This is a genomic window from Stutzerimonas sp. R40042, assembly GCF_026642215.1.
GTDB classification, from domain to species: domain Bacteria; phylum Pseudomonadota; class Gammaproteobacteria; order Pseudomonadales; family Pseudomonadaceae; genus Stutzerimonas; species Stutzerimonas frequens.
The window spans coordinates 4,396,155-4,508,365 of record NZ_CP113258.1 but is presented as its reverse complement, the minus strand read 5'-3'; the positions used below and the strand labels follow the sequence as shown (position 1 = coordinate 4,508,365).

Below are 112,211 nucleotides of genomic sequence, written 5' to 3'. Positions count from 1 at the left end.
GGCAGCTCGCGGCGCTCCTCGAGCTGCAGGGCATGCCGCTCAGCCAAAGGGTCAAGAGCGGCGAGGTCGTCCAGCTCCGGCAGACTCCAGAGCCCGCCCCACAGGCCCGTCGACGGGCGGCGGTAGAGCAGGATGGCACCGTCGCGATTGGCCAGCAGCGGCATCAGCGTGCGTTTTTGCGGCAGCGCCTTGCGTGGCTTGGGCACCGGGAAGTCGGTTTCGCGTCCGAGCAGGTGGGCGCGGCAGCCGTCCTTGAGCGGGCAGAGCAGGCAGCTCGGGCGGCTGCGCGTGCACAGCGTGGCACCGAGATCCATCATCGCCTGGGTGTAATGGTTGACCCGCTGCTGCGGGGTGAAGCGCTCGGCCACCTCCCACAGCTGGCGGGCCACCTTCGGGTCGCCGGGATAACCGTCCTGGGCGACGTAGCGGGCCAGCACGCGCTTGACGTTGCCGTCGAGGATCGGTGCGCGCAGGCCCAGGCTGATGCTGGCGATGGCGCCGGCCGTGGAGCGGCCGATGCCCGGCAGTTCTGCGAGCTTGTCGACGTCCGCAGGAAATATGCCGTCGTATTCGGCGACGATAACTTTCGCAGTCTTGTGCAGATTGCGTGCGCGACTGTAGTAACCCAGGCCGGTCCACAGGTGCAGGACTTCATCTTCCTCGGCCTTGGCGAGTGCCTCGACGCTGGGCAGCGCGTCCATGAAGCGGTCGAAGTAGCCGAGCACAGTGCTGACTTGGGTCTGCTGCAGCATGATCTCCGACACCCATACTCGGTACGGCGTGATGTTCTGTTGCCAGGGCAGATCCTTGCGACCGTGGCGGTCGAACCAGTCGAGGACCGCCGCGCCGAACTGCTCCGGACTCATCGGTTGAACAGGCCTTTGAGCGCGTCCTTGAGCTCCGGGCTGACCTTGTCGCCGAGCTTCTCTTCGATCTTTTCGTTGAGCTTCTCGCCGGCCAGTCGCGCAGCTACCTTGCCCAGCGCGTCCTTGTCGAAGCGGCAGGCCTTGGCGCCCAGCTCCAGCGGGCCACGGCAGCGCAGCGGCCATTCGATACCGACGTAGCGCTCGTTGACCTGGCAGGCCGGGTCCGGCATTGCGCCTTTGTCGCCCTCGATGACGATACCGACGCGATAGTCCATGCCCAGCACGCGCAGGTCGACATCGCCGTTGCCATTGACTGTGAGCCCGGGGATGCTGGCCTTGAGGTCGGGGTTGCTGGCTACGCCATTGCGTAGCGTCAGGTTGCCCTTGAGTTCACGGAACGGCGTGTCCTTGCTGCGTGGCTCGCTGGTCAGCGGCTTGCGATTGAGCGTGGCGATGGCGCGGCAGAGCTGCTGCTCGAGGTTGGCATCGACCAGCACGCCGTTGTCGATGATGAAACCGACCTTGCCATTGAGATTGTCGATCCAGGCCTTCTGGCTGTTGCCCTGAGTGCGTAGGTCGGCATCCAGGTTCAGCAGGCCCTTGACCACCACCTCTTCGCCCTGGCTTTCCAGCAGGCGCTCGATCGGCACACCGTTGAGGCGGTTTTGCACCGTCAGCAATGGCAGGGCCGGGCGCACGTCGAGGCTGGCCGAGCCGTCCAGGCGGCCGCCATACAGTCCGCCGCGCAGCTCCTGCAGGGTCAGCTGACTATTGCGGGCGCGGGCCTTGAGGTTGAAGCCCTCGAGCGGCAACTGCATGACGGTGAGGCTGCCGATGGCCAGATTGATCTCGCTGTCGAGCTTGCGCAGCTGATCCAGCGGCAGCACCGAGGCCTCGCTCCAGGCCTGCTGGGTCGGCGCATTGGGCAGCGGCGTGCTGCCACTGCCGACCGCGGCGGCCTGGGTGCTCTTCACTTCGCTCTTGCGTGCGGCGCCGGCCGGCTCGTCCTTGCTTGGCGGCGGCAGATAGCGGTCGAGATCCAGCCGATCACCCTTGAGATCGACGCGCAGCGCCTGGCGCGCGAAGTCGCTGATAGCGATGCGACCGGTGAAGGTGCTGTCGTCGAGCTTGAGGGTCAGCTCTTCCAGCGCGAGGCTGTTCGCCGTGCCGCTCAGACGACTGACCAGTTCGGCCTTGCTCAGTGCGGCAGCGTCAGCCATGGCCGGCAGCTGCTGGCCGGTGCCCTGGAGGAACTCACGCAGGTTGAACTGCGCGACGGTCAGGGCGCCGCTGATCTTCGGTTCCTTGTCCAGGTCGCGCGCCTTCAGCTCGCCCAGCCCGCGCAACTGGTTGGCGGTGAACTTGAGGCTGTTCCATTCGGCGATCTGCGCGGCGAGATCGACCAGCAGCTGGCCCTGAGCGCTGAAGGTCAGGGTCTGGCCTTGCAACGGCTCACCGGAAGCCTCCCCGGACAGGCGCATGTCTTCGAACTGGTAGCGCTTGAGCTGGTTGTCGAAACGCAGCGCGCCCTGCAGCTCGGTGCGCGCGCGCATCACCGGCTTGTTGCTGCCGAAGAAGGCGTTGAGTTTGAGTGGGATTGGGCTTCCTTCGCGGATCGCGCCGGTCGTGAGTTCGATGCTTTCGGCGCTGTACTGCTGGCCGGTCTTGGCGTCGTGGTAGGTCACGCGGGCATCGCTGACGGTCAGGCTGTCGATATCCAGGGTGAGCGGCTTGCGCGCAGGCGGTGCGTCTTCGCGCTGTTCGGCTTGCGGCTCGGCAGCTTCCGGGGGCTCGCCGGCCGGTTCGCTGCGAGCGGCCGGCTGGCCGACGCCTTCCCAGTTGCCGCGGCCCTGTTCGTCACGGCTCAGGGTCAGGTTGAGGCCGTTGACGGTGATATCGCTCATCTGCACTTCGCGGCTCAGCAGCGGCATTACCCGCACCGACAGGCCGAGCATGCGCAGGTCGGCGAACGGCTGCTCGGGGGTCTGCGCGCTGGCCAGGGTGGTTTCGTGCAGCTCCAGGCCGAGCCAGGGGAACAGGCTCCAGCCGATGTCGCCCTTGATGTCCAGTTCGAGGCCGGCCTTGCTGCGTGCCAGGTCGCGGATCTCGTCCTTGTAGTCGTTGGGATCGAATAGGTGGGTCAGGGCGAAGCCCGCCGCCACGACGATCAGCAACAGCCCGAGAAAGACCAGACCCAGGATTTTGCCGAGCGATTTCATGGACGAGTCCTTGTAGATGAACGATCTGAAAAGTGCCGAGTATAGCCCCGTGCCTGCACTTGTCGGGAACGCGGTCGGCGTTGGAGTGCCGACGGGGGTGCGGGTTCCACAGCTGGCCGCGGCGGGGTAAGCATGCCCTGCTGCGGATCAGGCAGGGCGTAGGGGATATCGCGTGGGCGACTTAGAGCGAATCCAGCGGCAGATGCGTACGCGCGGCCAGGGCGCTGGCTTCCAGATGACCTGCCGGTGCCGCCAGGCGCAACGGCTTGCCGGCTTCGCTGGCCTGGCGCTGGGTCTCTTCCAGCAGGCGGCGGCCGACACCGCGTTTGCGGGTGACTTTGCGCACGCACAGGTGTGACAGACGCCAGGCCTGGTCGCCGCGCTGCAGCAGGGCGGCGCCGAGCAGACGGTCATTGAAGCGCCCGGCGATCAGACTGCCATCAGCCAGCGCCGCCTCAATCAGCGCGTCGGCGCTGGCATAGGGCGTCAGCAGCCATTCGGGTGCATCGGCGTAGATTTTCGCCAGATCGGTTAAATCCTGCGGGCTGGGCTGGGTGACGGATTCGACGTAGACGGGCATGGCGACCTTGCGACGGCTGGGCGGAATGCCGGCAAGCATACGCCGAACCGCCGCCAGCGCACGAGACGCCGGCGGTGGGCACATGCGCTCAGTGCAAGCGATGGCGCTCGTGGAGAAAGCTCAGCACCGCGCGGCGGTAGTGGTTGTACTCGGGGTCGTCGGCCAGGGCGATGCGGTCGCGCGGGCGCGGCAGTTTCACTTCGAGAATCTCGCCGATGGTCGCCGAGGGGCCGTTGGTCATCATCACGATGCGGTCGGAGAGCAGCACGGCTTCGTCAACGTCGTGGGTGATCATCATCATGGTGTTGCCCAGGTCCTTCTGGATCTTCATCACCTCGTCCTGCAGATGCGCGCGGGTCAGCGCATCCAGCGCGCCGAACGGTTCGTCGAGCAGCAGCACCTTGGGCTTCATCGCCAGCGCGCGGGCGATGCCGACGCGCTGTTTCATGCCGCCGGAAATTTCCTGCGGATATTTGTTCAGCGCGTGGCCCATGTTCACCAGCGCCAGGTTGTGCTCGATCCAGTCGCGCCGTTCGCGCTTGCCCATGCTGCGCTTGAACAGCTTGTTCACCGCCACTTCGACGTTCTCGTAGACGGTCAGCCAGGGCAGCAGCGAGTGGTTCTGGAACACCATACTGCGGTCCGGGCCGGGACCGCGGACTTCCTTGCCGTCGAGAATCACGCCGCCGAGGCTGGGGTCGAGCAGCCCGGCGACGATGTTCAGCACTGTCGACTTGCCGCAGCCGGAGTGGCCGATGATGGAGATGAACTCGCCCTTGGCGATGTTCAGGTTGATGTCCTTGAGCACCTGCGAGGCGAGGTTGCCGCGCACGAAACTCTTGTCCAGGTGTTCGATGGAGAGATAGCTCATGGCGTTGCTCCTCAGTTGGCCGGAATGCCGCGGGTGATGCGCTGGCCGACGAAGGCCACCAGGCGATCGAGCACGAAGCCGACCACGCCGATGTAGACGAGCGCGAGGATGATGTCGCTGATGCGCGAGGCGTTCCACGCATCCCAGATGAAGAAGCCGATGCCGACGCCGCCGATGAGCATCTCCGCAGCGATGATCGCCAGCCACGACAGCCCGACGCCGATGCGCAGGCCGGTGAAGATGTACGGCGCGGCAGCCGGCAGCATGATGGTCTTGAAGTACTCGAAGCCGTTGAGCTGCAGCACCTGGGCGACGTTGCGGTAGTCCTGCGGGATGTTGCGGATGCCTACCGCGGTATTGATGATGATCGGCCAGATCGCGGTGATGAAGATGACGAACAGCGCCGAGGGATGGCTGTCCTGGAAGCCCGCCAGCGACAGCGGCAGCCAGGCCAGTGGTGGGACGGTGCGCAGCACCTGGAAGATCGGATCGAGGCCGCGCATGGCCCAGTCCGACTGGCCGATCAGCACGCCGAGGCCGACGCCGGCGACCACCGCCAGCAGATAGCCGACCGCCACCCGTTCGAGGCTGGCCAGCAGTTGCCAGGCCAGGCCCACGTCATTGCCGCCGTTGTCGTAGAACGGATCGACGATCAGCTCCCAGGTCTCGGCGATCACCTGCGACGGCGGCGGCAGCGCGGCATCGGCGCCGGAGCAGAGCATCTCCCAGATCACGCCGAGCAGCAGCAGGATCACCAGCGGCGGTACCAGCTGCTGCAGTGCGTAGCGGCCGCTACGCCGAGCCAGTGTGGCGAGCCGCGATGGGCGGACGATGGACACCGGCTCGGCGCTGGCGGGCTGCAGTTTGACGTTGGCATTCATGGGCTTTTCCTCGCGGGTTGCGGTTATCAGGCCATGGCCTTGATGGTCAGGCTGTCCAGGTAGGCTTGCGGGTTCTCCGGGTCGAACAGCTTGCCGTCGAAGAACTTCTCCACGCCGCGGGAGGTGGAGGTCGGGATCAGTTCGGCGGGCAGGTTCAGCTCGCCGGCGGCGGCGCGCCAGATGTCTTCGCGGTTGACCTTGGCGATCAGCGCCTGGCTGTCGAAGTCGGCCGGCAGGTAGCCCCAGCGCTTGTTCTCGGTGAGGAACCAGAGGTCGTGGCTCTGGAACGGGTAGGAGGCGTGGTCGTCCCAGTAGCGCATCTGCTCGGGATGGTTCTCGATCACTTTGCCGGTGCCGTAGGCGAAGCTGCCCTTCATGCGGTCGACGATGTCCTTGTAGGGTGCGCCGATCCACTTGCGCTGCGAGCAGATCTTCGCCACTTCCTCCTTGTTCTCCGGCTTCTCGCAGAACTGCTGGGCTTCCATGATCGCCATGGTCAGCGCCTTGGCCGCGTTGGGGTTGGCCGCCACGTAGTCGCTGCGCAGGGCGAAGGCCTTTTCCGGGTGGTTGTGCCACAGCTCGCCGGTGGTGTTGGCGGTGTAGCCGATCTTCTGGTTGATCAGCTGCGCGTTCCACGGCTCGCAGACGCAGAAGGTGTCCATGCTGCCGACCTTCATGTTGGCGACCATCTGTGCCGGCGGCACGACGATGGTGTTGATGTCGGCGTTCGGGTCGATGCCGCCGGCCGCCAGCCAGTAGCGCATCCACAGGTCATGGGTGCCGCCGGGGAAGGTCATCGCCGCACTGACCTTCTTGCCGCTGGCCTTCTTCGCCTCCAGCGCGGCCTTGAATGGCGTGCTGTCGAGGCCGATCTTCAGGTCGCGATACTCCTCGCCGACCGAGATGCACTGGCCGGACAGGTTCAGTCGCGCCAGGATCGACATGGGCACCGGCTGGTTGTTCGGCGTGACGATGCCGGCGCTGATCAGGTAGGGCATCGGTGTGAGGATGTGCGCGCCGTCGATGCCGTTCTTCGCCGAGCCGAGTACCAGGTTGTCGCGGGTGGTGCCCCATGACGACTGCTTGAGCACCTCGACCTCGGTCATCCCGTACTTGGCGAAGAAGCCCTTCTCGGCGGCGACGAACAACGGCGCGGCGTCGGTCAGGGCGATGAAGCCGAGCTTGGCCTTGGTGGTTTCCACGTCACCGCCCGCGGCCCAGGCGGCCGAACGCATGCCCAGGGACATGCCGCCGAACAGGGCGACGCCGCTGGCGGCGATGATCGAATGCTTGAGAAAGCTGCGGCGCGAGGCCAGCGTTACGCTGCTGGGCTGGTCGTTGTTCGGCTTGTCGGTCATGGTCCGTTTTCCTTTGGGCGAAAAAAAACGGCGCCACACCACCCGGCTGAAGCCGGAGAGCGTGGACACCGTTGTCCTGATGAGGAGTTGTGAAAGCCGAAAGATCCGGCCTTGCCTGGTCTTTGCGAAAGCTGTGCCAGAACTGCTCGGGCGGCACCGGGCGGGTCCGGGCGCGGCATCGAATCACCCGATGGCTTCCATCAAATCAAGCACTTGCGCCGGCGCCACAGACAGGCCGCGACCAGCTCGGTGATTGGTGCGCTCGAGATGAGTTGTGCGTGGCGATTCTGCGGGGCTGGCTGCGCATGCACATTCGAGGGGCAGGGAGGCTGGTCCGATGGCGCGGCGTGCCTGTTTTCAGTGCCTGGAACGCTGGCCCAGGGTGCGCGCCGGGGCGCGCTCGGCCGCCGGCTGTGCCAGTGACAGCAGGCGCTGGGCGACCTCCTCCAGGCGCAGGCCCTGATTCATTGCCGCCTGACGCAGCCAGCTATAGGCCTCGCCTTCGGAGAAGCCCTGCTGGCGCATGAGCTGCTGCTTGGCCCGCTCCACCTGTTTGCGCTCGTCCAGCGCCTGACGCGCCTCGCGCAATTCTTCATTGAGGCCCTGCAGGCGTACGCTCTGGGTCAGCAGCAGCTCCAGGGTCGAGCGCGCCACCATCGCGGTCATGCCGTCCGGCGGCGGCGCGTCGAGATCGCTGGCCTGCACACTGAACAGCTTGGCCTGCTCGGCGGCGGCGTGCATGTCGGCGATGCCGTCGAGCAGCTTGCGATGGCTCTGCAGGTCCTTGCGAATTCGCTCGATGCTGTATCGGCACTGTTGCAACAGATCCTGCTCCAGGCGCGTCTCGACCTGCTTCATCGCATCGATGCGTTGCGTGTGCAGCTCGAACCAGAGCTCGCACAGCTGCGGTTCGACCGCCGCGCCGGGGCTGGTACGGCGGGCGATGTCACGCAGGCGGCAGGCGTTGATGTTCGTCTCGCTGGCGCACAGCGCTTGCCATAGCGTTTGCGCCGCCGGGCTGGCGAAGCGGCTGAAGGTGGCGAAGCAGCGCTCCTGGCCTTCGAGCAGGTGCTCCAGGCGCTCCAGCATGTCCGCACGGAAATAGCCGCTGGCGAAGCCGACCACACCTAGCGCGCGCTCCTGGCCGGCCAGTTCCTTGCCTTGCATGAAATTGAACAGTGCCACCAGGCAGCGCGTGATGTCCGGGTCGCCGGCGGTGTCGGCCGCTTCGAACACCACCGCCAGCAGCCCGCCGATCAGCCGCACCAGTGTCGCCGTGGCGTCCTGCATGCCGATGGCGTGCTCGCGGATGCGCCGGCGTAATGCGGGCAACTCGTCGAGGCTGTGCAGGGCATAGGCGATGCGGGTGAACAGGCGGGTCTTGTCGGCACTGCTGACGGCGTCCAGATCGATGCGATCCAGATCCAGGCGCACGTCGCGTTCCAGCGCCTCGGCTTCCAGGCTGAGCACGTCCAGCTGCTGGCGCTGATGGGCGGCGTTGCCGCTGAGGTAGATGTTAGAGTAGCCGCGCTCCTTCTGCAGTGCGTGTACCAGCTGGCTGATGCGGGTGACCAGTTTGCAGGTGCGCGCTAGATCTTCCAGGCCGAGCAGTTCGCTGCGCCGGGACGCCAGCATGAAGCGCAAGGTCGCAGGCATTTTCCGTCCGTGCATGGGCGGCATCTCCGCGGGTTGACGCGCAGGTTCCTGCAAGATGCAGTCCAGTAAGCCCGGCGCGTATCCGTGCTGCGGCGTTTGCGCCTATAATGTGCCCCTTTTCGCCCACGATCAGCGGAGCTGTTGATGTCCGAACGTACGGCTTACGTAGAGCGCAACACCCTGGAAACCCAGGTCAAGGTCACCATCAATCTGGATGGCACCGGCAAGGCGCGCTTCGCCATCGGCGTGCCCTTCCTCGAGCACATGCTCGACCAGATCGCCCGTCACGGGCTGATCGACCTGGATATCGAGTGCAACGGCGACCTGCACATCGACGACCACCACACCGTCGAGGACGTCGGCATTACCCTCGGCCAGGCCTTTGCCAAGGCGATCGGCGACAAGAAGGGCATGACCCGCTACGGGCATTCCTACGTGCCGCTGGACGAGGCGCTGTCGCGCGTGGTGATCGACTTCTCCGGGCGTCCCGGTCTGACCATGAACGTGCCCTACACCCGCGCGGTGGTCGGCAAGTTCGACGTCGACCTGTTCCAGGAATTCTTCCAGGGCTTCGTCAATCACGCCCTGGTCACCCTGCACATCGACAACCTGCGCGGCACCAACACCCACCACCAGATCGAAACCGTGTTCAAGGCCTTCGGTCGTGCACTGCGCATGGCTGTCGAACTCGATCCGCGCATGGCCGGGCAGATGCCGTCCACCAAAGGGTGCCTGTGATGCAGACTGTCGCCGTCATCGACTACGGCATGGGCAACCTGCACTCGGTGGCCAAGGCCCTCGAGCACGTCGGCGCCGGCAGGGTGCTGGTGACCAGCGATGCGCAGGTCATTCGTGAGGCCGACCGCGTGGTGTTTCCCGGTGTCGGCGCGATTCGCGACTGCATGGCCGAGATCCGCCGGCTGGGCTTCGATGAATTGGTTCGCGAAGTCAGCCAGGATCGCCCGTTCCTCGGTATCTGCGTCGGCATGCAGGCCCTCATGGAGCGCAGCGAGGAGAACGACGGCGTCGACTGCATCGGCCTGTTTCCCGGTCAGGTGCGCTTCTTCGGCAAGGATCTGCACGAGGACGGCGAGCACCTGAAGGTGCCGCACATGGGCTGGAACGAGGTCAAGCAGGCGGTCGACCACCCGCTCTGGCACGCGATTCCGGACAATGGGCGCTTCTATTTCGTGCACAGCTACTACATCGAGGCCGGCAATCCGCGCCAGGTGGTAGGTCGCGGCCATTACGGCAAGGACTTCGCCGCGGCGCTGGCTGATGGCTCGCGCTTCGCTGTGCAATTCCACCCGGAGAAGAGCCACACCCACGGGCTGCAGTTGCTGCAGAACTTCGCCGCCTGGGATGGCCGCTGGTAAATGAGCCGGGCCAAGCTCAAGCCGCCGGTCCTGACGCTGGATGCCGCTCAGGAGCAGGCGGCGCAACAGGTCATCAAGCGCTTTCTGGAAGAGCGTTTCGAACTCGAGCTGGGCTCGTTCGAGGCGCAGGAAGTGCTCGATCTGTTCGCCCGGGAAATCGCGCCGCTGTATTACAACAAGGCGATCTTCGACGTGCAGAGCCACCTGAAGGAGCGGTTCGAGAGCATCGAAAGCGACTTGTGGGCGCTCGAGAAGAGCTGACCCTTAACCGACACTTGATTTGAACAGGTTCAAGCCATGCTGATTATTCCCGCTATCGATCTCAAGGACGGCGCCTGCGTACGTCTGCGCCAGGGCCTGATGGATGACGCCACGGTGTTCTCCGACGACCCGGTGGCCATGGCTGCCAAGTGGGTCCAGGCCGGCTGCCGCCGCCTGCATCTGGTCGACCTCAACGGCGCCTTCGAAGGCCAGCCGGTCAACGGCGAGGTGGTTACCGCCATCGCCAGGCGCTACCCGGACCTGCCGATCCAGATCGGTGGCGGAATTCGCACTCTGGAAACCATCGAGCACTACGTGCGCGCCGGTGTCAGCTACGTGATCATCGGCACCAAGGCGGTCAAGGAACCGGAGTTCGTCAGCGAGGCCTGCCGCGCCTTCCCGGGCAAGGTGATTGTCGGTCTGGACGCCAAGGACGGCTTCGTCGCCACCGATGGCTGGGCGGAAGTCAGTGGCGTGCAGGCAGTCGATCTGGCCCGCCGTTTCGAGGCCGATGGCGTCTCGGCGATCGTCTACACCGACATCGCCAAGGACGGCATGATGCAGGGCTGCAACGTCGAAGCCACCGTGGCCCTGGCCAACGCCAGCCGTATCCCGGTGATCGCCTCCGGTGGCATCCACAACATCGGCGACATCCAGAAGCTGCTCGACACCAACACCCCCGGCATCATCGGCGCCATCACGGGCCGGGCGATCTACGAAGGCACGCTCGACGTCGCCGAGGCGCAGGCGCTCTGCGACCTGAAAGACAAGGACGAGTGATTCGCTGAACTGCGGTGGATCGGTGAAGCGCGATCCACCCTACACACAGAAGGACGAGTAAGCCGTAGGGTGGACAACGCTTCGCTTGTCCACCGTGCATTCGGTGACCCGGATAACGCTGCGCGGTTGTCCACCCAACGAGAGAGATCGACCATGGCCCTGGCCAAACGCATCATTCCCTGCCTCGACGTGGACAACGGCCGCGTGGTCAAGGGCGTCCAGTTCGAGAACATCCGCGACGCCGGCGACCCGGTGGAAATTGCCCGCCGCTACGACGAGCAGGGCGCCGACGAGATCACCTTTCTCGACATCACCGCCAGCGTCGACAACCGCGATACCACCCTGCACACCGTCGAGCGCATGGCCAGCCAGGTATTCATCCCGCTGACCGTGGGCGGCGGCGTGCGCAGCGTGCAGGACATCCGCAACCTGCTCAATGCGGGCGCCGACAAGGTCTCGATCAACACCGCTGCGGTGTTCAACCCGGACTTCGTCGGCGAGGCTGCGGATCGCTTCGGCTCGCAGTGCATCGTGGTCGCCATCGACGCCAAGAAGGTCTCCGCGCCGGGCGAGCCGGGTCGCTGGGAAATCTTCACCCATGGCGGGCGCAAGCCCACCGGGCTGGATGCGGTGGTGTGGGCGAAGAAGATGGAAGACCTCGGTGCCGGCGAGATCCTGCTGACCAGCATGGACCAGGACGGCGTGAAGAGCGGCTACGACCTGGGCGTCACCCGCGCCATCAGCGAAGCGCTGTGCATCCCGGTGATCGCGTCGGGGGGCGTCGGCAACCTGCAGCACCTGGCCGATGGCATCCTCGAAGGCAAGGCCGATGCGGTGCTGGCCGCGAGCATCTTCCACTTCGGCGAATACACCGTTCCGGAAGCCAAGGCCTACCTGGCCGCCCGCGGCATCGTGATGCGTTGATCCCGACGTGCAGCTGAATAAGGCTTAATGCCCGAGACAAGGACACGCCCGCCGCAGTCGTGGGCGAACAATCAGGAGATTTTTCTCATGCTCAAGACCATCGCCTCCATTGCCAGTGCGCTGCTGCTCGGCGCCTCGCTGGCCCATGCCCAGGAACCGGCGAAGATCGACCTGCTGACGGAGAACTTTCCGCCCTACAACATGGCGGCCGACGGCAAGAACTTCGCCCGCGATGAAAACATCAGCGGCATCGCTGCGGACATCGTGCGCGAGATGTTCAAGCGCGCCGGTGTCGACTACACCCTGACGCTGCGTTTTCCCTGGGAGCGCATCTACGGCATGGCGCTGGAGCAGCCTAACTATGGCGTTTTCGTCACCGCGCGGCTGCCCGAGCGTGAGGAGCTGTTCAAGTGGGTCGGACCCATCGGTCCGGACGACTGGGTGCTGCTGGCCCGTGGCGACAGCCCGATCAATCTGACCAGCCTGGATCAGGCGCGCCAGTACAACATCGGCGCCTACAAGGGTGACGCCATCGCCGAACACCTGGACGGTCAGGGACTGCAGCCGCAGCTCGCCCTGCGCGATCAGGAAAACGTGAAGAAGCTGATCGACGGCAAGATCGACCTGTGGGCCACCGGCGATCCCGCCGGCCGCTACCTGGCGCGCCAGGAAGGCGTGACCGGGCTCAAGCGCGTGCTGCGCTTCGACAGTGCCGAACTCTACCTGGCGCTGAACAAGCAGGTCGCCGACGAGACAGTGCAGAGACTGCAGAAGGCGCTCGACCAGATGCGCAGCGAAGGTGTGATCGACGAGATCAACGCGCGTTACCTCTAAGTTTCCCTGGTCGGCGCATCTCCTGCGCCGACTTTCTCGATGATGGCGGTGCGCCGGCAGGGTGCGCCAATCCGCTTCCTCGCGCCGTCCTGGCGCATGCACGCTTCCCCGCTCCAGCAGGCGCTTAGCCCTGGCGCCCTGGCGCTTCGCTGGTTCGCATCTTGCTTTGGATCGACCCCGGCTCTGGCTCGCGGAGGGGTGGGCCAGAGAATCGAGAAAAGGGAGCGATCGATGTTCAAGCGAATCATTGCCGTCGTCTTGCTGCTGCTCTGTGCTCACGCGCACGCGGCGCTGCCTGACGATTACCGAGTCGTGCTGCTGACCGAAAATTTTCCACCATTCAACATGGCCGAGGACGGCAAGAACTACGCGTCCGACGCGCGCATTCACGGCATCAACGCCGACATCGTGCGCGAGATGTTCCACCGCGCGGACATCCGCTACGAGCTGACCCTGCGCTTTCCCTGGGATCGCATCTACAAGCAGGTTCTGCAACAGCCGGATCAGGGGTTGTTCTCCACCACCTTCACCGCCGAGCGCGAGCCGCAATTCAAATGGGTCGGGCCGCTGGCGAGCATCAGCTGGGTGCTGCTGGCGCCCGCCGACAGTCCTCTGCGCCTGACCGGGCTGGAGCAGGCACGCGACTTGCGCATTGGTGCCTACAAGAACGACGCGGTCAGCCAGCACTTGGAGGGCAAGGGCCTGGCACCGATCAATTCGCTGCGCGACCAGGAAAACATCGGCAAGCTGCTCAAGGGGCAGATCGACGTCTGGGCCACCGCCGATCCGGTCGGCCCCTATCTGGCCAAGCAGGAAGGCGTCACCGGTCTGAAGCCGGTGCTGCGTTTCAATGAGGCGCGATTGTTCCTGGCGCTCAACCGGGCGACACCGGACGAGGTGGTCGAGCGCCTGCAGCGGGCGCTGGACGCAATGCGCGCCGATGGCACGGTGGACAGGATGCTCCAGCGCTATCTCTGATGCTCAGCGATAGATGCCGCCACGGCCGTGGGCGGCCATCGCCCGATTGCTGCGCGTGGCAATCATCTGGCCGACGTCTACCCAGTCGATGCCCTGTGCGGCCAGGCGTGGCAGTTCGCGTTCGAGCACGGCCAGCGTGCTCTCGTGGGGATGACCGATGATGACGACCGAACCTTGCTTGCGGGCCAGTGCCACAGCGGCGTGAAAGCGTTCGGCTACCGCGGACGGTGAGGGATCGTCATCGAGAAAGATGTCCCGCGACAGGCTGGCCAGTGCCGTGCGTTGGGCGCTGGCGGCGGCCACGGTGCGCGGGCTGGTACGGCTGTCGAGAAAGAACAGGTGGCGGCGCTGCAGTTCGCCCATGAGCCAGGTCATGGCCTGTGTCTGATCGGTCATGGCGCTGCCCATGTGGTTGTTCAGCCCGCTGGCATGCGGCACCGCTTCAAGGGCTGCGTCGAGGCGGCGCGCCAGCTCGTCGTGGGGCAGACGAGGGTGCCAGGCGAAACGGCCCTGGGCAGGCGCCATCGGCATATGCAGCATGACGGTCTTGCCGGCGCTATGGGCCTGTTCGGCCAATGCCGCAGCGTGGCGGGTGTCCGGCAGGATCGCCAGTGCGACCGGCCCCGGCAGCTCCAGCACACGGCGATCGCGCGCGGGGTTCTGGCCGAGGTCGTCGATGACCAGGGTCAGCCTGGGTCGGGGCTCATGTTCGTGTACGACGTCGCGGCCGAGCACGGCCTGGCTGAATACTGCCAGTACCAGTGCCAGGCCCGCTGCCCAGGCGGGCATGCTCATTGCCCGCGGGTGAGATTCAATCCCTTGAGCAGATTCAGCGCCTGGCCGAGCTGGTAGTCGTCATCCTGCGGGCGCGGCGAATCGCTGGCGATCTGCGTGCTGGTGGGGCGGTCCGGCCCGCCATTGCCATTACCCAGATGCCCGGCGAGATCGGCCTCGCGAAGGCCTTCGGCAGCCTGTTCACGGGTCAGCTTGGCGCGTTCGACCTTGATGTCGGGCTCGATGCCCTGGGCTTGGATCGAGCGGCCGTTGGGGGTGTAGTACAGCGCTGTGGTCAGTTTCAGCGCGCGGTCGTTGTTCAGCGGCAGCACGGTCTGCACCGAACCCTTGCCAAAGCTGTCGGTGCCCATCACCACGCCACGCTTGTGGTCCTGCAGGGCGCCGGCAACGATTTCCGAGGCCGAAGCACTGCCGCCATTGATCAGTACAACCAGCGGTACCCCTTCGCTGGCATCGCCTGCATCGGCGTTGAAGCGCAGCTCAGAATTGGCGATGCGGCCCTTGGTGTAGACGATCAGGCCCTTGGTGAGGAAGTGGTCGGAAATCTCCACCGCCGCCTGCAGCACGCCACCCGGGTTGTTGCGCAAGTCGAGCACCAGGCCGTTGAGCTTCTTACCGCCGTTGTCCTTCTTCAGCCGGGCCAGGGCCTTGCCGACTTCCTCGCCGGAATTGACCTGGAACTGGGTGATGCGCAGGTAACCGTAGCCGGGCTCCAGCATCTGGCTCTTGACGCTGCGCACCTTGATCACCGCACGGGTCAGCTTGACGTCGAACGGCTGACCGCCCTCACGTACCAGCGTCAGGCTGATGGTGCTGCCGGGCTTGCCGCGCATCTTGGCGATGGCGTCCATCATCGACAGCCCCTTGGTCGGCTGGCCATCGATCTTGACGATCAAATCACCTGCTTCGATGCCGGCCTTGGAGGCCGGGGTATCGTCGATCGGCGAGACCACTTTGATGAAGCCGTCTTCCATGCCGACCTCGATGCCCAGGCCACCGAATTCGCCGCTGGTACTTTCCTGCAGTTCGGCGAAGGCGTCGGGCTCGAGATAGGCCGAGTGCGGATCGAGGTTGCTGAGCATGCCCTTGATGGCATTCTCCAGCAGCGTCTTGTCATCTACCGGCTCGACATAGGCGGCCTTGATGCGGTCCAGCACTTCGGCGAAGGTGCGCAGTTCATCCAGCGGCAGCGGCGCCTTGGAGCTCGGTACCGCAGCCGCTTCCGCCGGAGGCTGCTGGGCCCAGGCACCGCCTTGCATGCCCAGCAGGATGGCCAGGGCGAGCGTGGAGGGGCGGGCGAAACGGCGCAGGTGCAACATGTCGAACTCCAGTAATGAGAGGGCACGCTAGGCAAATGGGGCGGCTCGGTAGGGCCGAATCACCCTCGACTAGCCTTGCGTGCGGCACCATTGGGCAGGATCGCTGGGGCGGCCCTGCTGACGAATGGCGAAATACAGTGCGGCGGTTTCCTGGCCGCCGCTGGTGCCAACGGTGGCGATCGGGTCGCCGGCCTTGACGATCTCGCCGGCGTCGCGCAGCAGGCTCTGGTTGTGCCCGTACAAGCTCAGGTAGCCGTTGCCATGGTCGAGAATCACTAGCAGGCCGGCGCCACGCAACCAGTCAGCGAAGACCACCCGACCGCCATGCACGGCACGAACCTGTGTGCCTGCACTGGCGCCGATCAGTACGCCGTCCCATTTGGTTCGAGCGTCGCCGCCGCGCGGAGTGCCGTAGCGGGCGACGAGACGTCCGTCGACCGGCCACGGCAACTTGCCCTTCGCCTGGGCGAATGGCCCGCCGAAACTGCTGCCGGCGCTGGAAACCATCGGACCGCTTGGCGCTGCGCTGCCGGCCTGGCGTTGCTGCTGTCGCTGGCGCTCGGCCAGCAGTTCGCGCTGGCGGGCCTCTTCGGCTTCGCGAGCCTGTCGTGCGAGGGTTTCTTCGATAGTCTTGAGCACCCGCTCGAACTGCGCCTGTTCCTGCCGACGCGCCTGCAGCTTGCGTTCACGGGTGGACAGGTCGCTGTTGAGCTTGGCCAGGGTCTGCTGACGCTCCTTGCGCACCTCGGCGAGCTGATTGCGCCGCTCCAGCAAGCCGTCCTTCTTTTCGGCGAGCAGGTTCTGCTGGGCTTCGATGTCGGCCTCGACGTTGGTCAGCTGGCGCAGTGTCTCGTTGAAGCTGTCGAGCTGCTCGAGACGGGCCTTGTTCAGATAGTCGTAATAAGTGAGGGTGCGGCTGAATTTTTCCGGGTTCTGCTGGTTGAGCAACAGCTTGAGATATTCCTGGCGGCCGTTCTGGTAGGCGGCGCGGGCCTGCAGGCCGATCAGCCGCTGCTGCTCCAGGCGAGCGCCTTCGAGGGTGGTCTTCTCCTCGTTCAGGCGCTCCAGCTCGGCCTCGCTGCGGTCGATCTCCTGCTGCAGGCTATCGACCTGCTTCTCCAGCCGGCCCATCTCGCTTTCGGTGGTCTGCAGCTGTTTCTGGACGCCGGACTTCTCCTGCTCGATCTGCTTGAGCAGCTTCTGCAGCTCGGCAATGTCCTGGCGGGCGGCTTCGATCTGCTGCCTTGCGGCGGCGCGCTCGTCCGCCACGGCCGGGCCGAGCAGGCAGAGAAAGGCGAGGGCGAGGAATGTACGAGGCATGGAAGGCTGTCAACCGAGGGTCATGACCGGCGTAGTATGCCTAAAAAGCGGACGGGAAGCTTGAGGCCCGTCGCGGGAAGCGAAGGCTGGCGCCCCCGCATCCCGCTAACGCCCGTCAGTTGAGTTCGACGATCGAGCGGCCGGTCATTTCCTGCGGTACCGGCATGCCCAGCAGAGTCAGCATGGTCGGCGCGACGTCGGCCAGCACGCCGCCTTCGCGGATCGAGACGTTGCGCTTGCCGATATAGATGAAGGGCACCGGCTCACAGGTGTGCGCGGTGTGCGCCTGGCCGGTCATGGCGTCTTCCATCTGTTCGACATTGCCGTGGTCGGCGGTCAGCAGCGCTTCGCCGCCGACCTTGTCCAGCGCCTCGACGATGCGCCCGACGCAGCTGTCCAGGCATTCCACCGCCTTGACCGCCGCTTCGAACACGCCGGTATGGCCGACCATGTCGCCGTTGGCGTAGTTGACGATGATGACGTCGTAGCGCTGGTTCTCGATGGCATCGACGATGCGGTCGGTGACCTCGGGGGCGCTCATCTCGGGTTTCAGATCGTAAGTGGCGACCTGAGGCGATGGGATCAGAATTCGTTCCTCGCCCGGGAAGGGCTCTTCGCGGCCGCCGGAGAAGAAGAAGGTGACGTGGGCGTACTTCTCGGTTTCGGCGATGCGCAGCTGGGTCTTGCCATTGTTGGCCAGGTATTCGCCGAGCACGTTGGTCAGCGCTTCCGGAGCGAAGGCGGCGGGTGCGGGGATGCTCGCGGCGTACTGGGTGAGCATGACGAAGCCGGCCAGCTGCGGCACGCGGGCCCGCGGGAACTCGCTGAAACCGGGCTCGACGAAGCAGCGGGTCAGCTCGCGGGCGCGGTCGGCGCGGAAGTTCATGAACACCACGGCGTCACCGTCCTCGACGCGCACCGGCTCGCCAATGCTGGTGGCCTTGACGAACTCGTCGCTTTCACCGCGCTCGTAGGCCGCGATCAGGCCGTCCACTGCGTAGTCGGAGCGGTATTCGGCCTTGCCCTCGACGATCAGCTCGTAGGCCTGCTGCACGCGGTCCCAGCGGTTGTCGCGATCCATGGCGAAGTAACGGCCGATCAGGCTGGCGATACGGCCCTTGCCCAGGCGGGTGAAGGTGGCCTGGAGCAGCTCGATGGAGCTTTGCGCGCTCTTCGGCGGGGTGTCGCGGCCGTCGAGGAAGGCATGCAGGTAGATCTTCTCGGCGCCGCGTTGGGCTGCCAGTTCCGCCATGGCCACCAGATGGTCCTGATGACTGTGCACGCCACCGTCGGAAAGCAGGCCGAGGATGTGCACCGCCTTGCCGGCCCCTGCGGCCTTGTCGACGGCGGCGCAGATGGTCGGGTTGGCGAAGAACTCGCCGTCGCGGATCGCCTTGGTCACCCGGGTGAAGTCCTGATACACCACCCGGCCTGCGCCCAGGTTCATGTGGCCGACCTCGGAATTGCCCATCTGCCCGTCCGGCAGGCCCACATCCATGCCGCTGCCGGAGATCAGTCCATGCGGTTGGCTGGCCAGCAGACGGTCATAGACCGGCTTGCGCGCGGCATGGATGGCGTTGAACTCGGGGCTGTCGCTGTGCCCGAAGCCATCGAGAATGATCAGTACCAGGGGTTTGGGCGCGGCGGTAGGGGCGACAGGCATGCTTTCGGGCTCCTTGCACGGGGCGGAAAAGGGCGGCCAGTCTACTGGCTGGCCGTGGCGAGGTCACGAGTCGTCAGGGTTCAGCCGGTAGGAGGGGCTGTGTATACTGGCCCGCATTTTATCGCCCGGGTACCCGTTGATGCTCGCTAACCTGATTGAATTTGTCTCTAACCACTATGTACTCAGCAGCCTGTTCGTGGCGCTGTTGATCCTTCTGTTCATCTCCGAGACACGCAAGGGTGGCAAGAGCCTGAGCAATCGTGAACTGACGGCGCTGGTCAACAGTGGCGAGGGCGTCGTGTTGGACGTGCGCGTCAAGAAGGAGTTCGATGCCGGCCATATCGTCGATGCATTGAACATTCCCTACGACAAGCTGGTCAGCCGCACAGGCGAGCTGGAAAAGCACAAGGCCAAGACCATCATCGTGGTCGATGCCATGGGTCAGCACGCCGGAACGGCCTGCCGTGAGCTGCTGAAGGCAGGCTTCACTGCCGCCAAGCTGTCGGGAGGGATTTCCAGCTGGCGCGGCGACAATCTGCCAGTGGTCAAGTAATCATGCCCAAGGTCGTCATCTATACCACCGCCTGGTGCCCGTTCTGCATCCGCGCCAAGGCGCTGCTCGATCGCAAGGGTGTCACCTACGAGGAAATTCCCGTGGATGGCAATCCCTCTCTGCGCGCCGAGATGGCCAGCAAGGCCGGGCGTACCTCGGTACCGCAGATATGGATCGGCGATAAACACGTCGGCGGCTGCGACGAGCTGCATGCGCTGGAGCGCGGCGGACGTCTCGACCCGTTGCTGCAGGCCTGAGGCCGACACGCGGGTGCGCGAACAATTCAAACGACACGCACAACTGGATAGAAGGTTGCAGAAATGACCGAACAAGCTAACAACGGCGGCGCAGCGTCGCAGAACGAACAGGGCGCGCAGTTCTCCCTGCAGCGCATCTACGTCCGCGACCTGTCCTTCGAGGCGCCGAAGAGCCCGGAGATTTTCCGTCAGGAATGGAATCCGAGTGTCGCGCTGGATCTGAACACCAAGCAGAAGGCGCTCGAGGGTGACTTCCATGAAGTCGTGCTGACCCTTTCGGTGACGGTGAAGACCGGCGAAGAAGTGGCCTTCATCGCCGAAGTGCAGCAGGCCGGAATCTTCCTGATCAAGGGCCTGGAAGCGGCAGCCATGAGCCACACGCTCGGTGCGTTCTGCCCGAACATCCTCTTCCCGTATGCCCGTGAGGCGCTGGACAGCCTGGTGACCCGCGGTTCGTTCCCGGCGCTGATGCTGGCTCCGGTGAACTTCGACGCGCTCTACGCCCAGGAAATGGCGCGCATGCAGGGTGCCGGTGAGGCCCCCAGCACTGCCCACTGATCCATGCGGATCATGCAGGAAGCGTCTGACGCTTCCTGCATTCCCCTCTGCGCCTCAGCGCACCTGCACCACCAGCTTGCCGACCGCTTTGCGCTGACCCAGCGTGGCGATCGCTTGGCCAGTCTGCTCCAGTGGAAAACGTTGCGACACCAGCGGCTTGAGCTTGCCTTCGGCGTGCCAGGCGAACAGCTGGCGGAAATTAGCGGCGTTGTCCTGCGGCTGACGTTGGGCGAAGGCGCCCCAGAACACGCCGATCAGTGCTGCACCCTTGAGCAGCGGCAGGTTGGCCGGCAACGCCGGAATATCGCCGCCGGCGGCAAAGCCGATCACCAGCATGCGACCGTTCCAGGCGATGCTGCGGAAGGCTTCCTCGAACAGCTTGCCGCCCACCGGGTCATAGATCACATCCACGCCCTGGCCGCCGGTCAGTTCCTTCAGGCGCTCCTTCAGGCTCACTTCGCTGTAGTTGATCAGCTCGTCGGCGCCGGCATTCTTCGCCACCTCCAGCTTCTCGGCGGTCGAGGCTGCGGCGATCACCCGGGCGCCCATGGCCTTGCCGATCTCGACGGCAGCCAGGCCGACGCCACCGGAGGCGCCCAGCACCAGCAGGGTTTCACCCGGTTGCAGATTGGCGCGCTGCTTGAGCGCGTGCATCGAGGTGCCGTAGGTCATGCTGAAGGCGGCAGCGGTCTCGAAGTCCATGCTTGGCGGAATCGGCAGTGCGTTGCTGCTGGCGACCGCAACCTGCTCGGCGAAGCTGCCCCAGCCGGTCAACGCCATGACCCGGTCACCCACTTTCAGGTGGCTGACCTTCTCGCCGACCGCGGCAATCACGCCGGCCGCCTCGCCGCCTGGCGAGAACGGGAACGGCGGCTTGAACTGGTACTTGCCCTCGATCATCAGCGTGTCAGGGAAATTCACCCCGGCGGCATGCACGTCGAGCAGGACCTCGTTCGGCTTGATCTGAGGGGAGGGGGCATCTTCGACAACCAGGCTTTCGGGCGGGCCGAAGCTTTTGCACAGGACGGCTTTCATCGCTTTTCCTTGTTCGACTGGTCGGGCGCTTGCCGCCCGACGATGGATGGCTCGACTGCTCAGGACTATCCAGTCTAGGAGCGCTGCGTGGCGAGGCAATCAGCATCGTTCGCTGTAATGGCGACGTATAAGTGCCAGGCGATAGTGCAACGACTTGGGCGTTGTGCTGCGACTGGTTATGCTGGCGCAGTTTCTTTCCTGGAGCCGCAGCGTGAGATACCTACTATCGATGTTTTTCTGCCTGGCATTCGCCGGGGCTGTTCAAGCCAATGAGTCCGCCGAAGAGTCCGCTGCTCCCCAGACCCTCTATTACGCGCTGACGCCTGCGATGGTGGGCAACTATGGCTCCGGCGAGCGACTCAAGTACTACAAGGCCGATGTCGCGTTGCGCATCTCCAGCAAGGAGGTCGAAGATCGGGTCAAACATCATGAGCCGCTGATCCGCCACCAGCTGGTCATGCTCTTCTCGCAGCAGACCGACGAGACCCTGAGTGGTCCTGAAGCGAAGGAACAGCTGCGTCAGGAAGCGTTGAAGCAGGTGCGTGAGGTGCTCGAACAGGAGGAAGGCAAACCGCTTGTCGATGATCTGCTGTTCAACAACCTGATCATCCAGTAGTCAGCGCATCGCCAGAATCGCCATCCACTCGCTGTCGCTCACCGGCATCACCGACAGTCGGCTGCCTTTCTTCACCAGTGCCAGTTCATGCAGTGCTGGCTCGGCCTTCAGGCGCGCCAGTTTCAGCGGTGTCGCGAAGGCCTCGACAAACTCGACATCGACCGCGCTCCACGGATTGGCGCCTTCACGAGCCTTCGCATCGTGGTAGGGGCTTTCAGGGTCGAGCGCGGTGGGGTCGGGGTAGGCGCTACGGGATATCCGGCCGATTCCGGCGATACCCGGCTCGGCGCAGCTGGAGTGATAGAAGAAGAACTGATCGCCTTCCTGCATCTGCCGCAGGAAATTGCGTGCCTGATAGTTGCGCACGCCGTCCCAGCGTCCGCGGCCAAGTTTTTCCAGGTCCCGAATTGAAAACTCGTCCGGTTCGGACTTCATTAACCAGTACGGCATGAACCTTGCTCTCCTGTCAGACGGTTCGATCAGACCATGATGGCAAAATCTCCGACAATCGGCTGCAATACGGATTTGCGCGGTGCCGAGGCTTAACGGAAAATGCCGCGGCTGTAAGGTGGCCTATCGAGTCCTAGAACGATAAATCACACTGACTCGAAGCAAGCATTTCGCCTGGTAGGGGGAGGCGAACACACATGAAACGTAAGCCCGATATTCTGTGGATTTTGGTCTTTATCTTTGGTCTTGGCGTAGTCACCACAGGCTATACGCAGAGTCTGTGGGATCAGCACGATGGCGCGGCCGGCATGGCCCCGGTCATCCAGGTGCAGCAGGCTCAACAGCGATGACCTCGTGCCGCACGGACGCGGCGCTCCGTTACCCGGCGTACCAGCCCTGGTCCGTCACCGTAGCCTGAAGCGCTACATCCCAGCTCTCCAGCGGCAGTCGATCGACTCGCTGGCATTCGTGAGCAAGTCCCAATAACGTCGGTTTGTGACTTTTTTTGCGCATGGCGCGATACGCCAGACTGCGATCATAGAAACCGCCGCCCATTCCCAGTCGCCCGCCGTTCCCGTCGAAACCCACCAGTGGCATCAACAGCAGGTCGAGTGCCCAGACGCGACGCTGTCGAGAGCTTCGAATCACCGGTTCGAAAATGCCGAAGCGGTTGCGCCGCAGCCGCTCGCCGGGCTTGATGCGCTGGAACACCATGCGCGTGCGCGGCCAGGGGTTGAGGACTGGGAGATAGGTCGCCTTGCCGCGACGCTGAGCCGCTTGCAGCAGTAGGCGTGGATCGATTTCGCCATCGTTGGGCAGGTACAGCGCGATATGCCGAGCGCGCCGAAACTGCGGATGGTGGGCCAGCTGCCGGTAGAGCCGGCGAGCGGCGAGGCGCTGCTGGGCGGGTGTCAGTTGGCGCCGGGCGTGGCGTAACTTGCGGCGCAGCGCCGGGCGCGAAAGGCCTTCGGCTGCAATCATCGGAAGTGGCTCCCCAGCATGCCGCTGCCCGCGTAGGCCCTTGAACCCGAGAGTTCAAGGTGGCGACTACAGAGTACCTTAAGGCTTTCCGTCAGGCGGACATGCACACCGGCACCACGTGTAGCCTCCATGGTATTGCTTATCGGGAGAGGGTCATCGCCGACTGGCGAACATGCCAGGGAGTTGGGCGCAGTATAACGCAAAGCGTTTGCCGTTGATCAGTTGCCGGACGGGTTTGGATCGGTGGCGAGGGCGCTGTCGACCCGCTCGAGCAGCATGCGTACATGCTCGCGCGCGCTGTTTGCTTCGGCGTCCAGGCGGTCATGTTTGTGCAGCAGCTCGTGGGTAATATTCAGTGCCGCCATCACCGCGACGCGGTCTGCGCCGATGACTTTGCCGCTGCTGCGGATCTCGCGCATCTTGCGATCCAGGTAGCGGGCCGCGCCTTCCAGGTTGCTGCGTTCTTCCGGCGGACAGGCGATGCAGTATTCCTTGTCCATGATGTGCACGGTGACGGTGTTCGGCTGGGTCATGTGTCCTGCTCCAGGGCTTTCAGGCGCGAAATCATTGATTCGACCTTCAAACGTGCCATTTCGTTCTTTTCGATCAGATGAGCGCGCTCTTCACGCCAGGCCCGCTCGTTGGCCAGTAGCAGATGGTTCTGCGCCTTGAGCTGTTCGATGCGCTGAATCAGCTGCTCCAGCTTGATGGTCAGCGCTTTCAGATCGGCGTCTTCCATGGGATTCCTGTTGAGGCACTGGTGAAGACGAGGCGATGCCCAGGGGCTTCGATGGTCTTGCCGCGGCCGCCGGTGCTAGGATACGAAGCCTTCATTCTAGTCATTGCGCCACTGTGCGCCTAGCCGCCATGTCCATTCAGAACTCCCCCTACGCCGCTTTCACCACACTTCTGGCGAGCAGTCCGCAAACCGTATCGCCAGCCGAGCTGCACGGCCTGTTGCTGGGGCGCAGCTGCGCTGGCGCCGGCTTCGATGTCGAGCCCTGGCTGACCGATGCCTCCGACCTGCTCGGCGAGGCGCCTCAGGACAATGTGCGCCAGGCCCTGATCGGCCTGCAGGAGATGGTCAAGGGCGAGCTCGCCGGCGACGACATCGCCATTGTCCTGTTGCTGCCCAGCGACGAAGCACCACTGGCCGAACGCGCCGTGGCGCTCGGCCAGTGGTGCCAGGGTTTCCTGGCCGGTTTCGGCCTGACCGCTGGTGATCGTGCGCTGAGCAGCGAAGCCATGGAAGTGCTGCAGGACCTCTCTGCCATCGCACAGATCCAGGATTCGCTGGAAGAATCCGAGGATGGCGAAACCGATTACATGGAAGTGATGGAGTACCTGCGCGTGGCGCCGTTGCTGCTGTTCACCGAGTGCGCCAAACCGCTGCCCGCCGCAGCGAAACCGTCTCTGCATTGAGGAAACCGCTCTGTCCATGACTCGCATCCCGAAACCGGAATACGCCCGTCGGCGCAAGGCGCTGATGGAGCTGATGGAACCCAACAGCATCGCCATTCTGCCGGCGGCGCCGATGTACATCCGCAACCGTGATGTCGAGCATGTCTACCGCCAGGACAGCGACTTCCAGTACCTCTCCGGTTTCCCCGAGCCGGAGGCGGTGATCGCCCTGATCCCCGGTCGCGAGCATGGTGAATACGTGCTGTTCTGTCGCGAGCGCGATCCCGAGCGCGAGCTCTGGGACGGACTTCGTGCCGGGCAGGATGGTGCCATTGCCGAATATGGCGCCGACGATGCCTTTCCCATCGGCGATATCGACGACATTCTTCCCGGCCTGATCGAGGGCCGCGACCGCGTCTACTACGCCATCGGTACCAACGAAGCCTTCGATCACCGGCTGATGGAGTGGATCAAGACCATCCGCGGCAAGGCCCGCCAGGGCGCGCAGCCGCCCAGCGAGTTCGTCGCCCTCGATCACCTGCTGCACGACATGCGTCTGTACAAGTCGAGCAACGAGGTGAAGGTGATGAAGCATGCTGCGGAGATTTCCGCCCGTGCGCACATCCGCGCCATGCAGGCCAGCCGCGCCGGCCTGTTCGAGTACCACCTGGAAGCCGAACTGGACTACGAGTTCCGCAAGGGTGGCGCAAAGATGCCGGCCTACGGCAGCATCGTCGCCGCGGGTCGCAATGCCTGCATCCTGCATTACCGCGAGAACGACGCGCCGCTCAAGGATGGCGATCTGGTGCTGATCGACGCCGGTTGCGAAATCGACTGCTACGCCAGCGACATTACCCGCACCTTCCCGGTCAACGGCCGCTTCTCGCCCGAGCAGAAGGCCATTTACGAACTGGTGCTCAAGGCCAATGAAGAAGCCTTCAAGCACATCGCACCCGGCAAGCACTGGAACGAGGCGCACGAGGCCACGGTGCGAGTGATCACCGCCGGCCTGGTCGAGCTGGGTCTGCTGCAGGGTGAGGTCGACCAGCTGATCGCCAGCGAGGCCTACAAACCGTTCTATATGCATCGCGCCGGCCACTGGCTGGGCATGGACGTGCATGACGTCGGTGACTACAAGATCGGCGGCGAGTGGCGCGTGCTCGAGCCGGGCATGGCAATGACCGTCGAGCCGGGCATCTATATCGCCGTGGACAACCAGAACGTCGCCAAGAAGTGGCGCGGCATCGGCGTACGCATCGAGGACGACGTAGTGGTGACGAAGACCGGCTGTGAGATCCTTACCGATGGCGTGCCAAAAAGTGTTGCCGAGATCGAGGCGCTGATGGCCGCCGCTCGCGAGCAGGTCGCCTGACATGCAGAGCCTGGCGATCATCGGCGGTGGGCTGGTCGGTGCCAGCCTCGCGTTGGCCTTGCAGGACGGCGCCCGTGAGCGCGGCTGGCGGATTCATCTGATCGAGCCGTTCGAGCCGGGCCACGAGTACCAGCCGAGCTATGACGCGCGCTCCACCGCACTGTCTTACGGCACCCGGATGATCTATCAGCGCCTGGGGCTGTGGGAGCGGATCGCCGAGCGTGCCGAACCGATCCTGCATATTCACGTGTCCGAGCGCGGTCGTCTCGGCGCAGCGCGTTTGCATGCGCGCGACGAGGGCGTCGAGGCGCTGGGCTACGTGGTGGAAAATGCCTGGATCGGCCACTGCCTGTGGCAGGCGCTGGATGATCGGGTGGTGGTCCGCCATTGCCCGGCGGAGGTCGAGCGGCTGGAACCCAGCGCCACCGGCTATCGCCTGAGTTTCACCGATGGTCAGACGCTGGAGTGCGAGCTGTCCGTGCTGGCCGATGGTGGTCGCTCCGGCTTGCGCGAGCAGCTCGGCATCCAGGTCTCTCGGCGCCCCTATGGCCAGACCGCTCTGATCGGCAACATCACCCCGGGCAAGCCGCACGGCGGGCTGGCCTTCGAACGCTTCACCGAAGACGGCCCGATGGCGCTGCTGCCGCTGCAGGACAACCGCTGCGCGCTGGTGTGGACGCGTTCTCCGGCCGACGCCGCGCGTTTGGCGCAGGCTCACGAGGCGGCCTTCCTTGAGGAGCTGCAGGAGGCCTTCGGCTATCGCCTGGGCGCCTTGCAGCAGGTCGGTGCCCGGCATCTGTATCCGCTGACGCTGATCGAGGCCGAGGAGCAGGTGCGCTCGGGGCTGGTGGTGCTGGGCAATGCTGCGCACAGCCTGCACCCGATCGCCGGGCAGGGTTACAACCTGTCGCTGCGGGATGTGGATGCGCTGAGTGCCGCGTTGCTGCGCAGCGAGGCGCCGCTGGGCGATCTGCCGGTGCTGCAGGAGTACGCCCGCCGGCAGGGCCTCGATCAGCGGCTCACCGTTGGCTTTTCCGATCAGGTGACCCGACTGTTCGGCGACTCCGGACGCCTGGTCGCGGCCGGGCGCACGCTCGGCCTGCTCGGGTTGGATTTGACTCCCGCTGCCAAGCGCTGGTTCGCGCGCCAGGCGATGGGCCTGGGTACGCGCGCGGGTTGAGCGCGACAACGAAGGATTCGGCATGAGCGCTTCCAGGCTGGCGCGCAAGGCGCGGTTTCTGCGCTGGGCCATGAATTTCTACCCGCCTTACATTGGAGCCGGTGTTCGGGTGCGGCACATCAGTTCGGATATGCGCCTGGTTCAGGTCAAGATGGTGCTGCGCTGGTACAACCGCAATTATGTCGGTACGCAGTTCGGCGGCTCGCTGTATTCAATGGTCGACCCGTTCTTCGTGCTGATGCTGATGGAGAATCTCGGGCGCGACTACATCGTCTGGGACAAGGCGGCCAACATAGAATTCGTCAGCCCCGGGCGGGGTGCGGTCTACGCCGAGTTCGCCATCAGCGACAAGTTGCTGGATGAGATCCGCGCGAACACCGCCGACGGCAGCAAGTACTTGCCCAGGATGCATGTCGAAGTGCGGGACGGCGAGGGCACGCTGGTGGCACGGGTGCAGAAGACCCTCTACATACGACTCAAGCCGCGGGCGCGGCAGTCAGGAGAGAAGTGATGCAAGCGGATCTGATCATCGTTGGCGCCGGAATGGTCGGCAGCACGCTGGCACTGGCGCTCGAAGGCTCCGGACTGAATATCGTCGTGCTCGACGCCAGTCCGCTCGAGGTCGCCGACTTCGATCCGCTGGGCGGCTTCGAGCCTCGGGTCAGCGCGTTGTCAGCAGCTAGTCAGCGCATCCTGCAGCGGGTCGGTGCGTGGCCGGGTATCGCCGCGCGGCGCGCGAGCCCCTACATCGACATGCATGTGTGGGATGGCTCGGGTACCGGCCAGATTCATTTCTCTGCCGAGACCGTGCACGCCGAGGTGCTCGGGCACATCGTCGAGAACCGCGTGGTGCAGGACGCCCTGTTGGAAACGATGCAGCGTGGTGGCAGGTTGCAGTTGGTCGGCGACGCGCGCGTCGAGCAGCTGACGCAAACCGCCGAAGGCTGGCGGCTGACGCTGGGCGATGGTCGCGAGTTGCACACCCCCCTGCTGATCGCCGCGGACGGCGCCAACTCGGCGATTCGCCGCCTGGCTGGCTGCGAAACCCGCGAGTGGGACTATCTGCATCAAGCCATCGTTACCAGCGTGCGTTGCAGCGAGGCGCACCAGCGTACGGCCTGGCAACGCTTCACCGATGACGGCCCGTTGGCCTTTCTGCCGCTCGAGCGCGATGGCGATCGGCACTGGTGCTCCATCGTCTGGTCGATTACCGAGGCAGAGGCCAGGCGCCTCATGGCACTGGATGACCTGGCCTTTTGTGCCGCACTTGAGCGTGCCTTCGAGCAACGCCTGGGTGAGGTGCTGGCAGTCGATCCGCGGCTGTGCATCCCGTTGCGCCAGCGCCATGCCAAGCGCTACGTGCAGCCGGGTCTGGCGTTGATTGGCGACGCCGCACACACCATTCACCCGCTGGCCGGGCAGGGCGTGAACCTCGGCCTGCTGGATGCCGCGGTGCTGGCGGAAGTACTCGAGGCCGCGATTGCCCGTGGTGAGCGGGCGGCGGATGTGCGGGTGCTGAGCCGCTTCGAGCGTCGGCGCATGCCACACAATTTGGCGATGATGGCAGCCATGGAGGGCTTCGAGCGGTTGTTCCAGGCTGATCCGCTGCCGCTGCGCTGGCTGCGCAATACCGGTCTCAAGGCCGTCGAGGCGCTGCCGGAGGCGAAGGCGCTGTTCGTGCGTCAGGCGCTCGGGCTGAGCGGTGATCTGCCCGAACTGGCCAAGCCCTGATGTCAGATTGATATTTACAAAAGATTACCTGCACGATTTGTCGCATTGAGAAGGTAAATAACATTCACTATTATTTGGCCTCTGTTCCAACTCACCAAGAGGCTGTTTCATGCAGGCAAGCAAAGGTTTACTCGCCGCCCTGGCGCTTACGGCGCTGTCGGGCGCTGTCCAGGCTGCCGACGAAGTGGTGGTTTACTCCTCGCGCATCGACGAGCTGATCAAGCCGGTGTTCGACGCATACACCGAGAAGACCGGTGTCGCTATCAAGTTCATCACCGACAAGGAAGCTCCGCTGATGGCCCGCATCAAGGCCGAAGGCGAGAACACTCCTGCCGACCTGCTGCTGACCGTCGATGGTGGCAACCTCTGGCAAGCCGAAGAAATGGGCCTGCTGCAGCCGCTCGATTCCCAAGTGGTGAAGGACAACATCCCCGCTCAGTACCGCTCCTCCAGCGACGCCTGGACTGGCCTGTCGCTGCGCGCGCGGACCATCGTCTACTCTCCGGAACGGGTCAAGGATGGTGAGCTGACCACCTATGAAGCGCTGGCCGACAAGAAGTGGGACGGCCGTCTGTGCCTGCGTACCAGCAAGAAGGTCTACAACCAGTCGCTGACCGCCACCATGATCGAGACCCATGGTGCCGAGAAGACCGAAGAGATCATCAAGGGCTGGGTCAGCAACCTCGCTACCGATGTCTTCGCCGACGATACCGCGCTGGTCCAGGCGGTTGATGCCGGGCAGTGCGACGTCGGCATCGTCAATACCTACTACTTCGGCCGTCTGCATGCGCAGAATCCGCAGCTCAAGGCCAAGCTGTTCTGGCCGAACCAGGAAGATCGCGGCGTGCACGTCAATCTGTCGGGCATCGGCCTGACCAAGCACGCACCGAATCCGGACGCCGCGCGCAAGCTGGTGGAGTGGATGACTGGCGCCGAGGCGCAGAGCATCTTCGCCGACATCAACATGGAGTATCCGGCCAACCCGAGCGTCAAGCCGTCTGCCGAGGTGGCCGCATGGGGCGAGTTCAAGGCCGACACCATCCCGGTGGAAGTGGCTGGCAAGCGCCAGGCCGAAGCCATCAAGCTGATGGATCGCGCCGGCTGGAACTGATCAGCCTTTCGCGCTTGCAGCGCTGACGTGCGGCTCCGGCCGCTACGTCAGCCGCTGCGGTTATACTCGGCGCCCCGGCCTGGTCCGGGGCGTCGTCTTTTTTGCTGTCGAGGCTTGAGTGTCCCATCCCGTCGAGCGCCGCTGGTATCCCATCACTTTCGCCATCGCCGCACTGGTGTTGCTGCCGTTGAGCATTCTGCTGTTCAGCTGGAGCAGCATCGACACCGAGATCTGGGCGCATCTGTGGGATACACAGATGCCGCGGTTGCTGGGCAACACCCTGACCCTGGTGATTGGCGTCAGCGTTGGTGTGGTCGTGCTCGGCGTCAGCCTCGCCTGGCTCACGGCGCTCTGCGAGTTCCCTGGCCGCCGCTGGCTGGACTGGGCGCTTATGCTGCCGTTCGCGATTCCGGCCTACGTACTGGCGTTCGTCTTCATCGGCCTGCTGGATTTCGCCGGTCCGGTGCAAACCCTGGCACGCGAGTGGTTCGGCAGTGGCATCCGCTTTCCGCGAGTGCGCTCGACCGGTGGCGTCATCACGGTACTGGTGTTGGTGTTCTACCCCTATGTCTACCTGCTGGCGCGTTCGGCCTTTCTCGCCCAGGGCAAGGGGCTGATGGAAGCGGCGCGGGTGCTCGGCCAGTCGCCCTGGCAGGCTTTCTGGCGCGTGGCGCTGCCGATGGCGCGGCCGGCCATCGGCGCCGGGCTGGCGCTGGCGATGATGGAGACGCTGGCCGATTTCGGTGCGGTGTCGGTGTTCAACTTCGATACCTTCACCACCGCCATTTACAAGACCTGGTACGGTTTCTTCAGCCTGACCAGCGCCACGCAGCTGGCCAGCCTGCTGTTGCTGGCGGTGATGCTGGTGCTCTACGGCGAGCGTCGTGCCCGCGGTGCGGCGCGCCCGGCCAACGAGCGTGCGCGCTCGGCGGCACTGTATCGGCTGACCGGAATGAAGGCCTTTGCCGCCAGCGCCTGGTGCGGCCTGGTGTTTCTCTGCGCGTTCGTCATACCCGTGCTGCAACTGCTCGTATGGCTCTGGCAGCGCGGCCGCTTCGACCTCGACGAGCGCTATGCCGGGCTGATCCTGCATACGCTGTACCTGGGCGGCATCGCTGCGCTGATCACCGTTACCGCGGCGTTACTGCTGGCCTTCGCCCGGAGGCAGGCTCCGGTGCGCTCGGTCCGCAGTGCGGTGAGCCTGGCCAACCTGGGTTATGCGCTGCCCGGCTCGGTGCTGGCGGTGTCGATCATGCTGGCGTTCAGTTATCTCGACCGGCACATGGTGATTCCGCTGTCCAGCTGGCTGGGCGGGGCGGGCAAACCGATCCTGCTCGGCAGCCTCGGTGCCTTGCTGCTGGCCTATCTGATCCGCTTCATGGCAGTCGCCTTCGGCCCGCTGGAGAACGCCCTGGCGCGGATTCGCCCTTCGTTGCCGCAGGCGTCACGCAGCCTCGGCGTCGGCGGCCCGGCGCTGTTCATGCGCGTCTATCTGCCACTACTGCTGCCGGGTACCCTGAGCGCAGCGCTGCTGGTGTTCGTCGACGTGCTCAAGGAGATGCCGGCAACCCTGCTGATGCGTCCGTTCGGCTGGGACACCCTGGCGGTACGCATTTTCGAGATGACCAGCGAGGGTGAATGGGCACGTGCTTCGCTGCCGGCGCTGACCCTGGTGTTGGTGGGCTTGCTGCCGGTGGTGCTGCTGATTCGGCGCTCGGCGAGGCGTCCAGGCTGATCGTGCGGCTTGGCCGCACGGTGCTGAACGGCGCGGCCGCGCTGCTGCGGGCCGCGGGTCGACCTCCAGTCTCCTGGCGCCTGAAGCGCAGTGACCTACCGTCACCTTGGGGCTACAATGCGCGCCATTCGAAAGTCGCCGAGCCTCGCGGGGCCCGGTTTTACTGACTTTTCCAATGCCGATTCGGCGACCTGCCCGGAAGGAGAAACCCATGGGTCAGCGCACTCCCCTCTACGATCAGCACCTTGCGCTCGGCGCCAAGATGGTCGATTTCGGTGGCTGGGACATGCCACTGCATTACGGCTCACAGGTGGAAGAACACCATCAGGTGCGACGCGATTGCGGGGTCTTCGATGTCTCGCACATGACCGTGGTGGATGTCGCCGGCGAGCAGGCCACCGCCTATCTGCAGCGCTTGCTGGCCAACGACGTGGCACGCCTGAAGAGCGCCGGTCGCGCCCTTTATAGCGCCATGCTCAATGAGCGTGGCGGGGTGATCGATGACCTGATCGTCTACCTGACCGACTGGGGCTACCGCCTGGTGGTCAACGCCAGCACCCGCGACAAGGACCTGGCGTGGATGCAGACCCAGATGGCGGGCTTCGCCGTCGAGGTCAACGAACGCCCGCAGCTGGCCATGCTGGCCATTCAGGGCCCGCACGCCCGCGCCCGCACGGCCGAGCTGGTCAGCCAGGCGCGCGCCACCATGATTCACGAACTCAAGCCATTCCAGGGCCTGGCCGAAGGCGACTGGTTCATCGGTCGTACCGGCTACACCGGCGAAGATGGTCTGGAGATCATCCTGCCGGCCGAGCAGGCACCGGATTTTCTCAGCGAGCTGGTCGGCGCTGGTATCCCGCCCATCGGCCTCGGCGCACGTGACACCCTGCGTCTGGAGGCCGGGCTGAACCTGTACGGGCAGGACATGACCGAGGAGGTTTCGCCGCTGGCCGCCAACATGGGCTGGACCGTGGCCTGGGAGCCGGCCGAGCGCGACTTCGTCGGCCGTGCCGCGCTGGAGCAGCAGCGCGCCCAAGGCGATCTGCCGAAGCTGGTCGGCCTGGTGCTGGAAGAGCGCGGCGTGCTGCGTGCCCATCAGGTGGTGCGGGTGACCGGTGTCGGCGACGGCGAGATCACCAGCGGCAGTTTTTCTCCTACGCTTGGCAAATCCATCGCCCTGGCGCGCGTGCCGGCCGGCACCGCCGAGCGTGCGGAAGTGGAGATTCGTGGCAAGTGGTATCCGGTGCGGGTCGTACAGCCGACATTCGTGCGGCACGGCAAGGTACTGGTGTAAATTCGACCGACTGTTTTGCGCGACTGCTGTCATCAGCCTTGAGGACCCAACAATGAGCAATATCCCCAGCGATCTGCGTTACGCCGCCAGCCACGAGTGGGCTCGTCTCGAAGCGGACGGCAGCGTCACCGTCGGCATCTCCGATCACGCCCAGGAAGCGCTGGGGGATGTGGTCTACGTCGAGCTGCCCGAGGTCGGGCGCCAGCTCAATGCCGGTCAGGAAGCCGGCGTGGTCGAGTCGGTGAAGGCCGCCTCCGACATCTATGCCCCCGTTTCCGGTGAGGTGATCGCCATCAACGAGGCGCTGGCCGATTCGCCCGAGCAGGTCAACAGCGACCCCTACGGCAGCTGGTTCTTCCGCCTGCAGCCGAGCGACAAGGCGGAGCTGGACAAGCTGCTCGACGCAGCCGGTTACCAGGCCGCCTGCGACGCCGACGCCTAAGCATCATCCGCAAAAGCCCCGCTCTGTCGGGGCTTTTGTTTTTTTCGAGAGTAGCGACCATGCCGTATATGCCGAGCCTTTCCCAACTCCAGCAAACCGATGCCTTTCTGCGCCGTCACCTCGGCCCGGATCAGGGCGAACAGCAGGCCATGCTCGACGCGCTGGGGCTGGCCAGCCGCGAGCAGCTGATCGAGCAGACCGTGCCGCCGGCAATTCGCCTGAAGGACGAGCTGAATCTGCCGCCCGCGCTGGATGAACAGGCGGCGCTGGCCAAGCTCAAGGGCTATGCCGAGCAGAACCAGCTCTGGACCAGCCTGATCGGCATGGGCTACCACGGCACCATCACCCCGCCGGTGATCCTGCGCAACGTGCTGGAGAATCCGGGCTGGTACACCGCCTACACGCCCTATCAGCCGGAGATCGCCCAGGGTCGGCTGGAAGCGTTGCTGAACTATCAGCAGATGATCATCGACCTCACCGGTCTCGATCTGGCCAACGCCTCGCTGCTCGATGAGGCGACCGCAGCAGCCGAGGCCATGACCCTGGCCCGGCGCATGGCCAAGAGCAAGAGCAACCGCTTCTTCGTTGACGAGAATTGCCATCCGCAGACGCTTTCGGTGGTGCAGACCCGCGCCGAAGCGTTCGGCTTCGAACTGCTGGTCGGCACGCTGGACGAGCTGGCCGGACACGAGGTGTTCGGCGCGCTGCTGCAGTACCCGGATACCCATGGCGAGATTCGCGACCTGCGTCCGGCCATCGAGCAGCTGCACGCGCAGCAGGCGCTGGCCTGCGTGGCGGCCGACCTGCTCAGCCTGCTGTTGCTGACCCCGCCGGGCGAACTGGGTGCCGACGTGGTGCTCGGCTCGACCCAGCGCTTCGGTGTGCCGATGGGCTACGGTGGCCCGCATGCGGCCTATTTCGCCAGCCGCGACGAGTTCAAGCGCGGCATGCCGGGACGCATCATCGGCGTGTCCAAGGACGCCCGCGGCAACACCGCGCTGCGCATGGCGCTGCAGACCCGCGAGCAGCACATCCGCCGCGAGAAGGCCAACTCCAACATCTGCACCGCGCAGGTGCTGCTGGCCAACATCGCTGGCTTCTATGCCGTCTATCACGGCCCGCTGGGCCTCAAGCGCATCGCCCAGCGCGTCCATCGGCTGACCGCCATCCTCGCCGCGGGTCTGGAGCAGAAGGGCATCGTGCGGCTCAACCAGCATTTCTTCGACACCCTGACCCTCGAGGTCGGTGGCGCACAGACCGCCATCATCGAAAGCGCCGAAGCGGCGCAGATCAACCTGCGCATCCTCGGCCGCGGCCGGCTGGGTGTGAGCCTCGACGAGACCTGCGACGAGCGCACCGTCGAGCAGCTGCTGGCGATCTTCCTCGGTGCCGATCACGGCCTCGATGTCGCCGCGCTGGATGCCGGTGAGCTGGCCGCGGGCATTCCCGCAGGGCTGCAACGCGAAAGCGGCTACCTGGAGCATCCGGTGTTCAACTCGCACCACAGCGAAACCGAGATGCTGCGCTACCTCAAGCAGCTGGAAAACAAGGATCTGGCCCTGAACCAGGCAATGATCCCGCTCGGCTCCTGCACCATGAAGCTCAACGCCACCAGCGAAATGATCCCGATCACCTGGGCCGAATTCGCCAACCTGCATCCGTTCGTCCCGCGCGGGCAGGCCCAGGGCTACAAGTTGATGATCGAAGAGCTGGAAGCCTGGCTCTGCGCGATCACCGGTTTCGACGCCATCAGCATGCAGCCCAACTCCGGTGCTCAGGGCGAATACGCCGGCCTGGTCGCGATCCGCAAGTATCACGAGAGCCGCGGCGAAGGGCAGCGCGACATCTGCCTGATCCCGTCCTCGGCGCACGGCACCAACCCCGCTTCGGCACAGATGGTCAGCATGCGTGTGGTGATCGTCGAATGCGACAAGGGCGGTAACGTCGATCTCGAGGACCTCAAGCGCAAGGCCGCCGAGGCCGGCGACCGGCTGTCCTGTCTGATGATCACCTACCCGTCGACCCACGGCGTTTACGAGGAGAACGTGCGCGAGATCTGCGCGGCGATCCACGCTCACGGCGGCCAGGTATACATGGACGGCGCCAATCTCAACGCCCAGGTCGGCCTGGCGCGGCCGGCGGACATCGGTGCCGACGTCTCGCACATGAACCTGCACAAGACCTTCTGCATCCCCCATGGTGGCGGCGGCCCGGGCATGGGGCCGATCGGCGTCAAAGCGCACCTGGCACCATTCGTGGCCAATCACCCGGTGGTCGAGCTGGAAGGTCCGCAACCGGGCAACGGTGCGGTGAGCGCCGCGCCCTGGGGCAGCGCGAGCATCCTGCCGATCAGCTGGATGTACATCGCGATGATGGGTCCGCAGCTGCGCGACGCGACCGAGGTGGCGATCCTCGGTGCCAACTATCTGGCCAATCGCCTCGGCGGAGCGTTCCCGGTGCTCTACAGCGGACGCGACGGCCGTGTCGCCCACGAGTGCATTCTTGATCTGCGCCCGCTCAAGGCCGCCAGCGGCATCAGCGAGGAGGACGTCGCCAAGCGCCTGATGGACTACGGCTTCCACGCGCCGACCATGTCCTTCCCGGTGCCCGGCACGCTGATGATCGAGCCCACCGAGAGCGAGTCGAAGGCCGAGCTGGATCGCTTCGTCGAGGCGATGCTGAGCATCCGCGCGGAGATCGCCAAGGTGCAGGACGGTGAGTGGCCGGCGGACAACAACCCGCTGGTACGCGCGCCGCATACCCTGGCTGACGTGATCGGTGAGTGGGATCGGCCGTACAGCATCGCCGAGGCGGTGACGCCGAGCGCCCATGCACGCGCGCACAAGTACTGGCCGGCGGTGAACCGCGTGGACAACGTCTACGGCGATCGCAACCTGTTCTGCGCCTGCGTGCCGGTGGATGCCTACCGCGACTGAGTTGCGCTGAGGGCCGGGTGGGCGTCGATTCTCGGCGCCTTTCCGGCTTCTGCAAGGTGATTGGTGAGGTGAAATTCGGGCGATTTTAGCGATTGGTGCCGACTTCGTAGGGTGGATGTCGCTTCTTACATCCACCGGAACTCCGGCCCAGGGCTGCAGGAATCGGCAACGCCTGACCCACTCTATGCCTCAGGCTCTTGCTCGTCCTCGGCTGCCTCGTCCAGCATTCCCAGCCAGTTCGCCAGCACCAGCTGCGCTTCCTCGACCCCCTGCCGCTTCGGTGCCGAGAACAGCTGGACGCTGACGTCGGCGCCCCAGCCCTTGTGAATGTCGCGCTGGATGGCCAGCAACGCGTTCTTCGCCGCGCCGAAGGCCAGCTTGTCGGACTTGGTCAGCAGGATGTGCAAGGGCATCTGGCTGGCGCTCGCCCAGTCCAGCATCATGCGGTCGAACTCGGTCAGGGGATGGCGGATGTCCATCATCAGGAACACCCCGGCCAGGCTTTCGCGGCTACCCAGGTAGGCTTCGAGGTGGCGCTGCCAGTGCTGCTTGAGCGGGATCGGCACCTTGGCGTAGCCATAACCGGGCAGGTCGACCAGGCGGCGCTCGTCATCGAGGCGGAAGAAGTTGAGCAGTTGAGTGCGCCCGGGCGTCTTCGAGGTCCGGGCCAGGTTGGCGTGGGTGAGGGTGTTCAGCGCACTGGACTTGCCCGCATTGGATCGACCGGCGAAGGCCACTTCCAGACCCTCGTCGGCCGGGCACTGATCGACCTTGGCGGCGCTGATCATGAAGGAGGCCTGTTGGCAAAGGCCGAGAATCGGGTTTTTCGGTAGCATGGTCGTTCCGGTGAGTGCGCGCGGGGTGCGGCAATGGTTCGTTTCCGTTTCAGGAACGGAAGTATATAATGCCGCAGTTTTTATGTGCGCTTTGGCCTGATGTCGGGCTCCGAATGGCGTTCGGCCGGTATCAGGCGCAACGTGCGTCTGCGGGCCGCCGCCGGAGACGAAAGTCCTGCGTGCCACTATAACGAGCGTCGTCCCGGTTTTGATGCCGTGCGCGACCCGATGAATTCCCTTTCAAACCCTTAGCCGTAGTTGGATTAGCTGATGAACAAAATACTCGTGAGTCTGCTGTTGACCCTTGGCATCACCGGTATGGCCCACGCGGCTGGAAACGCCGAGGCTGGTCAGGGCAAAGTTGCAGTGTGTGGCGCCTGCCACGGTGTCGACGGCAACAGCCCGGCGCCGAACTTCCCGAAACTCGCCGGCCAGGGCGAGCGCTATCTGCTCAAGCAGCTGCATGACATCAAGGCTGGCAGCACCCCGGGCGCCGAGGAAGGCGTCGGTCGCAAGGTGCCGGAAATGACCGGTTTGCTCGATCCGCTGAGCGATCAGGATCTGGAAGATATCGCCGCCTACTTCGCCAGCCAGAAGGGCAGCGTCGGTTATGCCGATCCGGCTCTGGCCAAGCAGGGCGAGAAGCTGTTCCGTGGCGGCAAGCTGGATCAGGGCATGCCGGCCTGTACCGGTTGCCATGCGCCGAATGGCGTCGGTAACGACCTTGCCGGTTTCCCCAAGCTGGGTGGCCAGCACGCTGCCTACACCGCCAAGCAGTTGACCGACTTCCGCGAAGGCAACCGTACCAACGACGGCGACACCATGATCATGCGTGGCATCGCCGCCAAGCTGAGCAACAAGGACATCGAAGCGCTGTCCAGCTACATCCAGGGCCTGCACTGATAGCCGTTGCAGCCTGAGCAGAAGGGCGTCCGGGCCACCAGCCCCGACGCCCTTCTGCGTTTTCGGGACCTGCTGCATTGTCTGTATCACGTGCTTGCACAGTCGGATGAAAAACGCTGGCGAGTCCCGGCGTTTTGCTGCAGCCTGTTGCGCCATTGGTCCGTCGTTAACAGGAGTATTCCATGCGTAATTTCCTACTCACTGCCGTTTTCGCTGCCGCCAGCCTGTTCGGTCTGGCAGCCCAGGCAGCGGAGTTCCAGGCCGGCAAGGAGTATGTCGAGCTGAGCAGCCCGGTACCGGTTGCAGAGCCGAGCAAGATCGAGGTGGTCGAGCTGTTCTGGTATGGCTGCCCGCACTGCTATCAATTCGAGCCGACCGTCAAACCGTGGGCCGAGCAGCTGCCGGATGACGTCGATTTCAAACGCATCCCGGCGATGTTCGGCGGTATCTGGAACGCCCACGGACAGCTGTTCATCACGTTGGAATCCATGGGCGTCGAGCCCGAGATTCATGATGCGGTGTTCGCCGCCTATCATCAGGACCGCAAGAAGCTCGCGACCCCCGAAGAGATGGCCGAATTCCTCGCCGGCCACGGCATCGACAAGCAGACCTTCCTCAAGGCTTACAACTCCTTTGGCGTGCGCAGCCGCGTGGAGCAGGCCAAGAAGCTTGGCATGGCTTACCAGATCACCGGCGTACCGGTGATGATCGTGAACGGCAAATATCGTTTCGATCTCGGTTCTGCCGGCGGCCCGGAACGCACGCTGCAGGTGGCCGACTTCCTCATCGAAAAAGAACGCGCAGCGCGGTAGCCGAACGTGCTGCGCCGCTGGAGCGCTCCGCGCCACGCCGGCCCCGGCAAGGCTCGGGTCAATCCCCACTGTCTGGCCAGCAGCGGCCTGCCGGCGGACGGGCGGCTGCGGCTGCTCAGTTTCAACATCCAGGTCGGCATCAGCACCGAGCGCTACCACCACTACCTGACGCGTAGCTGGCAGCATCTGCTGCCGCATCCCGGACGCGCCGGAAACCTGCAGCGCATCGGCGAACTGCTCGGCAACTACGATCTGGTGGCCTTGCAGGAAGCCGATGGCGGCAGTTTGCGCTCCGGTTATGTCAATCAGGTCGAGCATCTCGCCCAGCTGGGCGCGTTTCCCTACTGGTACCAGCAGCTCAACCGTAACCTCGGGCGCTTCGCCCAGCACAGCAACGGTGTCTTGAGCCGGCTCGAGCCACAGAGGCTGGAAGACCATCCACTGCCGGGACCATCCGGGCGGGGCGCTATCCTGCTGCGCTTCGGCGAAGGGGCAGACGCGCTGGTGGTCGTCATGATGCACCTGGCGCTCGGTGGCGGGGCGCGGGCGCGCCAGCTGGCCTATATCCGCGAGCTGATCGGCGGCTACCGCCACCAGGTGCTGATGGGTGACATGAATACCCACGCCAATGATCTGCTGGAGAACTCCCCACTGCGCGACCTTGGCCTGCTCGCACCGCAGGTCGAGGCGACCTTTCCAAGCTGGCGGCCGCAACGCTGCCTCGATCACATCCTGTTGAGTCCGAGCCTGGCGCTGGAGCGCGTCGACGTGCTGCCGTTGCCGATCTCCGATCATCTGCCGGTCGCCGTGGAAATCAGGTTGCCCGACGCGTTCAAGGACGATTCCATGCCGGTTCAGGTAGAAGAAAGCAAATGAGCGACGAAGCCGAACGCTGGAAGGAAAAGTATCTGCAGCTGGTCGAGCGCCAGGACCGGCTGGAGGCCCGCTGGGAGCAGCGGGTGGACTTGCTGCGCCGCAGTCTGGTGCGCAGCAGCCTGGCGGTGGAGGGGGCCGATCCAGCCGTCGAGCGCTGCCTGCAGCAGATGCGCGAGATTCTGCGCGACGGCGATCTGGACGATGGCCTCGGGCAGCTGGTTCCGCGCCTGGAAAAAGCCGTGCTGGACTCCGAGCGGCATCGTCAGGAGCGCGCCGTGCAGCTGACCGAAGCGCTGCATCGGTTGGTTGCTCAATTGCTGGGGATGTCCTTGCCGGCCGAATTGCGCAAGCCGCTCAAGCGTTTTGCCAAGGAGTTGGATCAGCGCGCGACCCGGCTACGCGAACTGCCGGTACTGCTCAGTGAACTCAGTGTGCTGCAGGGCCAGGTTCTGGACCTGCAAGGACTGGGCACGCCGCAGCAAAGCGGATTTTTAAAGCGCCTGTTCGGCAATCGGGACAGTCAAGCGGTGGCGATCCCGCTCGAGGCGGCGATTCCAGCGGCGGTGACGGTCGAGACCGAGGCGGTTGTCGGCAGCGCGATGGCCGGTGCGTCCGCTGCGGCCGAAGCGGCCGTGACGCCAGCCTTGCCTGAGCCGGCGAGCGACGAGCAGCAAGCGCTCGAGCCCGCCGCAACAGCGGCTGAGCCCGAAGTAGCCGCACCGGTGGCGGATGCCGAGCAGACGCCAGTGGCCGAGCCGCAGGCGGCCGCCTACGCCCTGCCGGACTCACCGGAGCCCGCCTACAGCGTGGTTGCCGAACGCGTCGAGGCGACGCTCGCCAGCCTGCTCGACAGCCTCCATCTGCCCGAACAGCATCAGCCGCGGCTGCAGCTGTTGCGCGCCCGCATTCAGCATGGCTTGAACTGGTACGAGCTGGTACCGGTGCTGGATGACCTGGCGATGCTGATGATTGCCTTCAGCGATCAGGGGCAGCGGGATTTCGAGAACTACCTGCAGACGCTCAACGAGCGGCTCACCGCGATGCAGGAAAACCTGCTCGCCGCGCACCAGGGCCATACCGAGGGCCGCGACGCCGCACAGACGCTCGATGCCGAATTACGCGAGCAGGTCGGCGGACTGCAGGACAGCATGCGCCAGGCCACCGATCTGTCGAGCCTGAAAAAGGTGGTCGAGGCGCGCCTGGATGGTCTGCTGACCACGGTGGATACCTACCGGCAAAAGCGTAGCGAGCAGGAGCAGAAGCTTGGCGAGCGACTGCAGCAGTTGGTCAGCCGGGTCGGCAGCCTCGAACAGGCCGCGCGAGGGTTGCGCGGCCATCTCGAGGAGCAACGGCAGAAGGCTCTGCAGGATCCATTGACCGGGCTGCCCAACCGTGCCGCCTGGAACGAGCGCCTGGATCTGGAATTCGCCCGCTGGCAGCGCTATGGCGGCGACCTGTTACTGGCCGTGCTGGATGTCGATCACTTCAAGCGGGTCAATGATGGATACGGTCATCTGGCCGGCGACCGGGTGCTCAAGATCATTGGCTCGGAGCTGCAGAAGCGGCTGCGCAAGACCGACTTCATCGCCCGCTTCGGCGGCGAGGAGTTCGTCGTGCTGCTGCCCAACACGCCCCAGGAAGCGGGGCGGCAGTTGCTGGAAACGCTGCGCGAATCCATTGGCAACTGCCCGTTTCACTTCAAGGGTGAACGCATCGTGATCACGCTGTCGGCAGGCCTGACCGCCTTTAGTGATGGCGACACCACAGAGCGTGCCTTCGAGCGCGCCGACAGCGCGCTGTACCGCGCCAAGGAGGCCGGCCGCAATCGGGTCGAACCGGCCTGACCGGCTGACGCCGCGAGCCTGCGATCGCCCGGGTATAATCCGACCGCGCTGCCAAGCGCTGCCATGCCGGCGCGCCTGCCGGTATGCCGATCTGCGTCATTTCGCCGTCGACACAGAGGTCATCCCGATGAAAGCCTTCACCGCCACCCTGTTGCTCCTGCTGCTTGCCGGCTGCGCCAGCGGCCCGCGCATCGATACCCGCTACAGCTCGATCGGCCACGACAGCCGCGCGCAGTTCATCGTGCTGCACTACACCTCTGCCGACCTGCCGCGCTCGCTCACGCTGCTCAGTGGTCGTGACGTCAGCAGTCACTACCTGATCGGCGAGGCACCGGCGACTATCTACCGCCTGGTGGACGAGAACCGGCGCGCCTGGCATGCCGGCGAAAGCGAGTGGAACGGGCGCACCTGGCTCAATTCCAGCTCGATCGGCATCGAGCTGGTCAATCGTGGCTATGTCGAAAGCGCGGACGGACGGCGACTCTGGTACCCGTACTCGGACGAACAGATCGACGCGCTGGTGGCGCTGCTCAAGGACATCATGGTGCGCCATGATCTCAAGCCGGGCGCCATCATCGGCCACAGCGATATTGCGCCGCAGCGCAAAGTCGACCCGGGGCCGCTGTTTCCGTGGAAACGCCTCGCCGACGAGGGGCTTCTGCCCTGGCCCGAGGCGGACGCGGTGGCGGCGGAGCGGGCGAACTACGCGCTCAGCGGCGTGCCGTCGGTCGCCTGGTTTCAGGAGGCATTGGCGGTTCAGGGCTACCGCGTGCCGCGGCATGGGCAGCTGGATGACGAGACGCGTAACGTGATCGCCGCATTCCAGATGAAGTATCGACCGGCCCGTTTCGACGGCGAGCCGGATGCCGAAACCGCAGCGATGCTGACGGTACTCACTGCCCAGGCGGGCCGCTGACATAGCGGCCGGTGCGGTGCGTTGGTTGCGGCAAGTCCGGATGCACAGGGCTCCGAGACAAGGCGCTGCGACGAGTCATGGCAGGCCATGGCAAAAAGCAGCGACGCAGTATCGGGGCCATGGGCGCCGCGATTGGCCAACTGAACTTACCCAACAGGCCGCTAGTAGCGGGTCGTACCGATCAGCCGCGAGTCGGCCAGCGCCGCGCTGCGATGCTCGGCGGCAGCCTGGTACTCGTGATCGCTGATCATCGCCAGAAAGGCTTCCTTGGACGGGTAGCTGACCAGCAGCAGGTCATCCCACTGTTCCTCCGCCGGCGCGATCAGTGCGGCATGCGCCTTGGCACGGACCTCCACCGCACCGCCGCAGGCCTGCACCTTGGCCAGCGCCACACGGCTGTAGCGGGCATAGGCTTCGCGGCCGCTGCAGGGGCTGTGCTGGCTGCCCGCTGGGTATGTCGCCTGAGCGTTGTAGCGCAGCAGGTTGAGCATCAGGATCGGCACGCCCGCTGGCATCGCCGCGACGTAGGCGGCGAGTTGTTCGGGGCTGGGATTCACGCTTGGCATGGCAGGTCCTCGTGGTGGCGCCGTCAGATCGGCAGCGCGACGTAGAAGATGGTGCCGTGCCCGATCCGCGAATGCACGCCGATGCGTCCACCATGCAGCTGGGCGATTTCCTTGCATAAGGCAAGCCCCAGTCCGGCACCGCCGCGACGACGACCGATCTGCACGAAGGGTTCGAAGATGCGCGCCTGCTGGCTGTAGGGGATGCCTTCGCCGTTGTCCTCGACGCTGAGAATCATCCGCTCGCCATGATGGCGGGCCAGCAGCCGTACCTCGCCGCCTTTCGGCGTATGCCGCAATGCGTTACTCAGCAGGTTGTCCATCACCCGCTCGATCTGCTGACGGTCCAGCATCAGGGTCGGCAGTGGCTGCTGCAGCTCCAGCTGGAGCTGCACCTCCTGCTCGGCCGCGGCGACCTCGAAGCGCTGGCGTGCGGTTTCCAGCAGCTCCGGGATTTCACACGGCTCCAGCTCCAGCTTCTGCTGGCCGCTCTGGTAGCGGGAGAAGTTGAGCAGGTCGTTGATCAGCCGGACCAGTCTTTGCATCTCCTCGTGCACGGTATCGAACAGGTCCGATTCGCGGCTGCCGGCCGGGTAGCGCAGGCGTTCACGCAGCAGGCTGAAGGCCATCTGCATGCCGGTTACCGGCGTGCGCAGCTCATGTGAGGCGCGCAGCACGAACTCGTTGCGCACCCGCTCGAAGGTGCGCTGGTCGGTGACGTCGTGCAGCACCATGACCGCGCCGCTGATGCTGCCGTCGTGGTGGCTTACCGGGCTGATGCGCCAGGCCAGCAGGCGTCGCTCGCCATCGGCCTCGATCACCAGATCCTCGGGTGGGTCGGACAACGGTTTGTCGTCCAGTACCTGGCGTGCCGCAATGTCCAGCGCCGGGCAGCCGAGCGCCTCGCCCAGGGACAAACCGAGGTGCTCGTTCTCCCAGGCCAGTTGCCGTTGCGCTACCGGGTTGGCGTGCTCCAGACGCCCCTCGCGGTCGATGATCAGCAGACCATCGTCGATGCTGTCGAGCAGCGCCTGCAGACGCTGCTGCCCGTTGACCAGTGCCTCCACGTTGGTCTGCTTGAACTGGTGCAACGCCTGCGCCATCAGGCCGAAGCGGCGACTCAGCGAGGACAGTTCGGCGATCGGTGGGGTGGGCAGGGCGATATTGAAATCGCCGCGTCCGATCTGGTCGGCCGCCGCGGAAAGGCGTTCGATCGGCTCACCGAAGCGACGGGCGAAACTGTGCGCGGTGATGAAACCGATCAGCAGCACCGCAATGGCGGTCAAGCCGAGCAGGCCGGCGAGCAGCGCAGCACGGTCGCGGCTACGCAGCTCGGTGTCGCGAATCCGGTCGTACGCGGTGCGCTGCATATCGGTCATCAGGCCGCGCAACTGGTTGAAGGACTGGCTCAGCGGGTTGTCTTCGAGCAGGGTCAGATCCTGTCGGCCGGGCAGATCGACCTGTTGCAGAAAACTGGCGTAGGCGCTGGCGATTGCCTGGAACGCCTGCCGGTCGGCATCGTCGCGAGCTTCGGCGATACCGCGCTCGAGCGTTTGCTGGAAGGTCTGGCGTAACGGTTCCAGCGCCTGGCTGTTGTTCTCGTCGGTGAGCAAGACGACCAGATGGTTGCCCAGAACCTGGCGCAGCTGCTGGTTGATTTCGATGATGCCGAAATTGTTGCGGATGAGATGTTCCTGACTTTTCGCCATCTGCATCACGCTGACCAGCGCCAGCAACAGCCCGAGCAGGGCCACCGTCATCAGCGCCGAGAACCCGAGGAAGAGTCGGGTCCGCAGCTTCATCTGCAGTTTCATAGGCCGTACTGCTTGCGTTTTCTGTACAGCGTCGACGCGTCGATGCCGAGGATGCGCGCGGCCTGCTCGAGGGTATCACTGGTGCTCAGCACGCCGGCGATATGGGCCTTTTCCAGGGCTTCCAGGCTCAGTGGCTCACCGATGCGCGGGGCGTTGCTGGCAACCTGCTCGCCGAGGCCCAGGTGGCTCACCTCGATCATCTGCTGCGGACAGATGATGCTGGCGCGTTCCACCACGTTGCGCAGCTCCCGCACGTTGCCCGGCCAGCGATAGGTCTTCAGCGCGGCAATCGCGGCATCGCTGAAGCCGCGGGCCGGGCGCCCGTAGTTCTTGACGAAGGAAGCAAGGAAGCGTTCGGCCAGGGCCAGCACGTCTTCCGGACGCTCACGCATGGGGGGCAGGTTGAGGGTGATGACGTTGAGGCGGTAGAGCAGGTCCTCGCGGAACTTGCCCTCGCGCACCATCTCCTCGAGGTTGAGATTGGTCGCGGCGAGGATGCGCACATCGGCGCGGCGGGTCACCGGGTCGCCGACGCGCTCGTATTCCTTGTCCTGGATGAAGCGCAGCAGCTTGGGCTGCAGCGCCAGCGGGAAGTCGCCGATCTCGTCGAGGAACAGCGTGCCGCCATCGGCCTGGTTGACCCGGCCCAGGGTGCTTTCGGTGGCCCCGGTGAACGCGCCGCGGTTGTGGCCGAACAGCTCGCTTTCCATCAGGTCCGCCGACAACGAGGGGCAGTTGATGGTGACGAAGGCCTTCTTCGAGCGCCGGCTCCAGGTGTGGATGGCACGCGCCAGCTCGCCCTTGCCGGTGCCGGACTCGCCGAGGATGAGGATATTGGCGTCGGTGTCGGCGACCTGGCGTGCGGTTTCCAGCACCGCCATCATCGCCGGGCTGTGCGAGCCGAGCGCATCGCTGCGCTGCTTCATCTCGCCTTCCAGGGCCTCCAGGCGCGCCGCCATCTGCCGGACTTCCAGCTGCTTGGCTGCGGACAGGCGCAGTTGCTCGGGGCTGCACGGCTTGAGCAGGTAGTCCGCGGCGCCGGCCTGCATGGCGTCGACCGCGGTGTCCACGGCCGAATGGGCGGTGACGATCACGACCCGCATCCAGGGCGCGAGCATGCGCATCTGCTGCAGCACATCGAGGCCGTTGTCCTCGCCCAGGCGCAGGTCCAGAAAACAGAGATCGAATACTTGGCGCTGCAGGATGGCTTCTGCCTGCGCGGCGCTGGCGGCGGTCATTACGGTATAGCCGCGATCCTCCAGACAGTAACGGAAGGTACGCAGGATCGCCGCTTCGTCATCCACCAGAAGGATGCGCCCGCCGTTGTCCGTCGTTTGGTCCATGGATGCTCCCAATCAGATGGCGAATCAGTCGCTGAAAATAAAATGAATTATGGCGTGCGGCGCCTGGCAGGGGCGCCGTTGCGTTGTTGGCGAGTGCTTAGTCTATGAAATGTCTTGCAAGTTGCACGGTGACGATGAGCTCTTCCTGCATGCTGCATTCCGGACCCGGCACGGCGGCCATGCAAGTCGCTGATTTTGCTCGGTCGGAACTCGGCGACCGGCTGGCACGGGGCTTGCGACCAGGTAAGAGAACGCGCCGCGGCCCGCCGAGTGGGCGTGGCGCCGTCTTCACTCATCCAGGAGGCGTCATGAACCATTCCATGAATCAGCTCAACGAACTCATCGAGATCACCCGCGACGGCCAGCGTTTCTACCAGCATGCCGCCGAAGAAGCAAAGGACGTGGAACTGCAGCATCTGTTTCGCGACCTGGCGCAGGCCAAGACACAGGTGATCCAGGCGCTGTCGGTGAAGGTCGCTGCCAACCATGAACAGCCATCTCAGGGCGGGACGCTCACCGGGCGCATGCGCGAGCTGTACACCGACGCACGCTCGCGAGTCGGCGACCATGATCGCGCCTACGTTGACCAGCTAGAGCAGAGCGAAGCACACCTGCTGCGTGCCTTCGAGGACGCCGTCGCGGATGCGGAACCGGACGTGAAGGCCTTGCTGGCCATCGAACTGCCGAAGCTGCGCGCCTGCCACGAGCGCATTCGCCAGCTTAAAGCCACTCGCCACTGATGGTCGTGCAAAACGCCCGGCATACCTGGGCGGCTCGTGCAAATTAAGTTGCGTTCTTCTTTCTTTTCTTGTGTAACTTATTGATTTTAAAGGGGTTAAAAGAGTTTCTCGGGCTGGCACGCAGCCTGCAATAACTTGATCAACGCAACATCATGTTCGCCACGCTTTGCTTAGAAGGAGTTGAGGATGAATCGCCAAGCTAGCCTTTCTTTAGCCTGCAAGGGTTTCCTCTCTGCTGCAGTCGTCATGCTCATCATGGGTGCCGAGCGGCCGATGTCGCAACCGCTCGGCCAGACGCAGCAGGCCTCCGTGGAACGAATCCGGATGTATGACGCTCAACCTATTGAGCTCACGCGGACCAGCCAGGAACGGCAGACCATCGTTTACCGCCAGGCGCCTGCCGAACAGCGCTGGGTGTTCTGAGCAGGGAAGAAGGACGTGCGAGCGAACCGGCAGGGATGCGTAACCACATCGACGCCGATCGGCTGATCCGATCCGCTGAGTATCGTTCCTGAAACAGAGGAGTTACACCATGCTGAGTTGGGCCATTACCTTCCTGATCATCGCCATCATCGCTGCGGTACTGGGCTTCGGTGGCATCGCCGGCACCGCTACCGGTATCGCCAAGATCCTGTTCGTGGTGTTCCTGGTGCTCTTCGTGGCATCGCTGATCTTCGGCCGCGGGCGTGGACCGCGCGTCTGATGCAATCGATGGCCGCCCGCAAGGGCGGCTGGTTCAGGAGTGTCAGCGGCATGGGATGCCACTCTTGCCGGGTCATGTTCGGCTTTCGAAGGTGATCCAGAGCGCGCGTCGGGTGTAACGACTCTGCGCGCTCGACCCCTCAGCGGGGGGAACCAGGGGGTCGGGTTGTTCTGCCTTGGCGGAGCGACCTAGGGGTACAGGGAGTACCTCCGTTATCGGACCGGGTTCTGTCAGGCTGCAGCCAGGGTGGACCATTACTGCCCTGGCCTGCAGCTCACAACGCTCCGCTTCGCAGCCGCGCGGCTGCACCTCCTTTCCAAGCGTCTCTTTCTTCCCTTTGCCTGCCGACTGCGGATGACCCCTGCGCGCCTGCACCGCTATCATCGCCGCCAGCTTCGATGGGAGAACGACATGCTCAACGGCCTCTGGCTGGGGTTTTTTCTGATTGCCACCTTGGCGGCCCTGGGGCGCTGGCTGCTTGGCGGCGATCCGACCGTATTCGCCGCTCTGGTGGAAAGCCTGTTCGCCATGGCCAAGCTGGCCGTGGAAGTGATGATCGTCCTGTTCGGCACCCTGACGCTCTGGCTCGGCTTCCTGCGCATTGCGGAGAAGGCCGGGCTGATCGAGCTGCTGGCGCGTCTGCTCGGCCCGCTGTTTCGCCGGCTGATGCCGGAGGTGCCGGCCGGCCACCCGGCGCTGGGTCTGATCACTCTGAATTTCGCCGCCAACGGGCTGGGCCTGGACAATGCCGCCACGCCGATTGGCCTCAAGGCCATGCGCGCGCTGCAGGAACTCAATCCGCTGCCGAATGTGGCGAGCAATGCGCAGATTCTCTTTCTGGTGCTCAACACCTCTTCGCTGACGCTGCTGCCGGTGTCCATCTTCATGTACCGCGTGCAGCAGGGCGCGGACGACCCGACGCTGGTGTTCCTGCCGATCCTGCTGGCCACCAGCGCTTCGTCGCTGGCCGGCTTGCTGGCAGTGGCGCTGGTGCAGCGGCTGCGCCTGTGGGACCCGGTGGTGCTGGCCTATTTCATTCCCGGTGCGCTGCTGCTCGGCGGCTTCATGGCGCTGCTGGCCGGATTGTCGGCCACCGCCCTGGCCTCGCTGTCCTCGCTGCTGGGCAATCTCACGCTGTTTGGGCTGATCATCGCCTTCCTGCTGGTGGGTGCACTGCGCAAGGTGCCGGTCTACGAAGCCTTCGTCGAAGGTGCGAAGGAGGGCTTCGACGTGGCGAAGAGCCTCTTGCCCTACCTGGTGGCAATGCTGTGTGCCATCGGTGCGCTGCGCGCGTCCGGAGCGCTGGACCTCGGCCTGGAGGGCATACGCTGGCTGGTCGAGGCGCTGGGCTGGGACACGCGCTTCGTCGACGCCCTGCCGACGGCACTGGTCAAGCCGTTCTCCGGCAGTGCGGCACGGGCGATGCTGATCGAGACCATGCAGAGTCATGGTGTCGACAGCTTCCCGGCGCTGGTGGCGGCGACGGTGCAGGGCAGCACCGAGACGACCTTCTATGTGCTGGCGGTGTATTTCGGTGCCGTCGGCATCCAGCGGGCGCGGCATGCGGTGGGTTGTGCGCTGGTGGCGGATTTCGCCGGAATCGTGGCGGCGATCGGGGTGTGTTACTGGTTCTTCGGCTGAACCGGGGCGGCTTCGTAAGTCGCGCCGGTCGCCATGCAGACGGCCGTACCAGCCAGTGCCGCAAAAAAAGAACCCGCCTGACGGCGGGCTAAAGCGTGGCTCGTTGCCAGAGCCGAAACACCGGCTCGGCGAGAAACATCACCAGAAACAACCTGAGCACCTGCACCGCCGTCACCAGCGCCACCGACAGCTGCAACGCCTCGGCCGTCAGGCACAGCTCGGTGATGCCGCCGGGCATCATCCCCAGCATCAGCGAGGTTTCGTCCAGTGCCATCAGCCAACCCAGCCCGGCTGCCAGCGCGGCGGCGACCAGCATGGCCGAGAGGGTGAACAGCAGCACTCGCAACAGAAAGGCCGGTGCGCTGCGAAAGAAAGCCCGGTCGAAGTGACAGGCCAGCGACGAGCCGATCAGCCACTGGCCGACCTGGCCGAGCCCGTCCGGCAAGCCGATGTGCAGATCGAACCCCGCGCTGGCCAGCGCGCAGACGGTCAGCGGGCCAAGCATCCAGGGATTGGGCTGGCCGAGCCGGCGCCAGAGCAGGGCCAGCAGGCCGCCGGCCGGCAGCAGCACGGCCAGCCAGAAGCTGTCGACCGGCAGCGGTGCCGGTGCCTGGATCGGCGGCAGGCTCCAGGTGAAAAACGCCGGGATCAGCAGCACCACCAGCAGCATGCGCAGGCTGTGCGCGGCCGCGACGCGGCCGGGGTGGGCGGCGTGGCGGCTGGCCAGGTTGACCATCTCGCTGGCGCCGCCCGGCATGCTGGCGAAGTAGGCGGTGGCCCGATCGCAGCCGCCGCGCGAGAGGATGGCCATGCCAATCAGGCTCAACGCCAGTGTGCCGAGCGCGCCGGCGAGGATCACGCCAAAGTGCACCAGCACTTCGCGCATCACCTCGCCGGTGAAGTGCAGGCCGATGGCGCTGGCGATGATCCACTGCCCGGCCTGACGGCCGCGCGGCATCTCACTCACCAGCCAGCCGCTGCAGCGCACCGCGATCACCGCCAGCAGCGAGCCGACCATCCACGGCAGTGGCCAGTTGGCCAGACTCGCCAGCCAGCCGCCGACCGCGCCGATCAGTGGCGTTGCCCACCAGACCGGCAGCCGCTGGCGCATGTCAGGCCTGTGCCTCGACCACGTTGCCGCGAAGGCGCTTGAGGTACCAGCGCAGCCCCGGCATGGCCAGCATCGCCACGGTCAGCGCCCACAGCGCCAGGGTGATCGGGCTGCCCCAGAGGATGCCCAGCTCACCGTTGGAGATCGACAGTGCGCGGCGCAGGTTGTCTTCCATCATCTCGCCGAGCACGAAGCCGAGGATCAGCGCCGACAGCGGGAAGTCCAGCTTGCGCAGCAGATAACCGAACACGCCGAGGCCGACCATCAGCACCAGGTCGAAGGTGGTGCTGTGCACCGAATACACACCGACCATGCTGATCACGGTGATCGCCGGCACCAGCACCCAGTTCGGCACCGCGAGCATGCGCGAGAACAGGCCGACCAGCGGGATGTTCATCACCAGCAGGATCACGTTGCCGATGAACAGCGAGGCGATCAGACCCCAGACCACGTCCGGCTGCTGTTCGAACAGCAGCGGGCCGGGGGTGATGTTGTACAGCGTCAGCGCGCCGATCATCACCGCCGTGGTGCCCGAACCCGGTACGCCGAGGGTCAGCATGGGAATCAGCGAGCCACAGGCCGAAGCGTTGTTGGCCGCTTCCGGCGCCGCCAGACCGCGCAGGTCGCCATCGCCGAAGCGGCCCTTGTCGCCGGCCATGCGCTTCTCGCTCATATAGGTCATGGCACTGGCGATGGTCGCCCCGGCGCCCGGCAGGGTGCCGATGACGAAGCCAGCCACGGCGCTGCGCACCATGGTGAAAAAGGTCAGGCAGAACTCCTTGAAGTTGAACAGCAGCCGGCCGCTGGCCTTCACCGCCTGCTGCCCACTGTGGGTTTTCTCCAGCATCAGGAGGATCTCGCTGACGCTGAAGAAGCCGATCACCACGATGACGAACTGGATGCCATCGGACAGGCTGACGCTGCCGAAGGTGAAGCGGTAGACGCCGGTGGTCGAGTCGACACCGACGGTGGCCAGGCCCAGCCCCATCAGCGCGGCCATCAGCGTCTTCACCGGCTTGTCGCCGACCATGCCGCCGAGGCAGGCGATGGCGAAGATCATCAGCACGAAGTATTCCGCCGGGCCGAATGCCACTGCCCACTTGGCCAGCAGCGGGGCGAACAGCACCACGCCGCAGGTGGCGATGATGCTGCCGATAAAGGAGCTGACCGCGGAAAGCGACAGGGCGATGCCGGCCTTGCCCTGGCGTGCCAACGGGTAGCCGTCGAGGGTGGTCATCACCGCGGCGGCATCACCCGGCACGTTGAGCAGGATCGCCGAGATGCGGCCGCCGTACTCGCAGCCCAGATACACGGCGGCGAGCAGGATCAGCGCGGTCTCCGGCGGCAGGCCGAGAGCGAAGGCCAGCGGCAGCAGCAGCGCCACGCCGTTGATCGGGCCGAGCCCCGGCAGGAGACCGACCACGGTGCCAACGAAGGCGCCGAACAGCGCCACCAGCAGGTTGGTCGGTCGCGTGGCGACATCGAAGCCCTGCATCAAGAAATTCAGTGTTTCCATTTCAGCTCTCCAGCAGACGCAGCAGGCCAAGCGGCAGCGGCACGTCCAGCAGGTAATCGAACAGCCCGTAGAGCAGCACGCCAAGCAGCGCACCGCTGATCACGCTGGGCCACAGGCGACCGTTGAACAGCAGACCGAGGGCGAAGCCGGCCAGGGCGGTGCTGATGACGAAACCCAGGGTTTCGAACAGCAGCGCGTAGGCCAGCAGGGCCAGCACGCACAGCACGGCGCGCTGCGCCTTGGGCCGATCGAATGGTGGTGTCGGCTCACCGTGCGGCTTGAACAGCAGCCACGCCGCACCACAGGCCATCAGCAACAGCAACAGCAGCGGGTAGGCGCGCGGCCCGACCGGGTCGTAGGCAAAGGGCGCCTCGAAGCCCCAGGCGAGCAGGGCGAGGCCGGCGCAGGCGAGCAGCCACGCCGCGGCGAAGACACGTACGTACATGACGGGATACCTCAGGGATTCGGCGACCCGGCAGCTGCCGGGTCGACCGTGCGGCCCGCGAACGCGGGTCGGTTCGCGTTACTTGACCAGGCCGAACTCGCCGGCCAGCGTCTTGTAGTCCTGCACCTGTTTCTTGACGAAGGCTTCCAGCTCATCACCGGTCATCGACAGCGGGAACAGATCGCGCTGTTCGCGCAGCTTGGCGAAGTTCTCGTCGGCGAGCAGGCTGTCGAACTGGGTCTTCCACCAGTTGAACTCCTCGTCAGGTACCTCCGGCCCCATGTAGAAGCCGCGGATCACCGGCCAGCTGATGTCGTAGCCCTGTTCCTTGGCCGTGGGGATGTCGGCGAGCTTGCCCGGCAGGCGCTCGTCGGAGAGCACGGCGAGGATGCGGATCTTGCCGGCATCGAGCTGCGGGGTGACTTCGCCGAGGCCGCTGCTGGTGACCTGCACATGGCCGCCGAGCATGGCGGTGAGCGTTTCGCCGCCACCCTCGAAGGCGACGTAGCGCAGCTTCTTCGGATCGACACCGGCAGCGCGGGCGATCAGCGCGGTCTGCATCCAGTCCTGGCCACCGATGGTGGCGCCGGCGCCGAACACCACACTGCCCGGGTCCTTCTTCACCGCGGCAATCAGCTCGTCGAGGTTCTTGTAGGGCGCGTCGGCACGCACCGAGATGGCGCCGTAGTCGGTACCGACCGCAGCCAGCCAGCGCACGGCGTTCTCGTCGTAACGACCGAACTTGCCCTGGGCGAGGTTGAGCAATGAACCGCTGGAGAAGGCGGTGATGGTGCCGGCTTCCGCCGCACGCTGGGCGACCACCGCGTTGTAGGCCACCGCGCCGACGCCGCCGGGCATGTAGGTGACGCGCATCGGTGCTTCGAGCAGGCCGCTGTCCTTCAGGCCGCTCTGGGCCAGCTTGCAGGTCAGGTCGAAACCACCGCCGGGCTTGGCCGGGGCGATGCACTCGGGGCGCTTGGGTTCGGCCAGCAGCTGGCTCGAGAGCAGCAGGCAGGACGACAGCAGGGCGAAACGGCTGAGTCTGGTTTTCATCGGGTAGTCCTCGCGTTCTTGTTCTGTTTACCAGATCGGCAGGCTGTAGCTGACGATCAGACGGTTCTCGTCGGCGTCGCGGGCGAAGTCGGAGCGGTACATCGCGTTGCGCCAGCGCAGCGCGACGTTCTTCAGCGGGCCGCTCTGCACCACGTACTTGAACTCGAAGTCGCGTTCCCACTCGCTGCCGTTGTTGCCGCCTGAGTACTCGGCGTTGTCGCCGGAGATGTAGCGGGTCAGGAAGGTCAGCCCGGGGATGCCGACAGCGGCGAAGTTGTAGTCGTAACGGGCCTGCCAGGAGCGCTCGTCGGCGTTGGCGAAGTCGTTGATCTGCACGAAGTTGACCAGGAACGGATCACCGCCGTCGATGTAGGCGTAGCCGGTGTCGCCGCGCATCTGCTGGTAGCCGACACTGACCTTGTGCCCGCCCAGGCTGTAGCCGAGCATGCCGTTCCAGGCCTGGTTATCGATCTTGCCGGCATTCGCCTCGCCGGTGTCATCACTGAGCATCACGCGCAGGTCGGCGCTCAGCGCGGAGTTGTCGCTCAGCGGCTTGTTCGCCAGCAGGCCGAAGAAGTGCTGGCGGTACACGTCATCCAGCTCGCCGTAGTAGTAGCGCCCGGTGAGGTTCTCATTGAACGCGTATTCGGCACCGGCGAAGGTCAGGTGATCGGCCTCGGCGGCGCTGGCGAAACGGCCGTTCTTGTTGTTCAGCTGCAGGTCCTGGGAGTTGGTCGAGGAGCGGTCGATCACCTTGTCCAGGCGCCCACCGGTCAAGATCAGGCCGTCGATATCGGTGGAGGTGACGGTGGCACCTTCGAACACCTGCGGCAGGGTGCGGCTGTCGCTGGCCTTGACCACCGGCGTCTCGGGAATGTGCGAGCCGTAGCGCAGTTCGGTCTCGCCGATCTTCGCCTTGGCGGTCAGGCCCAGGCGGCTGAATTCGTCCGGCGTGCTGCCATCGTCCTGCACCGGCAAGAGGTCGGTGCCAGCGCGGCCGCCACCGGAATCCAGCTTGACGCCGAGCATGCCCAGGGCATCGAGGCCGACGCCAACGGTGCCTTCGGTAAAACCGGACTGGACGTCGAGAATGAAGCCCTGGGTCCATTCTTCGCGCTTGGACTGGCCGCTGCCTTCGCGGAAATCGCGGTTCAGGTAGATGTTGTGGGTCTGCAGGGTCGCGCTGCTGTCTTCGATGAATGCGGCCTGGGCCATGGGTGCCAGCGAGGCGGCGGCAACGGCCAGGGCGAGACGGGCAGGAGCGGGTGAGCGTCTGACGACAGTCAGCATCGGGGTATCTCCACTATTGTTTTTGTTGTGACGGCGCGTGCGCCGCGCGTGGTGGTTCGAGCCACCTGCGAGCGATCCTAGGCGGTCAAGCTTTCGCCAGCCTTTCAGCGCCGAAAGCCGGCAGCGGCGTGAAAGTTCTGCCGCTACACTGGCGCTCCGTCGCCATCGCAGAGGACAGGCAATGCGAATTCTTCTGGTCGAGGACCACCCCCAGCTGGCCGAAAGCGTGGCGCAGGCATTGCGCGCCGCCGGCTGGACCGTGGACCTGCTGCACGACGGCGTTGCCGCCGACCTGGCGCTGGCCAGCGAGGACTATGCGCTGGCGATTCTCGATGTCGGCCTGCCACGGCTCGACGGCTTTCAGGTGCTGGCGCGCCTGCGCGAGCGCGGCAAGACGCTGCCGGTACTGATGCTCACCGCGCGCGGCGAGGTCAGCGATCGGGTGCACGGGCTCAACCTCGGTGCCGACGATTACCTGGCCAAGCCGTTCGAACTGTCCGAACTGGAAGCGCGGGTCAAGGCGCTGCTGCGCCGCAGCGTCGGCGGCGGCGAACGCCAGCAGCGTTGCGGCGCGCTGGTCTACGACCTGGATGCGCGGCGCTTCAGCCTGGCCGACGAGCCACTGACGCTGACCTCCCGCGAGCAGGGCGTGCTGGAAGCGCTGATCGCCCGTCCCGGTCGGGTGATGAGCAAGGATCAGCTGGCCGCCCAGGTATTCGGCCTCGACGAGGAGGCCAGCGCCGACGCCATCGAGATCTACATCCACCGCCTGCGCAAGAAGCTCGAGGGCCAGCCGGTGCGCATCGTCACCTTCCGCGGGCTGGGCTATATGCTCGAGGCGCTCGATGGCTGAGCGCGGGGCGGCCGGCAGTCTGCGTGCGCGGCTGCTGCTGCGGCTGGCGATCCTGCTCACGCCGCTGCTGCTGTACGGGGCCTGGAGTGCCTACTGGAACGGCCGCGCCGCCGCCGATACCGCCTACGACCGCACCCTGCTGGCCTCGGCCAGGGCGATCGCCGAGGGGCTGGTGACCAGCGACGGCAGGCTGCGCGCCAACGTGCCCTACGTGGCGCTGGACACCTTCGCCTACGACAGTGCCGGACGCATCTATTACCAGGTGCTGGACACCGAGGGGCGCCTGGTCAGCGGCTACGAACAGTTGCCCGCGCCGGGTGCCGAGGTCCGTCGCACCGACGACTACCCGGCGCTGGCGCGCTTCTACGACGGCGAGTTCCAGGGCCAGGGCGTGCGCCTGGTGAGCCTGCTGCAGCCGGTCAGCGAACCCGAGCTCAACGGCATCGCCGAGATTCGCGTGGCCGAGACGCTCGGCGCACGCGAGCGCATGGCGCGCAGCCTGTTGAGCGACACGCTGTGGCGCCTGGGCTTGCTGGCGCTTGCCGCGCTGTTGCTGGTCTGGCTGGCGGTCAGCGCGGCGTTACGCCCGTTGGCCCGGCTCAGCGAGGCCGTGCAGGACCGCGCCCCGGACGACCTCAGGCCGTTGCCGCTGGTCGATGTGCAGCGCGAGCTGAAGCCGCTGGTGGGCGCGCTCAACGGCTTCACCGAGCGCCTGCGCGGGCAGTTCGAGCGCCAGGCGCGCTTCATCGCCGATGCCTCACACGAGCTGCGCACGCCGCTGGCGGCGCTCAAGGCGCGCATCGAATTGGGCCTGCGCGAAGCCGAGCCCGCGGCGTGGCGCAGCACCCTGGAAGACGCCGGACAGAGCACCAACAAGGTCATTCATCTGGCCAACCAGCTGCTTTCGTTGGCGCGCATCGAAAGCGGTGCGCAATCAATCGCCGAGGGTGGCGCTCAGCGCTTGGACCTGTCGCAGCTGGCTCGCGAGCTGGGGCTGGCGATGGCCGCGCTGGCGCACCAGCGCGGTGTCGCGCTGGCGCTGGAGGCCGAGGCCCCGGTGTGGATCGACGGCGAACCGACGTTGATCAGCGAACTGCTGAGCAACCTGCTGGACAATGCGCTGGCGCATACCGCGGCTGGCGGCAACGTGGTGCTGCGGGTGCTCGACGGTGGCGTGCTGGAGGTGGAGGACGACGGCCCGGGTATTCCGGCCGCCGAGCGCGATCGCGTCTTCGCCCGCTTCTACCGCCGTGACACCGGCGGCCATGGCGCCGGCCTCGGGCTGGCGATCGTCGGCGAGATCGTCCGTGCCCATCGCGCAGAGATCAGCCTCGATCAGGGCGCTCTCGGTGGCCTGCTGGTGCGGGTGCAATTCATACTGGCTGAAAGCTGAAGCGGCCGCGCCTCAGGCGAGATTGATTGCGCCATCCGACGCGAAACCGGCGGCCTTGACGACGCAGTTGCGGCCGCTGCGCTTGGCCTCGTAGAGCGCGCGGTCTGCGGCACTGAGCAACTCCGACGGAGTCGCCGCGGCTTGCGGATCCAGCGTAGCCACGCCAAAGCTGATGGTCAGGCTGACGCGCTCGCCGTCGCAGTCGAGTTCCAGCCGCTCGACGTCCTGTCGCATCCGCTCGGCCAGCAGCACCGCCTGCCGCCCGGCGGTTGCCGGCAGAGTGATGACGAACTCCTCGCCACCGTAGCGCGCCGCGAGATCACCGGCTCGCTGGCAATGCCGCTGGAGTACCGCAGCGACCCGGCGCAGGCATTCGTCGCCGAAAGGGTGGCCGTAGGTATCGTTGATTCGTTTGAAGTGATCGATGTCGCCCAGCAGGACCGTCAACGGCGCGCCGCTGCGGCGTCCGCGGCGAACCTCGTCTTCGAGCAACTGATCGAACTGGCGGCGGTTGGCGAGGTGCGTCAACGGATCCGTGGAGCTCAGCCAGCGTAGCTCAGCATTCGCCAATTCAAGGCCGTGACGGGCCTCCTCGAGCGCCTTGGTACGCGCCACCACTCGGCTTTCCAACTCCTCGTTGGCGCGCTGCTGGATCTGCAGTGCCTGCTGCTTGGCCTGCAAGTGCTGCTCGCGTTCATCGGCCAGGCTACGCGAGGTCTCCAGCGCCAGCTGCTGGGCGGCGATGCGCTGATTGCGCTCCAGGTTGATCCGTTCGGCAAGCGCCATCGACAGCAGGACGAACTCGATGAACATGCCTATCAGCTGGCCATGCAGCGTCAGCCGATTGAGCGGCATGTAGCCCCACAGCGCCAGGAGGTGAATGACGGTGAAGCCCAGCAGCATTATCCAGGCGATGCTGAACAGCCGCGCCGATATGTTGCCGCGGGCCCACAACGTAAGCGTCACCGCCAGGCTGATCAAGCAATAAGGCAGCGCCACGTATTCCATGAACAGCCAGTGTGCATGTTCGGGAATCAGCAGCACCGCTAACAGCATCGTGGTCCAGTAGCAGCCCAGTACCCAGGTGATGTGCCAGACCCAGCCGCCGTACTGGCGAACCTGCAGAAAGCGTACGACGAAAAGCAGCGGGGTAAGGAAACACAGGGTCGCCGACAGCGTGTAGAAGCGCGCCGAGAACGGCGGTGCGCCGGGCCACAACACCAGTTGACCGAAGCCACTCATGGTGGCGACGTAGAACATTGCGCTGAGCAGATACAGCACGTACAGCAAGTAGCTGAGATCGCGGGTGAAAATCAGCAGGCTCAGGTTGTACAGCACGATGACGATCATGCCGCCGAAGAACAGGCTGAACAGCGCCGTATCGAGCACCTTGCCCTCGATGAAGCTCGTCTCGTCGACAAGCTCCAGTGGCAGCACCATCAGTTCGCTGGCCTCCAGCTGCAGATAGACCATCGCCTGCTCGCCGGGCTGCAGTTTCAGCGGGAAGACCAGGTTGTGATCGACAACCGGCCGCTGACTGACCGCCAGCGTATCGCCAGCGACCATGGCCTCGCCCCATTGGTCGTTCCGAGGGTAGTGGACGCGCAGCGTAACGCGGTCGAGCACGGGCCACTTGAGCAACAGATACCAGCTGCTGGCGTTTGCCTGGAGGTTGTGCACTGGGAATCGTAGCCATGCGCCTGCTGGCTGGCGGAGCAGATTGGGTACCTGCAGCGGCTGCCAGCCCCAGTCATCGCTGCGTGCCTGGTCGAAGCCTGCCTCCAGCCGGCCAAGCGCGTACTCCAGTTGGCCAACCTGCAGCCCGGAAGCATGTCGGCTGTCGATCAACACGCCGTCTTCGGCCACAGCTCGGCCCGGCGCAGCACCGAGCAGAAGCATGAAGCACAGGATCAGAAGCGCATTGAAATGCATCGGACTCTCATGGCCGGGCGCGCCGCCGGAATCGAGACGGAATGCTTCGGAGGGCTGCGACAGGGACGCACCCCGCCGTGGCCGGGGCTCGAAGCGGGCCATTGTATGTAACTTTTTGTATTTAGGCGCGTCCTACCGTGCCTCTTTGCCACTGCGCGCATACACGACGCCAGCCCACGGCATATTCAACGAACCTGCCACAGGCTCGGATACAGAGGTTGTCGTAAGGGTCAGGCATTGAGGGCTGGAGCCCGCTCGCCAGCGTTGATCTCAGTGGCCAGCACCACCTGATCGCGACCCTGGTGCTTGGCCTGATAGAGCGCAGCATCCGCCGCCGCCAGCAGCTCCGCTGACGTGGCGTGCGCCGGAGCCAGCGTCGCCACGCCGAGGCTGATGGTCAGCGGCACGGGCTGCTCGTCGTGCTGCAGCGACAGTTGTGCGATCGTGCGGCGGATAGATTCGGCCAGCGCCGCGGCCTGGGGCCCGTCGAGCCCCGGTAGCAGCACGACGAACTCCTCACCGCCATAGCGCGCCGCGACGTCGCCGGCGCGCTGGCAGTGGGCGGCGAGCACTGCCGCGACCTGGCGCAGGCACTCGTCACCGAACGGATGCCCATAGCTGTCGTTGACCCGCTTGAAGTGATCGATATCGGCGAGCAGCACCGACAGTGGACTGCCGGCGCGCCGCGCGCGGCGGATTTCCTCGTCCAGCAGGTGGTCGAAGCGTCGACGATTGGCCAGCTGAGTCAGCGAATCGGTGGTGCTCAGGCGCAGCAGCTCGGCGTTGGCGGCTTCCAGGCCCAGGCGGACATCCTCCAGCGCGCGGGTTCGCTCGTAGACCCGTGCCTCCAGCACCTCGTTGGCCCGCAGCTGCACGTCCAGCGCCTCCTGCTTGGCCTGCAGGTGCAGGGCGCGCTCGGCGGCGAGCGATTCGGACGTCTGCAGCGCCAGCTGCTGCGCGGCGATACGCCGGTTGCGCTCGATGTTGATACGCTCGGCCAGGGCCATGGAGAGCAGCACGAACTCGGCGAACATGCCGATCAGCTGGCCATTCAGGGTCCAGGCGTTGAGCGGCAGCACACCGTTGAGTGCCAGCAGGTTGACCACGGTGAACACCAGCAGCGTGCTCCAGGCGATGCTGAACAACCGCGCAGACGGGTTGCCGCGCGCCCAAAGATTGAGCGTGATCGCCATGGTCAGCACACAGTGCAGCAGCGCGACGCTTTCCATGAATGTATAGCGGGCCAGGGCCGGCGCCAGCAGCAGGATCACCACCACGGCTCCCCAGTACAGCGTGAGGGTGATCGAAACTGCCCAGACCCAACCGCCGTAACGCCGCACACCGAGAAAGCGCAGGGCGAACAGCATCGGTGTGAAGAAACACAGGGCGGCCGAGAGCCCGTAGAAGCGTGCCGAGAGTTCGGGAATCTCCGGCCAGAGATAGAGCTGGCCGAAGCCGGTGATGCTCAGTACGTAGAACACCGCGCTGAGCAGATAGAGCACGTAGAGCAAATAGCTTGGGTCGCGGGTGAAGATCAGCAGGCTGCAGTTGTACAGCACGATCACCAGGATGCCGCCAAAGAACAGGCTGACCAGGGTGACATCGTGAAGTCGGCTCTCGATCAGTTGCTTCTCGTCGATCAGCTCCAGCGGCAGGGCCAGCGTCTCGCGGGCCTGCACCTGCAGGTAGATCACCGCGCGCTCGCCCGCCGGCAACTCCAGCGGATAGACGAAGTGATGGTCCGCCAATGGCCGAGCGCTCATGGCCACGGCGTCCCCGGCGAGCATCGTCGTGCCCCAACGGTCGCTGTCCGGATAATGCAGGCGCACCGCGACGCGATCGAGCACCGGCCATTTCAGCAGCAGGTACCAGAGCCTGGCGTGCGCCGCGCTGTTGTGCAGGGAGATGCGCAGCCAGGCGCCGTCAGGCTGCTTGCCCAGGGTGGGCCTGGTCAGCGGCTGCCAGGGCCAGTGCGCGCCAGCGGCGTCATCGAAGGATGCCATGGGCTTGCCCAGTACATATTCCACCGCGTCGACCTGCAGTGCCGACGCATCGCGCACCTGCAGCGCCGGCGACGGCCCGGCAGTCACGGCGCTCGCGAGCGAGGACAGCAGCATCAGACCGGCGATAAACAGCAGGGTGCGCATCATGGTGGCTTGCCTCGTGGACGTCGCAGCGACTGACACGCATTCTGTCAGTCATCCGGCGCCAGAAACGCGCCGGCTGCGATGCCATCATGCCATCATGCTGTCCATCTGTCCCACACAGCTGACGGGCTGTCGTCTCAGGCGCGCCGGCGTGCCCAGAACTGCTGCACCAGCTCGAGCATGCCATCGGCCAGCTGGGCGACGCCGCTGGCGCTGCGCTGGCTGTGCATGCCGCTGCTGACATGTTGATCCGAGCTGCCGCGAATGCTGACGATGCTCTGGCTGATCTCCTCGCTGGCCGAACTTTGCTGGTCCACGGCAGCGGCGATCTGGTTGCTCATGGCGCTGATCTCGTTGACCCGGTTGTTGATATCGCTCAGCGAGTGTTCGGCCCGGTCGGCATGGCTGACGCTGTGCTCGGCCTGTTCGCGGCTGCGCTGCATGACGTCGACTGCCTGCCGCGTGCCGGTCTGCAGCGCGGCGATCATCTTCTGTATGTCCGCCGTCGCCATCGAGGTGCGCGAGGCCAGCTGGCGCACCTCGTCGGCCACCACGGCGAACCCGCGGCCCTGATCGCCGGCGCGCGCCGCTTCGATGGCGGCATTGAGCGCGAGCAGGTTGGTCTGCTCGGCAATGCTGTGAATCACCTCGAGCACGCGGCTGATTTCCTGGCCGTGGCTTTCGAGCTGATGGATGACTTCGGCGGCCTGCTGAATATCGCTGGCCAGGCGGGTGATGCTGCTGCCGGTCAGGCCGACGATCTCCCGACCGCTGGCGGCTTCGCTATCGGCCTGCGCGGCGGCCTCGGCGGTGCGCTGGGCGTTGAGCGCAACTTCCTGCACGCTGGCAGTCATCTGCTGGATGGCCGTGGCAATGAGGTCGGTTTCCTGCTGCTGTCGCGAAGCGCTTGCGGAGTTGCCATGCACCGCGCCAAGCAGGTTGCGGGCGTGATCGCTTAGCTGTCGGCTGCAGTCGGCGATGCGCCCGACCATGGCGCCGGCTTCGGTTTCCAGCATCTTCATGGCAAAGGCGATTTCGCCGATCTCGTCCCTGCGTCCGGTATAGATCAGTTGGCTGACGGGATTGCGGCCGATGCGCCGTGCCTGTCGGACCAGCTGTACCAGCGGTGCTAGTGCCAGTGCCGTCAGCCCGGCGGCGGCCGCGCCAGCCAGCACGACGGCGGTTGCACCTGCGATCAGCGGCGCGCCGCCCAGCAACGCGCCGATCGCCGCACCGGCAGCGCCGCCGAGGCCTGCCAGCAGCGCCACCCGAGCGCGCAGGCCGAGCGCTGGCGGGCGCAGCGAGGCCGCAGCCCGACCGTCGCGCATCCGCGCATAGAGTGCCTCGGCGGCCTGGATCTGTTCGGGCTGCGGGCGGGTCCGTACCGATTGGTACTCCGCCACCTTGCCGTTGCGGCTGACCGGCGTGGCGAAGGCGCTGACCCAGTAGTGGTCGCCGTTCTTGCAGCGGTTCTTGACGATGCCCATCCACGAGCGGTTCGCCTGCAGCGTCTGCCAGAGATCGGCGAACGCGGCCTCGGGCATGTCCGGATGCCGCACGGTGTTGTGCGGCTGGCCCAGCAGCTCGTCTTCGTCGAACCCGGAAATCGCCACGAAATCAGGGTTGGCGTAGCTGATGGTGCCTTTGAGGTCGGTGGTCGAGAGGATGTTCGCCGTGTCGTCCACGATGACTTCGCGGCCGCTGACGGGCAGGTTGAGGCGCATAAACAGATCTTCCTTGGTAATGGGTCTGAGTACGCGAGGCAGGTTCAGCGGCGCGGCTTCTGTCGGCGCGCTCGCGGGATGCGGCGGGGCATCTTGTACGGCAGTCAGGTTACGAATCGGTGATCAGTCATCCTCCTTGCCGCCCGCATCGGTCTCCAGCTGCTCCAGCAGGTCGATCAGGCGTCGGCGCAGTTGGCCGAGTTCGCGCGACTTGAAGGAGCGGCGGGTGCGCTCCAAGACCTGAATGGTCTCTTCCAGTGCCTCGCGCAGGATCTCTTCGGTCAGCATTGCTTGTTCTTCGTAGCGTCACATGCAGGTTGGGTGCCGTTTGTTCGCCCGGCGGTTCTGCCCTGACGGGGTTCGTCGAGGGCAAAAAAAAGGCGCCGGCCGTATGCACCCCTGATGGGATGTCACGGCTGGCGCCTTAGCTATCAGGTCCGGGTGTCCTGAGCGGTAAAGCAACTTTCGCAAAATGCGAAACTGGTGGCATTTTGCCTGTAGCCAGGTATGGTAACAAGCCCGGCAAGCGCATTATGGCGCCGTTCCGGCAGCGCACTGCGTCGCACCATTACGGGGCGTTCTCGCCCTGCTTCAGGCACGTCGGCGGGTCCAGAACTGGTCCACCAGCATTTCCATCCGGCCGGCCAGCTCGGCGACGCCCGAGGCGCTTTGCCGGCTGCGCAGGCCGCTCTCCACGTGATGGTCCGAACCGCTGCGGATGCTCACGATGTTCTGGTTGATGTCCTCGCTCACCGCGCTCTGCTGCTCGACGGCCGCGGCAATCTGGATACTCATTTCGCTGATCTCGTTGACCCGACTATTGATGCCCTGCAGCGAGCGCGCCGCCTGTTCCGCCTGCTCGACGCTGTGCATGGCCTGCTCACGGCTGCGCTGCATGACCTCCACCGCCTGGTGTGCGCCGCCCTGCAGGGCGGCGATCATGCTGTTGATCTCCTGAGTCGACTGCTGGGTCCGCGATGCCAGGTTGCGCACCTCGTCGGCGACCACGGCGAAGCCGCGGCCCTGTTCACCCGCGCGTGCCGCCTCGATGGCGGCATTGAGGGCCAGCAGGTTGGTCTGCTCGGCAATGCCGCGGATGACGTCCAGCACCTTGGTGATGTCATTGCTGTGCATCTCCAGTTCGTGGATCACCTCACCGGCCTGCTGGATGTCCAGTGCCAGCTGGCCGATGGCGGCACCGGTGCGATTGACCACCTCGGTGCCGGTCGCGGCTTCGCTATCGGCACGGCTGGCGGCTTCGGCGGTGCGCTGTGCGTTGCTGGCCACCTCCTGCACGCTGACTGCCATCTGGTTGATCGCGGTGGCGACCTGGTCCGTCTCGACCTGCTGACGGGCAGCGCTCTGTGTGCTGCTCTCCATCGCGCCGAGCAGCTCCTTGGCGTGCTGGCTGAGCTGGCGGGACGCATCGCCGATGCGCCCGACCATGGCGCCGGCCTCGGTTTCCAGCATCTTCATGGCGAAGGCGATCTGGCCGAAATCGTCACGGCGGCCGGTATAGATCAGCTGGCCCACCGGGTTGGCGCCGATTCGCCGCGCCTGTTCGACGAGCCGTTGCAGGGGGGCCTGCGCAAGATAGGCCAGGGTGCCGGTCGTCGTTGCGGCGACGGCCGTGGTGACCGCCGCGAATGCGAGACCCACACCACCCAACAGCGCGCCGGCGAGCACGACGGGCGCGCTGCCCAGCGCCGCCAGCAGCGCGACGCGGCTGCGTACGCCCAGCGGGGCGCGCCGCAGTGCGGCCGGCGGGCGTTTTTCACGCAGCTGCGCATATAGCCGTTCGGCCGCAGCAATTTGCGCCGGTTGTGGTTTGGTCCTTACGGACTGGTACTCGACGACCCGCCCGTTGCGACTGATCGGCGTGACAAAGGCGCTGACCCAATAATGGTCACCGTTCTTGCAACGATTCTTCACCATGCCCATCCACGATCGGCCGCCGCGCACGGATGACCAGAGATCACCGAAGGCTTCGGTGGGCATGTCCGGGTGGCGGACGATGTTGTGATGCTGTCCGAGCAGTTCGTGCTCTTCGAATCCGCTGACGCGGATGAAATCGGGATTCACGTAGGTGATGTCACCGTCGAGATCCGTGGTGGAGAGGATATTGGCTGTGTCGCTGATTGAAACGTTGCGGCCAGTGACCGGCAGGTTCATGCGCATGATGGGTCTCGTCAACAAGGCAAGGTGTTGTTCGGTTCCCTGGGCGCCTCTGCCGGCGCATCGGGATGCACCGTACCTTCCGTGTCGGTCTCGCCTTCTCGGCGATTCGCTTCCTGCTTCAGACGGCCCAGCGGGTCGTTCGGAACTTGTGTAGCGGTGCAGCGGACACGGAAAACGCGCCAGCACGGGTTCGCTATGTCGACGGCCCTGTTGGCTTACCATCGCCCTGACAAATCAGGGTGATGGCATAGTGATATCAGCCCCTAAGTGCGTTCAATACGACTGAAGTCCTACTACCTTGGTCAGGCATATCGATATGGCTGAGTGCCACTAATATTGTACATATTCTTTGCTTTGTACAATGGCTGTACATAAAAACTTCATCCCTGAGCCGCAACCCTGGTTCAAGCGGCCGGTCGTAGCTAGGGATGCAGGGTAGGAACGGCACGCAGGTCGCGAAGGCTGTTGCCGACGCCGACGCCTGCTAGACTCAAGTTCCGCGCAGACTCACAAGGGATGCCCGGGAATCCGAAAACAACCAAAAAGGAGTGCATCCATGAAAGGCAAATCCTTGGCATGGATCTTTACCGCCGCTCTGGCGGGTACCGGCCTGAGCGGAGTAGCACAGGCGCAAGAGAAGTTCGTCACCATCGGCACCGGCGGCCAGACCGGCGTTTACTATGTCGCCGGGCAATCGATCTGCCGCTTCGTCAACCGCAATGCGGAAAACATCAAGTGCAACGCGCCGGCCAGCGGCGGCGGCGTGGCCAACGTCAACGGTCTGCGCAGTGGCGAATTCAACTTCGGCATCATGCAGTCCGACCACCAGTACAAGGCGATGGAAGGCGTCGCGCCCTTCGAGAAAGAAGGGAAGATGGACGACATCCGCGCGGTGTTCTCCCTGCAGAGCGAAGTCTTCACCGTGCTCGCCCGTCGTGATGCCAACATCAAGGGCCTCGATGACCTGAAGGGCAAGCGCGTCAACATCGGCAACCCCGGTTCCGGCCAGCGCGATACCCTCGAAGAGATCATGAACGTCAAGGGGTGGGACAAGTCGGTGTTCTCCCTGGCCGCCGAGCTGAAGCCGGCTGAGCAGGCCAGCGCCCTGGGCGACAACAACATCGACGCCATGACCTACTTCGTCGGTCATCCGAATGGCGCGATCCAGGAAGCCACCACCACCGTCGATGCGGTCCTGGTGCCGATCACCGGCCCGGAGATCGACAAGCTGCTGGCTGCCAAGAGCTACTACACCAAGGCCGAGATCCCCGGCGGCCTGTACAAGGGCAACGACCAGCCGACCCAGTCCATCGGCGGCAAGGCCGTGCTGTCCACTACCGCCAAGGTCGATGCCGAAGTGGTCTACCAACTGGTGAAGTCGGTGTTCGAGAACATCGAGCGCTTCCAGCGTCTGCACCCGGCATTCAAGGATCTCAAGCCGGAAGAGATGATCGAGGTCGGCCTGAGCGCGCCGCTGCATGAAGGCGCCGAGCGTTACTACAAGGAACGCGGCTGGCTGTAAGGCTCGACAGGCCGCGTCGTTCGCCGGCCTGCTCGCCGTGCCTTAGCTGAAAACCCGTGCGCCGTATGGCCACGGGTTTTCGCGGTTCCGTTACCTGAAAAAACAGGCCTCATTTCATGCAAGACAAACAACTGTCCACCGAGGAACTGATTGCCCAGGATGTCGGTGCGCGCCTGCCCGAAGGTCCGATGGCGGCGATCATCGCCGGTCTGGCGCTGCTCTGGTCGCTGTTCCAGCTGTGGATTGCCTCACCGCTGCCCTTCGTACTCGGCTTCGGCGTACTGAACGACACCGAGACCCGCTCGATCCATCTGGCATTCGCTCTGCTGCTGGCCTTTCACGCCTATCCGGCCTTCAAGCGTTCGCCGCGTGATCGTGTACCGCTGTTCGATGTCGCGCTCGGGCTGGTCGCAGCGGCGGCGGCGGCTTATCTGTTCATCGCCTACGAGCAGCTGGCGCAGCGCCCGGGCAACCTGACCACCCTCGATCTGGTCACCGCCTGCATCGGCATTCCGCTGCTGCTGGAAGCCACGCGCCGTGCCCTCGGCCCGCCGTTGGCAATCATCGCCCTGATATTTCTGGTCTACAGCGTCGCCGGCCCCTGGATGCCCGGCCTGCTCGCCCACCGTGGGGTCAGCTTCACCGCACTGGCCAACCACCAGTGGATCACCACCGAAGGCGTGTTCGGCATCGCGCTCGGTGTCTCCACCAGCTTCGTCTTTCTCTTCGTATTGTTCGGCGCGCTGCTCGAACGCGCTGGCGCGGGCCACTATTTCATTCAGCTGGCCTTCAGCATGCTCGGGCATTTTCGTGGCGGCCCGGCCAAGGCCGCGGTCGTGGCGTCGGGCATGACCGGGCTGATTTCCGGCTCGTCGATCGCCAACGTGGTGACCACCGGCACCTTCACCATCCCGATGATGAAACGCACCGGCTTCTCCGCGGAAAAGTCCGGCGCGGTGGAAGTCGCCTCGTCGGTCAACGGCCAGATCATGCCGCCGGTGATGGGCGCCGCGGCGTTCCTGATGGTCGAGTACGTCGGCATTCCCTACGTCGAGGTCATCAAGCACGCGTTCCTGCCAGCGCTGATTTCCTATATCGCGCTGGTCTACATCGTGCACCTGGAGTCGCTCAAGTTGGGCCTGACTGCGCTGCCGCGAGCCAACGTGACCAAGCCCTGGATGCAGCGGCTGATCGGCTTCGCCTTTGGCGCGGCGCTGATTTCGGGGCTATCGCTGGGCGTCTATTACGGCCTCGGCTGGCTCAAGCCAGCGCTGGGCGACTCGGCGCTGTGGGTGATCGGGGCGCTGCTGGCGCTGGTCTACCTGGCACTGCTGAAGGTGGCGGCAAGCAGCCCGCCGCTGCCCGCCGAAGACCCCGACGCGCCACTCGAGGCGCTGCCGCAGACCCGCCCGGTGCTGCTCTCCGGCCTGCACTTCCTGCTGCCGGTGGTGGTGCTGGTCTGGTGCCTGATGATCGAACGGCTGTCACCCGGCCTCTCGGCATTCTGGGGCTCGGTGATGCTGGTGATCATCCTGCTCACCCAGCGCCCGCTGCTGTCGATGCTGCGCAAGGACGGCGCCCACGAGCACGGCACCTTCATGGACGGCGTGGTCGATCTGCGCGAGGGCCTGATCGCTGGTGCGCGCAACATGATCGGCATCGGTATCGCCACCGCGGCGGCGGGCATCATCGTCGGTGCCGTCTCGCAGACCGGCGTCGGCCTGGTGCTGGCCGATCTGGTCGAGCTGCTGTCGATGGGCAATCTGCTGCTGATGCTGCTGCTCACCGCGTTCCTCAGCCTGATCCTTGGCATGGGCCTGCCGACCACCGCCAACTACATCGTGGTGTCCAGCCTGCTGGCACCGGTGATCGTCGCGCTGGGCCAGCAGAACGGCCTGATCGTGCCGCTGATCGCGGTACACCTGTTCGTCTTCTACTTCGGCATCATGGCCGACGTGACGCCGCCGGTGGGTCTGGCCTCGTTCGCCGCCGCCGCAGTGTCCAAGGGCGATCCGATCAAGACCGGTATCACCGCCTTCTACTACAGCCTGCGCACCGCGGCGCTGCCGTTCCTGTTCATCTTCAACACCGACCTGCTGCTGATCGATGTGGACTTCTGGCACGGCGTTCTGATCTTCGTCGTGGCGACCATCGCCATGCTGATCTTCGCCGCCGGCACCCAGGGTTACTTCCTGGTGCGCAGCCGCTGGTACGAAAGCCTGCTGCTGCTGCTGGTGGCGTTCACGCTGTTCCGTCCGGGCTTCTGGATGGACATCATCCACGACCCCTACCGCGACATCGAGCCGACCGAACTGGTGCAGGCACTGGAACGGGTGGGGGAGGACAGCCAGCTGCGCCTGCGCGTGCTGGGTGAGGATGATGTCGGCGATCCGCGCGAGTTCGTCGTGCTGCTGGCGATTCCTGACGGCGAGAGTGGCGAGGAGAAGCTCGAGAAGATCGGCCTGATGACCTATGTCGAGGAGGGCAAGGTGCTGGTCGACAGCGTGACCTTCGGCAGCCCGGCCGCCGAGGCGGGGCTGGAGTTCGACCAGCAGATCCTCAGGGTGCGCGCGCCGACCGATCGCTGGCCCAAGGAATTCATATGGGTTCCGGGCTTCCTGCTGTTCGCGCTGATCGTCTGGCTGCAACGGCGGCGACTGGCGCAGGGCCGCTAAGTGGGTCGGCCGGCGGGCGCAGCGATGTCCCCGCCGGCCTAACCGACGTGCTCGACCATCCAGGCGCGCACCTGGCGCCGCTCGCGACGGGTGCACAGCTGGCGGGTGAGCGGGCTGTCGGGCAACAGCTCGGCGCCGTCCAGGGTAAAACGGCGGGACACGCCCAGCGGATGGCGATCCGAGCCATAGAAGGCCACCACGCGGATCTCCATGCCCAGAAACTGCCATTCGCCTTCCGGCTGGTGTCCGCGCAAGTCGATGCCATGCTGCTCGGCTGCCCGTCGCAGCAATGCCTGGAAGCTGCCGATGTGGGTGAAATCACCGCTGCGCAGCGGGCCCTGGTGGGTGGTCTGGTACAGCGCCAGATCGGGCGTCGCCTCATCTTCCTGACTTTCGCGGATATCGGTTACGTCGCCGAGCAGGCGGCCGCGGTTGGTATCCAGGCAGATCAGCACCTGATTGATGAACATCGGTTCGGCGCTCATGTTGGAGATCAGGCACAGCGAGGTTAGCCCCTTGCCGGCGCCGCGATTGATGATCAGGTTGGGTCGCCGCTGGCGCTTGAAGTTGGCCAGCAGCAGGTGCGCATAGAAGAGCCAGACCAGCAGTGTGCAGGTGGAAACCACCAGCGTGAGCAGCGGCTGATATTCGCGAACCCAGTCGAGCATAGGGGCCTCGTTGCGGATTGAAGCGGCTGCGGTCAGCCGGTGGGATGCGCGCGGCCTGGCAGCGGATGGTCGAGGGCGCGGTCGTCCGCTCGCGCCTCGGCAGACCGCCGCGTGTCGAGCGCGGCTGCCTCCAGCGCGGCATGCGCGGTGCTGCAGAACAGCGAGTTGAGCCGTTTCATGTCGGCGATGAGCTCCAGGTGCGCCGAGCTGGTCTGCAGGCTCTCGCTGACGCCGTGATGCAGACGTTCGACATGCGCGTGCGCCATGCGGCGCTCACTGCGGCGGAATTCGCGCTTGTGCTGGAGCAATTGGCGGGCGCCGTTGGCATCGCCGGAAAGGAACACCGAGAGTCCCAGGCGCAGGTTGGCTAGCAGCTGCTCGAGCAGCGCCTGCAACTCTTCCAGGCCCTGTTCGGAAAATGGCCGGCGGGTCGAGGTTTTCAGGTCGCGAAGCTTGCCCAGCATGTGTTCGGCGCTGTCGCCGGCCTGTTCCAGGTTGATCGCCAGCTCGATGATCTCTGCCCAGCGGCGCTGCTCGTCCTCGGCGAGGTCGTCGCGAGGCATGCGCGCCAGATACAGCTTCACGGCGTTGTAGAGTGCATCGACATCGTCGTCCAGGCGACGGATTTCTTCGCCGGGCTCGGGGCGGTCCTCGCGCAGCGCCTCCAGCAGGCGCACCAGCATCTGCTCGACCAGATCGCCGATACGCAACGTCTCCCGCGTGGCGTTGGCCAGCGCCAGACTCGGCGTTTCCAGTGCCGCCGGGTCCAGGTGCCGTGGCCGGGCCACGCCGCCGTCCGTTTGCCGCTCCGGCAGCAGGTTTTCGCACAGATGGGCTATCGCCGGCACGGTGGGCAACAGCAGCAGGCAGCGCAGGCTATTGTAGGCGAGGTGGAAGCCGATCACCTGTGTCTGGGTGCTGAAGCCGAACCCGCCCATCCAGGTCACCAACGGTTCGAGAAACGGCAGCACGGCCAGTCCGGCCAGTTTGTACAGCAGGTTGCCGAGGGCCACGCGGCGCGCCGGCACCGGTTGCAGGCTGGCATTGAGCCAGGCGAGCAGGCCGCTGCCGACATTGGCCCCGATGACCACCCCCAGTGCCACCGGCAGACCGATAAGGCCGGCACCGGCCAGGGTGGCGATCAGCAGCACCGCGGCAAGGCTGGAATAGGACAGCAGTGCGAACACCGCGCCGACGACGACCGCCAGCAGCGTATCGCCGGCCAGCGAGGAGAACAGCACACGCATTCCGCGCGCTTCGGTGATCGGCGCCGCAGCCTGAACGATCAGCTGCAGGGCAAGAATGATCAGCCCCATGCCGATCAGCACGCGTCCTAGCTGGCCGCTGCGGCTCTGCTTGCGCGACAGGAATAAACACACACCCAGCAGTGTCAGCAACGGCGACAGCCAGGACAGGTCCATCGTCAGTACCCGAGCCATGAGTGCGGTGCCGACATCCGCGCCGAGCATGATCGCCAGGGCGGTGGGTAGCGCCATCAGGCCCTGGGCGACGAACGAGATGACCAGCAGTGCGGTGGCGTTACTGCTCTGTACCAGGGCCGTAACGCCGATGCCGGCGCCGAACGCCAGCGGCGTGTGGCCCATGCTCCGCCCCAGCAATCGCCGCAGATGCGAGCCGTACACGCGCATGATGCCGGTGCGCACGATGTGCGTACCCCACACCAACAGGGCGATTGACGACAACAGGTGCAGCAGGGTCAGCATCGTTCGGGGCTCCTTCCCCGGCGAGCGGCAACGACAAAGTTCTGCGTCACAAGGACGCAGAACTGCACCGGGGATATCCGATTGACCCTGACCTGCCGGGCACGTTCACCGAAACGTCACGTACCGGGGCGCGCCCCGCTCAGGGGCGGGTGTAGTAGCCCACCCCAAGCAGCACGTCATCGACCCGCTGGATCAGCGAATGCTTCTGCTCGACGGCGTTGGTCGCCGGGTTGCGCCAGACGTAGTCGACCGTGCCGGAACCCTGCTTGCGCGCCAGCTCGATCATGTCCTTGAACAGCGGCTTGCCGGCGGCATCGGTAACGTTGCGCACGTCGACGCCCACCAGGTTCGGCGAGCTGCCGCTGGCGCGATAGCGACCATCGTCCAGGCCGATCGCGAAGACATACTCGTCGTTGTAGACGAAGCCGCCGCGCGGATCGTTGAAGCTGCGGAAGGCTGCCTCGGCGCCCTTTTCCTTGACCTGCTGCACGGCACGCTCGAGCAACGCCTGGGCCTGCTCGGCGGTGGCGCGGGGGATGTAGTAGCCGACGCAGAGCACATGGTTGCCGACCTTGCGGAACTGGCTGACCTTGTTCTCCAGCTTGTTGTCGGCCGGGTTGAGCCACTGATACTCGACCTCTCCGCTGTCCTGGCGCGTCGACTTGTCGAGGATCTCGCGCATGAACGGCTTGCCGGCGGCGTCCTTGAGATCGCTGACGTTAAGTCCCACCAGGCTGGCCGATGGGCCGCTGCTGGCCTGCATGGTGCCGTCCTCGCCGAGCACGAAGATGTAGTACTGGCCGCGGGCGAATTCGCCGTTGCGGTCGTTGAAGGTGGCCAGGGCCTGTTCCGGGCCCTTGGCCTGGTAGGTCAGCACGGCCTGGTCGAGCAGGGCGCGGGCGTTGCTGGCGTGGCTGCGCTCCACCGAGCCGAGGGTCCGCTCGCGGGCCGCTTCCTCGGCCTGCAGCGTGAACGGTACGGCGCCCAGCGTGGCGCAGATGGATAGGACGAGCAGCTTCTTGCGGTTCCGGTACATGAACGACTCCTGCGCTTGTGACGGGCGACGAAGCGGCCGCCCCTCGATCCCATGCTAGGCAGCAATCGCGGAATTGATATTGGTCGTGAGAAGCAGAAAGGCAGCGCGAAAGGATGAGAAAAGGCCCTGGGTCGATGCGACAGGAGCGGTCGCACGGCAAGTGCAAACTGGCTTCGCCGGCTCGCTCCCTCATCTGGCGGGCTGTAACCTAGCGACTTCTGTTCACGCGGTGCGCCCATGCTCAGCCTCTACCACGCCCCTGATCTCGAAACCCTCGGCGAACTGGCCACCACGCTGCTCGCCCAGCCGCTGGCCGACCCCTTCGCGCCGGCGCGAGTGGTGGTGCCGAGCCAGGGCATGGGCCGCTGGCTGACCCTGGAGCTGGCGCGCCGGCAGGGCATCGCCATGCAGCTGGAGTTGCAGCTGCCGGCGGCGTTCGTCTGGGACCTGAGCCGCACGGTACTGGGCAGCCTGCCCGAGCAGTCGGCATTCTCCCCGACCACCCTGACCTGGCGCCTCTACGGCTGGCTCTGCGAGCCGGCCAATCTCGAGCTGGCGCCGCGTCTGGCGCAGTACCTCGATGGCGGCGATGAGCGCCGGCGGCTGTCATTGGCGGCCAAGATCGCCGACGTCTTCGACCAGTACCTGCTCTATCGCGACGATTGGCTGGCGGCCTGGGAGCGTGGCGAAACCCTCGACCTCGGTCCCGACGAAGCCTGGCAGGCGCTGCTCTGGCGCGAGCTGACCAAAGACGGCCACCCGCACCGCGCGCGCCTGCTCGGCGACCTGCTGCAGCGCCTGTACCGCGACGAGCCGCTGCCGGACCTCCACGAGCGCCTGCTGGTGTTCGGCATCAGCAGCCTGCCGCCGCACCACCTGCGCGTGCTCGACGGCCTGGCGCGGCACATCGACGTGGTGGTCTGCGCGCTCAACCCGAGCCGCGAGGCCTGGGGCGAGATACGTGATATTCGCGAACTGGCGCGTCAGCCCGAGAGCGGCGCCGATGACTGGTATCTGGATGTGGGCCATCCGCTGCTGGCGAGTCTCGGCAAGCAGGGCCGCGACTTTTTCGACTCTCTATTCAGCCTGACCGCCAGCGAAGGCAGTCAGGAATTCGGCCTGTATTCCGAAGACGAGGACCTGCACGACGACAGCCTGCTGCATGCCTTGCAGAACGACATCCTGCGCCTGCGCACCCGCCTGCCCGATGAGCGCATCACCCTGGCCGAGAACGACCGTTCGCTGGAGGTGCATATCGCCCACTCGCCGCTGCGCGAGGTGGAAATCCTCCACGACCAGCTGCTGGCGCGCTTCGCCGCCGACCCGACGCTGACGCCGGATCAGGTGGTGGTGCTGACCCCCGACATCGAACGTTATGCGCCCTTCATCGAGGCGGTGTTCGCCCCGCGCGAGGGGAGCCCGCGGATTCCCTACAGCCTCGCCGACCGCAGCCTGCGCGCCGAGGTGCCGTTGATCGAGGCCTTTCTCGAACTGCTGTTGCTGGCGCAGAGCCGTTTCGCCGCCGAGGAAATCCTCGCCTGGCTGGAACAGCCGGCCATCGCCCGCCGCGCCGGCATCGAAAGCGAAGACCTACCGCTGCTGCGTGACTGGCTGCGCGAGGCCGGCGTGCGCTGGGGCCGCGATGGCGAGCAGCGCGCACGGCTGGGCCTGCCGGCCGAACCGGCCTTTACCTGGCGCCAGGGGCTGGACCGGCTGCTGCTGGGCTTCGCTGCACCGCCGCAGCTGGCCGGCGACCACGCACCCTTGCTTGGCGAGCACTGGCCGCTGGATGCGCTGGAAGGCGCGCGCGGGCAGTTGCTCGGGCGGTTGGTGGACTTCGTCGAGCGGCTCGGCAGCCTGGCCGATCAACTGGCTCGGCCGCGTCCGCTGGCCGAGTGGGCGGATGACCTGCAAGTGCTGATCGATACGCTGTTCGACGAGCGCGAGGCCGGCGACACGCTGCTGTTGCTCTCCCAGGCCTGCGCCGCCCTGCGCGATCAGGCCCAGGCCGCCGACCTCAGCCGGCCCATCGAGCTGGAACTGGTGCACCAGCAGCTCAGCGCCGCGTTGCAGCAGGGCGGCGGCGCCTCGGGCTTTCTCACCGGTGCGGTGACCTTCTGCACCATGGTGCCGATGCGCAGCCTGCCGTTCCGCGTGGTCTGTCTGCTCGGCCTGGACGATGGCGCCTTCCCGCGGCGCACGCCGCCGTCGGGCTTCGACCTGATCGGCCGGCATCCGCGCCGTGGCGACCGGGCGCGGCGCCTCGACGACCGCTACCTGCTGCTGGAGACGCTGCTCTCGGCGCGCCAGGCGCTGTACCTTTCCTATGTCGGCCGCGACCCGCGCGACAACGCCGTGCTGCCGCCCTCGGTGTTGCTCAGCGAGGTACTGGAGGCGGTGGACATGACCGCCGTGCTGGCCGAAGGGGCGCGGCCGGTCAGCCAGAAGATCCTCATCGCACATCCGCTGCAGCCGTTCTCGCCGCGTAATTTCGGCGAAGCGCCCTGTGCCGGCTATTCGCTGCCCTGGTTCCGTGCCGCCCAGCGCTTGGCCGAGCCACCCCAGGCGCAGGCGCAACCCTTCGCCAGCCTGCTCGCCGAACCCGATGAGGCCTGGCTGACCATCGAGCCGTCGCAGCTGCTGCAGTGCTTCCGCCACCCGGCGCGCTTCCTGCTCGAACAGCGCCTCGGCCTGCGCCTGGCCGATGATCAGGAATCGCTTGCCAGCGACGAACCGTTCGACCTGGAAATGCCGGCCTGGAACGGCCTGCGCCGCCTGTCGCTGCAAGCGATGGAGCAGGGCTGGAGCGACGAGGAGGAGCGGCGCATGGCCTGCGCGGCGGGCTGGCTGCCCACTGGCGAGCTGGGCCAGGCGCTGTGGGGCAAACTGCGCGGACCGGTGCGTGCCTTTGCACCGCGGCTGTTCGAACTGCGCCCGGATGCCGTGCCCGAGCCGCTGCCGGTGGATATCACCCTGGCTGGCGTGCGCATCCATGGCTGGCTCGATGGGGTGACGCCGGGCGGGCTGTTCGGCTGGAAGCTCGGCCGCCTCGGCGAATGGGACCTGCCGCCGTTCTGGCTGCGTCACCTGCTGCTCAACCTGTGCGCCACGCCCGGCATCGAACGCCACAGCCTGATGCTTTCGCCGGCCGGTGACTGGCAGCTGGGGCCGCTGGCCAATGCGGCCGAGCTGCTGGAGCCTTGGCTCGCGGCCTACCGCAGCGCGATCCGCGAGCCACTGCCGCTGTTGCCGCGCAGCAGCCAGGCGTTCGCCCGCGGCTACCGCAAGCCGAGCCGCGGCAGCGAGCCGCTGGACTGCGCCCGCAAGCGCGCCCGCGAAGCTTGGCTCGGCGCCGAGTTCAGCCCCATTGCCGCCGAAGCCGAAGACCCCTGGAACGCCTTGGCCTTCCGCGACCGCGATCCGCTGGACGAGCGTTTCGAAACTCTGGCCGAACAGCTGATCGGCCCGGCGTTGGATGCGTTGGCGGATGGAGAGGAGCAGAGTGATGACGTCTGAAGCATTGTGTCTCCACTTGCTGCCGTGCCTGTTCGACGGTCGGGGTTTCGCCCCTGACGGGCGAGTCACTTTCTCTTTGCTTGCGGATCGCCGCCCGGTGCAGAGAGAAAGTAACCAAAGAGAAAGCACACCCCGCATCCGGCCCCGGCTGCGCCGGGGTTCCCTCGTTCCATCGCTGCTCCAGGGGCACGCTCCGAAGGGACGTCCCTGTCCCTTCGGAGCTCTCGCGGCGTCCATGCCGCTCGACCCCTTGCGCATCGACTCCACTCGGCCTCCTGAGGGGCCCCGGTTCGCGGCGCCAGCTCATGTCGGTATCCGTGCTTTTCGCGGTGGCATCGGCTTCTTGTTTTTCAGGCGCAGGCGCTGTCAGGCGACTCATGAATCCCCTTCAGGAGGCCGAGCGCAGGCGTTGTGTAGGGGGACGCGAGGCATGGATGCCGAGCGAGGCGCGAAGGGACAGGGACGTCCCTTCGCGGCGTGCCCCCGGAGCAGCGCCGGAGCGAGGGAAGTCTGGCCGCGCAGCGGCCAGACCCGGATGTTGGGGTGCCCTTCTTCTTGCTTACTTCTTCTTGGGCAAGCAAGAAGAAGTAAGGCGCCCGGCGGGGCGCAACCCGAGGGTGCGGCCAGCACTGCAAAGTCGGCTTTGGCTCGGAGGATCAAGCCATGAAACTCGACCTCCTCGACTCCCCCTTCGACGGCCGCTCGCTGATTGAAGCCAGCGCCGGCACCGGCAAGACCTGGACGCTCACCGCGCTCTATGCGCGTCTGCTGCTGGAGCGCCAGCTCTCGGTGGGGCAGATTCTGGTGGTCACCTACACCACCGCGGCCACCGCCGAGCTGCGCGAGCGCATCCGCGCGCGGCTGGCTGATCTGCTGGCGGTTTATGACGGCACGCCGAGCAGCGATGACTTCCTCAATCGCCTGCACGCCCGCTACTCGGACGAAGCCTCGCGGCGGCGCCTGTTGCTGGCGGTGCACGGCTTCGACGAGGCGGCGATCTTCACCATCCACGGCTTCTGCCAGCGTGCCCTGCAGGATGCGGCTTTCGAGGCCGGCGGCGATTTCGACAGCGAGCTGACCGCCGACGACCACGAGCTCATCGATGCGCTGCTCGCCGACGCCTGGCGCAGCGAGCTGGCCGATGCCGACCCGGCCTGGGCGCGCTTTCTGGCCAAGAGCCGGATCACTCCGGTGTGGTTGCGCCAGCGCCTGCGCAGTCATCTGGGCAAGCCTTACCTGCGGGTCGAGCCGCAGGGTGCGCCGGTCGCGGCCGATCTGCGCCCGGTCGAGGCGGCCTGGCAGCGCGCCGCCGAGTTGTGGAAGCAGGCGGGCAGCGCCTGGATCGCCGAGCTGCTGGCGCATGGCGGGCTCAGCCAGAGCACGCACAAGAGCGTCAAGTTTGCGCCATGGCAGGCGGAACTGGATGCCTATTTCGCCGATCCGGCGGTGATGTTCGACCTGCCCGAGGGCGCGGCGAAGTTCGGCGTGCGCGCGCTGAGCAAGGCCTGCAAGAAGGGCTTCGACGCGCCGGTGTGCGAGCTGGCCCAGGCCCTGGACGAGCTGGCCGATCAGGTGGCCGACGCACTGCCGGCCGGCAAGCAGCGGCTGATCGCCCTGCAAGTGGCGCTGCTCGAGCGGCTCAACCGAGAGTTGCCTGAACGCAAGGCGGCGCAGCGGCTGCTGGCCTTCGACGACCTGCTGAATCGTCTGTATCAGGCACTGCAGGGACCGGTCGGCGAGGACCTGGCGGCCTCGCTGCGTGCGACCTATCCGCTGGCGCTGATCGACGAGTTCCAGGACACCGACCCGATCCAGTACGCCATCTTCGACCGCATCTATGCCAAGGGCCGTGATGCCTCGCTGTGCTTCGTCGGCGATCCCAAGCAGGCGATCTACGCCTTCCGCGGTGCGGATCTGGCCACTTACATGACGGCCAAGCAACAGGCCGATCGCGAGCCCTTCAATCTGCCGACCAACTACCGCTCGACGCCCGAGCTGATCGCCGCGCTCAACCAGCTGTTCGACCATCCGCAGCCGTTCGCCCAACCCGACCTGCGTTATCCAGCGGTAGGCGCGGCGGACAAGCCGCGTGCGAGCCTGCGTCTGGCAGAGGAGGGCGAGGCGGCGCCGCTATCGCTGGTCTGGCTCGGCGACGATCCGCTGGGCAAGGCCGAGGCCGCGCAACTGGCCGCGGCCGACACGGCACGACGCATCGCCGTGCAGCTGGCCGCCGCCGCCGAGGGCCGCGCCGGCTTCACGCAGGGCGACCGGTTCACCCCCCTCAAGGGCGGCAATATCGCCGTGCTGGTGGCCAATCACCGCCAGGCCGGGATGATCGCCGACGAGCTGGCCGCGCGTGGCGTGCCCAGCGTGCGCCGCGGGCGCGACAGCGTCTGGCGCAGCGAGGAGGCTGCCGAACTGGCCGCGGTGCTTGCCGCCTATGCCGAGCCGGGACGCGAGGGTCTGCTGCGGCATGCCCTGGCGACGCGGCTGTTGGGCCGCAGCGCCGCCGATCTCGCCCGCTGCCAGGATGACCAGCATGAATGGGACGCCGAACGCGAAGCCGCCGAGCGCTACCACCAGCTCTGGCAGCAGCAGGGCTTCATGCGGGTGTTCCGCGCCTGGCTCGACGAGCAGTCGGTGGCCGAACGTCTGTTGACTCGGGTCGACGGCGAGCGTCGGCTGACCAACCTCTTGCACCTCGGTGAATTGCTGCAGGCCGAGAGCCTGCTGCGGCCCGGGCTCGAGCCGCTGCTCGCCTGGTTCAACGCCCAGCGCGGCAGCGAGGGCGCCGGTGAGGAAGCGCTGCTGCGCCTGGAAAGCGATGCCGAGCGGGTGCAGATCGTCACCATCCACACCAGCAAGGGACTGGAATACCCGCTGGTGTTCTGCCCCTTCCTCTGGGACGGCAAGCTGCTCGGCAAGAACCTCGACAGTGCCCGTTGTCACGATGCCGATGGCCAGCCGCTGCTGGACCTGGGCAGCGGCGAACTGGAGGACAACCTCGAACGCGCCCGTCAGGAGGTGTTCGCCGAACAGCTGCGACTCGCCTACGTCGCCCTGACCCGCGCGCGTGACCGGCTCTGGCTGCACTGGGGGCCGGTGAGCCTGCCGAAGGCGAAGAAGGATGGCAGTCTGCCCGACGAAGGCTTGCACAGCAGCGCCCTGGCCTGGCTGCTGCACGGCCGGGATCTCCTTGGCGAGCACCCTTTGAGCGAGCTGGGCAACCACCTGGCTGGCCTCAACGGCGGTAGCCTGCGTCTGGCCATCGAGCGGCTGGTCGCCGCGAGCGACGGGCGCATGGCCTGCTTGCCGCTCGAGTCGCGTGAGGCCAGCACCCAGGGCAGCAGCCGCGCAGCGCCGCCCGGGCAGCTGGCGCAGCTCAACCGCAACCTCTACAGCGCCTGGCGCATCGGCAGCTTCTCCGGGCTGGCCGCCGGCATGCACATGGAAGCGCCGGACCGCGACGCCCTGGCGATGCCCGATGCCGGCGAGCCGGGCAGCGGCTTCTTCGCCTTTCCACGCGGTGCGCGGGCGGGAACCTGCCTGCATGCGATCCTCGAAGACTGGGCGCGGGGCAAGGGCGAACTAGAGGCGCTGGTCGAGCCGGCGCTCAAGGCCTACGGCTTGCCGCTGGAATGGAAGGAGATCGCCACGGCGCATCTGCAAAAGGTGCTGCAGACCGATTTGGACGGCGCCGGGTTGACCCTCGCCAGCCTGCAGGCAGCGCGCCGGCTGCCGGAGCTGGGCTTCACCTTCCCGGTGCGCGAGCTGGACGTGGCGCGCCTACGCGCCTTGCTGACCGACCCGGCCAACGGGCTGGCCGCACCGCTGCGCGAGGCCGCAGCGCGGCTGGAATTCGACAGCCTCAAGGGCTTTCTCAAAGGCTTTATCGACCTGACCTTCGAGCACAGCGGCCGCTGGTACATCGCCGACTACAAGTCCAACTGGCTCGGCCCGGACGCCAGCTACTACAGCGGCGAGCGACTGCTACAGGCGCTGGCGGGCGAGCACTACTACCTGCAATACCTGATCTATCTGGTGGCGCTGCGCCGCTTCCTACGCCAGCGTCTGGCAGATTTTCGCGACGAGCAGCTGGGCGGCGCCTTCTACCTGTTCCTGCGCGGCATGCCCGAGGCCGGCGTCTACTTCGCGCGACCGGACGATGCGCTGCTCGATGCGCTGGATCGACTGTTCGAGGAGGGACGGTGATGCAGGCCCGTTCCGGTGCCATCGCTGGCGGGCTGAAGCCCACCCTACGGCCTTCGTCGATGCCTGTAGGGTGGGCTTCAGCCCACCGTTGCGACCGCCACCCTACACGTCCTGTATCGAGGCTTACCCGATGACCCTGCCTGCAGAGCTACCCCTCGGCCCATTGGAGCGCGCCTTTGTTGCCAGCCTGCAACGCCTTGAGCCGGACGCCTCCGAGCCGGTGCTGCTCGCCGCCGCGCTGTGCTGCGAGGCGCTGTCGGCCGGCGATGTCTGTCTGCCGCTGGAACGCCTGGCTGGCAGGCGGCCCTGGCCCGATGTCGATCTCAGCATGCCGTCACTACCCGTTTGGCGCGCTCAGCTCGAAGCCTCTTCGCTGGTCGGTGCACCAGACGACTACGCGCCGCTGACCCTGCTCGGCAACCGGCTTTACCTGGCCCGCTACCAGGCCTACGAACAGCAGCTGGCCGAACAGCTGCTGGCCCGCGCCGGCGATGCGCCCGAGGTGGACGAAGTATGGCTTGCCGAGAGCCTGGCGCGGCTGTTCGCCTTCAATCAGCAGCGCCCTGACTGGCAGCGCCTGGCCGCCGCCCAGGCAGTTCGGCGTCGGCTGGCGGTGATCTCCGGCGGTCCCGGCACGGGCAAGACCACCACCGTGGTGCGCCTGCTGGCGGCGCTGCTCGAGCAGCCTGGCGGCGAGCGCCTGGCCATCGGCCTCGCCGCACCCACCGGCAAGGCCGCCGCGCGCATGGCCGAGGCGATCCGTAACGCCAAGGCCGAGCTGCCGGTCAGCGATGCGGTGAAGGAGGCCCTGCCGGACGAGGCGCGGACCCTGCACCGCCTGCTCGGCAGCCGCGGCGACAGCCCCCGTGTGCGCCACGATGCGGCCAATCCGCTGGCGCTGGACGTGCTGGTGGTGGATGAGGCGTCGATGGTCGACCTGGCGCTGATGGCCAAGCTGGTCGTCGCGCTGCCACCGAAGGCGCGGCTGGTCCTGCTCGGCGACAAGGATCAGCTGGCCGCCGTGGAGGCCGGTGCGGTGTTCGCCGAACTCTGCGAAGGCCGCGGTTTCGATGCCCGGGCGGCAAGCGAGCTGGAGCGCATCACCGGCCAACCCGTGCCGGTCGAGACGCCGCGCTCGCGTCTCGGCGATGCGGTGGTGCTGCTCACCCACAGCCACCGCTTCGCCGGGGACAGCGGCATCGGCGAGTTGGCGCGGCGGATCAACGCCGGCGATGCGAAAGGCACCGTCGCGCTGCTGCAGGAAGGTCGTACGGATCTCGCCTGGAACGCGACGCCCAGCCCGACCGCCTTGATCGAGCGGCTGGAGCAGGGGTACGGCGGCTACCTGCAGGCTGCGCGGCAGGGCGATTCAGGCGCGGCGTTCGAGGCCTTTAACGGTTTCCGGGCGCTGACTGCGCAACGCGAGGGCCCGTTCGGCGTGACCGGTATCAACGAGGCGCTGGAAACACGCTTCAGGCGTCGCCTCGGCGTGCCGGCCCGCGAGCGCTGGTATCCCGGGCGGGCTGTGATGGTCCGGCAGAACGACTACGCGCTGGGGCTATTCAACGGCGACATCGGCCTGTGCCTGAAAACCGAGCAGGGCCTGCGGGTGTTCTTCGAGGGTGACGACGGTTATCGCGGCTTCGCGCCGGCACGGCTGCCGAGCCACGACAGCGCCTTCGCCATGACGGTGCACAAGAGCCAGGGCTCGGAGTTCGCCGAGGTACTGCTGGCGCTGCCGGATCAACCGAGCCCGCTGCTGACCCGCGCGCTGTTCTACACCGGCATCACTCGCGCCAAGCGCCAGGTGGAAATCTGGGCGCTGCCGGCACGCCTGGCCGAAGCGGTCAGCACCCGCGCAGAGCGCGCCGCCGGGCTGGCCGAGCGTCTGAATAGTGCCGCGGCTGCGTGCGAAGCCGCGGCGTTGACGCCTCGGAGCCCGGCGGAGGCGCCGCCAGGTGACCAGCTCAGCCTGTTCTAACCCGTGCGGGCGCGCACGTAGCCTGCATGATCGGCGCAAATGAGCCTGGTTTCGTGAAGTGGTTTTGCGTATGTGCGACTGAATTCTGTTCCGATGGCCGCTTGCGAAAAAATCCGTCGGAGAACGCGATGAGAACCTTCTTCCTTCTGCTCTGGGGCGTGCTGAGCCTGACGATCAGCACCGCCGCACTGCGCGAGCTGTGGCTGGCGCCGTCACTGCGCAGCGGTTTCGTTCTGTTGCTGGTCGTCTATTACATCTTCTGCTTCTTCCAGCTCATTCGAGCCGCCTACCTGCCGTGGGGGCTGTTGGGCGCCTACCGGCGCAGCGGCTACTGGCTGTGCCTGATCCTGCTGCCGCTGACGCTGATTCCGCTGCATGCGGCCTACCGGATCTGGCAGCAGGGCGGCTACGTGCCGGCGCAGGGCTCGCAGTTGGCCGCTTGGCACCAGCTGCTGGGCTGGCTGCAGGATGCCCTCGGCTATCTCGGTCCGTTGCTGGTGCTCTGCGCGCTGGGCTTCGGCCTGGCGCTGATGCTGCTGCGCCTCCTGCGCGGACAGGTGGCGCGCTGATCAGCCGTTCAGCAGGGTCAGCACCAGCGGCAGGCTGGCTGCGGCGAGCAGGGTTTGCAGGGTGATGATGCCCGCCATCAGATGACTGTCACCGCCCAGCTGGCGGGTCAGCACGTAAGCGGTCGGCGCGGTGGGCAGCGCGAAGAACAGCACCAGGATGGTCGTTTCCATATCTGGCAAGCCGAGCACCCGTGCCACGCCGAAGGCCAGTAGCGGCACGGCCAGCAGGCGTACTGCGCTGTTCCAGCCCAGCGCCGGAATCTCACCGCCCAGCTCCTGCGGCTTTAGCGCCGCACCGACACAGAGCAGGCCCAGCGGCAGGCTGGCAGCCGCTAGCAGGCCCAGCAGCCGATCGGTACCGCCTGGCAATCCCAGCCCCGACAGGTTCACCAGCGCGCCGGCCAGGCAGGCCAGGATCAGTGGATTCCTGGCGATCGGCAGCAACAGACCGCGCACGCTCACACCGCGCTCGGCGGTCAGCGCCCAGACCGACATCACGTTCACCGTCGGCACCATCAACGCCAGCATCAGGGCCGCCAGTGCCAGGCCTTCCTTGCCGAACAGGCTGCCCACCGCGGCAAGACCGAGATAGGTATTGAAGCGCAGCACGCCCTGGGTGATGGCACCGAAACGCCCGGCTGACCAGCCGCGCAGACGCTTGGCGATCAGCAGCCCGACCCAGGCCAGACCGAGGCCGAGCAGCACGGCGCCGGCCAGCCGTGGCAACGCGGGGTTGTCCAGGGGTGCGGTGGCCAGGCTGCTGAACAGCAGGGCAGGAAAGAGCAGGAAATAGTTGATGCGCTCGGCGCCGGGCCAGAACTCGGCACTCGGAAAGGCGCGCAGGCGCAGGAAATAACCGGCGACGATCAAGGCGAACAGCGGCCAGAGGGCAAGCAGAAGGGTGGTCACGCGGATACATCCAGCAATGCATGTAGCGCGATCTTCGATGCTTGAAACGTCCAGTGCAAGCGCTCTGTCCAAAGACCAGGCTGTCTGCCACGACGCCCGTCGGACGGTTCCGATCGGCTGCTGGCGTAGTGATATCATCGCCGTCATCGAATTTGCGGGTTCTTCCATGCGACATACCACCGATCAAGCTGCGACCGAGGGCTTTCGCGAGACGCCTTACGGCCGCCAGCTGCACGGCGGCTTTCGATTGCTTCGCTTCAGGCCGCAACTCGAGCACGAATTCCGCGCCTATCTCGACGGCCAGGCCCGGGCATCGCAGCGGCTTGCGGCGCTGCTGCTGATCGTCGCGGTATCCGGCTACCTGTACTTCGAGCACCGCTATTTCCAGCTGGATGATAGCGACTGGCTGGGTACGCTTACCCTGCTGCGGCTGCTACAGATCGTGCCGGGCATCGTCGTGCTGGTACTGTCGTTCTACAGCCGTACCTTTCGCGCCCAGGCCAATCGGATATTCCCCGCGTTGCTGGTGCTGATCGGTGTGATCGCAGCATTCATCGACATCCGCTTCGAGGCGCTGGATGCCCCGCTCAACTTCCAGTACGGCGCCGGGCTGCTGATCGTCAGCTCGTTCTTCTTCCTCGGTGTGACCTTCTGGGTGGCACTCCTGGGTGCGTTACTGATCGTGCTGCTGGACGTGCTCATGGCGTACCTGATCCTGACGCCCGCACAGTTGCCGCAGCACTGGATCGCGGTCAGCTATTACACGCTGCTGCTGATCATCGGTGCCGTCAGTCGCTACCTGCACGAGTACTCCCAGCGCGAGCAGTTCCTGATGCGCCAGTTACTGGGCTGGGTGGCCGAGCACGATGCCCTGAGCGGTCTGGCCAATCGACGCAGTCATGATCGGGCGCTCGACCAGCGAATAGCCCAGGCGCGCCGGGATCGCCGCCCCCTGAGTCTGCTGCTGCTCGATCTGGATGACTTCAAGGCCTACAACGACGCGTTTGGCCACCCGGCCGGCGACGCACTGATTCGCACGTTCGGTGAACTGCTGGCAGGTTTCGCACGACGTCCGCTGGATCTGGCAGCACGGGTTGGCGGAGAGGAGTTCGCGCTGCTGTTGTACAACTGCGACAGCGCAGCGGCACAACGCATCGCACGGCAGGTGATCGCGGCGTTGGCCGCGCTTGAACTCCGCCACCCGCGTGACGCGGCGTTGCGGGTTGGGGTCAGTATCGGTGTGGCGACCCTGCAGGAGGGGCAGCGGGGCGAACAGCTCTATCAGTGTGCCGACCGGGCACTGTACCGGGCCAAGACGAGCGGCAAGAACTGCTTCGTCCTGGCCACCGGGCGGCCGGGCGCCGACGTGCCGACGGGCTAACTGTCGGAAACCAGTGTGCTGGTCTCAGCGGCGCGGGGTAACGGGGCGGGTGCGGCCGCTGCCGTCGATGGCGACGAAGACGAACACCGCTTCGGTGACCTTGCGCCACTCGCTGGACAGCGGATCGTCGCTCCACACTTCCACCAACATGCGAATCGAGCTGCGCCCGACTTCCAGCGTCTGGGTATAGAAGGACAGCTGCGCGCCGACCGCTACCGGCACCATGAACGCCATGCGATCGATGGACACCGTGGCGACACGCCCGCCGGCCACGCGGCTGGCCATCGCGGTACCGGCCAGGTCCATCTGCGACACCAGCCAGCCACCATATATATCGCCGAAACCATTGGTTTCCCTGGGCAGCGCGGTGAGCTGCAGCGCCAGGTCGCCCTGCGGGATCGGATCTTCCTGTTCGTATTCGTTCATCAGTCGGACTCGCGGCGCGTTTGTTGTTCTGGCGCGAAATGCCCGCGCTAGCGCGGGCGATGGCGCCGAGTATAACGGCTGTGAACCGCCACAGCGACCGCACCAGGTCAATGGTGCACGTGGTCATGAGATTGTCACACTTGATTCATAGAGTGTTCACACGGCCTGCAGATACTGGCCCCCGTTCCAACACACTCGAGCACACACCTGCTAGGAGCAAGGTATGAAACTGAATCGTTTGATGGCGGCCCTGACCTTCGTTGCCGCTGGCGTTGGCGCCGCGAGCGCAGTCGCTGCTGTAGACCCGGCGCTGCCGAGCTACCAGAAGACCTCCGGTGTTTCCGGCAACCTGTCCAGCGTTGGTTCCGACTCCCTGGCCAACCTGATGACCCTGTGGGCCGAAGAGTTCAAGCGCAGCTATCCGAACGTCAATATTCAGATCCAGGCTGCCGGCTCCTCCACTGCGCCGCCCGCGCTGACCGAGGGCACTGCGAACCTGGGCCCGATGAGCCGCCCCATGAAGGACAACGAGATTCAGGCCTTCGAAGAGAAGTACGGCTACAAGCCCACTGCCGTTCCGGTGGCGATCGACGCCCTGGCCGTGTTCGTGCACAAGGACAACCCGATCAAGTCGCTGGACATCGAGCAGGTCGATGCCATCTTCTCCAGCACCCGCCTGTGCGGTGGTGAGAAGGACATCAAGACCTGGGGCGACCTGGGCATGACCGGCGAGTGGGCGGCCAAGCCGATCCAGCTGTTCGGTCGTAACTCGGTATCCGGCACCTACGGCTACTTCAAGGAAGAAGCCCTGTGCAAGGGTGACTTCAAGTCCAACGTCAACGAGCAGCCGGGTTCGGCCTCGGTGGTGCAGTCGATCTCCAGCACCCTGAACGCCATCGGTTACTCGGGCATCGGCTACAAGACCTCCAGCGTCCGTGCGGTACCGCTGTCCAAGGGTGGCGAGGCCTTCGAGGCCAACGAAGAGAACGCTCTGGCCGGCAAGTTCCCGCTGGCTCGCTTCTTCTACGTCTACGTCAACAAGGCGCCGAACAAGCCGCTGAGCCCGATCGACGCCGAGTTCCTCAAGCTGGTGCTCTCCAAGCAGGGTCAGGAAGTCGTGGTCAAGGACGGCTACATCCCGCTGCCGAAGAAGGTGGTCGACAAGACCATGCAGGAACTGGGTCTGTAAGACCCGCGTGACGGCCGGCGCCTTAGCGCGCCGGCCATGCGCAGATGCCCGCCACGCGATACGCGCTGGCGGGCTTCGTCGCGTCACCTGGCTGTAATCTTTCTGTCACACGGCTTTATTAGATTAGGCGCCCCGAAGGGCCGCTCAGGCCCAGGAGCCCTGGCATGAACGACATGGAAAACATGACCGCGAATTCCGATGTGCAACGGCTGGACTTCAACACGCCGGCGCTGCAGCGCAAGCGCCGCATGCGCGCGCTGAAAGACCACCTGGCGCGCTGGTACGTGTCCATCGGCGGTCTGGCGGTACTGGGTGCCATCACCCTCATTTTCTTTTATCTGGGTCAGGTCGTACTGCCCATGTTCCAGGGCGCCGAACTGGAGAGCCGCGAGATGCAGCGGCCGGCCTGGCTGGCCGAGGCTGGCGAAGCGCTGCTGCTGAACGTCGAAGAACAGAATCAGGTCGCCCTGCGGCTGGGCTCGGACGGTCAGGCGCGCTTCTTCGCGCTGAAGGATGGCTCGCTGCTGTCCAGCAAGGCCATACCGCTGCCCGCCGACAGCAGCATCGTTTCGGTAGGCCAGGACACGCCCGGTACGCGGCGACTGGTGTTGGGCCTGGATAACGGCCAGGCGCTGGTACTGGAGCACAACTACAAGGTCACCTACCCGAACAACAAGAAGACCATCACCCCTGAACTGTCCTATCCGTTCGGTGAAGAGCCCCTGCAGCTCGACGCCGAAGGCCGGCCGATCGAGCAGGCAGCGGTCAGCCTGAACGGCAAGACCCTGCTGGTCGCCGGTGCAACCGGCACCGCTCTGCACGCCCAGCGCATCGCCAGCAGCGAAAACCTGATGACCGGCGAAGTGACGCTGGAGCAGGAGCGCCTCGACCTGCCGCAACTGGCCGAGCCGATTCGCCAGCTGCTGATCGATCCGCGCCACATGTGGCTCTACGCGGTTAGCGGCAAGGCCAGCGTGGATGTCTTCGATCTGCGTCGCAAGCAACTCAACGGCCGTTACAAGCTGGTCGGCGATGGTAGCGAGATCACCACGATCAGCCCGCTGCTGGGTGGCATCTCGCTGATGGTGGGTGATTCCAAGGGTACCGTCGGGCAATGGTTCATGGTCCGCGCCGCCGACGGTCAGGCCGAGCTGAAGAACGTGCGCAACTTCCAGCTGGGCAGCAGTCCGATTCGGCAGATCCTGCCGGAAGAGCGGCGCAAGGGTTTCCTCGTCCTGGACGACAGCGGCAACGTCGGTGTATTCCACAGCACCGCGCACCGCACTCTGCTCAAGGAGCAGGTTGCCGACGGCGCTGCGCTGGCCGCGCTGTCGCCTCGCGCAACCCGCCTGCTGGTGGAGTCCGACAAGGGCCTGCAGCGTTTCGTGATCGACAATCCGCACCCGGAAATTTCCTGGAGCGCGCTGTGGGGCAAGGTCTGGTATGAGAGTTACCCGGAGCCGGATTACGTCTGGCAGTCCACCTCGGCCAATACCGATTTCGAACCCAAGCTGAGCCTCGCGCCGCTGGCCTTCGGTACGCTCAAGGCGGCGTTCTACGCCATGCTGCTGGCCGCGCCGCTGGCCATCTGCGCGGCTTTCTACACCGCCTACTTCATGGCGCCGTCGCTGCGCCGCAAGGTCAAGCCGGTGATCGAGCTGATGGAGGCACTGCCGACGGTGATCCTCGGCTTCTTTGCTGGCCTGTTCCTCGCGCCATTCCTGGAGAACCACCTGCCGGGCATCTTCAGTCTCCTGCTCCTGATGCCGGTCGGCATTCTCTTCGCCGCCTGGACCTGGAGTCGCCTGCCACAGCGGGTGCGTCTGGCGGTTCCGGAGGGCTGGGAAGCGGTGCTGCTGATTCCGGTGATCCTGCTGATCGGTTTCGGCTCGCTGGAAATCAGTGGCCATCTGGAAAACTGGTTCTTCGGCGGTGACATGCGCCTGTGGCTGTCCAACGACATGGGCATCCCGTTCGATCAGCGCAACGCCCTGGTAATCGGCCTGGCGATGGGCTTCGCGGTGATCCCGACGATCTATTCGATCGCCGAAGACGCCGTGTTCAGCGTGCCGAAGAGCCTAACCCTGGGCTCGCTGGCACTCGGTGCCACGCCCTGGCAGACCCTTACCCGCGTGGTGCTGTTGACCGCCAGCCCGGGCATCTTCTCGGCGCTGATGATCGGCATGGGGCGCGCCGTGGGCGAGACCATGATCGTACTGATGGCCACCGGCAACACGCCGATCATGGAAGCCAACATCTTCGAGGGCATGCGCACCCTGGCCGCCAACGTCGCGGTGGAAATGCCCGAATCCGAAGTCGGTGGCACCCATTACCGCGTGCTGTTCCTCGCCGCGCTGGTGCTGCTGATGTTCACCTTCGTCATGAACACCCTGGCCGAGCTGATCCGCCAGCGGCTGCGCGGCAAGTACGCCAGCCTGTAAACCAGACTTCGCAAAAGGTATCGATCCGTGAAAAAGGATTCGTTGAACACCTGGGTCAAGAGCGGCACACCCTGGATCTGGATGAACGCCGGCGCGGTGGCCATCGCCGTGATCATGACCCTGGGGTTGCTGGCGATCATTGCCGTGCGCGGCCTGGCGCACTTCTGGCCGGCCGACGTGATCGTCGCCGACTACAGCGTGCCCGGCGCCGAGACGCGTGTGCTGGCCGGCGAGGTCGTGCAGGCCGAAGAAGTGCCGCGGGCGCGCCTGGCGGCCAGCGGCCTGCCGGTGAACATCGAGGGCGGCGAGTTCATGACCCGCGAGCTGCTCAAGGTCGGCAACCGCGAGGTCTACGGCGCGGACTTCTCCTGGGTCGTGGGTGAGTGGCTGAGCAACCAGCGCACACCCGCCGAGCTGATGGTGCTGGAGCGCCGCGAGTGGGGCAATTTCTATGGGTTCCTGCTCAACGTGAAGGAGGCCGGCCAGCTGGTCGCTGAGGGCGAAGGCGCCTGGAATGAGTTGCAGGCCCGTATCGACCGCGTCGATGAGCTGCACACGCAGATCTCGCGCATCGAAAAGGTGGAAATCGGCCGCATCAACCACGGCCTCGAGCGTCTGCGCCTGAAGACCCGCAAGCTGGAGCTGGACGATCGTCTGGACGCCGCGGCGCAGGCCGAATTGGATGCCGAGCGCGCCCAGTGGGATGCCGAGTACCGGGTTCTGGAAGACAAGCTGGTGGCGCTGCAGCAGCAGTTCAACCGCGACAGCATCACCGTGCGCACCGCCGATGGCCGCGAACAGGAGATCAGCCTGGGCAAGGTGGTGCGAGCGTTCCAGCCCAATGCCATGTCGACGCCGCAGAAGCTGATGTTCTACTTCGCCAAGCTGTGGGAGTTCGTCAGCGACGAACCGCGCGAGGCCAATACCGAGGGCGGCGTGTTCCCGGCGATCTTCGGCACCGTGCTGATGACCCTGATCATGGCGGTGATCGTCACCCCGTTCGGCGTGATCGCCGCGGTCTACCTGCGCGAGTACGCCAAGCAGGGCCTGCTCACCCGCATCATCCGCATCGCCGTGAACAACCTGGCCGGCGTGCCGTCGATCGTCTATGGCGTGTTCGGTCTGGGCTTCTTCGTCTACGTGCTGGGCGGCTCGCTGGACCGGCTGTTCTACCCGGAAGCCGCACCAGCGCCGGTGTTCGGCACGCCGGGTCTGATGTGGGCCTCGTTGACCCTGGCCATCCTCACCCTGCCGGTGGTGATCGTCGCCACCGAGGAAGGCCTGGCGCGCATTCCGCGGATGATCCGCGAAGGCTCGCTGGCCCTCGGCGCGACCAAGTCCGAGACGCTGTGGAAGGTGGTGCTGCCGATGGCCAGCCCGGCCATGATGACCGGCCTGATCCTCGCCGTGGCCCGCGCCGCCGGCGAAGTGGCGCCGCTGATGCTGGTCGGCGTGGTCAAGCTGGCGCCGAACCTGCCGCTCAATGGCAACTACCCTTACCTGCATCTGGATCAGAAGATCATGCACCTGGGCTTCCACATCTACGACGTCGGCTTCCAGAGCCCCAACGTCGAGGCGGCGCGCCCGCTGGTCTACGCCACGGCGTTCCTGCTGGTGCTGGTCATCGCGATTCTCAACTTCAGTGCGGTCGTCATCCGCAACCACCTGCGCGAGAAATACAAGGCGCTGGATCATTGATTGGTGCTGCAAGCCCGGCGGTCTGCTTCGAGACGAGGCAACCGGCCTGGCTTGCAGCCAATAGCTTGCAGCCCGGGGCTGCAAACGGAGCGAGCACATGCAAACCAACACCCACTCCATCGACATTTCCGCGCTGGGCCGCGACAAGCGCAGCCTGAACCTGGCCAACGAGCAGGTCGCCATCGAGGTGCCTGACCTCAGCCTGTACTACGGCCAGAAGCAGGCGCTGTTCAACGTCAGCATGAACATCCCGCGCCAGCGCGTGACGGCCTTCATCGGGCCGTCCGGCTGCGGCAAGTCGACCCTGCTGCGCTGCTTCAACCGTATGAACGACCTGGTCGACGGCTGCCGCATCGAGGGCGCGATCAACCTCGACGGCACCAACATCTACCGCAAGGGCGAAGACGTGGCCGACCTGCGCCGTCGCGTCGGCATGGTGTTCCAGAAGCCTAACCCGTTCCCCAAGAGCATCTACGAGAACGTGGTCTACGGCCTGCGCATCCAGGGCATCAAGCAGAAGCGCGTGCTCGACGAGACCGTCGAGTGGGCGCTCAAGGGCGCGGCGCTGTGGGACGAGGTCAAGGACCGTCTGCACGAATCGGCGCTCGGCCTCTCCGGTGGTCAGCAGCAGCGCCTGGTGATCGCCCGCACCATCGCCGTGCAGCCGGAAGTGCTGCTGCTCGATGAGCCGAGTTCGGCCCTCGACCCGATCTCCTCGCTGAAGGTCGAAGAGCTGATCTACGAACTGAAGGCCAAGTACACCATCGTCATCGTCACCCACAACATGCAGCAGGCCGCGCGGGTGTCCGACTACACGGCGTTCATGTACATGGGCAAACTGATCGAGTACGGCGACACCGATACGCTGTTCACCAACCCGGCCAAGAAGCAGACCGAAGACTACATCACCGGCCGCTACGGCTAGCCGGCTATGGCAAATCGCGCTGCGCGTTGTCGGCGGCGCTTGCCGTACCTGGTTCGTACTGTCTGCGCGCCGCCTCCTAGCGCAGCACGCTTTGCCAAAGGCCGGACCGTCCGGCGAGAGAACAACAGTTTCGCAAGGGTTCGCACATGATCAGCAAAGACAGCCACACCCAACACATCTCCCAGCAGTTCAACGCCGAGCTGGAGGAGGTGCGCAGCCACCTGCTGGCCATGGGCGGGCTGGTGGAGAAGCAGGTCAACGACGCGGTCACCGCGCTGATCGAGGCCGATTCCGGGCTCGCTCAGCAGGTTCGTGAGGTGGATGACCAGATCAACCAGATGGAGCGCAATATCGATGAGGAATGCGTGCGCATCCTCGCCCGCCGCCAGCCGGCGGCCTCCGATCTGCGCCTAATCATCAGCATCTCCAAGTCGGTGATCGACCTCGAGCGCATCGGTGACGAGGCGACCAAGATCGCCCGCCGCGCCATCCAGCTGTGCGAGGAAGGCGAGTCGCCCAAGGGTTACGTCGAGGTGCGTCACATCGGCGACCAAGTGCGTCGGATGGTGCAGGAATCGCTGGATGCCTTCGCTCGTTTCGATGCCGAGCTGGCGCTGTCGGTGGCGCAGTACGACAAGACCGTCGACCGTGAATACAAGACCGCGCTGCGCGAGCTGGTCACCTACATGATGGAAGACCCGCGCTCGATCTCCCGCGTGCTCAGCGTGATCTGGGCGTTGCGCTCGCTGGAGCGCATCGGCGACCACGCGCGCAACATCGCCGAACTGGTGATCTACCTGGTGCGCGGCACCGACGTGCGCCACCTCGGCTTGGCACGCATGGCCGAGGAAGTGGAAGGCACCAAGGAGCGCTGACAGGCGCGCCGGTAGCGGTGCGCGTCCGCTCACTGTCTGCGGGTGCGCGCTGCGCTCAGCTGGCTATCAGCGCCTCGCTCAGATAGTCGATCAGTGCGCGCGTCTTCGGCGGCAGGTGATGATTCTGTCGCCACAGCAGCCAGGCCGCGCCCTGGTAGGAGCCGGTGTAGCGCCACTGCGGTAGCACTTCACGCAATTGCCCGTCGGCCAGCGCCTGGGCGGCGGTGAAATGCGGCAGGCAGGTGATGCCCAGACCCGCCAGCGCCACCAGTAGCCGCGCCTCGCTGTGGTTGCTGATGTAGCGGCCACGCACTGTCACCGTCTCCTGCAGCTCGCCGCGGCGCAGGTGCCAGCGATTGTCTCCCGCCGTTTCCCCCAGATACAGGCAGCTGTGGCGCAGCAGGTCCTGCGGATGCTGCGGCTCGCCGTGGCGCTGCAGGTAGTCGGGGCTGGCGCAGAGCAGTTGGCGCACCGGCCCGAGCGGCTTGCCGGCCAGGCCTTCGGGTGGGTTGTCGGTGACCTGCACCAGCAGGTCGAAACCGTCCTCGATCAGGTCCGGGCTCTGGTCGCTGATCCGCAGCTGCACATCGACCTCGGGGTAGCGCTGGAGAAAGGCCGGCATCAACGGCCCGACGACGAACTTGCCATAGGCCTTCGGCACGCTCAGGCGCACCAGCCCGCGCGGGCTGCGCATCAGCCGCTCGCCGATGGCGACGGCGGCCTCGGCCGCATTGAGCATGTCCCGGCAATGCTGGTAGAACTCCGCCCCGGCCTCGTTCAGCCGCAGCTGGCGCGTCGTGCGTTCCAGCAGGCGCAGCGCCAGGGCCTGCTCCAGCCGCGCCACCTGGCGGCTCACCGCCGACGGTGTGCTGCCCAGCAGGCGCGCGGCGCCGGAGAAGCTGCCGGCCTCGACCACCCGCACGAACACGGCCATGTAGGGCAGCAGGGCTGCGCTGTCATTCGTTCCCATGCGGAATAGGTCCTGTGCTGTTTCGCTGGATTATCGACTGCTGCGACAGGCCCGACAATCAGCGCCTGATTGGTGCGGGGATTCGAACATGAAAGGCACGTTGAGACAGGGGCTGTGGCTGGCCGATGGCATGCTGCTGACGGTGGCGCTGATCTGGGGCAGCAGCTATGCGGTGGCCAAGCAGGCGCTGCTGTTCTACCCGGTGCTGGGTTTTCTGGCGATCCGCTTCGGTCTGACCTTTGTCCTGCTGCTGCCGCAACTGCGCGGCGCCGGTCGCCGGGCGCTGCGCCCCGGCCTGCCGCTGGGGCTGGTGATGCTGGCGATCTTTCTCTGCGAGACCTGGGGCGTGATGCTGACCAGCGCCAGCAATGCGGCGTTTCTGATCAGCCTGTGCGTGGTGATCACGCCGTTCATGGAATGGCTGCTGCTGCGCCAGCGGCCGCACAGCACGCTGTTCCTCGCCTGCGCGCTTTCGTTGGCGGGCGTCTGGCTGCTGACCGGCGGCCCGCAGCTGTCGCTCAATCTTGGTGATGCGCTGATGCTGGCCGCCGCGTTGCTGCGCGCGGTGCTGGTCTGCCTGACCCGGCGATTGACGGCCGGCCGGGAAATTCCGGCACTGGCGCTGACCGCGGTGCAGAGCGGAGTCGTCGCGGCGGGCTGCATCCTGCTCGCCGTGTCGATGCAGGGCGGACTGCCGGCGCTGCCGATGGAGCCGGGCTTCTGGTCCGGCACGCTGTATCTGGTGCTGTTCGCCACGCTGTTCGCCATGTTCGCGCAGAACCGCGCGCTGGGGCGCAGCAGCGCAACGCGGGTGTCGCTGCTGATGGGCTCCGAACCGCTGTTCGGCGCGATCATCGCCGGTCTCTGGCTGGGTGAGCGGCTGGGGCCGATGGGCTGGGCGGGAGGGTTGCTGATCATGCTGGCGACGCTGTGCACCTTGCGGGTCGCACCTGCGCCGGTGCCGGCCGCCAAAGCGCGATGCGCGCGGATGCATGGGGAAATGCTCGGTTAGTCCCTGCCTTTGCCGATCTCGTCACCGATCATGCGGCAGACACCACCGGGGTATGGTGGGCTTCAGCCCACCGACAACCCCGCGCACGCCACCCGCTGGTGGGCTGAAGCCCACCCTACGCTCCACCTGATCGGCTCAGTTTTGCTGCAGTTGAGTTTCCAGCTCGTCCAGCGCCGCCTGACGCTCGCCGTCCTGCAGGCGGGCGCCGGGGTTGAGCGACGACCACTCGGGATGCGCGCGACAGCGTTGCAGGGCTTCGGGCAGCTTGCCCTCGCGCCAGCCCTGATCCTGCGGCGTGGCCAGGCGGATCGCTTCGGTGGCGGCGTGCCCGCGAGTCGCAAGCACGGCCAGCAACTGGCGTTGGCGCAGGGCGAGCAGGCGCAGTACGGCGTCGTCGACGCTCAGCTCGCGCTGGCCTTTGAGCTTGCCGAGCAGGCGGTTGCCATAGTGCCGCGCGGTCTGCGCGCCGCCGCCGGCGATGGCGCCGAGCAGCGCCGCGGCGCCGAGGGTGATGCCGCCGACCATCAGGTCGACCCCGGCACCGGCGGCCGCGCCTGCGGCCATGCCGCTGCCGATCTTCACGCCCAGCTGCTTGAGGGTCTCGGGGTTGAACAGGTCGTCGCCCCAGCGCCCGTCGAGCAGCGGCAGCTCGCTGGCTGCCGCCTGCTCCTTGCGGAAGGCGTACAGCCGCAGCAGGGCCTCGACGCAGCGCTGCTCTCTGCCGCGCACGGCGTCGTGCAATTCACGAATGGCGCCGCGTTCCAGCTCGGGCTGTGCGGCCACGCTGCGTCGGCAGGCGGCAACGTCCACCAGCAGTTCGGCGATCAGTCTCTGGCCGCTGGCCAGGCGTGCGGCAGCCTGGGCCTCGTGGTCCTCGATCAGTCGCTGCAGCTTGGGTCGCGCCTGTTCCAGCAGCAGCGCCAGGCTTTCGTACAGCCGGCGCTCACCGTCCACGGGTGGCGCCACGCTGTCGAAGCGCACCAGCGCATGCAGGCCGAGGCGGGCCAGCGCCTGGCGCCATTCCTCCTCGCGATGGCCGGGCTGGGCGACGAAGTTGAGCACCGGCAAAAGCGGCTTGCCGCAGCCGGCGAGTACCGCCAGCTCGTCTTTGTACTTGGCCAGCACCGGCTCACGGGCGTCGATCACGTAGAGCCCGGCGTCGCTGGCCAGCAGCTGACGCAGCACCTTGGCTTCCTGCTCGAAGCGCTGGCGTGCCTCGCTGCCGTCGAGAAAGCGCGCGGTGCGTGCCGGGCCGTCGAGGCGCTCACCGGGGCGTTCGACGCGTTCGAGGTAGTCGAGCAGGGCGATGGCATCTTCCAGGCCGGGGGTGTCGTAGAGCTCCAGCAGCGGCTCGCCGTCCACCGACAGCCGCGCACCCTCGACGTGGCGGGTGGTGCTCGGCCGGTGCGAGACCTCACCGAAGCCGATGTCGCGGGTCAGGGTGCGCAGCAGCGAGGTCTTGCCGACATTGGTATGGCCGACCACGGCCAGTTTCAGCGCTTCAGTCATGGCCTGTCTCCAGCCAGCGCAGCGGGGCGCAGCTCGAATGCGTCAGCCCCAGGGTATCCAGCGCCTGATGCCAGTCTTCCAGGCGCGCGCTGTCCAGGGCCTCGCCCGGTGGTGCTTGCAGCAGCCAGACGCGAGTCGCCGCCGCGCAGCGCGACAGTTCGCCGATCAGCGCCAGCGTGCCGCGATCCGGCGAGCGTCGGGGATCGCAGGCGATGGCCAGGCGCGCCGGTGGAAAACGGCTTAGCTGATCGAGCAGGCGCCGGCGTCCCTCGCGATCATCGAGAATGCCGGCATCGGCGATACCCTTGGACAGAGCCGGCGGCCAGGGGCGGCTGCCGTCCAGCTCGATGGCCACCAGCACGGCGCCAGCGCTGCCATCGAGCTGAGCGCCGGCGCTGGGCGCGTGCAGTTGGGCGGGCGCCGCATCACGGATGCCGAGGCGCTCGCTGGGTGGCTGCAGGCGTTCGCGCAGCAGGCGGTAGGCCGGCAGGTTCAGATCGAGGGTCAGCGCAGCCCGCCCACGCCGCCAGCGCCACAGGCAGAGGCTCGCCAGCAGCAGTCGCGGCAGCAGGCCGTAGACCAGCAGCACGCCGACCAGCCAGCCGGCCCAGCGTTGCCGCGCACCGTCCAGATCGCCGGCGAGTGCGCCGCTGGCGCGGATCTGCTCGACATCCGGCACGCTGAAGCCGAGCAGGGCCGGTAGCGCGCCGAAGGCCTGGGTCAGGCCGACGAAGGCGTTCTCGCCAAGGATGGTGGTTTCCCAGACGAAGCCGTAGCGGCGGGTCGCCAGCAGGGCGAGGAGGGTGAGCAGGGCGCTGGTCATCGCCAGCAGCCATAGGGCGTGCACGCCGGTTCCCAGCAACCAGCGGCCGAGTCGGCGCTGATGCAGCACGCTCAGCAGCGCAGGGGCCAGCTGCGCGGCGCGGGCATCACGGGCGAGCTTTTCGCTCAGCCAGAGCCACAGGCGCCCCAGCGCGCCGCTGCTGTCGCCGGTCAGCAGCAGGCCGAGCAGCCAGCCGAGCAGGGTCAGCAGGTTCAGCCCGAGCAGGCTGCCCAGCGCCCAGAACACGTTGACCGGTCGCTGCCCGTCGCCGAGCGCGGCGAAGGCCAGCCCGGCACCGGTGAAGAGCGCCAGCAGGATCAGCGCGAGCGCGCCCAGGCGGGCGCCCTGACGCCAGTGCCGAAGCGCCTCGATGAGCCCGTCACGGTGGGCCAGCCAGAGCGCGCGGCGCTCGATCAGCGCTGGCAGATCGCCGCCCTGGGTACGGGCCTGGCGGTTGGCCTCGTCGTCGTCCAGCGGCCCGGCATGCTCTTCGCGCAGGCGCACGGCTTCGGTCAGCCAGATTCGGTCGAGCGGAGTGAGATCGGGAGAGGGGCGGACGGTCACGCGGCTTCTCGCTGGCGGGTCGAGCCCTGAGGATAACCGCTGCCGCGCGGAACGGGGAAACGGGGAGCCGTTGCGGCTCCCCGCTGTGGTCGTCAGTCGGCGTTGCGCAGGCGCACGGCGATGTCCGGCTGGTCGATGAACAGGCCATCGATGCCGGCATCGAGGAAGGCGCGGATCTCCGCTTCGCTGTCGCCGCGCTCGTGGCGCTTGTCGCTGCTGCGCAGGTTGGCCGGGAGGAAGGCGTTTTCTGCGCGGAAGGTGTACGGGTGGACCTTGAGCCCGACCGCATGGGCGGCGGCGACGAAGCCGGTCGGCGTGCCCAGATTGCCGTTGCCGTCACGCGGAATGATGTAGCTCTTCTCCGGGCCGACGCCGGCGGCGTAGCGGGAGATGGCCTTGAGCCCGGCGGGGGTGGCCATCTGCGCGTAGGTCAGCTTGGTCCCGCGCACCTGCTGGTCATACGGCTGGCCGGAGCTGAACAGCTGCACCAGGCGCAGCTGGGTCAGGCGGCTGAGGGTCTTGAGGTTGTCCACCTCGAACGACTGGATATACACCGGCGCGTGACGCCCGACGTAGCCGTTGCGGGTGAGGATGCGCACCAGCGGCTTCTCCATGGCCAGGCCGAGCTGCTGGAAATGGGTCGGATGCTTGGTTTCCGGGTACAGACCGATGCGTCGGCCCTGGCTGAGCTGCAGCGTTTTCACCAGGTCGATGATCTCCTGCAGGGTCGGGATTTCCAGGCTGCCGTCCATGCGGGCATTGCCCGGGCGGATATCCGGGATGCGCTCGATGGCGCGCAGGGTCTTCAGCTCGGCGAGGGTGAAGTCTTCGCTGAACCAGCCGGTGAGGGTGACGCCGTCGACCTGCTGGGTGCGCTTGCGATCGGCAAACTCGGGACGCTGGGCGACATCGGTGGTCAGGCCCAGCTCGTTGTCGTGGCGGGCGACGATATGGCCGTCGCGGGTCATCACCAGGTCCGGCTCGATGTAGTCGGCGCCCTGGAAAACGGCCAGCGCATAGGCGGCCAGGGTGTGCTCCGGTACATAGCCGCTGGCGCCGCGGTGGGCGATCACCAGCGGGGTCGGCTCGCCCCGCGCAGCCTGGTGTTTCGCGGCGTGTTCATCCGGCGCAGCGAAGCCGGCGAGTGGTAGCAACAGGGTGCAAGCGGTGAGCCAGCGGCGAAGGGAAGCGGTGGTCTTGCGGGCCATTTCGGCATCTCCTCGGTTTGGATGTCACAGCCTGCGCCACTTGCATGACCGGACGTTGACGCTGCGTTGCCCCTTGCGTTGCAAAACGGTTAAGCCGACGAACGGCTGGCGCTGCGGGAATCGGGGCCGCTCTGGTATTCTCGCCGCCATGAATCAGACCCGCCTTCCCCTCGCCATGATCGCCGCCCTCGCGCAGAACCGCGTGATCGGCCTCGACAACCGCATGCCCTGGCATCTGCCCGCCGATCTCAAGCATTTCAAGGCCATGACCCTTGGCAAGCCGATCATCATGGGTCGCAAGACCTGGGACTCGCTCGGCCGCCCGCTGCCGGGGCGGCTCAACCTGGTGGTCAGTCGCCAGGCCGATCTGCAGCTCGACGGCGCGGAAACCTTCACCGATCTGGATGCCGCGCTGGTGCGTGCCGAGCAGTGGGCGCGCGAGCAGGGTGTCGCCGAGCTGATGCTGATCGGCGGTGCGCAGCTGTACGCCCAGGCGTTGGGGCAGGCGCAGCGGCTTTACCTGACACGGATCGATGCCGCTCCAGAAGGCGATGCGTTCTTTCCGGCCTTCGACGAAGCCGAGTGGCAGTGCATCGACAGCCAGCCGCGCCCGGCCGAGGGCGAGGCGCCTGCGTATCGGTTCGAGACCTGGCAACGGCGCTGATCGGCGCCGTCTTCGCTTGATCGGCGCCAAGTCCTTCCGCCTGGCCAGCTTCTATCCTTCGCAACAACCGTTTTCGAGACCCAGCCGATGCAAACCCGCGAATCCGACGTGCCGCAAGCCGAGCGCGTATCGGCGATCTTCGTTCGTCACCCGCTGTGGGAGGACGCTCTGGCGCTGCTCACCGGCACCGCGCTGGTCGCCCTTGGCATCGCCTTCTACAGCCACGCCGGGCTGCTCACCGGCGGCACCGTTGGGCTGGCCTTTCTGCTCAAGTACCTGGCCGGCTGGTCGTTCGGCCCGGTGTTCTTCCTGCTCAACCTGCCGTTCTATGCATTGGCGATCTGGCGCATGGGCTGGAAGTTCACCCTGCGCACCGTCTGCGCAGTGGGGCTTGTCTCGCTGTTCGCCGAGCTGACCCCACAGTGGGTGCGCTTCGCCGAGCTGAATGTGGTTTACGCCGCAGTGTTCGGTGGTTTCGCCATCGGCATCGGCCTGCTGATCCTGTTCCGCCATCGCGCCAGTCTTGGCGGGGTGAACATCCTCGCGTTGTTCCTGCAGGAGCGTTTCGGCCTGCGCGCCGGTACCTTCCAGATGGGCATCGACGCGCTGATCGTCATGGCCGCGGTGTTCGTCGTACCGGTGGACAAGGTGCTGCTGTCGGTGCTCGGCGCCGTGGCGCTGAATCTGGTGCTGGCGATCAATCACCGCGCCGATCGCTACATGGGCGTCAGCTGAGGCTGATCAGCTCCACCTGCGCCTGGCCGTCGTTCAGCTCCAGCAGTGCCAGGCTGATCGGCAGGCTGAAGCGTCGCGGACCTGCGCTGCCCGGGTTCACGTAGAGCACGCCGTCGCGCCGCTCGACCTTCGGTTTGTGCGAGTGGCCGGCGATCACCACGTCGACGCCGGCGGCAAGCGGGTCGATATCCAGCTGCTTGAGGTCGTGCAGCACGTGCAGGGTGAGACCCTCGATGCGCAGGTCGAGGCGTTCGGGCAGCACCTGCGCCCAGTCGGCCGTATCGATATTGCCGCGGATCGCCTCCAGCGGCGCGATGGCACGCAGCCCGTCGAGCACCTGCGGTTTGCCGATATCGCCGGCGTGAATGATCTGTGCGCAGCCCTGCAGTGCCGCCACCGCCTCGGGGCGGAGCAGGCCGTGGGTATCGGAGATCAGGCCGATGCGCATGCCGGTGTTCCCTTTAACTGCTTCGTCAGGTCATCCGACCCTTGGCCGACCGCTGTGGTTGCGGCAGGCTTGGGCTGTTCGGGTCGAGGAGTCTGGCATGGATCGGGTGGATTGCGTGGTGGTGGGTGCGGGAGTGGTCGGGCTGGCGGTGGCGCGTGCGCTGGCGCTGGCCGGTCGCGAGGTGCTGATACTGGAAGCCGAGGCGGCCTTTGGCACCGCCACCAGCGCGCGCAACAGCGAAGTCATCCACGCCGGCATCTACTACCCGCGGGGCTCGCTCAAGGGCCGGTTGTGCGTGGCCGGGCGTCGCCAGCTCTACGATTTCTGTAACAGCCACGGCGTGGCCCATCGACGTTGCGGCAAGCTGATCGTCGCCACCGACGAGGCCCAGATCGCTGCGCTGGAACAACTGCGGCGGCACGCGCTGGCCAATGGGGTCGATGACCTGCAGTACCTCGATGGGCGGGAGGTGCTGGCGCTGGAGCCGGAAGTACAGGCGGTGGCTGGGCTGCTCTCACCGAGTACCGGCATCATCAACAGCCACGCGCTGATGCTGGCACTGCTGGGCGATGCCGAGCGCCACGGCGCGGTGCTGGCACTGAACGCGCCGGTAACGGCGATCACCGTCGGCAGCGCAGGCTTGCAGGTCGAGGTGGGCGGCGCCGACCCGCTGCAGTTGCTGGCCCGCACCGTGGTGAATTGCGCCGGGCATGGCGCGCCCATCCTCGCCGCGCACACCGCCGGGTTGGACCCGGCCGCGCGGCCGCGGCAGTTCTTCGCCAAGGGCAGCTACTTCAGCCTGAGCGGGCGCACGCCGTTTCGCCATCTGGTCTATCCGCTGCCCGAGCCCGGCGGCCTCGGTGTGCACCTGACCCTGGATCTGGCCGGCCAGGCGCGTTTCGGCCCGGACGTGCAGTGGGTCGAGGCGCTCGACTATCGCATCGAGCCGGAACGGGCCGAGGGCTTCTACGCCGCGATTCGCCGTTATTGGCCGGCGCTGCCGGACGCTTCGTTGCAACCGGCCTACACCGGCATCCGCCCGAAGATCAGCGGCCCTGCCGAGGCGGCCGCGGACTTTCGCATCGATGGCCCGGCGCAGCACGGCGTCGCCGGGCTGGTGAACCTGTTCGGCATCGAGTCGCCGGGCCTGACCGCCTGCCTGGCGATCGCGGATCACGTGGCGGCCCGGCTGCACGAGCCGCGCGCATAAAAAACCCGGCACAGGGCCGGGTTTTTTTCTTGTCGCAGCGATCAGCCGTCCAGCATCGCCTTGTTGCGCACTGCACCCTTGTCGGCGCTGGTAGCAAGCAGGGCGTAGGCCTTGAGCGCGGTTGAGACCTTGCGCGCACGCGGCTGCGCCGGCTTCCAGCCCTTCTTGTCCTGCTCGATGCGGCGGTGGGCCAGCTCTTCATCCGACACCTGCAGCTGGATGCTGCGGTTGGGGATGTCGATCAGCACCTTGTCGCCGTCCTGCACCAGGCCGATGGCGCCGCCCGCGGCCGCTTCCGGCGAAGCGTGGCCGATAGACAGGCCCGAGGTGCCGCCGGAGAAGCGACCGTCGGTGAGCAGCGCGCATTCCTTGCCGAGGCCCTTGGACTTCAGATACGAGGTCGGGTAGAGCATTTCCTGCATGCCCGGGCCGCCCTTCGGACCTTCGTAGCGGATGATGACGATGTCGCCTGGCTTCACCTCGTCGGCGAGGATGCCTTTCACGGCACTGTCCTGGCTTTCGTAGATCTTCGCCGTGCCTTCGAACACGTGGATGGACTCGTCCACGCCGGCGGTCTTCACCACGCAGCCGTCCAGGGCGATGTTGCCGTAGAGCACGGCGAGGCCGCCTTCCTGGGAATAGGCGTGCTCGATGCTGCGGATGCAGCCTTCGGCACGGTCCAGGTCCAGGCTCGGCCAGCGGGTGGCCTGGCTGAAGGCGACCTGGGTCGGGATGCCCGCCGGACCGGCCTTGAAGAAGGTATGTACCGCTTCGTCCTGGGTCTGGGTGATGTCCCATTCGGCGATGGCATCGGCCATGCTCGGGCTGTGCACGGTGGAAACATCGGTGTGCAGCAGGCCGCCACGGGCCAGCTCGCCGAGGATGGAGAAGATGCCGCCGGCGCGGTGCACGTCTTCCATGTGGTACTTCTGGATGTTCGGTGCCACCTTGCACAGCTGCGGAACCTTGCGCGAGAGCGCGTCGATGTCGCGCAGGTCGAAGTCGACCTCGGCTTCCTGGGCGGCGGCCAGGAGGTGCAGGATGGTGTTGGTCGAACCGCCCATGGCGATGTCCAGGGTCATGGCATTCTCGAAGGCCTTGCGGCTGGCCACGTTGCGCGGCAGCACGGACTCGTCGCCGTCCTGGTAGTAACGCTTGCACAGCTCGACGGCGATACGCCCGGCGCGCAGGAACAGCTGCTCGCGGTCGGCGTGGGTGGCCAGCGTGGTGCCGTTGCCCGGCAGGGACAGGCCGAGGGCTTCGGTCAGGCAGTTCATCGAGTTGGCGGTGAACATGCCCGAGCAGCTGCCGCAGGTGGGGCAGGCGCTGCGCTCGTATTCGGCGACCTTCTCGTCGGAGCAGGAATCGTCGGCGGCCACCACCATGGCGTCGACCAGGTCCAGGCCGTGGTTGGCCAGCTTGGTCTTGCCGGCTTCCATCGGGCCGCCGGAGACGAACACCACCGGGATGTTCAGGCGCAGCGCGGCCATCAGCATGCCGGGAGTGATCTTGTCGCAGTTGCTGATGCAGACGATGGCGTCGGCGCAATGCGCATTGACCATGTACTCCACGGAGTCGGCGATGATCTCGCGCGACGGCAGCGAATAGAGCATGCCGTCGTGACCCATGGCGATGCCGTCGTCGACCGCGATGGTGTTGAATTCCTTGGCCACGCCGCCGTGCTTCTCGATCTCGCGGGCGACCAGCTGGCCCATGTCTTTGAGGTGCACGTGGCCGGGGACGAACTGGGTGAAGGAGTTGGCGATGGCGATGATCGGCTTCTTGAAGTCTTCGTCCTTCATGCCGGTGGCGCGCCACAGCGCCCGGGCACCGGCCATGTTGCGGCCGTGCGTGGAGGTTTTCGAACGGTAATCAGGCATGACGGTTCCTGCGGCTAATCAGGTAATCGGAGGTATGCGTATGGTGAGCAACGCCTGTGCCGGATGCAACGGAGGATGACCGTGCGTTCGGAAGGGGCCGGGTCGAGGCGGGGTAATCGCTCGTGGGGCCTGGGCTCAGGGTCCGCCGTGTGGTGAATGGCGAGATATCACCGATTCTACGCACGTTCCGGCAGCCGGGCCAGGCGGGACGATTGCCGGTACGCCGGCATGCCGCGCGCTAGCCGCATGGCGACGCCGGAGGAGGCGTTCGAGACGCACATCCGCTGAAAAATGCCGCATTGACCGCTGGTCCGCTTCTGCCTGCGTGCGACTGGCGGGTCGATTATCGCTCGCTAGAGTCCATTCCCGACCGTTTCGCTGGCTGCCGCGCCACTGGAGTTGCGTGCTGCCCGCTGGCGGTCGGCCGGTATGTGTCCGTTTCGCGACGGTAGGGCAGCGTTCGACCGGCGATGAATCCTTATACCAATGACAAGAACGAGGAATGCAGATGCGCAAGTTCACACTTGGATGCCTGAGTGCCACGGCGCTGGTCGCCCTGTCCGTTTCCGCCACCGCCGCTCCGCTGCCCGATACGCCCGGCGCGCCCTTTCCGTCGGTTTCGAGCTTCGACAACGACGGGCCGTACGCGGTGACTAGTCAGAGCGAGGGGCCCAATTGCCGGGTCTACCGGCCACGCACGCTCGGCCAGGGCGGAGTCCGCCACCCGATCATCCTCTGGGGCAACGGCACCGGTACCGGGCCGACCACCTATTCCGGACTGCTGAGCCATTGGGCCAGCCATGGCTTCGTGGTCGCCGCGGCGGAAACCTCCAACGCCGGTACCGGGCGGGACATGCTGGCCTGCCTGGATTACCTGGTGCAGGAGAGCAACCGCACCTATGGCACTTACGTCGGCGTGCTGAACACCGGGCGGGTCGGGACCTCGGGGCATTCCCAGGGCGGTGGCGGCTCGATCATGGCCGGGCAGGACGATCGCGTTAAGGCCACCGCGCCGATCCAGCCGTACACCATTGGTCTAGGCCATGACTCGTCGTCGCAGCGCAACCAGCGCGGGCCGATGTTCCTGATGTCCGGCGGTGCCGACACCATTGCCATTCCTTACCTGAACGCGCAGCCGGTCTTCACCCGCGCCAACGTGCCGATCTTCTGGGGCGAGCGGCGCTATGTCAGCCACTTCGAGCCGGTGGGTGATGGCGGGGCCTATCGCGGCCCGACGACGGCCTGGTTCCGTTATCACCTGATGGACGACGAAAGTGCGCGCAGCACTTTCTACGGACGCTTCTGCGGGTTGTGCACCAGCCTGTTGTGGAGCGATCAGCGCAAGGGCATCGAGTAAGGGGATGAGCGCAGGGCGGCGGTTCGCCGCCGCCTTGCGCGCCTGATGCGGGGGTCAGCTGTTGGGCAGGATGCGGCAGGTCAGGCTCTTGATATAGCGGGTCTCCGGGATCGCCGGATGCACCGGATGGTCTGGGCCCTGAGCGCCGCGCTCGAGCAGCTGGATGTTGCGATCCAGATGGCGCGCGCTGCCGAGCAGGATGTTCTGCAGGTGGTCTTCTTCCAGGTGCATGGAGCAGCTGGCGCTGACCAGGATGCCGTCCTTGTTCAGCAGGCGCATGGCGGCCTCGTTAAGGCGGCGGTAGGCGGCCTCGCCGTTCTTGATGTCCTTCTTGCGCTTGATGAAGGCCGGTGGGTCGGTGATCACCACGTCGAAGCGCTCCTCGGCGTTCTTCAGTTCCTTCATCGCCTCGAAGGCATCGCCCTCGACGCAGGTCATCTTCTCGCCCACGCCATTGAGTGCGGCATTGCGCTCGACGCCGTCCAGGGCAAAGGCCGAGGCGTCGACGCAGAACACCTCGCTGGCGCCGAAGGCGGCGGCCTGCACGCCCCAGCCGCCGATGTAGCTGAACAGGTCGAGCACGCGCTTGCCCTTCACATAGGGCGCCAGGCGCGCGCGATTCATGCGGTGATCGTAGAACCAGCCGGTCTTCTGGCCCTGCAGCACCGGCGCCTCGAACTTCACGCCGTTCTCTTCCAGCGCGACCCATTCCGGCACCACACCGAAGGCGGTATCCACGTAACGCTCCAGGCCTTCGGCGTCGCGGGCGCTGGAGTCGTTCTTCCAGAGCACGCCGCGCGGCTTGAGCACCTGCACCAGCGCCTCCAGCACGGCATCCTTGTTGCGCTCCATGGTCGCCGAAGCCAGCTGCACCACCAAGTGGTCGTGGAAGCGATCGACCACCAGTCCCGGCAGCAGATCGGAATCGCCGTAGATCAGCCGGTAGCAGGGCTGCTCGAACAGCCGCTCGCGCAGGCTCAGGGCGACCTTGATGCGGTGCACCAGTAGCGACTTGTCCAGGCTGTGCTTGAGGTCGCGCGACAGCAGCCGCGCGCAGATCAGGTTGTTCGGCGACACGCCGACGATACCCAGCGGCTTGCCACCGGCGGCTTCGAGGATGGCCTGGTCGCCGGCGGCGAAGCCGGCCAGCGGCGTGGCGGCCGTGTCGACTTCGTTGCTGTAGACCCACAGATGGCCCGCGCGCAGGCGGCGGTCGGCATTGGCTTTGAGACGCAGGCTGGGCAGGGTCATCGGCAGGGCTCCGGAAAAAAGACGGGCATTCTAAACGAGCGGCCCGCCGCATGCGCTGGGGTCGTAGGAAAAACGCCCGCCGCGTGCCTGTCGATGCCTCGCTCAGGCGGACAACGCGTCGATCAGCGCCTGGCTGAATGCCGGGATGTCATCGGGCTTGCGGCTGCTGATGAGGTGGCCATCGACCACCACTTGCTCGTCAACCCACTCGGCGCCGGCATTCTTCAGGTCGTCGGTGAGCGATGGCCAACTGGTCATGCGCTTGCCGTTGACCAGATCGGCCGAGATCAACAGCCAGCCGCCATGGCAGATCACGGCGATGGTCTTGTTCGCACGGGCGGCATCGCGAACCAGTTCCTGGGCCATCTCATCGCTGCGAATGGTGTCGGAATTGACCACGCCGCCAGGCAGTAGCACGGCGTCGTAGTCCTCCATGCGGATGCTGTCGAAGGTGTTGTCGACATGGAACTTGGAGGCCGGGGTGGTGTGGTTCCAGCCGGTCACCTCACCATTCTTGGCAGAGATGATCTCGGCGGTTGCGCCGGCCTTTTCCAGCGCCTCCTTGGGCCCGGTCAGTTCGACCTGCTCGAAGCCATCGGTCACCAGGATTGCCACACGCTTGCCTTTGAGTGAATCGGCCATTGCTCTGTCCTCCTCGTCGGTTCGACTTTCATGCACTTGAAATCCGACCATCAACTCGGCCAAAGTTCGCACTCTTTTCGCACAGTAGTGGCCTTCGGCTAGTCCCGGGCCGAGCCTCACCATGACCATCGAACTTACCGACGAGCAGATCCGTAGCGTGCTGCAGGGAATCAACGTGCCTGCGCAGCCGCAGATCATGGTTGACCTGCAGATGGAGCAGATGGCACCGGAGCCCGATCTGCGCGCCATTGCGCGGCTGATCAGCCAGGACCCGGGACTGTCTGGGGCGTTGCTCAAGACGGTCAATTCGCCGTTCTACGGTCTGGCCAATCGTGTCGCCTCGATCCAGCAGGCGGTCAATCTGCTGGGCTGCAACACCGTGATCAATCTGATCAACGCTCAATCCATTCGCGGCGAACTCACGGATGCCGCGATCGTCACGCTCAACCGCTTCTGGGATACCGCGCAGGACGTGGCCATGGCCTGCCTGACGCTGGCCAAGCGCATCGGCTATGCGTCGCCGGACGAGGCCTACACCCTCGGACTGTTCCACAATTGCGGCATCCCGCTGATGCTCCAGCGTTTTCCCGGCTACATGGCGGTGCTGGAGGAGGCGTACGCCAGCACCAACGCCGAGACGCGGGTGATCGATATCGAAAATCGCGTCCTGAATACCAACCATGCGGTGGTGGGGTTCTTCGTGGCGCGCTCATGGAAGCTGCCGCAGCATCTGTGCGATGTGATCGCCAACCATCACAACGCCCTCACCCTGTTCCGGGACGGGCTCGGCGACGGACGGGTCGAGACGCTGCTGGCCATTCTGAAGATGGCCGAGCATATCTGTGCCTGCCACCAGTTGCTGGGCGACCAGCCAGACGATCATGAGTGGGCGGTCGTGGCCGAGCAGGTGCTCGAGCACGTCGGACTGTCGGAATATGATTTCGAATGCATGCGTGACAGCATCCGCGAACTGGGTATCGGCTGACCGATCCCCAGCAACGTGAAGGGCCGTCCGAGGCCGACGTAGGAAGCGCCCATGCCTGAGTTACCTGAAGTCGAAACTACCCGTCGTGGCATCGAGCCGCATCTGCTCGGCCAGCGCGTCAGCCGCGTGCTGGTGCGCGACCGGCGCCTGCGCTGGCCGATTCCTGAGGATCTCGACGTGCGCCTGTCCGGGCAGCGGATCGAGGCCGTCGAACGCCGCGCCAAGTACCTGCTGATCAGGGCCGAGAGTGGCACGCTGATCGTCCATCTGGGCATGTCCGGCAGCCTGCGCCTGGTTGACGCCGCTTTGCCGGCGGGCAGGCATGAGCATGTCGATCTGCTGCTGGAGTCCGGCCAGGCGCTACGCTACACCGACCCGCGGCGCTTCGGCGCGATGCTCTGGAGCGAGGAACCGCTGGCCCATGTGCTGCTCGCCAGCCTCGGGCCCGAGCCGCTGGGAGAGGATTTTGACGGCGACCGACTGTATCGGCTGTCGCGCGGGCGCAGCATGGCGGTCAAGCCGTTCATCATGGACAACGCGGTGGTGGTGGGCGTCGGCAACATCTACGCGAGCGAGGCACTGTTCGCCGCCGGGATCGATCCGCGGCGGCCGGCCGGCAGCATCTCGCGGGCGCGCTATCTGAAGCTCGGCGAGGAGATCCGGCGCATCCTGGCCATGGCCATCGAGCGCGGCGGCACCACCTTGCGCGACTTTGTCGGCGGCGATGGCAAGCCCGGCTATTTCCAGCAGGAACTGTTCGTCTACGGTCGCGGAGGTGAATTCTGCAAGAGCTGCGGCTCGACCCTGCGCGAGATCCGCCTGGGCCAGCGGGCCAGCGTCTACTGCAGTCGCTGCCAACGCTGAGGTGGCGTAACTGCGCGCGCGTTGACGGCGTTCACGCCCCGCGGGGCGCGGCCACTGCTATAGTGGCCGTCACAACTAAAATTGCCGCGTTTCGCACAGCTGAAGGACCACACCATGAATCTGTTCCGCTCCACCGCTGCTGTCTTGGCTCTGACCACTGGCCTGCTGGCAATGCCGGCGCACGCGGAATCGGTCCCGCAGAACGCCAGCGGCGATCCGATGTACACCGTCGAGGCGCCCAAGGCCTACTCCATGGTGGGCGACCTGATCATCGCCCGTCCGCTGCTCATCGCCGCGACGGCCATCGGTGCCGGCATTTTCGTTGTCAGCCTGCCGTTCACCGCGCTGGGCGGCAACGTCGGCGAGGCCGGCAAGGCATTGGTGGTCGAGCCTGGCAAAGCGGCTTTCGTACGCTGCCTGGGCTGCACCACCAGCGGCTACAACGCCCAGCGTTGATCGACGTCATCCGCACCGCGACTGGCGAGGCCTGAACCTTCCGGTCGCGGTGTTGCTGCAGTAGGCTTCGCCTCCCATCCCGCGCCGCGAAGCTCCCTCCTTGAACAGCCGCTTCTTCAAGACTTTCTTGCCCATCGTGGGCCTGCTGATGTTGTCTTGGTCGTTCTGGGCCAGCGACGGTTGGCTCGAGCTGTGCGCGGGACTCGCGCTGTTCCTGTTCGGCATGCAATGCCTCGAAGAGGGCCTGCGCCAGCTGGCCGGCAGCAAGCTCGAACAGCTTCTGGCGCGCAGTACCGCGACGCCGCTCAAGGGGCTGATGTTCGGCATCAGCGGCACCATGCTGCTGCAGTCCAGCACGCTGGTCTCGTTGCTCACCATCGCCTTCATCAGTACCGGCTTGATCAAGCTCGCCGGCGGCATCGCCATCCTGTTCGGCGCCAACCTCGGTTCCACTACCGGCATCTGGCTGCTGGCACTGGCCGGGCAGAATGTCAGCCTCAGCCCGCTGGCCTTGCCGCTGCTGGTCTTCGGCGTGCTGGCGAGCTTCAGCGGCGACAAGGGCAAGGCCGCCGGGCGCATCGTGCTCGGCATCGCCTTCATCTTTCTCGGTATCGATCAGATCAAGAGCGGGTTCTCCAGCTTCGGCGGCATGAACCTGTCGCAGTATCACGCCGGTGGCCTGACCGGCCAGTTGCTGTTCGTCGGTATCGGCCTGCTCGCCACCGTGGTACTGCAATCGAGCCATGCCACGCTGATGCTGACCCTGACCGCGCTGGCTGCCGGTCAGCTGGATCTGATCCAGGCCCTGGCCACCGCCATCGGCGCGAACGTCGGCACCAGCGTCACCACCGCGTTTGTCGGCTCGCTGGGCGGCAATCGCAATGGCCGGCGCCTGGCCCTGGCACATGTGCTGTTCAACGTCACGACCGCCGTCCTGGCGATCGCGCTGCTGGTGCCCCTGGCATGGCTGGTGACGTGGCTGGTCGCGCCGCTGGGGCTGGGTGAGAATCGGCTGATTCAGCTGGCGCTGTTTCATACGTTGTTCAACGGCATTGGCGTACTGCTGTTCTGGCCCTGGCAGACGCAGCTGGCGAATTTCCTGCTGCGCGTACTGCCGGAGCGGGCCGAGCCGACGGTGCTGATCACCGAGCTGGCGCCGGCACAGCCGGACGGAACCACCCACGCCCGCTATCTCAATGATCGCGCGCTGGATTCGGCCGATGCAGCGGCCAGCGCGGTGGCGCAGGAACTGCAGCATCTGGCGCGCCTGAGCCTGGAAGTGATCTGTCACGCGACCTACCTGCCGGTGGAGCAGCTACGCCAGCAGGGGCCGATCGACGAGACGCTGATCAAGGCGAAGCCCGAAGCCCAGGCGTTGGATGCCGAGGGCCTCTACAAACGCCATATCAAGGGCGTGTATTCCGACCTGCTGACCTTCATGGGCCGCCTGGAGCTGCCGCTGGACGAGAGCCACCAGGCGTTCTGGCTGAACTGCCAGGTCGCTGCGCTGCAGCTGGTGGATGCGGTCAAGGATGCCAAGCACCTGCAGAAGAACCTTGGCCACTACCTGCGTACCGATGAGTCTGGTGCTCGACAGGCCTATGTCGAACTGCGCCGACATCTGCTGGAGTCGCTACGGGAGATCCGCGCATTGAGCCACTCGGAGCTGCCTGATGAGCTCTGGCGCGAGCGACTGAACTGGCTGGACGAGCGCGCCGCGCAATTCGACGCCGAATTCCGCCGGCGGCTGTTCGAGTCGATCCGCAATCACAAGCTGGACGGCCTGCAGACCAGTTCGCTGATGAATGACCTGGGCTATGCCAGTCGCATCATCCAGAGCCTGCGCAACGCCTTGCTGCTGGGCGAGGGCCACGAGCTGACGCGCCAACTGCGACAGCTGGCGGCCGACGACGGCCCGGTCATTGTGCAGCCGTGATCGGCTGGCGCCGTGCCGGAACCTTCAGTGCGCGGCCGATCCCGCGTGGGTCGCTGGCCGCCTCGACCTGACCGCTCGGCTTGTGCCAGTAGAGCACCTGCTGATTGCCGTAGTCGCGCTCGATCAGCCTGGGCTGGTGGCCGCGGGCACGTAGCGCGTCCAGCTGCGCCGGGCTGAAGGCATCGGCTTCGTACTGCAGCACATCCGGCAGGTACTGATGGTGATAGCGCGGCACTGCCGGCCAGGCCTGCACCGGCTCGCCATCCAGGTAAGACAGTGCCGAAAGCAGCACCATGCTGGGGATACGGCTGCCGCCGGGCGTGCCGAAGGCGGCGAACTCCTCGGCGCTTTCGATGAAGGTCGGGCTCATGCTCGACAGCGGCCGCTTGCCGCCGGCGACGGCGTTGGCGCTGCTGCCTTGCAGGCCGTAGGCATTGCTGCCGTCGATGTCGGCGGCGAAATCGTCCATCTCGTCGTTGAGCAGCACACCGGTGCCGGGCACGGTGAAGGCAGCACCGAACATCATGTTCAGCGACAGCGTCGCCGCCACCGCATTGCCTTCGGCATCGATCACCGCGAAGTGTGTGGTGTGCTCGCCCTCGCGCCAGCGCGGTGCCGCTGGCAGGTCGCTGCTCGGGGTGGCGCGTTCGCGGTCGATGGATGCCGCCAGTTGATCGAGGTAGGGGGCGGACAACAGCCGTGCGAGCGGTGCGCTGACGAAATCGGGGTCGCCCAGCAGACCACGGTCACGGTAAGCGCGGCGCAGCGCCTCGATCACCAGGTGGCTGCGCTGCAGCGGTTCGGCCTCGCGCCAGGCGAGGCGTTCGAGGATGCCCAGGCTCTGCGCGAGGATCATCCCGCCGGCCGAGGGCGGCGGCGCGCCAATCAGCTCGCGGCCGTCGGCCAGGACGAAACGCAGCGGTTCGCGCTCCACCGTGCGGTAGTCGGCGAGGTCCTCCAGCGACCAGATGCCGCCAGCCGCAC

Annotated in this window: 98 protein-coding genes and 1 other RNA gene (2 of these 99 cut by a window edge); 54 read left to right on the top strand and 45 right to left on the bottom strand. The window is 65.9% G+C overall.

The window, feature by feature from the left end:
• From mutY to OUY36_RS21140, 7 genes are all read right to left on the bottom strand, one after another.
• Positions 1 to 866, bottom strand: the 5' portion of a protein-coding gene (gene mutY, locus OUY36_RS21170; protein ID WP_267935919.1) for an A/G-specific adenine glycosylase. Its footprint begins 202 nt before the window's first position; the window shows 866 of its 1,068 coding nt (coding positions 1-866); it begins with the start codon at positions 864 to 866; its stop codon lies beyond the left edge, outside the window.
• A complete protein-coding gene (locus tag OUY36_RS21165; RefSeq protein ID WP_267935916.1) occupies positions 863 to 3,085 on the bottom strand; it encodes an AsmA family protein in 2,223 nt (740 codons plus the stop codon). The genes mutY and OUY36_RS21165 overlap by 4 nt, the downstream gene beginning before the upstream one ends.
• A 181-nt stretch (positions 3,086 to 3,266) precedes the next feature.
• Entirely contained in the window at positions 3,267 to 3,665 is a 399-nt protein-coding gene (panM, locus tag OUY36_RS21160; protein ID WP_267938230.1) for an aspartate 1-decarboxylase autocleavage activator PanM, read from the bottom strand.
• Between the two features lie 88 nt (positions 3,666 to 3,753).
• Positions 3,754 to 4,536 carry an ABC transporter ATP-binding protein gene (locus OUY36_RS21155; protein ID WP_102838997.1) on the bottom strand — a complete coding sequence of 261 codons (783 nt, stop codon included), beginning with the start codon at positions 4,534 to 4,536 and terminating at the stop codon, positions 3,754 to 3,756.
• Positions 4,537 to 4,547: 11 nt separating this feature from the next.
• Positions 4,548 to 5,417, bottom strand: a complete 870-nt coding sequence (gene ntrB / locus OUY36_RS21150) for a nitrate ABC transporter permease (protein WP_110778734.1) — start codon at positions 5,415 to 5,417, stop codon at positions 4,548 to 4,550.
• A gap of 26 nt (positions 5,418 to 5,443) precedes the next feature.
• Positions 5,444 to 6,775: a CmpA/NrtA family ABC transporter substrate-binding protein gene (locus OUY36_RS21145; RefSeq protein WP_267935912.1), complete on the bottom strand. Its 1,332-nt coding sequence runs from the start codon at positions 6,773 to 6,775 to the stop codon at positions 5,444 to 5,446.
• 357 nt (positions 6,776 to 7,132) lie between these two features.
• Positions 7,133 to 8,431, bottom strand: a complete 1,299-nt coding sequence (locus OUY36_RS21140) for a nitrate regulatory protein (RefSeq protein ID WP_267935910.1) — start codon at positions 8,429 to 8,431, stop codon at positions 7,133 to 7,135.
• A 144-nt stretch (positions 8,432 to 8,575) separates the two neighbouring features.
• Here OUY36_RS21140 and hisB point away from each other — a divergent pair, with 144 nt between their 5' ends.
• From hisB to OUY36_RS21105, 7 genes are all read left to right on the top strand, one after another.
• Entirely contained in the window at positions 8,576 to 9,169 is a 594-nt protein-coding gene (gene hisB, locus OUY36_RS21135; RefSeq protein WP_063541086.1) for an imidazoleglycerol-phosphate dehydratase HisB, read from the top strand.
• Positions 9,169 to 9,807: an imidazole glycerol phosphate synthase subunit HisH gene (gene hisH, locus OUY36_RS21130; RefSeq protein ID WP_161611737.1), complete on the top strand. Its 639-nt coding sequence runs from the start codon at positions 9,169 to 9,171 to the stop codon at positions 9,805 to 9,807. Before hisB ends, hisH begins: the two co-directional genes overlap by 1 nt.
• Entirely contained in the window at positions 9,808 to 10,068 is a 261-nt protein-coding gene (locus OUY36_RS21125; protein ID WP_014818632.1) for a DUF2164 domain-containing protein, read from the top strand.
• A 36-nt stretch (positions 10,069 to 10,104) separates the two neighbouring features.
• Entirely contained in the window at positions 10,105 to 10,848 is a 744-nt protein-coding gene (gene hisA / locus OUY36_RS21120) for a 1-(5-phosphoribosyl)-5-[(5-phosphoribosylamino)methylideneamino]imidazole-4-carboxamide isomerase (protein WP_200630267.1), read from the top strand.
• A gap of 153 nt (positions 10,849 to 11,001) precedes the next feature.
• A complete protein-coding gene (gene hisF, locus OUY36_RS21115) occupies positions 11,002 to 11,772 on the top strand; it encodes an imidazole glycerol phosphate synthase subunit HisF (RefSeq protein ID WP_267935906.1) in 771 nt (256 codons plus the stop codon).
• A gap of 87 nt (positions 11,773 to 11,859) precedes the next feature.
• Positions 11,860 to 12,606: a substrate-binding periplasmic protein gene (locus tag OUY36_RS21110; protein ID WP_267935904.1), complete on the top strand. Its 747-nt coding sequence runs from the start codon at positions 11,860 to 11,862 to the stop codon at positions 12,604 to 12,606.
• 231 nt (positions 12,607 to 12,837) lie between these two features.
• Positions 12,838 to 13,584, top strand: coding sequence for a substrate-binding periplasmic protein (locus tag OUY36_RS21105; protein ID WP_156244930.1), 747 nt, complete (start codon positions 12,838 to 12,840; stop codon positions 13,582 to 13,584).
• Between the two features lie 3 nt (positions 13,585 to 13,587).
• Here OUY36_RS21105 and OUY36_RS21100 read toward each other — a convergent pair whose 3' ends face one another.
• The 4 genes from OUY36_RS21100 to gpmI form a co-directional block, all read right to left on the bottom strand.
• On the bottom strand, positions 13,588 to 14,379 hold the full coding sequence (locus tag OUY36_RS21100) for a divergent polysaccharide deacetylase family protein (RefSeq protein WP_156244931.1): 792 nt from the start codon (positions 14,377 to 14,379) through the stop codon (positions 13,588 to 13,590).
• Positions 14,376 to 15,698: a S41 family peptidase gene (locus tag OUY36_RS21095; protein ID WP_200630270.1), complete on the bottom strand. Its 1,323-nt coding sequence runs from the start codon at positions 15,696 to 15,698 to the stop codon at positions 14,376 to 14,378. The genes OUY36_RS21100 and OUY36_RS21095 overlap by 4 nt, the downstream gene beginning before the upstream one ends.
• Positions 15,699 to 15,767: 69 nt before the next feature.
• On the bottom strand, positions 15,768 to 17,018 hold the full coding sequence (locus OUY36_RS21090) for a murein hydrolase activator EnvC family protein (RefSeq protein WP_267935899.1): 1,251 nt from the start codon (positions 17,016 to 17,018) through the stop codon (positions 15,768 to 15,770).
• A 115-nt stretch (positions 17,019 to 17,133) separates the two neighbouring features.
• A complete protein-coding gene (gpmI, locus tag OUY36_RS21085) occupies positions 17,134 to 18,681 on the bottom strand; it encodes a 2,3-bisphosphoglycerate-independent phosphoglycerate mutase (RefSeq protein ID WP_102838988.1) in 1,548 nt (515 codons plus the stop codon).
• A gap of 139 nt (positions 18,682 to 18,820) precedes the next feature.
• On the opposite strand from gpmI, the gene OUY36_RS21080 reads away from it, so the two are divergent.
• The 3 genes from OUY36_RS21080 (at position 18,821) to secB (ending at position 20,049) form a co-directional block, all read left to right on the top strand.
• Positions 18,821 to 19,234, top strand: a complete 414-nt coding sequence (locus OUY36_RS21080; RefSeq protein WP_156244934.1) for a rhodanese-like domain-containing protein — start codon at positions 18,821 to 18,823, stop codon at positions 19,232 to 19,234.
• Between the two features lie 2 nt (positions 19,235 to 19,236).
• Positions 19,237 to 19,491, top strand: a complete 255-nt coding sequence (grxC, locus tag OUY36_RS21075) for a glutaredoxin 3 (RefSeq protein ID WP_102838986.1) — start codon at positions 19,237 to 19,239, stop codon at positions 19,489 to 19,491.
• 63 nt (positions 19,492 to 19,554) lie between these two features.
• A complete protein-coding gene (gene secB / locus OUY36_RS21070) occupies positions 19,555 to 20,049 on the top strand; it encodes a protein-export chaperone SecB (RefSeq protein ID WP_003303313.1) in 495 nt (164 codons plus the stop codon).
• Positions 20,050 to 20,103: 54 nt separating this feature from the next.
• Here secB and OUY36_RS21065 read toward each other — a convergent pair whose 3' ends face one another.
• Positions 20,104 to 21,084, bottom strand: a complete 981-nt coding sequence (locus tag OUY36_RS21065; RefSeq protein WP_267935892.1) for an NADPH:quinone oxidoreductase family protein — start codon at positions 21,082 to 21,084, stop codon at positions 20,104 to 20,106.
• 229 nt (positions 21,085 to 21,313) lie between these two features.
• Here OUY36_RS21065 and OUY36_RS21060 point away from each other — a divergent pair, with 229 nt between their 5' ends.
• On the top strand, positions 21,314 to 21,700 hold the full coding sequence (locus tag OUY36_RS21060; protein WP_231600326.1) for a flagellar basal body-associated protein FliL: 387 nt from the start codon (positions 21,314 to 21,316) through the stop codon (positions 21,698 to 21,700).
• On the opposite strand, the gene OUY36_RS21055 is transcribed toward OUY36_RS21060, so the two are convergent.
• Complete coding sequence (locus OUY36_RS21055) at positions 21,701 to 22,150, bottom strand: EVE domain-containing protein (RefSeq protein WP_156244936.1); 450 nt, start codon at positions 22,148 to 22,150, stop codon at positions 21,701 to 21,703.
• Positions 22,151 to 22,347: 197 nt separating this feature from the next.
• Here OUY36_RS21055 and OUY36_RS21050 point away from each other — a divergent pair, with 197 nt between their 5' ends.
• Positions 22,348 to 22,500, top strand: coding sequence for a hypothetical protein (locus tag OUY36_RS21050; RefSeq protein WP_014818647.1), 153 nt, complete (start codon positions 22,348 to 22,350; stop codon positions 22,498 to 22,500).
• Positions 22,501 to 22,528: 28 nt separating this feature from the next.
• On the opposite strand, the gene OUY36_RS21045 is transcribed toward OUY36_RS21050, so the two are convergent.
• The 4 genes from OUY36_RS21045 to OUY36_RS21030 all read right to left on the bottom strand — a co-directional run bounded on the left by OUY36_RS21045 (position 22,529) and on the right by OUY36_RS21030 (position 23,870).
• Complete coding sequence (locus tag OUY36_RS21045; RefSeq protein WP_156244937.1) at positions 22,529 to 23,131, bottom strand: 5-formyltetrahydrofolate cyclo-ligase; 603 nt, start codon at positions 23,129 to 23,131, stop codon at positions 22,529 to 22,531.
• A gap of 6 nt (positions 23,132 to 23,137) precedes the next feature.
• Positions 23,138 to 23,316: non-coding RNA, 6S RNA (gene ssrS / locus OUY36_RS21040), on the bottom strand.
• Positions 23,317 to 23,349: 33 nt separating this feature from the next.
• On the bottom strand, positions 23,350 to 23,664 hold the full coding sequence (locus OUY36_RS21035) for a cell division protein ZapA (RefSeq protein ID WP_003303305.1): 315 nt from the start codon (positions 23,662 to 23,664) through the stop codon (positions 23,350 to 23,352).
• Positions 23,661 to 23,870 (bottom strand): TIGR02449 family protein, encoded by a 210-nt coding sequence (locus tag OUY36_RS21030; RefSeq protein ID WP_063541102.1) that lies wholly within the window; start codon positions 23,868 to 23,870, stop codon positions 23,661 to 23,663. The genes OUY36_RS21035 and OUY36_RS21030 overlap by 4 nt, the downstream gene beginning before the upstream one ends.
• A 128-nt stretch (positions 23,871 to 23,998) precedes the next feature.
• Between OUY36_RS21030 and OUY36_RS21025 the strand changes: the two genes are divergently transcribed.
• The 10 genes from OUY36_RS21025 to gcvP all read left to right on the top strand — a co-directional run bounded on the left by OUY36_RS21025 (position 23,999) and on the right by gcvP (position 36,333).
• Positions 23,999 to 24,553 (top strand): YecA/YgfB family protein, encoded by a 555-nt coding sequence (locus tag OUY36_RS21025; RefSeq protein WP_200597212.1) that lies wholly within the window; start codon positions 23,999 to 24,001, stop codon positions 24,551 to 24,553.
• A 16-nt stretch (positions 24,554 to 24,569) separates the two neighbouring features.
• Positions 24,570 to 25,904 carry a Xaa-Pro aminopeptidase gene (pepP, locus tag OUY36_RS21020; protein WP_110778751.1) on the top strand — a complete coding sequence of 445 codons (1,335 nt, stop codon included), beginning with the start codon at positions 24,570 to 24,572 and terminating at the stop codon, positions 25,902 to 25,904.
• Position 25,905: 1 nt separating this feature from the next.
• Positions 25,906 to 27,084, top strand: a complete 1,179-nt coding sequence (gene ubiH / locus OUY36_RS21015) for a 2-octaprenyl-6-methoxyphenyl hydroxylase (RefSeq protein ID WP_267935886.1) — start codon at positions 25,906 to 25,908, stop codon at positions 27,082 to 27,084.
• A 22-nt stretch (positions 27,085 to 27,106) separates the two neighbouring features.
• The gene (locus OUY36_RS21010; RefSeq protein WP_267935884.1) at positions 27,107 to 27,595 is read left to right on the top strand and encodes a DUF4442 domain-containing protein; all 489 of its coding nucleotides are present in this window, start codon (positions 27,107 to 27,109) and stop codon (positions 27,593 to 27,595) included.
• The gene (locus tag OUY36_RS21005; protein ID WP_267935882.1) at positions 27,595 to 28,815 is read left to right on the top strand and encodes a 2-octaprenyl-3-methyl-6-methoxy-1,4-benzoquinol hydroxylase; all 1,221 of its coding nucleotides are present in this window, start codon (positions 27,595 to 27,597) and stop codon (positions 28,813 to 28,815) included. Before OUY36_RS21010 ends, OUY36_RS21005 begins: the two co-directional genes overlap by 1 nt.
• A 109-nt stretch (positions 28,816 to 28,924) precedes the next feature.
• A complete protein-coding gene (locus OUY36_RS21000; protein WP_267931483.1) occupies positions 28,925 to 29,926 on the top strand; it encodes an extracellular solute-binding protein in 1,002 nt (333 codons plus the stop codon).
• A gap of 118 nt (positions 29,927 to 30,044) precedes the next feature.
• On the top strand, positions 30,045 to 31,661 hold the full coding sequence (locus OUY36_RS20995) for an ABC transporter permease (RefSeq protein ID WP_200630277.1): 1,617 nt from the start codon (positions 30,045 to 30,047) through the stop codon (positions 31,659 to 31,661).
• Between the two features lie 211 nt (positions 31,662 to 31,872).
• Positions 31,873 to 32,955: a glycine cleavage system aminomethyltransferase GcvT gene (gene gcvT, locus OUY36_RS20990; RefSeq protein ID WP_267935878.1), complete on the top strand. Its 1,083-nt coding sequence runs from the start codon at positions 31,873 to 31,875 to the stop codon at positions 32,953 to 32,955.
• A 52-nt stretch (positions 32,956 to 33,007) separates the two neighbouring features.
• Positions 33,008 to 33,397 carry a glycine cleavage system protein GcvH gene (gene gcvH / locus OUY36_RS20985; RefSeq protein WP_013984409.1) on the top strand — a complete coding sequence of 130 codons (390 nt, stop codon included), beginning with the start codon at positions 33,008 to 33,010 and terminating at the stop codon, positions 33,395 to 33,397.
• Positions 33,398 to 33,456: 59 nt separating this feature from the next.
• Complete coding sequence (gene gcvP, locus OUY36_RS20980; RefSeq protein ID WP_267935875.1) at positions 33,457 to 36,333, top strand: aminomethyl-transferring glycine dehydrogenase; 2,877 nt, start codon at positions 33,457 to 33,459, stop codon at positions 36,331 to 36,333.
• Between the two features lie 182 nt (positions 36,334 to 36,515).
• Here the strand turns inward: gcvP and yihA are convergent, their stop codons facing one another.
• On the bottom strand, positions 36,516 to 37,169 hold the full coding sequence (yihA, locus tag OUY36_RS20975) for a ribosome biogenesis GTP-binding protein YihA/YsxC (RefSeq protein WP_230724170.1): 654 nt from the start codon (positions 37,167 to 37,169) through the stop codon (positions 36,516 to 36,518).
• 270 nt (positions 37,170 to 37,439) lie between these two features.
• Between yihA and OUY36_RS20970 the strand changes: the two genes are divergently transcribed.
• The 5 genes from OUY36_RS20970 to OUY36_RS20950 all read left to right on the top strand — a co-directional run bounded on the left by OUY36_RS20970 (position 37,440) and on the right by OUY36_RS20950 (position 42,520).
• Complete coding sequence (locus OUY36_RS20970) at positions 37,440 to 38,072, top strand: c-type cytochrome (RefSeq protein WP_156244946.1); 633 nt, start codon at positions 37,440 to 37,442, stop codon at positions 38,070 to 38,072.
• 182 nt (positions 38,073 to 38,254) lie between these two features.
• On the top strand, positions 38,255 to 38,884 hold the full coding sequence (locus tag OUY36_RS20965) for a thiol:disulfide interchange protein DsbA/DsbL (protein WP_156244947.1): 630 nt from the start codon (positions 38,255 to 38,257) through the stop codon (positions 38,882 to 38,884).
• Between the two features lie 6 nt (positions 38,885 to 38,890).
• On the top strand, positions 38,891 to 39,760 hold the full coding sequence (locus tag OUY36_RS20960; RefSeq protein ID WP_200630281.1) for an endonuclease/exonuclease/phosphatase family protein: 870 nt from the start codon (positions 38,891 to 38,893) through the stop codon (positions 39,758 to 39,760).
• Positions 39,757 to 41,604, top strand: a complete 1,848-nt coding sequence (locus tag OUY36_RS20955; RefSeq protein ID WP_267935871.1) for a diguanylate cyclase — start codon at positions 39,757 to 39,759, stop codon at positions 41,602 to 41,604. Before OUY36_RS20960 ends, OUY36_RS20955 begins: the two co-directional genes overlap by 4 nt.
• A gap of 127 nt (positions 41,605 to 41,731) precedes the next feature.
• On the top strand, positions 41,732 to 42,520 hold the full coding sequence (locus tag OUY36_RS20950) for an N-acetylmuramoyl-L-alanine amidase (RefSeq protein ID WP_267935869.1): 789 nt from the start codon (positions 41,732 to 41,734) through the stop codon (positions 42,518 to 42,520).
• 161 nt (positions 42,521 to 42,681) lie between these two features.
• Here OUY36_RS20950 and OUY36_RS20945 read toward each other — a convergent pair whose 3' ends face one another.
• The 3 genes from OUY36_RS20945 to algB are packed head-to-tail and all read right to left on the bottom strand — an operon-like array spanning position 42,682 to position 46,240.
• A complete protein-coding gene (locus tag OUY36_RS20945; RefSeq protein WP_063541118.1) occupies positions 42,682 to 43,086 on the bottom strand; it encodes a DUF1330 domain-containing protein in 405 nt (134 codons plus the stop codon).
• Between the two features lie 23 nt (positions 43,087 to 43,109).
• Positions 43,110 to 44,897: a KinB sensor domain-containing domain gene (locus OUY36_RS20940; protein WP_063541119.1), complete on the bottom strand. Its 1,788-nt coding sequence runs from the start codon at positions 44,895 to 44,897 to the stop codon at positions 43,110 to 43,112.
• On the bottom strand, positions 44,894 to 46,240 hold the full coding sequence (gene algB / locus OUY36_RS20935; RefSeq protein ID WP_102838966.1) for a sigma-54-dependent response regulator transcription factor AlgB: 1,347 nt from the start codon (positions 46,238 to 46,240) through the stop codon (positions 44,894 to 44,896). Before algB ends, OUY36_RS20940 begins: the two co-directional genes overlap by 4 nt.
• Positions 46,241 to 46,548: 308 nt before the next feature.
• Here algB and OUY36_RS20930 point away from each other — a divergent pair, with 308 nt between their 5' ends.
• The 4 genes from OUY36_RS20930 to OUY36_RS20915 all read left to right on the top strand — a co-directional run bounded on the left by OUY36_RS20930 (position 46,549) and on the right by OUY36_RS20915 (position 49,324).
• Positions 46,549 to 46,980: a ferritin-like domain-containing protein gene (locus OUY36_RS20930; protein ID WP_110778764.1), complete on the top strand. Its 432-nt coding sequence runs from the start codon at positions 46,549 to 46,551 to the stop codon at positions 46,978 to 46,980.
• Between the two features lie 186 nt (positions 46,981 to 47,166).
• Positions 47,167 to 47,403, top strand: a complete 237-nt coding sequence (locus OUY36_RS20925; protein ID WP_063541122.1) for a hypothetical protein — start codon at positions 47,167 to 47,169, stop codon at positions 47,401 to 47,403.
• 109 nt (positions 47,404 to 47,512) lie between these two features.
• Positions 47,513 to 47,683 (top strand): DUF1328 domain-containing protein, encoded by a 171-nt coding sequence (locus tag OUY36_RS20920; RefSeq protein WP_003282841.1) that lies wholly within the window; start codon positions 47,513 to 47,515, stop codon positions 47,681 to 47,683.
• A 411-nt stretch (positions 47,684 to 48,094) separates the two neighbouring features.
• Positions 48,095 to 49,324 (top strand): nucleoside recognition domain-containing protein, encoded by a 1,230-nt coding sequence (locus OUY36_RS20915; RefSeq protein ID WP_267931478.1) that lies wholly within the window; start codon positions 48,095 to 48,097, stop codon positions 49,322 to 49,324.
• A gap of 88 nt (positions 49,325 to 49,412) precedes the next feature.
• Here OUY36_RS20915 and OUY36_RS20910 read toward each other — a convergent pair whose 3' ends face one another.
• The 5 genes from OUY36_RS20910 to OUY36_RS20890 all read right to left on the bottom strand — a co-directional run bounded on the left by OUY36_RS20910 (position 49,413) and on the right by OUY36_RS20890 (position 54,739).
• Positions 49,413 to 50,435, bottom strand: a complete 1,023-nt coding sequence (locus tag OUY36_RS20910; RefSeq protein WP_267935865.1) for an AbrB family transcriptional regulator — start codon at positions 50,433 to 50,435, stop codon at positions 49,413 to 49,415.
• Position 50,436: 1 nt separating this feature from the next.
• Positions 50,437 to 51,951: a tripartite tricarboxylate transporter permease gene (locus OUY36_RS20905; protein ID WP_267935864.1), complete on the bottom strand. Its 1,515-nt coding sequence runs from the start codon at positions 51,949 to 51,951 to the stop codon at positions 50,437 to 50,439.
• Position 51,952: 1 nt separating this feature from the next.
• The gene (locus OUY36_RS20900) at positions 51,953 to 52,396 is read right to left on the bottom strand and encodes a tripartite tricarboxylate transporter TctB family protein (protein WP_125867305.1); all 444 of its coding nucleotides are present in this window, start codon (positions 52,394 to 52,396) and stop codon (positions 51,953 to 51,955) included.
• 78 nt (positions 52,397 to 52,474) lie between these two features.
• Entirely contained in the window at positions 52,475 to 53,449 is a 975-nt protein-coding gene (locus OUY36_RS20895; protein ID WP_267935862.1) for a Bug family tripartite tricarboxylate transporter substrate binding protein, read from the bottom strand.
• Positions 53,450 to 53,476: 27 nt separating this feature from the next.
• On the bottom strand, positions 53,477 to 54,739 hold the full coding sequence (locus OUY36_RS20890; RefSeq protein ID WP_267935860.1) for an OprD family porin: 1,263 nt from the start codon (positions 54,737 to 54,739) through the stop codon (positions 53,477 to 53,479).
• A 181-nt stretch (positions 54,740 to 54,920) separates the two neighbouring features.
• Here OUY36_RS20890 and OUY36_RS20885 point away from each other — a divergent pair, with 181 nt between their 5' ends.
• Together OUY36_RS20885 and OUY36_RS20880 are read left to right on the top strand one after the other, a co-directional pair.
• On the top strand, positions 54,921 to 55,592 hold the full coding sequence (locus OUY36_RS20885) for a response regulator (RefSeq protein ID WP_110778770.1): 672 nt from the start codon (positions 54,921 to 54,923) through the stop codon (positions 55,590 to 55,592).
• Positions 55,585 to 56,985: a sensor histidine kinase gene (locus OUY36_RS20880; RefSeq protein WP_156244955.1), complete on the top strand. Its 1,401-nt coding sequence runs from the start codon at positions 55,585 to 55,587 to the stop codon at positions 56,983 to 56,985. Before OUY36_RS20885 ends, OUY36_RS20880 begins: the two co-directional genes overlap by 8 nt.
• Before the next feature lie 12 nt (positions 56,986 to 56,997).
• Here OUY36_RS20880 and OUY36_RS20875 read toward each other — a convergent pair whose 3' ends face one another.
• The 5 genes from OUY36_RS20875 to OUY36_RS20855 all read right to left on the bottom strand — a co-directional run bounded on the left by OUY36_RS20875 (position 56,998) and on the right by OUY36_RS20855 (position 64,966).
• The gene (locus tag OUY36_RS20875; RefSeq protein ID WP_267935857.1) at positions 56,998 to 58,917 is read right to left on the bottom strand and encodes a sensor domain-containing diguanylate cyclase; all 1,920 of its coding nucleotides are present in this window, start codon (positions 58,915 to 58,917) and stop codon (positions 56,998 to 57,000) included.
• A 230-nt stretch (positions 58,918 to 59,147) separates the two neighbouring features.
• Positions 59,148 to 61,067 (bottom strand): sensor domain-containing diguanylate cyclase, encoded by a 1,920-nt coding sequence (locus tag OUY36_RS20870; protein WP_156244956.1) that lies wholly within the window; start codon positions 61,065 to 61,067, stop codon positions 59,148 to 59,150.
• Between the two features lie 134 nt (positions 61,068 to 61,201).
• Positions 61,202 to 62,788: a methyl-accepting chemotaxis protein gene (locus OUY36_RS20865; protein WP_267935854.1), complete on the bottom strand. Its 1,587-nt coding sequence runs from the start codon at positions 62,786 to 62,788 to the stop codon at positions 61,202 to 61,204.
• A 123-nt stretch (positions 62,789 to 62,911) separates the two neighbouring features.
• A complete protein-coding gene (locus OUY36_RS20860; protein ID WP_267935851.1) occupies positions 62,912 to 63,076 on the bottom strand; it encodes a hypothetical protein in 165 nt (54 codons plus the stop codon).
• A gap of 303 nt (positions 63,077 to 63,379) precedes the next feature.
• Positions 63,380 to 64,966 carry a methyl-accepting chemotaxis protein gene (locus tag OUY36_RS20855; RefSeq protein ID WP_267935849.1) on the bottom strand — a complete coding sequence of 529 codons (1,587 nt, stop codon included), beginning with the start codon at positions 64,964 to 64,966 and terminating at the stop codon, positions 63,380 to 63,382.
• 556 nt (positions 64,967 to 65,522) lie between these two features.
• On the opposite strand from OUY36_RS20855, the gene OUY36_RS20850 reads away from it, so the two are divergent.
• Both OUY36_RS20850 and OUY36_RS20845 read left to right on the top strand, forming a co-directional pair.
• The gene (locus tag OUY36_RS20850) at positions 65,523 to 66,488 is read left to right on the top strand and encodes a TAXI family TRAP transporter solute-binding subunit (protein WP_102838955.1); all 966 of its coding nucleotides are present in this window, start codon (positions 65,523 to 65,525) and stop codon (positions 66,486 to 66,488) included.
• A 116-nt stretch (positions 66,489 to 66,604) separates the two neighbouring features.
• The gene (locus OUY36_RS20845; protein ID WP_267935847.1) at positions 66,605 to 69,163 is read left to right on the top strand and encodes a TRAP transporter permease; all 2,559 of its coding nucleotides are present in this window, start codon (positions 66,605 to 66,607) and stop codon (positions 69,161 to 69,163) included.
• A gap of 38 nt (positions 69,164 to 69,201) precedes the next feature.
• Here OUY36_RS20845 and OUY36_RS20840 read toward each other — a convergent pair whose 3' ends face one another.
• The 3 genes from OUY36_RS20840 to OUY36_RS20830 form a co-directional block, all read right to left on the bottom strand.
• Complete coding sequence (locus tag OUY36_RS20840) at positions 69,202 to 69,831, bottom strand: hypothetical protein (protein WP_110778776.1); 630 nt, start codon at positions 69,829 to 69,831, stop codon at positions 69,202 to 69,204.
• 32 nt (positions 69,832 to 69,863) lie between these two features.
• Positions 69,864 to 71,555 carry a Na/Pi cotransporter family protein gene (locus tag OUY36_RS20835; RefSeq protein WP_267935846.1) on the bottom strand — a complete coding sequence of 564 codons (1,692 nt, stop codon included), beginning with the start codon at positions 71,553 to 71,555 and terminating at the stop codon, positions 69,864 to 69,866.
• Positions 71,556 to 71,694: 139 nt separating this feature from the next.
• On the bottom strand, positions 71,695 to 72,591 hold the full coding sequence (locus OUY36_RS20830) for a cache domain-containing protein (RefSeq protein WP_267935844.1): 897 nt from the start codon (positions 72,589 to 72,591) through the stop codon (positions 71,695 to 71,697).
• 237 nt (positions 72,592 to 72,828) lie between these two features.
• Between OUY36_RS20830 and recC the strand changes: the two genes are divergently transcribed.
• The 4 genes from recC to OUY36_RS20810 all read left to right on the top strand — a co-directional run bounded on the left by recC (position 72,829) and on the right by OUY36_RS20810 (position 82,869).
• On the top strand, positions 72,829 to 76,107 hold the full coding sequence (recC, locus tag OUY36_RS20825; RefSeq protein ID WP_267935842.1) for an exodeoxyribonuclease V subunit gamma: 3,279 nt from the start codon (positions 72,829 to 72,831) through the stop codon (positions 76,105 to 76,107).
• A 663-nt stretch (positions 76,108 to 76,770) separates the two neighbouring features.
• Positions 76,771 to 80,319 (top strand): exodeoxyribonuclease V subunit beta, encoded by a 3,549-nt coding sequence (gene recB / locus OUY36_RS20820; RefSeq protein WP_267935840.1) that lies wholly within the window; start codon positions 76,771 to 76,773, stop codon positions 80,317 to 80,319.
• 130 nt (positions 80,320 to 80,449) lie between these two features.
• A complete protein-coding gene (recD, locus tag OUY36_RS20815; RefSeq protein WP_267935838.1) occupies positions 80,450 to 82,300 on the top strand; it encodes an exodeoxyribonuclease V subunit alpha in 1,851 nt (616 codons plus the stop codon).
• A 128-nt stretch (positions 82,301 to 82,428) separates the two neighbouring features.
• Positions 82,429 to 82,869, top strand: a complete 441-nt coding sequence (locus OUY36_RS20810; RefSeq protein WP_133455340.1) for a hypothetical protein — start codon at positions 82,429 to 82,431, stop codon at positions 82,867 to 82,869.
• Here OUY36_RS20810 and OUY36_RS20805 read toward each other — a convergent pair whose 3' ends face one another.
• Positions 82,870 to 83,778: an AEC family transporter gene (locus tag OUY36_RS20805; RefSeq protein ID WP_110778783.1), complete on the bottom strand. Its 909-nt coding sequence runs from the start codon at positions 83,776 to 83,778 to the stop codon at positions 82,870 to 82,872.
• Positions 83,779 to 83,944: 166 nt separating this feature from the next.
• Between OUY36_RS20805 and OUY36_RS20800 the strand changes: the two genes are divergently transcribed.
• Positions 83,945 to 85,159, top strand: coding sequence for a GGDEF domain-containing protein (locus tag OUY36_RS20800; RefSeq protein ID WP_267935836.1), 1,215 nt, complete (start codon positions 83,945 to 83,947; stop codon positions 85,157 to 85,159).
• Between the two features lie 24 nt (positions 85,160 to 85,183).
• On the opposite strand, the gene OUY36_RS20795 is transcribed toward OUY36_RS20800, so the two are convergent.
• Complete coding sequence (locus tag OUY36_RS20795) at positions 85,184 to 85,585, bottom strand: acyl-CoA thioesterase (protein ID WP_003286782.1); 402 nt, start codon at positions 85,583 to 85,585, stop codon at positions 85,184 to 85,186.
• 223 nt (positions 85,586 to 85,808) lie between these two features.
• Between OUY36_RS20795 and OUY36_RS20790 the strand changes: the two genes are divergently transcribed.
• The 5 genes from OUY36_RS20790 (at position 85,809) to phoU (ending at position 92,713) form a co-directional block, all read left to right on the top strand.
• Entirely contained in the window at positions 85,809 to 86,774 is a 966-nt protein-coding gene (locus OUY36_RS20790) for a PstS family phosphate ABC transporter substrate-binding protein (RefSeq protein WP_102838944.1), read from the top strand.
• 164 nt (positions 86,775 to 86,938) lie between these two features.
• On the top strand, positions 86,939 to 89,215 hold the full coding sequence (locus OUY36_RS20785; RefSeq protein WP_267935830.1) for an ABC transporter permease subunit: 2,277 nt from the start codon (positions 86,939 to 86,941) through the stop codon (positions 89,213 to 89,215).
• Between the two features lie 27 nt (positions 89,216 to 89,242).
• The gene (pstA, locus tag OUY36_RS20780; RefSeq protein ID WP_267935828.1) at positions 89,243 to 90,913 is read left to right on the top strand and encodes a phosphate ABC transporter permease PstA; all 1,671 of its coding nucleotides are present in this window, start codon (positions 89,243 to 89,245) and stop codon (positions 90,911 to 90,913) included.
• A gap of 97 nt (positions 90,914 to 91,010) precedes the next feature.
• Entirely contained in the window at positions 91,011 to 91,838 is an 828-nt protein-coding gene (pstB, locus tag OUY36_RS20775; RefSeq protein ID WP_267935826.1) for a phosphate ABC transporter ATP-binding protein PstB, read from the top strand.
• A gap of 146 nt (positions 91,839 to 91,984) precedes the next feature.
• Positions 91,985 to 92,713, top strand: a complete 729-nt coding sequence (gene phoU / locus OUY36_RS20770) for a phosphate signaling complex protein PhoU (RefSeq protein WP_110779068.1) — start codon at positions 91,985 to 91,987, stop codon at positions 92,711 to 92,713.
• 55 nt (positions 92,714 to 92,768) lie between these two features.
• Here the strand turns inward: phoU and OUY36_RS20765 are convergent, their stop codons facing one another.
• Positions 92,769 to 93,683, bottom strand: coding sequence for a LysR family transcriptional regulator (locus OUY36_RS20765; protein ID WP_267931462.1), 915 nt, complete (start codon positions 93,681 to 93,683; stop codon positions 92,769 to 92,771).
• A gap of 88 nt (positions 93,684 to 93,771) precedes the next feature.
• Between OUY36_RS20765 and OUY36_RS20760 the strand changes: the two genes are divergently transcribed.
• Positions 93,772 to 94,695, top strand: a complete 924-nt coding sequence (locus OUY36_RS20760; RefSeq protein ID WP_267935823.1) for a DMT family transporter — start codon at positions 93,772 to 93,774, stop codon at positions 94,693 to 94,695.
• A gap of 135 nt (positions 94,696 to 94,830) precedes the next feature.
• On the opposite strand, the gene OUY36_RS20755 is transcribed toward OUY36_RS20760, so the two are convergent.
• The 3 genes from OUY36_RS20755 to OUY36_RS20745 form a co-directional block, all read right to left on the bottom strand.
• Complete coding sequence (locus OUY36_RS20755) at positions 94,831 to 96,204, bottom strand: DUF3482 domain-containing protein (protein WP_267935821.1); 1,374 nt, start codon at positions 96,202 to 96,204, stop codon at positions 94,831 to 94,833.
• A complete protein-coding gene (locus OUY36_RS20750; RefSeq protein WP_267935820.1) occupies positions 96,197 to 97,591 on the bottom strand; it encodes a DUF2868 domain-containing protein in 1,395 nt (464 codons plus the stop codon). The genes OUY36_RS20755 and OUY36_RS20750 overlap by 8 nt, the downstream gene beginning before the upstream one ends.
• A 92-nt stretch (positions 97,592 to 97,683) precedes the next feature.
• On the bottom strand, positions 97,684 to 98,799 hold the full coding sequence (locus OUY36_RS20745) for a glycerophosphodiester phosphodiesterase (RefSeq protein ID WP_043942285.1): 1,116 nt from the start codon (positions 98,797 to 98,799) through the stop codon (positions 97,684 to 97,686).
• A 148-nt stretch (positions 98,800 to 98,947) separates the two neighbouring features.
• Here OUY36_RS20745 and OUY36_RS20740 point away from each other — a divergent pair, with 148 nt between their 5' ends.
• Both OUY36_RS20740 and OUY36_RS20735 read left to right on the top strand, forming a co-directional pair.
• Entirely contained in the window at positions 98,948 to 99,463 is a 516-nt protein-coding gene (locus OUY36_RS20740; RefSeq protein WP_267935819.1) for a dihydrofolate reductase, read from the top strand.
• Positions 99,464 to 99,550: 87 nt separating this feature from the next.
• Positions 99,551 to 100,198, top strand: a complete 648-nt coding sequence (locus OUY36_RS20735; protein ID WP_011915019.1) for a YitT family protein — start codon at positions 99,551 to 99,553, stop codon at positions 100,196 to 100,198.
• Here the strand turns inward: OUY36_RS20735 and OUY36_RS20730 are convergent.
• Positions 100,191 to 100,646 carry a metallophosphoesterase family protein gene (locus OUY36_RS20730; RefSeq protein ID WP_125460090.1) on the bottom strand — a complete coding sequence of 152 codons (456 nt, stop codon included), beginning with the start codon at positions 100,644 to 100,646 and terminating at the stop codon, positions 100,191 to 100,193. The genes OUY36_RS20735 and OUY36_RS20730 overlap by 8 nt on opposite strands.
• Positions 100,647 to 100,743: 97 nt before the next feature.
• On the opposite strand from OUY36_RS20730, the gene OUY36_RS20725 reads away from it, so the two are divergent.
• The gene (locus OUY36_RS20725; protein ID WP_267935818.1) at positions 100,744 to 101,856 is read left to right on the top strand and encodes an NAD(P)/FAD-dependent oxidoreductase; all 1,113 of its coding nucleotides are present in this window, start codon (positions 100,744 to 100,746) and stop codon (positions 101,854 to 101,856) included.
• Between the two features lie 41 nt (positions 101,857 to 101,897).
• Here the strand turns inward: OUY36_RS20725 and ilvD are convergent, their stop codons facing one another.
• Positions 101,898 to 103,736 carry a dihydroxy-acid dehydratase gene (gene ilvD, locus OUY36_RS20720; protein WP_267935817.1) on the bottom strand — a complete coding sequence of 613 codons (1,839 nt, stop codon included), beginning with the start codon at positions 103,734 to 103,736 and terminating at the stop codon, positions 101,898 to 101,900.
• Positions 103,737 to 104,244: 508 nt separating this feature from the next.
• Between ilvD and OUY36_RS20715 the strand changes: the two genes are divergently transcribed.
• Positions 104,245 to 105,093, top strand: coding sequence for a poly(ethylene terephthalate) hydrolase family protein (locus OUY36_RS20715; protein ID WP_180981604.1), 849 nt, complete (start codon positions 104,245 to 104,247; stop codon positions 105,091 to 105,093).
• 54 nt (positions 105,094 to 105,147) lie between these two features.
• On the opposite strand, the gene OUY36_RS20710 is transcribed toward OUY36_RS20715, so the two are convergent.
• Both OUY36_RS20710 and OUY36_RS20705 read right to left on the bottom strand, forming a co-directional pair.
• A complete protein-coding gene (locus OUY36_RS20710; protein ID WP_125867259.1) occupies positions 105,148 to 106,344 on the bottom strand; it encodes a class I SAM-dependent rRNA methyltransferase in 1,197 nt (398 codons plus the stop codon).
• A gap of 102 nt (positions 106,345 to 106,446) precedes the next feature.
• Positions 106,447 to 106,986, bottom strand: a complete 540-nt coding sequence (locus OUY36_RS20705) for a type 1 glutamine amidotransferase domain-containing protein (RefSeq protein WP_110778796.1) — start codon at positions 106,984 to 106,986, stop codon at positions 106,447 to 106,449.
• Between the two features lie 121 nt (positions 106,987 to 107,107).
• On the opposite strand from OUY36_RS20705, the gene OUY36_RS20700 reads away from it, so the two are divergent.
• The 4 genes from OUY36_RS20700 to OUY36_RS20685 all read left to right on the top strand — a co-directional run bounded on the left by OUY36_RS20700 (position 107,108) and on the right by OUY36_RS20685 (position 111,227).
• Positions 107,108 to 107,971: an HDOD domain-containing protein gene (locus OUY36_RS20700; RefSeq protein ID WP_110778797.1), complete on the top strand. Its 864-nt coding sequence runs from the start codon at positions 107,108 to 107,110 to the stop codon at positions 107,969 to 107,971.
• 51 nt (positions 107,972 to 108,022) lie between these two features.
• A complete protein-coding gene (mutM, locus tag OUY36_RS20695) occupies positions 108,023 to 108,835 on the top strand; it encodes a bifunctional DNA-formamidopyrimidine glycosylase/DNA-(apurinic or apyrimidinic site) lyase (RefSeq protein WP_110778798.1) in 813 nt (270 codons plus the stop codon).
• Between the two features lie 114 nt (positions 108,836 to 108,949).
• Positions 108,950 to 109,291 carry a multidrug transporter gene (locus OUY36_RS20690; RefSeq protein WP_267935815.1) on the top strand — a complete coding sequence of 114 codons (342 nt, stop codon included), beginning with the start codon at positions 108,950 to 108,952 and terminating at the stop codon, positions 109,289 to 109,291.
• A 100-nt stretch (positions 109,292 to 109,391) separates the two neighbouring features.
• The gene (locus OUY36_RS20685; protein ID WP_267935814.1) at positions 109,392 to 111,227 is read left to right on the top strand and encodes a Na/Pi cotransporter family protein; all 1,836 of its coding nucleotides are present in this window, start codon (positions 109,392 to 109,394) and stop codon (positions 111,225 to 111,227) included.
• On the opposite strand, the gene ggt is transcribed toward OUY36_RS20685, so the two are convergent.
• A protein-coding gene (ggt, locus tag OUY36_RS20680; protein WP_267935812.1) for a gamma-glutamyltransferase crosses the window boundary here: on the bottom strand, positions 111,211 to 112,211 show its 3' portion. Its footprint extends 733 nt past the window's final position; 1,001 of the gene's 1,734 nt are visible here — the last part of the coding sequence; the start codon falls outside the window, past its right edge; the stop codon is at positions 111,211 to 111,213. The genes OUY36_RS20685 and ggt overlap by 17 nt on opposite strands.

Bases quoted from the DNA above. Each gene is read 5' to 3' on its own strand.
- OUY36_RS21165 (WP_267935916.1), bottom strand. From the start codon at position 3,085: ATGAAATCGCTCGGCAAAATCCTGGGTCTGGTCTTTCTCGGGCTGTTG.
- panM (WP_267938230.1), bottom strand. From the start codon at position 3,665: ATGCCCGTCTACGTCGAATCCGTCACCCAGCCCAGCCCGCAGGATTTA.
- OUY36_RS21155 (WP_102838997.1), bottom strand. From the start codon at position 4,536: ATGAGCTATCTCTCCATCGAACACCTGGACAAGAGTTTCGTGCGCGGC.
- ntrB (WP_110778734.1), bottom strand. From the start codon at position 5,417: ATGAATGCCAACGTCAAACTGCAGCCCGCCAGCGCCGAGCCGGTGTCC.
- OUY36_RS21145 (WP_267935912.1), bottom strand. From the start codon at position 6,775: ATGACCGACAAGCCGAACAACGACCAGCCCAGCAGCGTAACGCTGGCC.
- OUY36_RS21140 (WP_267935910.1), bottom strand. From the start codon at position 8,431: ATGCCTGCGACCTTGCGCTTCATGCTGGCGTCCCGGCGCAGCGAACTG.
- hisB (WP_063541086.1), top strand. From the start codon at position 8,576: ATGTCCGAACGTACGGCTTACGTAGAGCGCAACACCCTGGAAACCCAG.
- hisH (WP_161611737.1), top strand. From the start codon at position 9,169: ATGCAGACTGTCGCCGTCATCGACTACGGCATGGGCAACCTGCACTCG.
- OUY36_RS21125 (WP_014818632.1), top strand. From the start codon at position 9,808: ATGAGCCGGGCCAAGCTCAAGCCGCCGGTCCTGACGCTGGATGCCGCT.
- hisA (WP_200630267.1), top strand. From the start codon at position 10,105: ATGCTGATTATTCCCGCTATCGATCTCAAGGACGGCGCCTGCGTACGT.
- hisF (WP_267935906.1), top strand. From the start codon at position 11,002: ATGGCCCTGGCCAAACGCATCATTCCCTGCCTCGACGTGGACAACGGC.
- OUY36_RS21110 (WP_267935904.1), top strand. From the start codon at position 11,860: ATGCTCAAGACCATCGCCTCCATTGCCAGTGCGCTGCTGCTCGGCGCC.
- OUY36_RS21105 (WP_156244930.1), top strand. From the start codon at position 12,838: ATGTTCAAGCGAATCATTGCCGTCGTCTTGCTGCTGCTCTGTGCTCAC.
- OUY36_RS21100 (WP_156244931.1), bottom strand. From the start codon at position 14,379: ATGAGCATGCCCGCCTGGGCAGCGGGCCTGGCACTGGTACTGGCAGTA.
- OUY36_RS21095 (WP_200630270.1), bottom strand. From the start codon at position 15,698: ATGTTGCACCTGCGCCGTTTCGCCCGCCCCTCCACGCTCGCCCTGGCC.
- OUY36_RS21090 (WP_267935899.1), bottom strand. From the start codon at position 17,018: ATGCCTCGTACATTCCTCGCCCTCGCCTTTCTCTGCCTGCTCGGCCCG.
- gpmI (WP_102838988.1), bottom strand. From the start codon at position 18,681: ATGCCTGTCGCCCCTACCGCCGCGCCCAAACCCCTGGTACTGATCATT.
- OUY36_RS21080 (WP_156244934.1), top strand. From the start codon at position 18,821: ATGCTCGCTAACCTGATTGAATTTGTCTCTAACCACTATGTACTCAGC.
- grxC (WP_102838986.1), top strand. From the start codon at position 19,237: ATGCCCAAGGTCGTCATCTATACCACCGCCTGGTGCCCGTTCTGCATC.
- secB (WP_003303313.1), top strand. From the start codon at position 19,555: ATGACCGAACAAGCTAACAACGGCGGCGCAGCGTCGCAGAACGAACAG.
- OUY36_RS21065 (WP_267935892.1), bottom strand. From the start codon at position 21,084: ATGAAAGCCGTCCTGTGCAAAAGCTTCGGCCCGCCCGAAAGCCTGGTT.
- OUY36_RS21060 (WP_231600326.1), top strand. From the start codon at position 21,314: ATGTTTTTCTGCCTGGCATTCGCCGGGGCTGTTCAAGCCAATGAGTCC.
- OUY36_RS21055 (WP_156244936.1), bottom strand. From the start codon at position 22,150: ATGCCGTACTGGTTAATGAAGTCCGAACCGGACGAGTTTTCAATTCGG.
- OUY36_RS21050 (WP_014818647.1), top strand. From the start codon at position 22,348: ATGAAACGTAAGCCCGATATTCTGTGGATTTTGGTCTTTATCTTTGGT.
- OUY36_RS21045 (WP_156244937.1), bottom strand. From the start codon at position 23,131: ATGATTGCAGCCGAAGGCCTTTCGCGCCCGGCGCTGCGCCGCAAGTTA.
- OUY36_RS21035 (WP_003303305.1), bottom strand. From the start codon at position 23,664: ATGACCCAGCCGAACACCGTCACCGTGCACATCATGGACAAGGAATAC.
- OUY36_RS21030 (WP_063541102.1), bottom strand. From the start codon at position 23,870: ATGGAAGACGCCGATCTGAAAGCGCTGACCATCAAGCTGGAGCAGCTG.
- OUY36_RS21025 (WP_200597212.1), top strand. From the start codon at position 23,999: ATGTCCATTCAGAACTCCCCCTACGCCGCTTTCACCACACTTCTGGCG.
- pepP (WP_110778751.1), top strand. From the start codon at position 24,570: ATGACTCGCATCCCGAAACCGGAATACGCCCGTCGGCGCAAGGCGCTG.
- ubiH (WP_267935886.1), top strand. From the start codon at position 25,906: ATGCAGAGCCTGGCGATCATCGGCGGTGGGCTGGTCGGTGCCAGCCTC.
- OUY36_RS21010 (WP_267935884.1), top strand. From the start codon at position 27,107: ATGAGCGCTTCCAGGCTGGCGCGCAAGGCGCGGTTTCTGCGCTGGGCC.
- OUY36_RS21005 (WP_267935882.1), top strand. From the start codon at position 27,595: ATGCAAGCGGATCTGATCATCGTTGGCGCCGGAATGGTCGGCAGCACG.
- OUY36_RS21000 (WP_267931483.1), top strand. From the start codon at position 28,925: ATGCAGGCAAGCAAAGGTTTACTCGCCGCCCTGGCGCTTACGGCGCTG.
- gcvT (WP_267935878.1), top strand. From the start codon at position 31,873: ATGGGTCAGCGCACTCCCCTCTACGATCAGCACCTTGCGCTCGGCGCC.
- gcvH (WP_013984409.1), top strand. From the start codon at position 33,008: ATGAGCAATATCCCCAGCGATCTGCGTTACGCCGCCAGCCACGAGTGG.
- gcvP (WP_267935875.1), top strand. From the start codon at position 33,457: ATGCCGTATATGCCGAGCCTTTCCCAACTCCAGCAAACCGATGCCTTT.
- yihA (WP_230724170.1), bottom strand. From the start codon at position 37,169: ATGCTACCGAAAAACCCGATTCTCGGCCTTTGCCAACAGGCCTCCTTC.
- OUY36_RS20970 (WP_156244946.1), top strand. From the start codon at position 37,440: ATGAACAAAATACTCGTGAGTCTGCTGTTGACCCTTGGCATCACCGGT.
- OUY36_RS20965 (WP_156244947.1), top strand. From the start codon at position 38,255: ATGCGTAATTTCCTACTCACTGCCGTTTTCGCTGCCGCCAGCCTGTTC.
- OUY36_RS20955 (WP_267935871.1), top strand. From the start codon at position 39,757: ATGAGCGACGAAGCCGAACGCTGGAAGGAAAAGTATCTGCAGCTGGTC.
- OUY36_RS20950 (WP_267935869.1), top strand. From the start codon at position 41,732: ATGAAAGCCTTCACCGCCACCCTGTTGCTCCTGCTGCTTGCCGGCTGC.
- OUY36_RS20945 (WP_063541118.1), bottom strand. From the start codon at position 43,086: ATGCCAAGCGTGAATCCCAGCCCCGAACAACTCGCCGCCTACGTCGCG.
- OUY36_RS20940 (WP_063541119.1), bottom strand. From the start codon at position 44,897: ATGAAACTGCAGATGAAGCTGCGGACCCGACTCTTCCTCGGGTTCTCG.
- algB (WP_102838966.1), bottom strand. From the start codon at position 46,240: ATGGACCAAACGACGGACAACGGCGGGCGCATCCTTCTGGTGGATGAC.
- OUY36_RS20930 (WP_110778764.1), top strand. From the start codon at position 46,549: ATGAACCATTCCATGAATCAGCTCAACGAACTCATCGAGATCACCCGC.
- OUY36_RS20925 (WP_063541122.1), top strand. From the start codon at position 47,167: ATGAATCGCCAAGCTAGCCTTTCTTTAGCCTGCAAGGGTTTCCTCTCT.
- OUY36_RS20920 (WP_003282841.1), top strand. From the start codon at position 47,513: ATGCTGAGTTGGGCCATTACCTTCCTGATCATCGCCATCATCGCTGCG.
- OUY36_RS20915 (WP_267931478.1), top strand. From the start codon at position 48,095: ATGCTCAACGGCCTCTGGCTGGGGTTTTTTCTGATTGCCACCTTGGCG.
- OUY36_RS20910 (WP_267935865.1), bottom strand. From the start codon at position 50,435: ATGCGCCAGCGGCTGCCGGTCTGGTGGGCAACGCCACTGATCGGCGCG.
- OUY36_RS20905 (WP_267935864.1), bottom strand. From the start codon at position 51,951: ATGGAAACACTGAATTTCTTGATGCAGGGCTTCGATGTCGCCACGCGA.
- OUY36_RS20900 (WP_125867305.1), bottom strand. From the start codon at position 52,396: ATGTACGTACGTGTCTTCGCCGCGGCGTGGCTGCTCGCCTGCGCCGGC.
- OUY36_RS20895 (WP_267935862.1), bottom strand. From the start codon at position 53,449: ATGAAAACCAGACTCAGCCGTTTCGCCCTGCTGTCGTCCTGCCTGCTG.
- OUY36_RS20890 (WP_267935860.1), bottom strand. From the start codon at position 54,739: ATGCTGACTGTCGTCAGACGCTCACCCGCTCCTGCCCGTCTCGCCCTG.
- OUY36_RS20885 (WP_110778770.1), top strand. From the start codon at position 54,921: ATGCGAATTCTTCTGGTCGAGGACCACCCCCAGCTGGCCGAAAGCGTG.
- OUY36_RS20880 (WP_156244955.1), top strand. From the start codon at position 55,585: ATGGCTGAGCGCGGGGCGGCCGGCAGTCTGCGTGCGCGGCTGCTGCTG.
- OUY36_RS20875 (WP_267935857.1), bottom strand. From the start codon at position 58,917: ATGCATTTCAATGCGCTTCTGATCCTGTGCTTCATGCTTCTGCTCGGT.
- OUY36_RS20870 (WP_156244956.1), bottom strand. From the start codon at position 61,067: ATGATGCGCACCCTGCTGTTTATCGCCGGTCTGATGCTGCTGTCCTCG.
- OUY36_RS20865 (WP_267935854.1), bottom strand. From the start codon at position 62,788: ATGCGCCTCAACCTGCCCGTCAGCGGCCGCGAAGTCATCGTGGACGAC.
- OUY36_RS20860 (WP_267935851.1), bottom strand. From the start codon at position 63,076: ATGCTGACCGAAGAGATCCTGCGCGAGGCACTGGAAGAGACCATTCAG.
- OUY36_RS20855 (WP_267935849.1), bottom strand. From the start codon at position 64,966: ATGCGCATGAACCTGCCGGTCACTGGCCGCAACGTTTCAATCAGCGAC.
- OUY36_RS20850 (WP_102838955.1), top strand. From the start codon at position 65,523: ATGAAAGGCAAATCCTTGGCATGGATCTTTACCGCCGCTCTGGCGGGT.
- OUY36_RS20845 (WP_267935847.1), top strand. From the start codon at position 66,605: ATGCAAGACAAACAACTGTCCACCGAGGAACTGATTGCCCAGGATGTC.
- OUY36_RS20840 (WP_110778776.1), bottom strand. From the start codon at position 69,831: ATGCTCGACTGGGTTCGCGAATATCAGCCGCTGCTCACGCTGGTGGTT.
- OUY36_RS20835 (WP_267935846.1), bottom strand. From the start codon at position 71,555: ATGCTGACCCTGCTGCACCTGTTGTCGTCAATCGCCCTGTTGGTGTGG.
- OUY36_RS20830 (WP_267935844.1), bottom strand. From the start codon at position 72,591: ATGTACCGGAACCGCAAGAAGCTGCTCGTCCTATCCATCTGCGCCACG.
- recC (WP_267935842.1), top strand. From the start codon at position 72,829: ATGCTCAGCCTCTACCACGCCCCTGATCTCGAAACCCTCGGCGAACTG.
- recB (WP_267935840.1), top strand. From the start codon at position 76,771: ATGAAACTCGACCTCCTCGACTCCCCCTTCGACGGCCGCTCGCTGATT.
- recD (WP_267935838.1), top strand. From the start codon at position 80,450: ATGACCCTGCCTGCAGAGCTACCCCTCGGCCCATTGGAGCGCGCCTTT.
- OUY36_RS20810 (WP_133455340.1), top strand. From the start codon at position 82,429: ATGAGAACCTTCTTCCTTCTGCTCTGGGGCGTGCTGAGCCTGACGATC.
- OUY36_RS20800 (WP_267935836.1), top strand. From the start codon at position 83,945: ATGCGACATACCACCGATCAAGCTGCGACCGAGGGCTTTCGCGAGACG.
- OUY36_RS20795 (WP_003286782.1), bottom strand. From the start codon at position 85,585: ATGAACGAATACGAACAGGAAGATCCGATCCCGCAGGGCGACCTGGCG.
- OUY36_RS20790 (WP_102838944.1), top strand. From the start codon at position 85,809: ATGAAACTGAATCGTTTGATGGCGGCCCTGACCTTCGTTGCCGCTGGC.
- OUY36_RS20785 (WP_267935830.1), top strand. From the start codon at position 86,939: ATGAACGACATGGAAAACATGACCGCGAATTCCGATGTGCAACGGCTG.
- pstB (WP_267935826.1), top strand. From the start codon at position 91,011: ATGCAAACCAACACCCACTCCATCGACATTTCCGCGCTGGGCCGCGAC.
- phoU (WP_110779068.1), top strand. From the start codon at position 91,985: ATGATCAGCAAAGACAGCCACACCCAACACATCTCCCAGCAGTTCAAC.
- OUY36_RS20765 (WP_267931462.1), bottom strand. From the start codon at position 93,683: ATGGGAACGAATGACAGCGCAGCCCTGCTGCCCTACATGGCCGTGTTC.
- OUY36_RS20760 (WP_267935823.1), top strand. From the start codon at position 93,772: ATGAAAGGCACGTTGAGACAGGGGCTGTGGCTGGCCGATGGCATGCTG.
- OUY36_RS20755 (WP_267935821.1), bottom strand. From the start codon at position 96,204: ATGACTGAAGCGCTGAAACTGGCCGTGGTCGGCCATACCAATGTCGGC.
- OUY36_RS20745 (WP_043942285.1), bottom strand. From the start codon at position 98,799: ATGGCCCGCAAGACCACCGCTTCCCTTCGCCGCTGGCTCACCGCTTGC.
- OUY36_RS20740 (WP_267935819.1), top strand. From the start codon at position 98,948: ATGAATCAGACCCGCCTTCCCCTCGCCATGATCGCCGCCCTCGCGCAG.
- OUY36_RS20735 (WP_011915019.1), top strand. From the start codon at position 99,551: ATGCAAACCCGCGAATCCGACGTGCCGCAAGCCGAGCGCGTATCGGCG.
- OUY36_RS20730 (WP_125460090.1), bottom strand. From the start codon at position 100,646: ATGCGCATCGGCCTGATCTCCGATACCCACGGCCTGCTCCGCCCCGAG.
- OUY36_RS20725 (WP_267935818.1), top strand. From the start codon at position 100,744: ATGGATCGGGTGGATTGCGTGGTGGTGGGTGCGGGAGTGGTCGGGCTG.
- ilvD (WP_267935817.1), bottom strand. From the start codon at position 103,736: ATGCCTGATTACCGTTCGAAAACCTCCACGCACGGCCGCAACATGGCC.
- OUY36_RS20715 (WP_180981604.1), top strand. From the start codon at position 104,245: ATGCGCAAGTTCACACTTGGATGCCTGAGTGCCACGGCGCTGGTCGCC.
- OUY36_RS20710 (WP_125867259.1), bottom strand. From the start codon at position 106,344: ATGACCCTGCCCAGCCTGCGTCTCAAAGCCAATGCCGACCGCCGCCTG.
- OUY36_RS20705 (WP_110778796.1), bottom strand. From the start codon at position 106,986: ATGGCCGATTCACTCAAAGGCAAGCGTGTGGCAATCCTGGTGACCGAT.
- OUY36_RS20700 (WP_110778797.1), top strand. From the start codon at position 107,108: ATGACCATCGAACTTACCGACGAGCAGATCCGTAGCGTGCTGCAGGGA.
- mutM (WP_110778798.1), top strand. From the start codon at position 108,023: ATGCCTGAGTTACCTGAAGTCGAAACTACCCGTCGTGGCATCGAGCCG.
- OUY36_RS20690 (WP_267935815.1), top strand. From the start codon at position 108,950: ATGAATCTGTTCCGCTCCACCGCTGCTGTCTTGGCTCTGACCACTGGC.